The organism is Burkholderia sp. CpTa8-5 (genome assembly GCF_017815045.1).
In the GTDB taxonomy this organism is placed as follows: domain Bacteria; phylum Pseudomonadota; class Gammaproteobacteria; order Burkholderiales; family Burkholderiaceae; genus Burkholderia; species Burkholderia sola.
Map to the genome: position 1 here is coordinate 57672 of NZ_JAGIQD010000004.1, position 111821 is coordinate 169492.

Consider the following 111821-nt stretch of genomic DNA (forward strand, 5'->3'; position numbering starts at 1 on the left):
GGTGTTGATGAACGCGACGCGCGCGGCCGCTGCCGCGATGCACGCGGCGAGGTTCACGCTGGTGCGGCGCTCCTCGTCCATGATGCCCATCTTCAGCGTGTTGCGCGGCAGGGTGTACAGATCCTCGATGCGCGCGAACAGCGTGTCGGCGAACGCGACTTCGGCCGGGCCGTGCATCTTCGGCTTCACGATGTAGATCGAGCCCGTGCGCGAATTGCGCTCGGCCTTCAGGTCGTGCAGCGCGCACAACGTCGTGACGACGCCGTCGAGGATCCCTTCCGGAATCTCGTTGCCGTCGCGGTCGAGCACCGCGCCGTTGGTCATCAGGTGGCCGACGTTGCGCACGAACAGCAGCGAGCGGCCGTGCAGCGACAGCGTGCCGCCGGCCGGCGTCGTGTACTCGCGATCGGCGTTCAGGCGGCGCGTAAACGTCTTGCCGCCTTTCGCGACTTCCTCGACGAGCGTGCCCTGCATCAGGCCGAGCCAGTTGCGGTAGAGCTGGACCTTGTCGTCGGCGTCGACCGCCGCGACCGAATCCTCGCAGTCGATGATCGTGCTGACCGCGGCTTCGAGCACGACGTCCTTCACGTTCGCGAGATCGGCGCGGCCGATCGGCGTCGACGCGTCGATCTGGATCTCGACGTGCAGGCCGTTGTGCTTCAGCAGGATCGCGGACGGCGCGTCGGCCGCGCCCTGGTAGCCGACGAACTGCGCCGGCTGCGCGAGCGCGACGTTGCCCTTCGCGGTTTCGACCGCGAGCTGGCCGTCCTGCACGCGGTAGCGCAGCGCGTCGCGGTGCGAGCCGCTCGCGAGCGGCGCCGCGTTGTCGAGCACGTTGCGCGCATAGTCGATCACGCGCTGGCCGCGCGTCGGGTTGTAGGCCGCGGTGCGTTCGGCTCCGCCGTCTTCCGGCAGCGCGTCGGTGCCGTACAGCGCATCGTACAGGCTGCCCCAGCGCGCGTTCGCGGCGTTCAGCGCATAGCGCGCGTTCGACAGCGGCACGACGAGCTGCGGGCCCGCCTGCGTGGCGATCTCGCTGTCGACGTTCGCGGTGGCGGCCGCGACGTTCGACGGGACCGGCACGAGGTAGCCGATCTGTTCGAGGAACGCGCGATACGCGGCGTGGTCGCGTACCGGGCCCGGGTGCGCGCGATGCCACGCGTCGAGTTCCTGCTGCAGGCGGTCGCGTTCGGCGAGCAGCTCGCGATTGCGCGGCGCGAGGTCGTGCACCAGGGCCGAGAAACCGCTCCAGAACGCGGCCTTGTCGATGCCGGTGCCCGGCAGCGCTTCGTTTTCAATGAACTGGCTCAGCGCTGGCGCGACTTGCAGTCCTGCTTGGTCGATCATCGTGATTCCTCCCGGGGAATTGAAAAACGCGCGCGCGTTGGCTGGCTATGCCACGACGCTTTGTGTACCGGCACGGGCGATCTGCGCGTCCTGTTCGGACTTTACGCCAGACACACCGATCGCGCCTGCAATCCGGCCGTCGACCGTGACCGGCACGCCGCCTTCGAGCAACCCCGTCAGCGGCGCGCTCAGGAACGCGGTGCGGCCACCGTTGATCATATCCTCATACGCCTTCGTCTCGCGACGGCCGAGCGCCGCCGCGCGCGCCTTGTCCTGCGCGATGGTGCTGCTGGCCGGCGATGCGCCGTCCAGCCGCGCGAACGCGAGCAGGTGGCCGCCATCGTCGACGACGGCGATCGACACGGCCCAGCCGTGGCGTTCCGCCTCCGCGCGGGCCGCGGCGAGCATGCGCTCGGCATCGGCCAGTTCGAGTTCGGGTTTCGTTTGCATGGCGTTCCTCCGGAATAGGCGGTCAGTCGACCAGCCGGTTGTCGACGAGCTCGATCCAGTGGCGCACGCGCGTGCGGCCCGCGCCATTCAGGTGAGTCTGGCAGCCGACGTTGGCGGTGACAATCAGGTCCGGCTGCGCGGCTTCGAGCGCATCGAGCTTGTTGTCGCGTAATGTCGTCGCGAGCGCAGGCTGCGTCAGCGAATAGGTGCCGGCCGAGCCGCAGCACAGATGGCCGTCGGCGACATTCGTCAGATCGAAGCCGAGCCGCGTCAGAATGCTTTCCACCGCGCCGCCGAGGCGCTGTGCGTGCTGCAGCGTGCACGGGCAGTGAACCGCGACGCGCCGTGGCGTCGCGTCGGCGAGCGCGTCGAGCGGCTCCGCCGCGATCACTTCGGCCAGATCGCGCGCGAGTGCGCCGACGCGCCGTGCCTTCTCCGCATAGACGGGGTCGGAGCGCAGCAGGTCGCCGTATTCCTTCACGAACGCACCGCAGCCGCTCGCGGTCAGCACGATCGCTTCCGCGCCGGCGTCGATCGCCGGCCACCACGCGTCGATGTTGCGGCGTGCGCGCTGAAGGCCCGCGTCCTGCGCGTTCAGGTGATATTCGGTCGCGCCGCAGCAGCTGGCTTCGCGCGCCGGGGTCACGCTGATGCCGAGCCGGTCGAGTACACGCGCGGCGGCCGCATTGGTGTTCGGCGACAGCGACGGCTGCACGCAGCCTTCCAGCATCAGCACGCGCCGCGCATGGCGCACGACCGGGCGCGGCGCGGCCGCGGGCACGGCGGCCGGGATCTTGTCCTGCAGCGTGCCGGGCAGCAGCGGGCGCAGCGCGCGGCCGGCCTTCAGCAGCGCGGCGAACGTCGCCGGGCGCGGCACCACGTGACGCAACCCCGCACGCAGCAGGCGCTCGCGCGTGGGCCGCCGCACGCGCTTCTCGGCTTCCGCGCGGCCGATGTCGAGCAGCGTGTGATAGCGCACGCCGGACGGGCAGGTCGTTTCGCAGTTGCGGCACGTCAGGCAACGGTCGAGATGTTGTTGCGTGCGTTCGCCGCACGGCTCGCCTTCGAGCAGCTGCTTGATCAGGTAGATGCGGCCGCGCGGCCCGTCGAGCTCGTTGCCGAGCACCTGGTAGGTCGGGCAGGTCGCATTGCAGAAGCCGCAGTGCACGCAGGTGCGCAGGATCGCTTCCGCTTCGTCGGCCCGGGCGAGGGCCTTGCTTGCTTCGCTGAGGTTGGTTTGCATCGGCGGGTCGAAGTCGGGTTGGCGTCAGAAGTCGGCGTAGAGCCGGCCGGGATTGAAAATCGTGTGCGGGTCGAGCTGCGCCTTGAGTTGCCGGTGCACGCGCAGCAGCGCGGGCGGCAGCGGCTGGAACGGCTCCGCTGTCGTGCCCGGCGTGTAGCAGGTCGCGTGGCCGCCGCACTGCGCGGCGAAGCGCTGCACGTCGGCCGGCGCGGCGTCGGTCTTCAGCCAGCGCTGCGCGCCGCCCCAGTCGACGAGCTGCGCGCCCGCGAGCGCGTCGAGCGGCGCGGCGGCCGGCACCGATACGCGCCACAGCGGCCGCGGATCGTCGAAGAACGGCAGCGACAGGTCGCGCAGATGTGCCCAGAACGCGTCGTCGCGGTCGTCCATCCGGTCGCCGCCGATCGTGTCGCGCGCGGCCTTCACCGAGCCGTCGCCGCCTTCGAGCCGCACGCGCAGCACGCCGTCCGCGTGGCACGCGCCCGCGAGCGGCAGCCCCGCGCGACGCCACGCGGCGGCGCGTTGCACGGCTTCGCTCGCCGTGAGCGTCAACGCGAGATCGCCGGTCGCGCGCGGCTTCGGCAGCACCTTCAGCGAGACCTCGGTCACGACGCCGAGGCAGCCGAAACTGCCGGCCAGCAGCCGCGACACGTCGTAGCCCGCGACGTTCTTCATCACCTCGCCGCCGAAGCGCAGATGCTTCGCGTGGCCGGTGATCACGCGGCAGCCGAGCACGAAGTCGCGCACCGCGCCGGCCCACGGGCGGCGCGGACCCGACAGCGCCGCCGCGAACATGCCGCCGACGGTGGCCGCGCCGCCGAACGACGGCGGCTCGCATGGCAGCATCTGGCCGGCCGCGTCGAGCATCGCATCGAGATCGGCGAGCGGCGTGCCCGCGCGCGCGGTGATGACGAGTTCGGTCGGGTCGTACGACACGACGCCGCGATGCGTGCGCACGTCGAGCGTGCGGCCTTCGACCGGCCGGCCGACGAACGCCTTCGTGCCGGCGCCGCGGATGCGCAGCGGCTGGCGAGCGTGGATCGCCGCGTCGACCTGCGCGACGAGCGCCGCGCTGTCGTCGATGGACTCGATGGATTCGATGTCGCGTCGCATCAGAAGCGCTCCAGTTCGGGAAACGGCAGCTTGCCGTGATGGACGTGCATCGCGCCGAATTCGGCGCAGCGGTGCAGCGTCGGGATGTTCTTGCCGGGATTGAGCAGGCGCTGCGGATCGAACGCGGCCTTCACCGCGTGGAAGAACGTGATTTCATCGGCGTTGAACTGCACGCACATCTGGTTGATCTTTTCGCGCCCGACGCCGTGTTCGCCGGTGATGCTGCCGCCCACGGCGACGCACAGCGCGAGGATCTTGCCGCCGAGCGCTTCCGCGCGGTCGAGCTCGCCCGGCCGGTTCGCATCGAACAGGATCAGCGGATGCAGGTTGCCGTCGCCCGCGTGGAACACGTTCGCGACCGGCAGCCCGTATTCGGCGGACAGCGCGACGATCCCTTCGAGCACGCGCGGCAGCTCGCGGCGCGGGATCGTGCCGTCCATGCAGTAGTAGTCGGGCGACATCCGGCCGACCGCCGGGAACGCGTTCTTGCGGCCGGCCCAGAAGCGCTGGCGTTCGGTTTCGTCGCGCGCGACGCGAATCTCGCTTGCGCCCGCGTCGCGCAGCAGCGCGGCGACGCGTTCGGCATCTTCTTCGACATCGCTGGCCGCGCCGTCGAGCTCGCACAGCAGGATCGCCTGCGCGTCGACCGGATAGCCGGCGTGGATGAAATCCTCGGCCGCGCGGATCGCGAGGTTGTCCATCATCTCGAGGCCGCCTGGGATCACGCCCGCGCCGATGATCCGCGCGACCGCGGCGCCGGCCTCGGCGACGTCGTCGAAGCTCGCCATCAGCACCTTCACGCTCGGCGGCAACGGCAGCAGCTTCACGGTCACTTCGGTGACGATCCCGAGCATCCCCTCGGAGCCGGTGAACAGCGCGAGCAGGTCGAAGCCAGGTGCGTCGAGCGCGTCGGCGCCGAGCGTGAGCGTGTCGCCGTCGATCGTCAGGATCTCGACCTTCAGGATGTTGTGTACCGTGAGCCCGTATTTCAGGCAATGCACGCCGCCCGCATTCTCGGCGACGTTGCCGCCGATCGAGCACGCGATCTGCGACGACGGGTCGGGCGCGTAGTAAAGGCCGTGCGGCGCGGCAGCCTGCGAAATCGCGAGATTGCGCACGCCGGGCTGCACGCGCGCAATGCCGGCATCGGGGTCGATGTCGAGCATCCGGTTGAACTTCGCCATCACCAGCAGGATGCCTTTTTCGAGCGGCATCGCGCCGCCCGACAGCCCCGTGCCGGCGCCGCGCGCGACGACCGGCACGCGGTGCGCGGCCGCGACGCGCAGCACCGCGCGCACCTGGTCGACCGTATCGGGCAGCACGACCGCGAGCGGCACCGTGCGGTACGCGGCGAGGCCATCGCATTCGAACGGCTTCAACGCCTCGCGTTCGTGCAGCACGTCGAGGCCGGGCGCCGCCGCGCGCAGCGCGGCGACGAGCGTGGCGCGGTCGACGGTCGCCAACGGGCCGTCGATCCGTTCGTCGTAGATGAAACTCATCGTGTGTCTCCGTCTCCACCAGGCAGTTGGCCGCGCGATGCGCGACACGCCGGATGGACGGCATTCTTGGCGGGACGCGCGGGCCTGTCCAGCCGTCTTGACAGTGGTCGTACCAGTTTTTGGAAAGGCATCGATCCTGGTTTCCTGAATGATCGATAAAACGCAATCAAGACAAGGCTTTGTGCGAAAATCGACGGCATCCGTCAAAAGTGGTCATACCAGTATGGAAATGCAGGATCGGGAGCGGCCGGCGCGGCGCGTGGCCGACGTCGTCGCCGAGCGGATCGAGCAGTTGATCGTCGACGGCGTGCTGAAGGCCGGGCAGGCGTTGCCGTCGGAGCGGCGGCTGACCGAGAAGCTCGGCGTATCGCGCACGGCCGTGCGGGAAGGCATGAAGCTGCTGCACGCGCGCGGGATCATCGACACGACGCACGGCAAGGGTTCGTTCGTCGCGAGCCTGACCCCGCAGCGCGCGATCACGCCGATGATGCATCTGCTCGGCTCGCAGCCGCGCACGCTGTACGACCTGTTCGAGGTGCGCGGGATGCTCGAGGCCGAGGCCGCCCGGCTCGCGGCGTTGCGCGGCACGCCGGCCGATTTCATCCTGATCCGGCGCCGCTACGAGGAAATGACGGCGGCCGACGCGCAGGATCTCGATCCCGCTGCGCGTGCGAAGCTCGACCACGCGTTTCATCTGGCGATCTGCGAGGCATCGCACAACCCGGTGCTCGTCAACACGCTGCAGTCGCTGACCGACCTGCTGCTCAGCTCGGTGTTCGCGTCGGTGAACAACCTCTATCACCGCGAACCGCTGAAGAAGCAGATCGACCGCCAGCATGCGCGGCTCTACAACGCGGTCACCGGCCGGCTGCCCGACCAGGCACGCAAGGCCGCGAGCGAACATATCCGTCAGTGCGTCGACTATCTGCGCGAGATCGAGCAGGAGGAACAGCGGCTCGTGCGTTCGACGTTGCGGCTCGAAGGGTGGACATGAGCGGGCGGGCTTGGCCGACGCGGTAACCGCTAGAATTGCGGTTTTAGCCCGGAACACGTCCATGTCTTTTGCCTCGCTTGGCCTGATCGAGCCGTTGCTGCGTAATCTGCAGGGCCTCAATTACCAGACACCCACGCCGGTGCAGGCCAAGGCGATTCCCGTCGTGCTCGGCGGCAAGGACGTCATGGCCGCCGCACCGACCGGCACCGGCAAGACGGCCGGCTTTGCGCTGCCGCTGTTGCAACGGCTCGTCCAACACGGCCCGGCGGTGTCCAGCAACCGTGCGCGCGTGCTGGTGCTGGTGCCCACGCGCGAACTGGCCGAGCAAGTGCTGCAGAGCTTCGTCGAGTACGGGAAGGGGCTCGATCTGCGCTTTCTGGCCGCGTACGGCGGGGTGAGCATCAATCCTCAGATGATGAAGCTGCGCAAGGGTGTCGACGTGCTCGTCGCGACGCCCGGCCGCTTGCTCGACCTCAATCGGCAGAACGCCGTGCAGTTCGATCAGGTCCAGACGCTGGTGCTCGATGAAGCCGACCGCATGCTCGATCTCGGCTTCGCGCGCGAACTCGACGCGGTGTTTGCCGCGTTGCCCACCAAGCGCCAGACGCTGCTGTTCTCCGCGACGTTCTCCGACGAAATCCGCACGCTGGCGGCCGGCATTCTGCGCAGCCCGGTCGACATCAGCGTCAGCCCGCCCAACGCCACGGCCAGCAAGATCAAGCAGTGGGTCGTACCGGTCGACAAGCGGAACAAGCCCGACCTCTTCATGCATCTGGTGGCCCAGAACAAGTGGGAGCACGCGCTGGTGTTCGTCAAGACCCGCAATGGTGTCGACTATTTGGCGGTGATGCTGGAGAAAGCCGGCTATGCGGTCGATACGATCCACGGCGACAAGCCGCAACCCGCACGTTTGCGCGCGCTGGAGCGCTTCAAGACGGGTGAGGTGCAGATGCTGGTCGCTACCGATGTGGCGGCGCGCGGGCTCGATATCGACGATCTGCCGCTGGTGATCAACGTCGATCTGCCGATCGTCGCGCAAGACTACGTGCACCGTATCGGCCGGACCGGCCGCGCGGGCGCCAGCGGCGTCGCGGTGTCGCTCGTGTGCGCGGATGAAGCGCCACAACTGGCCGCGATCGAAGCGCTGATCCGGCAGACGCTGCGCCGGGAGGAAGAGCCCGGTTTCGAAGCCGAACACCGCGTGCCGGAAACCAGCGCGACGGGCCAGATCATCAAGAAACCCAAAAAGCCGAAGAAACCGAAGGTGCCGCAAGCTGGGCCGGTGGCCAAGCAGACGCCGGGCAAGCAGCCGCATACGCAAGGTGGCGAAGGCAAGCGCAAGCCTGGGGTGCAGCACGCGGCGGCCAATGGTGCCGGTCAAGGCCCGGACTACACCATCGGCAGCCCGTTCAGCGTGCACAAGCCGCGCAGCAAACCGGCCGGCAAACCGGCCGGCAAACCGGCGCCGGGGAAGGCTGCCGGTAAATCTGCTGGTGGTCGCGGCAAACCTGGCAAACCGTCCAGGTAGCCTGAATCCTTCCCTTTCAAAGTGCCCGATACGATCGAACCGTCCGATGCAGTGAACGCATAGGGGTGGTTCGGAACAGCGCTGCCGGTTTTCTCGTGAGCGACCTGAAACCGCGCGCGATAGCGGCTTCCCCGCGTGACCCATGATGTGCGATGACTGAAGTGAGAGATGGCATGACGACGACATTCGACGAGGCGACAACGGCGGCGATCGCCGCGTTTGCCCAACTGGATTTCTACACGGCTGTGCAAGCGATGCGCGCCGAGGCCGATTACGACCACGAACGAGACCAGTGGATCTCGCGCTACATCGACGAGCAGGGCGGCGGCGTGGACGATGCGGAATACGACGCACTGCACGCGCGGGCACAGGCCATGCCGGAATACGCGGCGTTCATCGATGGGGTGCGGCGGGAAATTATGGCGTACTTCGGCGTGACCGACGAGCAACTGGACTGGATGATCGTGCTGCGCGACGACGACAGCGATGAACTGTGGGCGGAGGTCAACCGGCAGCGGAGCGCGTTGGGAACCGGGGAAGTGCGCGGGGATCTTTGACCGGGCGCGTCGTTCGTCGGTACGTTGGTGCGCGATTTGAAGGTCGGCTTCGCACCACGTATCGGACGCTCGCCTATCGATCAATCTTCTCGCGCCAGTCGTAGCAAGATATCGACGAGGGCCCGAATTTTCGGTTGTGCCGCCCGTTGGGGCGGATAGACGAGGAAGTAGGAAAGGCCGTCTTCAACCACTTCCTCAAACGGGGTCACCAGCGATCCGGCGCGGAGTCGGTCTCTCGCCATTCGCGGGTCGCCGATTGCAATGCCGTGTCCTTCCATCGACGCCGCGAGCGTCAATTCGAGGGTATCGAATACGAGCCCGCGTCCCGCATCGGTCTGGCGTGCCCCCACGTGATCGAGCCAGCATCTCCACTCTGCGTGGCTGGGCCCGGGATGGAGCAAATCGACCTGCGCAAGGTCGGCAACGGATCGCAGCGATGTCGCCAACGCGGGCGCGCACATCGGCGTGAGCCGCTCGGAAAAGAGCGGTACTGCTTCCATACCGGTCCACTGTCCCGTGCCGCGCACGACGATGGCGTCGACGTCGGACGTCGTGAAATCCGGCGTGTCGTCCGCGGAGGTCGAAATACGCAGCTCCGTGCCGCTCATCGCGCGATGAATGTCCGGCAGCCGCGGGAGCAACCAGCGAACGGCGAACGTGGACGGCAACTTCAACGTGAGCACCGAGGTCGCCCGTGCATGGGAATCCGCATGCTGAACCAGTTGCGTGAGCACGTTGACCGCGACCGTCAGCAGTGCATTGCCTTCCGGCGTCAACGTCAGCCCCGAGACATGGCGCACGAAGAGTGCGCATCGATAATGCGTTTCCAACTGCTGTATCTGGCGGCTCACCGCGCCTTGCGTGCGGCATAGATGATCCGCGGCCTTGCTGACGCTGCCCAGTTGCGCCGCGGCGACGAACGACTGAATTGCCGCCAGCGGCGGGAGCGGCCGCGTCAGGTCGGCCAGCGGATATGCATGCGCCGCATACCCGGGTTGCGAATTTTTCGATTGTTCGGTCATCGGTGCGTCGCTATCGTGCGTCTACCGGATGCCCTGTTCTGGCGGATGAACGGGGTTGTCGACGAACGATCGGAGGATAATTTTGGGCTCAACGTCGGAATCACTCTACACGGAACAGGTTCGCGCTTACCTGCGGGAACTGGAGCGCGGCGATGTCGGCGCCATCTGCGCGCTATTCACGCCGGACGCGCGGATTTTCTCGCCATTTCTCGGCTGGATGCACCCCGGGCCCTTCTTTTCGAAGGTCGCCGCCGTATCGGGAGAAAGCAGGATTACACCGATCGATATCTGCGTCAGCACGACCGGCGCTCGACGTGCGACAGCTTACTTCATCTACGACTGGGCACTGAACGACGGTTCGGTGGCGCACTTCGAGTGCGTCGACGTGTTCGAGTTCGACACTGCGGGGCTCATCGAACGGATGATCATCGTCTACGACACCCATCCGATTCGCAGTACGGTCGGCGACAAGTACGCGTAGTCGAATCGGTGTCGCTCGATGCCGAAGGCTGGCGTGTGCGGACGGCAGTTCCGCACGACGCCAAACTTCCGCGGACGCTGTCTCCCAGGTTTTGTCAGCCGGTCGAAATATGTCTCGACGACCGATGTTGATCGAAGTCGTACCCATCTGCGAAGCGCGTCGAAATCCCGGCAAGCTACGCGTCTGTGTCGCGGTGCGCTCTGTCGAAATTCTGCCTCGCTTCCCGGAAGCGGTCCGCATTCTCGACGATCCAGGTCCACAGCGGAACCATCCTGACGAGCAGGTCCATGCCCGTGTCGGACAACTCGTATTCGACTCTAGGCGGTACTTCTTCGAAATCGTGACGGAGCACCAGGCCGTCACGCTCGAGCTGCCGTAACGTGCGCGTCAACATGCGCTGAGTCACCCCGTGCATGCGCCTGCCGATTTCCGCATGGCGCAGTCTGCCGTACACGCCGAGCGTGTGGACGACACCGAGCGACCAACGGCTTCCGGCATGGGCGAGCACCTCCCGCCGCAACCCGTCATCATCGTCTCGCAGGCCGTCACACACGGTCTGCGAATATCGGAGAAGTTCGTCTCGATCCAACTATCCGGCTCCCAGTATCACGCGTGTACCTTCTTTCATACATGTCCGTGCATCGCTAGACTGCGTGCAACACATTCCTCAGCAGGCTGGACGATGAACCCAACAGACCCTCACGCGACTTCTCGGAACATCCTCGTGCTCGGTGCCGGCGAACTCGGCCTCCCGGTACTCCGCAATCTTGCACGTAGAGCGAAGGACGTCGCCGGCGCGAAGGTCAGCGTGCTGCTGCGCGCGAGTGCCCTCGAGTCCAGCGCACCCGCCAAGCGGCATGATATCGCGGAGATTCGCGCGCTTGGAATCGAGATCGTCGTAGGCGATTTCGTGAAGCATTCCATCGATGAACTCGCCGCCCTGTTCGCGCGATATGACACGGTAATCGGTTGCGCGGGCATTACAGCCGGCATCGACACGCCGATGAAGTTGGCGCGGGCTGCGTTGCAGGCGCGCATCCCGAGGTACTTCCCCTGGCAGTTCGGCGTCGATTTCGACGTGATCGGTCGCGGTAGTCCGCAGGACATCTTCGACGCCCAGCTGGACGTGCGCGAATTGCTGCGTAGTCAGCACGAGACCGAGTGGGTCATCATCTCGACCGGCATGTTCACGAGCTATCTATTCGAGCCGGACTTCGGCGTAGTCGACCTGAAAAACGACGCAGTCCACGCGCTGGGTAGCCTCGACACCGCCGTGACGCTGACGACGCCCGACGATATCGGCGCGCTGACTGCCGCGATCGTGTTCGCCGAACCCCGTATTCGGAACGAGATCGTGTATCTGGCCGGCGACACCGTGACTTACGGGGAGGTCGCCGACAAGCTGGAAGCGGGCCTCGGCCGCCCCTTCAGCCGTTCGGTATGGAGTGAGCAGTATTTGCTCGACGAGCTGGCGCGCGATCCGAACAACATGATGCGCAAGTACCGTGCGGCATTTGCTCAAGGGCGGGGCGTCGCATGGGACAAGAGCGGGACGTTCAATCAACGCCACGCCATCCCGGTCACCGACGTGGCGTCGTGGATCCATGCCAACCTCGCTTCGGGTCGCGGCGAGTAATCGCAAGCCCGACCATCCGGATAAACGGCATCGACGACAGGCGATCGTCGACGGCGTTGAGGCCTGGATGGCGGATCAGGCTCACCAACCGACATCCGCCCAACCCGCAAGGCATGAAAAAAGCCCGCCGAAGCGGGCAACCTCACGATGCGGAGGGGGAGATGCGAAAACGCAACCGGCGCGCGTTCAGCCTTTCGTCGCGCCGAACGTGAGCCCAGCGACGAAATGCTTCTGCATCGCGAAGAACATCGCGACCGACGGCAGCGCGGCGAGGATCGACCCGGCCGATACCAGATTCCACGACGTCGTCCATTGCCCCTTCAGCGCCGCGACACCCGCCGTGATCGGCGCGGCCTCGTCGCCTTGCGTGAGGCACAGCGCCCAGAAGTAATCGTTCCACACGAACGTGAACACGAGAATCGCGAGCGCGGCCAGCGCCGGCCGGATCAGCGGCAGCACGATGCGCCAGAACACCGTCCATTCGCCCGCGCCTTCGATGCGCGCGGCCTCGATCAGTTCGAACGGCAACTGCTTGATGAAGTTGCGCAGGAACAGCGTGCAGAACCCCGTCTGAAACGCGACGTGAAACAGGATCAGCGCTTCGACGGTATTGAACACGCCGAGGCGCAGCGACAGGTCGCGTACCGGAATCATCAGCACCTGCACCGGCACGAAGTTGCCGGCGACGAACGTGCCGAACAGCGCGGTATTGCCGCGAAACCGGTACGTCGCGAGCGCGAAGCCGGCCATCGCCGCGAGCGCGATCGAGCCGACGACCGACGGCACCGTGATCTGCACGCTGTTCCAGAAGTAGTGCAGCATCGGCGACGTGGTCAGCGCGTCGCGATAGTTCTCGATCATCGAGAAATGCCGCGGCCAGCCCCAGTAATGGCCTTCGACGAGTTCCTCGGTCGAGCGCACCGACGTGACGAACACGGCGATCATCGGCAGCAGCCAGATCACGAGCGCGACGGGCAGCGACAGCTTGTACAGCCGGCGCGATACCGGCTTCCAGTGGGCAACGGGTGTCGGAAACATGATGAATGAACTCCCGAAAGGTCACTGTTCGTTGCGCAGCATGCGGCGCAACTGGAACGCGATGTAGACGAGCATGATCGCGAACAGCACGACCGCGATCGACGCGGAATAGCCGAGCCGGTAGTACTTGATCGCCTGGTCGTACATGTAATACGCGAGCACGGTCGAGCTTTCGAACGGGCCGCCGCCCGTCATCACCGAGATCAGGTCGAAGCTGCGCAGCGCGCCGATCACGGTGACGACGATCGCCATGAACGTGGTCGGCCGCAGCTGCGGCAGCACGACGTGCCACAGCAGCGCGAAGCCGCGCGCGCCTTCCATCCGTGCGGCTTCGATCTGTTCCGGGTTGACCGACGTGAGGCCGGTCAGGTACAGGATCATGCAGTACGCCGTTTGCGGCCACAGCGCGGCCAACACGATGCCGAAGGTCGCGTAGCGCGCGTCGCCGAGCACCGGGATGCCGTGCCCGGCGATGAGCGCGAGCAGCCCGAAGGTCGGATCGTAGAACCACGAGAAGATCAGCCCGACGACCACGCCCGACAGCACGAACGGTGCGAAGAACAGCGACTTCACGAGCCGGATGCCGCCGACCGCCTGGTTCAGGTACAGCGCGAGCGCGAGGCCGAGCGGCGGCGCGAGCATGAACAGCGCGAGCCAGATCACGTTGTTGCGCAGCGCCGTGTAGAACGTCGGCGCATGCAGCAGCTCCGCGTAGTTCGCGAGGCCGACGAAGGTGCGCTCGGTCATCCCGTCCCAGTTGTACAGGCTCAGCCACAGCGTCGACAGGATCGGCCAGATCACATAGACGGCCACCATCGCGCAGGCCGGCGCGAGAAAGAGCCACGCGGCGCGCCGTTGCCGCCGCACGGCGGGCGACGGGCGGCGCGCGGGCAATGCGTCGGCGGATGAGCCGCGCGACGGCGGCGCGGCGCCGGCGGGCGGGGGGGACGCGATCGGACTGGACACGGCAAGCCTCCTGAAACGGACACGGCGGCGCGCGGCCGCCGGTTGGGTCACGCGCTTACTTCTTGTAGATCCGCTTGCGGGTCTGTTCGAGTTGCGCGAGCACCGTGTCGAGCTGCGCGGGATTCGCGACGAACTGCTGCATGCCCTTCATCCCCTCGTCGGCCATTTCCTTCGTCATGTCGCGGTCGTAGAACTGCGCGACGCCGCCCTTCGTGTCGGCGAGAATCCGGAAGCCGATCCGCGAGATCGGATCGGCCGGCTCCGGCGACTTGCTGTTGGCCGACAGCGAACCGAGCCCTTCGGCGAGTTTCGCGCCGATCTCGGGCGTTTCGACGAATGCGAGGAACGTGTGCGCGTCGGCCTTGTTCTTCGCCTTGGTCGGGATGTGCAGCGATTCGACCGGGCCGTCCTCGGCGGTCGGCACCTTCGGGTCGATGACGGGGAAGCGGTAGTAGCCCATTTCCGGCTTCACGTTCGGCGGAAAGCCGGCCGCGATGAAGGTGCCCATCAGCATCATCGCGGCCTTGCCCTGGAACAGGAACGGCTGCGCGCCGTCGAGATCGTAGGACAGCGCGTTGTCGATGAAGTAGCCCGAGTCGATCAGCGATTTCCACGTCGTGTAGACCTTCTTCACGCGCGGGTCGGTGTACGCCACGTCGCCGGCCATCAGCTGCTGGTGGAACGCGTTGCCGTTCAGGCGCAGGTCGAGATAGTCGAACCAGCCGGCGAGCGTCCACGCGTCGCGGCCGCCGATCGCGATCGGCGTGATGCCGGCCGCCTTCAGCTTCTTGCACGCATCGAGAAACTGGTCCCAGGTCTTCGGTTCGTCGGCGATGCCGACCTTGCGGAACAGGTCCTTGCGGTAGAAGAGGCCCCACGAGTAGTAGACGGTCGGCGCCGCGTACTGCTTGCCGTTATACGACGACGCGCTGCGCGTCGACGCGTACATCGCATCCCAGCCGTTCTTCGTCCAGTCGCCGCTCAGGTCCTCGAACAGTCCGCGCTTCGCGTAGTACGCCATCCGCTCGCCCGCGTGCCAGTTCACGACGTCCGGCGCGACGGTCGTGAGCCACGCGGGGAGCTGCACCTTATACGCTTCCTCGTCGACGAAGGTCGGCTTCACGTCGATGTCGGGATGGGCCTTGTGGAACGCTTCGATCGTCGACTGCCACACGGCGCGCTGGCTCGCGCCCTTGAACGCGATGTTGATGGTCAGCGTGCCGGCATCGGCGGGCGCCGTGGCGCCGAACGACGCGAACGCGATGGCGGCGGCGCTCGCCAGGCGGGCAGCGACGCGAAGGGGGCGATGGGTCATGAGTGTCTCCAGTCCTGTGTGTCGTTGTTTGTGCGTGACCGGCGCGTGGCGGCGCCGGGGGCGGTTGCTACGAACGGCTTCGATACACGGCCACGCCTTGCGGCTCGACCTGCGCGGCGCCGACCACGAACGCGGACGGCGGTACGCCGTCGATCGCATGCGGCGTGTCGCGATAGTTGAATACGTAGGTCAGGCCGCCGCGCCGGCTCACGCGCACGGTGTCGCCGAGCGGCGTCGGGGCCAGGCCCGCAACGGCTGCGACATCGGCGAACAGCCGCGCGGTGGTCGCGTCGTCGAACAGCGCGGCCCAGTAGTGCAGCGCGCCGTGCGACACGCAGGCCGGATGGCCGTCGGCGAAGCGTGCGTGCACGACGCAGCGGGCGCCGTCGTCGTTCAATTCGACGAGGTCGCGCCAGTGACGCGCTTCGCCCGCGAGCGGCGAGCCGTCGCGCAGCGTACCGTCGATCCGTTCGGTCAGGTTCGGCCGCAGCGATTCGACGCGCCACACGCGTACCGGCAGGATCGATGCGAGCGGGCCGGGCGGCAGCGCCGGCGGAATCTGCAGGTCGGCCGTCTTCGAGCCGGTGCGCGGGCCGAACACCGCGTGCGCACCCGATGCGGCGAGCCGCGACGCGAAATCGTCCGGCACGACCGGCAGCGGCGGCACGACGACGAGCCGGTAGCCGTCGAGCGGCGCATGCGCGGACACGATGTCGACGTCGAGGCCGAGCGAGCGCAGCGCCGAGTAGTACTCGAACGCGAAACGCGGGTAGTGGAAATCGGCGCCCTGCGGCTGCACTTCGAACAGCCATTTCGCTTCGTAGTCGAACACCAGCGCGACCGGCGCACGCACCGGGCCGGTTGCGTCGGCATCGGCGCCGGCGTCGAGCACGGCGGCGATTTCCTGCGCGACGCGCTGCGCTTCGCGGCCGCCTTCGTCGAGCCGGTTGTCCGGGGTGTTCAGGCCCGCGTGCATCTGCTCCTGCGCGAACGGCGCCTGCCGCCAGCGGAAGTACGACACGCAGCCGGCGCCGTGCGCGAACGCTTCCCAGCTCCACAGCCGCACCATGCCCGGCAGCGGCGCGGGGTTCCAGTGCGCCCAGTTCACCGGGCCCGGCTGCTGCTCCATCACCCAGAACGGCAGCTTCGACATGCCGCGATAGAGATCGTGATTGAACGACGCGAAATCGGGATGGCCGGTACGCAGCCAGCGCGCCTTCACGTCGGGCGCGAACCACAGCTCCTCGAGCGCGCCGAGCGGATAGCTGTCCCACGTCGCGACGTCGAGGTCGCGCGCGACTTCGTAGTGATCGAACTCGGTGAACAGCTGCATGAAGTTGTGCGCGACGACGCGGCCCGGCGAGTGCGCGCGGATCACGTCGACCTGCATCCGGTGATAGCGCGCGAGCTCGTCGGACGCGAAGCGCCGGTAGTCGAGGCGATGCGACGGATGGGCTTCGGTCACGGTGCCCACCGGCGCGTCGACTTCGTCGAAATGGCGATACTCCATGCTCCAGAACACGGTGCCCCACGCGCGGTTCAGCGCGTCGATCGTGCCGTAGCGCGCTTTCAGCCATTCGCGAAAGCGCACGAGCGCGGCCGGCGAGTAGCTGACGACGGTCTGGTGGCAACCCAGCTCGTTGTCGGTCTGCCAGTAGCGCACGGCCGGGTGGTGGCCGTAGCGTTCGGCGACCGCCGTGCAGATCTGGCGCGACGCTTCGAGATAGGTCGGCGACGAGAAGTCGTAGTGGCGGCGCGAGCCGAACTTGCGCGGCCGGCCGTCCGCGCTGATCGCGAGGATGTCGGGATGGCGGTCGACCAGCCATTTCGGCGGCGTCGCGGTCGGCGTGCACATCACGATCTCGAGGCCGGCCGCGCCGAGCACGTCGACCGCGCGATCGAGCCAGCCCCAGTCGTATTCGCCCGGCGACGGCTCGATGCGGCTCCACGCGAATTCGGCGATCCGCACCTGCTCGATGCCGAGCGCTTTCATCCGGCGGGCGTCGTCGGCCCACATCGATTCCGGCCAGTGTTCCGGGTAGTAACAGACTCCGAGGCGCATGCCCGATCCTTATGCGTAGTGGTGGACGGGAAGGTCGGCGCACGCGGGCACCGCGCGGCCGTCTTCGGTGAACAGGTGGCAGGCCGCGGCCGGCGCGTGCACGTGCACGCGTTCGCCGGTGCGCACCTGCGCGTCGCCGGGCACTTTCGCGATCAGTGGCGTCGCGTTCGGCTGGCCGGCCGGATCGAGGTGCACGTAGGTCTGCTCGCCCAGGCGTTCGACGAGCGCGACGTCGCGCGCGAGCGTCGTCGCGTCGGGCGCGGCGCCGAGCGTCAGGTGTTCGGGGCGGATGCCGAGCGTCACGGCGGCGCCGGCGGAGAGCGCCGAGCCGTCGCGCGGCAGCACGAAGGTTTCGCCGGACGGCACGAGCGTGACGGCCGTGCGACGCGCGTCGCATGCGGTCACGACGGCCGGCAGGAAGTTCATCCGCGGCGAGCCGATGAAGCCCGCGACGAAGCGGCTGGCCGGATGGTGGTAGAGGTCGAGCGGCGCGCCGACCTGCGCGATGCTGCCGTGCTGCGCGGTATCCGCGCCGGCGTGCAGCAGCACGATCTTGTCGGCGAGCGTCATCGCCTCGGTCTGGTCGTGCGTCACGTAGACGACGCTCGCGCGTTCGAACTGACGATGCAGCCGCGCGATCTCGATGCGGGTCTGGCCGCGCAAGGCCGCGTCGAGGTTCGACAGCGGTTCGTCGAACAGGAACACGCCGGGCTCGCGCACGATCGCCCGGCCGATCGCGACGCGCTGCCGCTGGCCGCCGGACAGCGCCTTCGGCTTGCGCTCGAGCAGCGTGTCGAGCTGCAGGATGCGCGCGGCGTCGCGCACCTTCCGGTCGATCTCGGCCTTCGGCACGCGCGCGAGCTTCAGCCCGAACGCCATGTTCTCGTACACCGTCATGTGCGGAAACAGCGCGTAGCTCTGGAACACCATCGCGACGCCGCGCTGGGCGGCCGGCACGTCGTCGACGCGGCGGCCGTCGATCGACAACTCGCCGGCGCTCAGATCCTCGAGCCCGGCGATCATGCGCAGCAGCGTCGATTTCCCGCATCCGGACGGCCCGAGAAACACGCAGAACTCGTGCGCGCCGATCTCCAGATCGACGTCGCGAATGACCGGCGCGTGCTCGCCGTAGGCTTTCTGCACGCGTCGCATCGAGATGCTCGCCATTGTCTCCGCTCCATGTTTTAATGCGCCGTACGACTTGATTAAGCGCTTAATCATCGCGATCAAAAAAAGGGGCGATGCGATCGCGGCCGAGTCGCGCCCGTTGGCGGGCGGCAAGGTGTGCGGCGATAGTGCGCCGCTTCGGTAAGCGAAGCAAATACTGGATCGACGTCTCATATAGTGGGCAAGCGATGGCAACACTGGATGAAGTGGCGCGCCGCGCCGGCGTGACGGCCGCGACGGTGTCGAACGTGCTGCGCGACCGCGGCCGGGTGGGCGACGCGACGCGCGCGCGGGTGCTCGAAGCGGTCGACGCGCTCGGCTATCGGCCGCATCTCGCCGCGCGGGCGCTGGCGGAAGGGCGCGCGCCGACGGTCGCGCTGATGGTATCGAGCATCGCGAACCCGTTCTATCCGGAGTTCGCGCTCGCGGTCGAGCGCGCGGTGCGCCGCAACGGGCAGTTCCTGATCGTCTGCAACACGAACGAAGATCCGTTGCAGGGGCGAGCGTATCTCGACCAGATCGCCGGCACGGTCTCCGAAGGGATTCTCGTGACCAACGCGAACCTGCATCTGCCGGATCTGCTCGACGTCGCGCGGCGCGGTGTGCCGGTCGTGCTGTGCCTGTGGGAGCGGCCCGAGGCGCCGCCCGACGGGCTGCCATGCGTGGCGATCGATTTCCGCGAGGCGGGGCGGATCGCGACGCGGCATCTGCTCGAACTCGGCCATCGCGAGATCGGCGTGATCGTCGGCGGGTCGGCAAACGGCGTGCAGGCCGCGCGCTACGACGGCTGCGTCGACGTGATGCGCGAAGCCGGGCTGGACGCGTCGCGCGTCGGCGCCGGGCACGATTCGATCGAGGGCGGCGTGCGCGCGGCCGGGCAGTTGCTCGATGCGCATCCCGAGCTGACCGCGCTCGTCGCGACCAACGACCTGCCGGCGATCGGCGCGATGCACGCGGCGGCCGATCGCGGCCGGCGCGTGCCCGACGATCTGTCGATCGTCGGCATCACCGACATCCATCTCGCCCGCGACACGCGGCCCACGCTGACGACCGTCGCGATCCCGACCGCCGAGGCGGCCGGCATCGCGGTCGAATTGCTCAATACGCTGCGCGAGGCGGGCGGGCAGGGTGACGACGCATCGCGCGTGCGGGTCGCGTCACCGCCGACGCTGGCGGTGCGCGGTACGACGGGGCCGGTGCACGGCCGCGCACCGCACCGTGCCGGGCGGTCGCACCGCACGTAAGGCCGCGAACCGGCCAGGTGGCGGCGCGAGGTTCGTTGGTAGAATTCGCATCCGTGGACAGCCGCCGGCAGCGACCCAGCCAGCCGGCGGCTACGCCAGACCGCCGACCCGCGCCCGCTTCGGCGCTCGATCCAATACGTGAATGAAGAAAACCGTCAAGACAGGTACGGCACCGGCTTCCGGCACGGCGCGCGCACGCCGGCCCACGCAGGCGGAGCGCAGCCAGGCGACGCGTGAGCGCGTCATTGCCGCCGCGATATCGCTGCTGCACAGGGAAGGCTATTCTGGCGCGACGACGCTCGCGATCCGGCGCGAGGCCGACGTCAGCATGGGCGCCATGCAGCACCAGTTTCCGACCAAGGCGGAATTGATGGCCGCGGTGCAGGAACGGCTCACCGGCGATCGCTTCGCGCAGTTCGAACGCGCGGCGCGCAGCGCCACGACGCCGCTCGAGCGGATCGACCGGATGCTCGATGTCGCGGGCGTGCTCATCGGCACGCCGCTATTCGCCGCCAGCATGGAGATCCAGTTGGCGCGGCGCGCCGACAAGGAGCTCGACGAGGCGGTGACGCGTATCCTCAGGCCGTTCGGCGAGGGGTTTCGCGCATTGATGGACGATGCCGTCGCGGGTTTCGATCGTGCGATTGCGCTCAAGATCACGCAATTGCAGTTACTGGCCGGATCGATGATCCGCGGGTTGACCATCGATGTCGTGACGGGCAGTGACCCTGCCGTGGCGCGGGCCGCATTCGCGCTCTGGCGTGAAATCGCGCTGCGGCACATCACGGACATGGCGCAATCTCCTGCGCCGGCGCCCACGAAAACCGGCAAGCGCCGCGCTTCACGCTGATATCCCGCTGACGATGTGGGCCGCGCGCATCGTCGCGCCGGCCTCAACCACCTTCGACGAGCCGCAGCACGATGCGTCGCGCCGAATCGAGATGCGCGACGGTCATCGCGCGTGCCGCCCGCGCATTGCGTTCGCGACATGCCTGCAGAATCTCTTCGTGATCGACCTGGAACGACGGCGTATCCGCGAGCAGCGTGGCCTGCAGGCGCTCGTAACGTTCGACCTGGCTGCGCAGCTCCGCGATCGACTTCAACTGCCGCGCGTTGCCGCAGCACGCATACAGCAACGCGTGGAATTCGCGGTTCAGCTCGCCTTGCCGGCGCGGCGCCGTTGCATCGCCGAGCAGCCGATGCACGAGTTCGGCGCGCGCGAGCGTCTCGTCGTCGAGCCGCTTCACGCTGCGGTAGATCGCATCGCCTTCGAGCAGCACGCGCAAATCGTAGATTTCCTGCACGTCGGACGCGCTCAGCATCCGCACGACCGCGCCGCGATTCCTGAAGATATCGAGCAAGCCTTCGCGTTCGAGCCGCTGGATCGCTTCGCGCATCGGAATTCGGCTGATGCCGAACCGTTCGGCCAGGTCGCGCTCGACGAGCCGCTCGCCGGCCGCCAGCTCGCCGTTGATGATCATGTCGCGCAGCGACGCGGCGACCGCGTCGGCGGTGGAGTCAAGTTTGGCTTCCATGCCTGCGTGTTCCGTTATTTTGGAATAATGGTATACCAAACGACGATCCGGTGCCAGAATGGCGATCACCGGCGGGCTTCACGTAACGGCGTCCGGCCCGTTCGGACCGGTCAAGACAACCGACATCAATGGAGAGCGAGATGGCATCGGGTGAACATCACTATCGCGTCGCAGTGGAGTGGACGGGCAATCGCGGCACCGGCACGTCGGGGTATCGCGAGTACGGCCGCGATCACGTGATCCGCGCCGGTTCGAAGCCGGATATCCCCGGTTCGTCGGACCCGGCGTTCCGCGGCGACGCGGCGCGCTGGAACCCCGAAGACCTGCTGCTCGCGTCGGCGTCGGCATGCCACAAGCTCTGGTATCTGCATCTGTGCGCGGAGGCCGGCATCCGCGTACTGGCCTACGTCGACCACGCGGAAGGCATGATGGTCGACGGCGCCGGAGCGGGCCGCTTCACCGAGATCGTGCTGCGGCCGCAGGTGACGATCCGGGCCGGCGACGATCGCGAACGGGCCGCGCATCTGCATCACGATGCGCATGCGCAGTGCTACATCGCGAATTCGGTCAACTTCCCGATTCGCTGCGAACCGGTGGTCGAGTTTGCCGCGGAGTAGGCAACCGCGGCTGCGCAGTCACGGCGCGACGCCGTAAACCTCCCGCGCCGCGGCCCGAATCGCATCGACCATCACCGCGACGGCCGGCGAATGCAGCCGGTCGGTGCGCGTGATGAGCCCGAAATCGTCCATCCGGCAATCCATCTCCAGCGGCAGCACCGTGACGATGCCGTGCCGCGCGTAGTAGTGCGCGACGTCCTCGGCGAGCACCGCGATCATGTCGCTCTGCTCGATCAATTGCGTGATGAACAGCAGCGCGGCCGTCTCGACGACGTTCGCCGGCGGCGCGAGGCTCGCGCGCTGGAACACGAGCTCGAAGCGGTGACGCAGCACGCTGCCGGCCGGCGGCACGACCCACGCGGCGCGCTGCACGTCCGCGAGCGACAGCGGCGCCTGCGCGAGCAGCGGGTGGCCGGGCCGCACGACGGCGGCCACCGACTCGCCGGTCAGCGGTTCGTAGCGCAGGCGCAGCTTGTCGTGTTCGGCGGACAGCCGGCCGAGCACGATGTCGATCTTTTCCTGTGCGAGGTGTTCGAGCAGCACGTTGCTGGTGTCGATCTCGACCGACACGTGCAGGCCCGCATGCGTGCCCTTCACCGCGGCGACGGCCGGCGGCACGAGCCGCAGGCCCGGCGACGTGATCGCCCCCACGGCGACGTGGCCGAGATGGCCGGCCTTTAGCGCGGCCAGCTCCTCGCGCGCCTGGTCGAGGCTGCCGAGCGCCGCGCGCGCGTGGCGGATCAGCGCGTCGCCGTACAGCGTCGGCCGCATCCCGCGCGGCAGGCGCTCGAACAGCACCGCGCCGATCGATTCCTCGAGTTCGCGCAGCAGCTTCGACGCGGCCGGCTGCGTCATGTTCAGCGCGGCCGCCGCGCGGTGAATGCTGCCTTCGTCGGCGAGCGCGACGAGCAGCAGCAACTGGCGCGTCTTCAGGCGGGCGCGGTTTCCCCACGGGCTGGCTTCGGTCATCGTACGGGTTTATATCGATATCTGAATCGATATCGTAATCGCCTAAATCGTCATTAGCCAGTTATCAAAATTCTGCCTAGACTGCGCCGGTATCCCGTCACCACAGGACTGACGATGTCGGCAACAAAACCCAGGCTGCGCTCCGCTCAATGGTTCGGCACGAACGACAAGAACGGCTTCATGTACCGAAGCTGGATGAAGAACCAGGGCATTCCCGATCACGAATTCGACGGCCGGCCGATCATCGGCATCTGCAACACGTGGTCCGAACTGACGCCGTGCAACGCGCACTTTCGCAAGCTCGCCGAGCACGTGAAGCGCGGAATCTCGGAAGCGGGCGGCTTTCCGGTCGAATTCCCGGTGTTCTCGAACGGTGAATCGAACCTGCGCCCGTCCGCGATGCTCACGCGCAATCTTGCGTCGATGGACGTCGAGGAAGCGATCCGCGGCAATCCGATCGACGCGGTCGTGCTGCTCGCCGGCTGCGACAAGACGACGCCCGCGCTGCTGATGGGCGCGGCGAGCTGCGACGTGCCGGCGATCGTCGTGTCGGGCGGCCCGATGCTGAACGGCAAGCTCGAGGGCAAGAACATCGGTTCGGGCACGGCCGTGTGGCAGCTGCACGAAGCGCTGAAGGCCGGCGAGATCGACGTGCATCACTTCCTGTCGGCCGAAGCCGGGATGTCGCGCTCGGCCGGCACCTGCAACACGATGGGCACCGCGTCGACGATGGCGTGCATGGCCGAGGCGCTCGGCGTCGCGCTGCCGCACAACGCGGCGATTCCGGCCGTCGATTCGCGCCGCTACGTGCTCGCGCACATGTCGGGTATCCGGATCGTCGAGATGGCGCTCGAAGGGCTCGTGCTGTCGAAGATCCTGACGCGCGCGGCGTTCGAGAACGCGATCCGCGCGAACGCGGCGATCGGCGGTTCGACCAATGCGGTGATTCACCTGAAGGCGATCGCCGGCCGCATCGGCGTGCCGCTCGAACTGGAAGACTGGATGCGCATCGGCCGCGACACGCCGACGATCGTCGACCTGATGCCGTCGGGGCGCTTCCTGATGGAAGAGTTCTATTACGCGGGCGGCCTGCCGGCCGTGCTGCGCCGGCTCGGCGAAGGCGGGCTGCTGCCGCACCCGGATGCGCTGACCGTGAACGGCAAGTCGCTGTGGGACAACGTGCGCGAAGCGCCGAACTACGACGATGAAGTGATCCGTCCGCTCGACCGGCCGCTGATCGCGGACGGCGGGATCTGCATCCTGCGCGGCAATCTCGCGCCGCGCGGCGCGGTGCTGAAACCGTCGGCGGCGAGCCCCGAACTGCTGAAGCATCGCGGCCGCGCGGTGGTGTTCGAGAACCTCGACCACTACAAGGCGACGATCAACGACGAAGCGCTCGACATCGACGCGAGCTCGGTGATGGTGCTGAAGAATTGCGGGCCGCGCGGTTATCCGGGCATGGCCGAGGTCGGCAACATGGGGCTGCCGCCGAAGCTGCTGCGCCAGGGCGTGAAGGACATGGTGCGGATTTCCGATGCGCGGATGAGCGGCACCGCGTACGGCACGGTCGTGCTGCACGTCGCGCCGGAAGCCGCGGCCGGTGGGCCGCTTGCTGCCGTGCGCAACGGCGACTGGATCGAACTCGACTGCGAGGCCGGCACGCTGCATCTGGACATTACGGACGAGGAGCTGCAGCGCCGCCTGTCGGACGTCGATCCGACCGCGGCGCCGGGCGTGGCCGGGCAGCTCGGCAAGGGCGGTTACGCACGGCTGTATATCGATCACGTGCTGCAGGCCGACGAGGGGTGCGACCTCGACTTCCTGGTCGGCATGCGCGGCGCGGACGTGCCGAGCCATTCGCATTGAGTGGCGGGCGGTGACAGCCGATTGTGCAGAGATACGGCCCGCGTAAGCGCTGAAGCGCTAACGTGGGCCGACAGGAGACAAGATGACGACGCAGTACACGCCCGCGCAGGCCGCGGCGGAACAGTCCGATTCGCCGGCAGCCGTCGACGAACGGCAACTGACCCGCCTGCTCACGCGCAAGCTGGTGCCGTTCCTCGCGCTGATCTACGTGGTCGCGTACGTCGACCGTACCGTCGTCGGCTTCGCGAAGCTCCACATGAACGCGGCGATCGGCCTCGGCGACGCCGCGTACGGGCTCGGCGCCGGACTGTTCTTCATCGGCTACTTCCTGTGCGAGGTGCCGAGCAACCTCGCGCTCGGCCGCTTCGGCGCACGCGTGTGGTTCGCGCGCATCCTCGCGACGTGGGGCGTGATCACGATGGCGATGGCGCTCGTGCAGGGGCCGACCAGCTTCTACATGCTGCGCTTCCTGCTCGGCGCGGCCGAAGCCGGCCTCTATCCCGGCATCCTGTACTTCCTCACGCAATGGTTCCCGATGCGGGATCGCGCCCGCGTGATCGGCCTGCTCGTGCTCGCGCAGCCGCTCGCCGGTATCGTCACCGGGCCGCTCGCCGGATGGCTGCTGTCGACGCACGGGTGGTTCGGCCTGTCGGACTGGCAGACACTGTTCGTCGTCAGCGGCTTGCCGGCCGTGCTGCTCGCATGGCCGACGCTGCGGCTGTTGCCCGAATCGCCCGCGCATGCGCGCTGGCTGAACGACGACGAACGCCGCTGGATCGCGCGGCAGCTCGCCGCCGACCGCGACACGTATCGCCCCGATTCGCACGGCAATCCGCTCGCCGCGTTGCGCGACCGCCGCGTGCTGCTGCTCGCCGCGCTGTTCCTGCCGTTCCCGCTGTGCATCTACGGGCTGTCGCTGTGGCTGCCGACGATCATCCACGCGTTCGGCGCCGGCGATGCGACGACCGGCCTGCTGTCCGCCGTGCCCTACCTGTTCGCGGTGGTCGGCCTGCTCGTCGTGCCGCGCCATTCGGATCGCAAGCGCGAGCGCTACTGGCACATCGTCGTCGTGTCGGCGGCCGCCGCCGTGACGATGGCCGCGAGCGCGTGGGTGCGGCAGCCGGCGCTGCAATTCATGTTCATCTGCCTGACCGCGTTCTCGCTCTATTCGATCCAGGCCGTCGTGTGGGCGCTGCCCGGCGAATTCCTGGCCGGCACGAGCGCCGCGGTCGGCATCGCCGCGATCAATTCGCTCGCGAATCTCGGCGGCTACGTCGGGCCGTACGGGATCGGGCTGATCAAGGCATCGACCGGCAGCCTCGCGGCCGGCCTGTACTTTCTCGCGGCGACGCTGCTGTTCGCGGTGCTGATGACGTTCGTGGTCCGGGCCGCGCTGCGCGCGCCCGAGCCGGCCGCGGGCGCATTCGCCCGCGAATCCTGAACGCCTTGTTTTCCGGCTGAACGCCGCTTCGACTGACGCAGGACCCACCATGACATCGAGCAGCACACCGCGCTATCGCGGCATCTTCCCCGTCGTTCCGACGACGTTTTCCGACACCGGCGAGCTCGACCTCGCGAGCCAGAAGCGCGCGGTCGACTTCATGATCGACGCCGGCTCGGACGGGCTGTGCATCCTCGCGAACTTCTCCGAGCAGTTCGCGATCACCGACGACGAACGCGACGTGCTCACGTGCACGATCCTCGAACACGTCGCCGGCCGCGTGCCGGTGATCGTCACGACGTCGCACTACAGCACGCAGGTCTGCGCGGCGCGCAGCCTGCGCGCGCAGCAGCTCGGCGCGGCGATGGTGATGGCGATGCCGCCGTATCACGGCGCGACGTTTCGCGTGCCGGAAGCGCAGATCTTCGATTTCTTCGCGCGCGTGTCCGATGCGATCGACATCCCGATCATGATCCAGGACGCGCCGGCGAGCGGCACGCCGCTGTCCGCGCCGTTCCTCGCGCGGATGGCCCGCGAGATCGAGCAGGTCGCGTACTTCAAGATCGAGACGCCGGGTGCGGCGCACAAGCTGCGCGAGCTGATCCGGCTCGGCGGCGACGCGATCGAGGGGCCGTGGGACGGCGAGGAGGCGATCACGCTGCTCGCCGACCTCCATGCGGGCGCGACCGGCGCGATGACGGGCGGCGGCTTCCCGGACGGTATCCGGCCGATCCTCGAAGCATGGCGCGACGGGCGCCACGACGATGCGTTCGCGCATTACCAGACGTGGCTGCCGCTGATCAATCACGAGAACCGCCAGTCCGGGATCCTCACCGCGAAGGCGCTGATGCGCGCGGGCGGCGTGATCGCATGCGAGCGGCCGCGGCATCCGATGCCGGAACTGCACCCGGACACGCGCGCGGAATTGCTCGCGATCGCGCGCCGGCTCGATCCGCTCGTGCTGCGCTGGGCGCGCTGAGCGATTCGCGAAGGAGAGACGCACGATGAGCCATCCAATTTCGCTGGGTGTCGTCGGGATCGGCAAGATCGCCCGCGACCAGCATTTGCCGGCGATCGCCGCCGAACCGGGCTTCGCGCTGACTGCCTGCGCGAGCCGTCACGCGGAAGTCAACGGCGTGCGCAATTATCCGGATCTGAACGCGCTGCTGGCCGCCGAGCCCGAGCTCGACGCGGTGTCGCTGTGCGCGCCGCCGCAGGTGCGCTACGCGCAGGCGCGCGCGGCGCTCGAAGCCGGCAAGCACGTGATGCTCGAGAAGCCGCCGGGCGCGACGCTCGGCGAAGTGGCGGCGCTGGACGCGCTGGCCCGCGAGCGTGGCCTCACGTTGTTTGCGACCTGGCATTCGCGCTGCGCGAGCGCGGTCGAGCCGGCGCGTGCATGGCTCGCGCAACGCACGATCCGCGCGGTGCAGGTGCGCTGGAAGGAAGACGTGCGGCGCTGGCATCCGGGGCAGCAGTGGATCTGGGAGCCGGGCGGCCTCGGCGTGTTCGATCCGGGCATCAACGCGCTGTCGATCGTCACGCGGATCCTGCCGCGCGAGCTGGTGCTGCGCGAGGCGACGCTGATCGTACCGAGCGACGCGCAGATGCCGATCGCGGCCGAACTCGATTGCGCGGATACCGACGGCGTACCGGTGCGCGCGGAATTCGACTGGCGGCACGGCCCGGTCGAGCAATGGGAGATCGCGGTCGACACGGCCGACGGCGTGCTCGCGATCAGCCGCGGCGGCGCGCAATTGTCGATCGCGGGCGAGCCGGTCGAGATCGGGCCGGAGCGCGAATACCCGGCGCTGTATGCGCATTTCCACGCGTTGATCGCGCGTGGAGAAAGCGACGTCGACGTGCGGCCGCTGCGGCTCGTCGCCGATGCCTTCCTGTTCGGCCGGCGCGTGCAGACCGACGCGTTCGGCCGCTGAACCTGCGTGCGCTTCGCCATGAAGCATGAAGCGCACGCGACGATTGATTGATATTTCGACACGCATCACGGCATCAGCCGATACCAAGGAGACACCCATGAACCGCACGACTCACACGATCCGTCGACACACCCTGCGCGCGCTGCTGGCCGCGCTTTGCATCGCGCCGCTCGGGATGACGGGCGCCGCGCATGCCGATGCGCCGCTGAAGATCGGCTTCCTCGTGAAGATGCCGGAGCAGGCGTGGTTCATCAACGAGCAGAATGCGGCATCCGCGCTCGGCCAGAAGGAGAACTTCTCGGTCGTGAAGATCGGCACGCCCGACGGCGAGAAGGTGCTGGCCGCGATCGACAACCTCGGCTCGCAAGGCGCGCAGGGCTTCGTGATCTGCGCGCCGGACGTGCGCCTCGGACCGGCGATCGCGTCGCGCGCGAAGCGCTACAACATGAAGTTCGTGACCGTCGACGACCAGCTCGTCGATTCGAGCGGCAAGCCGCTGCCGAACGTGCCGCACCTCGGGATGTCGGCGACCAAGATCGGCAACCAGGTCGGCCAGGCGATCGCCGACGAGATGAAGCGGCGCGGCTGGAAGCCCGAGGAAGTCGGCGCGCTGCGCATCACGAACTACGAGCTGCCGACCGCGAAGCTGCGCACCGACGGCGCGACGCAGGCGCTGCTCGCGAACGGCTTCCGCAAGGAGAATATCTTCGACGCGCCGCAGAAGACGACCGACGACGAAGGCGGCTTCAGCGCGGCGGCGCCGGTGCTCGCGCGCCATCCGAACGTGAAGAAATGGGTGGTCTACGCGCTGAACGAGGAAACCGTGCTCGGCGCGGTGCGCGCGACCGAACAGCTGCACATCCCGGCGGCCGACGTGATCGGCGTCGGCATCAACGGCGCGGGCGAGGCGTTCGCCGAGTTCCAGAAGAAGGAGCCGACCGGCTTCTACGGGACGATCGCGGTCAGCTCGACGAACCACGGCAAGGACAGCACGCAGAACCTCGTCGACTGGATCCGCAACGGCAAGACGCCGCCGGCCGACACGCAGACGAGCGGCAAGCTGATGACGCGCGCGAACTGGCAGGCCGTGCGCGCCGAACTCGGTATCTGAGCGGGGCGAGGCGAGAACGCGATGACGATGCAGACGATGACGGCCGCGTCCGGCCACGACGCCGAAGCGGGTACGCCGCCGGACGGCCCGCTGCTCGCGCTCGACGGCATCACCGTGACGTTTCCGGGCGTGCGTGCGCTCGACGCGGTGTCGCTGTCGGTGCGCGCGGGCGAAGTGCACGGGCTGATGGGCGAGAACGGCGCGGGGAAATCGACGCTGCTGAAGGTGCTGTCCGGCGTGAACCAGCCGCAGGCCGGCACGCTGACGCTGAACGGCACGGCGCAGCGCTTCGCGTCGACGCGCGCGGCACTCGAGGCCGGCATCGCGATCATCTACCAGGAGCTGCATCTGGTGCCCGAGCTGACGGTCGCGGAAAACCTGATGCTCGGGCAATTGCCGAGCCGGCTCGGCGTGGTCGACGAACGTGCGCTCGCCGCGCGCGCCCTCGATGCGCTGGAGCGGCTCGGCGAGCACATCGATCCGGGCATCCCGGTGAAGTATTTGTCGATCGGCCAGCGCCAGATGATCGAGATCGGCAAGGCGCTGATGCGCGATGCGCGCGTGATCGCGTTCGACGAACCGACCAGTTCGCTGTCCGCACGCGAAACCACGCAACTGTTCCGGATCATCCGCGCGCTGCGCGCGGAAGGCCGCGCGATCATCTACGTCACGCACCGGATGGAGGAAGTGTACGAGCTGTGCGACCGCGTGACGGTGTTTCGCGACGGCCGCCGCATCGACACGTTCGATTCCGTCGCCGATCTCGACCGCGACCGGCTGATCGGCTGCATGGTCGGCCGTTCGATCGAGGACGTGTACGGCTACCGGCCGCGCCCGGCCGGCGACGTGCTGATCGAAGCGAAGGGGCTGGCGGGGCCGGGGCTGGCCGAGCCCGTGTCGTTCACCGCGCGGCGCGGCGAGATCGTCGGCTTCTTCGGGCTCGTCGGCGCGGGCCGTTCCGAGCTGATGAAGCTGCTGTACGGCGCGGTGCGGCCGACCGCCGGCCACGTCGAGCTGAACGGCAAGCGGGTGGCGTTCGGCAGCCCGCGCGACGCGGTGCGTGCCGGCATCGCGCTGTGCCCGGAAGACCGTAAGCAGGAAGGCATCGTCGCGATCGCGTCGGTGGCCGACAACCTCAACATCAGCGCGCGCCGTCATTTCAGCCCGGCGCGCGTGCTGCTCGACGGGCGGCGCGAACGCGAGCTCGCGCAGAAATACATCGAGCGCCTCGCGATCAAGACCCGCGACGGCGAAACGCCGATCGGCGCGCTGTCGGGCGGCAACCAGCAGAAGGTCGTCCTCGCGCGCTGGCTGGCCGAGCGCATCGACGTGTTCCTGATGGACGAGCCGACGCGCGGCATCGACGTCGGTGCGCGCGCCGAAATCTACAACCTGTTCTACGAACTCGCGGAAGCGGGCCGTACGGTGATCCTCGTGTCGAGCGATCTGGCCGAGGTGATCGGCGTGTCGGACCGCATCGTCGTGATGAAGGAAGGACGGATCGCGGGCGAGGTCGCAAAGGCGCAGGCGACGCCCGATGCGCTGATCAAGCTCGCGCTGCCGCGCTAGCGGCCCGCAGTCAAACTGGAAAGCAAACGTTATGAGCCAGGCAATGCAACCCCAACGTACTTCCCCCTCCCCGGATACGCCCGCCGTGCCCGCGCGCGCGCGCGGCGGCGTGTGGCAGTTGATCAACCGCTCCGGCATCGTGATGGTGTTTCTGGTGCTGTTCGCGACGCTGTCGCTGACCGTGCCGGACTTCCTCACGCCGCGCAACATCCAGGGCCTGCTGCTATCGGTCACGCTGATCGGTTCGATCTCGGTGACGATGATGTTCGTGCTCGCGCTCGGCGAAGTCGACCTGTCGGTCGCGTCGATCGTCGCGTTCTCGGGTGTGGTCGCATCGACGCTGATTACCGCGACGCACAGCATCGTGCTCGGCGTCGCGGCCGGCGTGCTCGCCGGCGGCGCGGTGGGGCTCGTGAACGGCGTGCTGATTGCGCGCTACCGGATCAACTCGCTGATCGTCACGCTCGCGATGATGGAAGTCGTGCGCGGGCTCGCATTCATCACGTCGAACGGCGACGCGGTGATGATCTCGGAAGAGCGCTTCTTCGATCTCGGCGGCGGGTCGTTCCTCGGCATCTCGTTTCCGATCTGGAGCAATATCATCGGCTTCGTCGTGTTCGGCTTTTTGCTGCGCAAGACGGTGTTCGGCAAGAACGTGCTGGCCGTCGGCGGCAACGGCGAGGCCGCGCTGCTCGCGGGGCTGCCGGTGATGCGCATCAAGATCGCCGTGTTCGTGCTGCAGGGGCTCGTGACCGGCTTCGCCGGCGTGATGCTCGCGTCGCGGATGAGCCTCGGCGACCCGAAGACATCGGTCGGCCTCGAACTCGGCGTGATCTCCGCGTGCGTGCTCGGCGGCGTGTCGCTGACGGGCGGCGTCGCGACGATCTCCGGCGTGCTGGTCGGCGTGCTGATCATGGGCTCCGTGCAGGACGCGATGAGCCTGCTGAACGTGCCGACCTTTTACCAATATCTGATACGCGGCGGAATTCTGTTGCTCGCGGTGCTGTTCGACCAGTATCGTCGCAACCAGCGGCGCGCGATGAAGATCTGATTTCGACCACGCGCGGCCGCCTGCAAATACGACGAATATCGGGAGACGGCATGCAACAGACTCATCCGGGCACGGCGGCGACGCTGCTGGCCGACAGCCGCAACACGCTCGGCGAAGGCGCGACGTGGTGCGACAGGACGCACGCGCTGTACTGGGTGGACATCGAAGGCGCGCAACTGTGGCGCTGCCGTGCGGATGGCTCCGACCTCACGCCGTGGGCGATGCCCGAGCGGCTCGCGTGCTTTGCGCTGACCGACGATCCGGACGTGCTGCTCGTCGGGCTCGCTACGCATCTCGCGTTCCTTGATCTGCGTAGCGGTGCGTTCACGCGGATCGTCGACGTCGAGCCCGATTTGCCGACGCGGCTGAACGACGGGCGCTGCGACGGGGCCGGCGCGTTCGTCTTCGGGATGAAGGACGAAGGTGGCGAGCCGCCGCGCGCGGTTGGTGGGTTCTATCGGCTCAATCCCGATCTCACGCTCGAACGGCTTGCGTTGCCGCCGGCCGCGATCGCGAACAGTATCGGGTTCTCGCCGGATGGGTCGAAGATGTATTTCTGCGATTCGCTGGTGCGCGAGATTTTTGTGTGCGATTACCGGGCGGGTGGCGATGTCGCGAACGTGAGGCCGTTCGCGCGGCTGACCGATGCCGATGGTGATCCGGACGGCTCGATCGTCGATCGCGACGGCGGGCTGTGGAATGCGCAGTGGGGTGGACGGCGGGTAGTGCGTTATGGGCCCGATGGCGTCGAGACGGACCGCGTGGCGGTGCCGACCGCGCAGCCGAGCTGCGTTGCGATTGACGGTGACGGCCGGTTGTATGTGACGAGTGCGCGTGTTGACCTGAGCGACGATGCGCTGGCGAGCGACGCGCACGCGGGCGGTGTGTTCGTCGCGCAGACGCGGTATGCGGGGCTGCCGACCGCGCGGTTTGCGGGGACACGTACTGGATGAATGGCGGGTGTGGACGGCAGGTTCTATCGGCCAGCGGGCAAAACGAAAGCCCCCGACTTGTGAAGACTCGGGGGCTTTTCTTTCTTTTACACTCAATCACGACAATTAAAATAAAGGTAGTCGGGCACGAATCCAATCCCATTTGGTAGGCGGAATCGCAATTAACTGCATCACATCGCTGCTCGAGCTATCGTAATATACGATTCCGCCGACACCCTCTGCCAGTTCTCGCTCAGTCGCCGAATTTACGTAGTATAAAAAATAGCGTCGAGCGCGCAATTCCCCAGTTCCGTCAAAAAGCTGAAGCCTCACTTCATGCCCATTCCGGGCATTCGCTCCACACAACTTTGCGTAATATTCCACACCTCCAAATTCTTTCTTCCCTCCATTCAGTTCTTTTTCAAAAAAATCACATTGACCATAATTTGGTCTGGTCATATGAATGGAAAAACCAATCAGCAAAAACACAAGAATGGCTAGCTCAGTGATTCTTGGGAGGCTGGTCTGCATATTTCTTCCTGTATTAACCATTGTTGGTTCCAGTATTGCAGTCACTATTCTTTTACCCCATCACGAAGTGACGAACCATTTTCAAGATGAGAATCGATTGTTTTTGGTAATTTAATGGATGTGCGGACCGGTAATTTCGTACTTATACGAGGCAACTGAGAACATGGAGGGACGTTAAGCGTGATGTCGCGACTATGCGTCCGTCCCCCCACCTGCTGGTAAGATGGCCCGCAATTCCACCCAGCCCGCGCCATGAGTTCCACCCCGACCAAGCCCGCCCGTTCGAAACCCGCCGCGAAGAACGTCGCCCGCACGCCGGCCGACAAGCCGAAGCCGCGCGTGCAACAGCGCCTGACCTACGTGATCGGCGGCCTCGACCGGCTGCTGCGCCGCCACATGACCGACGCGCTCGCGCCGCTCGGCATCACGCTCGCGCAGTACACGGCGCTGTCGGTGCTCGAGGCGCGCGGCGCATCGTCGAACGCGCAGTTGGCCGAGCGCTCGTGGATCACACCGCAGTCGGCGAACGAGGTGATGAGCGTGATGGCCGCCCGCGGTTTCGTCACGCGCGAAGCCGACCCGTCGCACGGCCGCATCATCCTGCTGACGCTGACCGATGCAGGCGCGGCGATGCTGCGCGAATGCGAAGCCGTGCTGCGCCCGCTCGAAAAGCGCATGCTCGGCGACATCCCGGCCGACGACGCCGCGCACGTGCAGCGCGCGCTCGAACTGTTCTCGCGCAACCTGCGCGGCTGACCGCTTCCCCGGTTTTCACGACGCGGGCCTGCCGTCAGGCCCGAGCTCGCTTCGTCCACGCCATCGGCGGCCTCCCGACCGCTCCCTGATTTCCCCGCCGCTTTCTCCGCGTCCGCTCCGGGTTTACACCGGCGCTCGTGCCGCTTGCAATATCAGGTAGCCTGATATTAAATGAAGTCGTCCGCAGCAGGGATGCTGCGCACCGAATCGCACTGGAAACGAACGACAGGAACAGACATGAGCAAGTACGACAACCGCTGGCAGACCGTTGAAGTGAAAGTGGAGGCCGGCATCGCGTGGGTGACGTTGAATCGCCCCGAGAAGCGCAACGCCATGAGCCCGACGCTGAACCGGGAGATGCTGGAAGTCCTCGACGCGGTCGAGTTCGACGACGAGGCGAAGGTGCTGGTGCTGACCGGCGCGGGCGCCGCGTGGACGGCCGGCATGGATCTGAAGGAATATTTCCGCGAGATCGATGGCGGCTCCGACGCGCTGCAGGAAAAGGTGCGCCGCGACGCATCGGAATGGCAGTGGCGCCGTCTGCGGATGTACAACAAGCCGACCATCGCGATGGTGAACGGCTGGTGCTTCGGCGGCGGGTTCTCGCCGCTCGTCGCGTGCGACCTCGCGATCGCGGCCGATGAAGCGGTGTTCGGGCTGTCGGAGATCAACTGGGGCATCCCGCCGGGCAACCTTGTCAGCAAGGCGATGGCCGACACGGTCGGGCACCGCCGCGCGCTGCACTACATCATGACCGGCGATACGTTCACCGGCGCGGAAGCGGCGGAGATGGGCCTCGTGAACAGCAGCGTGCCGCTCGCCGGGCTGCGCGACGCGACGATCGCGCTGGCCGCGCGGCTGATGGACAAAAACCCGGTCGTGCTGCGCGCGGCGAAGCACGGCTTCAAGCGTTCGCGCGAACTCACGTGGGAGCAGTGCGAGGATTACCTGTATGCGAAGCTCGACCAGGCGCAGTTGCGCGACCCGGAGCGCGGCCGCGAACAGGGGCTGAAGCAGTTCCTCGACGACAAGACGATCAAGCCGGGCCTGCAGGCATACAAGCGCTGAGACAAGCGCGGACGCAGCCGCCGGCTTCCCCGCCGGCGTAATCGCAAGAGACAGGCAGGAGACGACATGACCGACAGACGGATGCTGATCGGCGGCGAGTGGTGCAACGCCCGCGACGGCCGCACCTTCGACCGCTTCAACCCCGCGACGGGCGCGCTCGCATCGCGCGCGCCGGCGGCCGGCGTGGCCGACGCCGCGCATCGCGCGTTCCCCGCGTGGGCGACGCTTGCGCCGACCGAACGGCGCCGCCGGCTGCTGCACGCGGCCGACCTGATGGACGCGCGCATCGACGAGATCATCGCGACGGGCGTCGCCGAAACCGGCGCGACGCCCGGCTGGCTCGGCTTCAACGTGACGCTCGCGGCGAACATGCTGCGCGAGGCCGCGTCGATGACGACGCAGATCGCCGGCGACGTGATTCCGTCCGACGTACCGGGCAATCTCGCGCTCGCGATGCGCGTGCCGTGCGGCGTGGTGCTCGGCATCGCGCCGTGGAACGCGCCGGTGATCCTCGGCACACGGGCGCTGGCGATGCCGCTCGCGTGCGGCAACACGGTCGTGCTGAAGGCGTCCGAGGCGTGCCCCGGTGTGCACGCGCTGATCGGTGCGGTGCTGGACGAGGCAGGGCTCGGCGCGGGCGTGGTCAACGTGATCACGCACGCGGCGGCCGATGCGCCTGAGCTCGTCGAGCGGATGATCGCGCATCCGCACGTGAAGCGGATCAACTTCACCGGGTCGACGCACGTCGGCCGCATCATCGCGCGCCACGCGGCCGTGCACCTGAAACCCGTGCTGCTCGAACTCGGCGGCAAGGCGCCGGTGCTCGTGCTCGACGATGCCGATCTCGATGCGGCCGTCGACGCGATCGCGTTCGGCGCATTCTTCAACCAGGGGCAGATCTGCATGTCGACCGAGCGCGTGATCGCCGCACGGCCGATCGCCGACGCCCTCGTCGAGCGGCTCGCCGCGAAGGCGCGCACGCTGGTCGCGGGCGATCCGCTGGCCGGTCATGCGCTCGGCACGATGGTCGATGCGTCGGCTGCCGCGCGCGCGGCGTCGCTGGTCGAGGATGCGCGTGCGCTTGGCGCGCAACTGCCGCTCGGCTGCCGTGTGGAAGGCGCGACGATGCAGCCGGCGATCGTCGACGGCGTGACGCGCGACATGCGGCTCTATCGCGAGGAGTCCTTTGCACCGGTCGTCGCGATCCTGCGTGCGGACAGCGACGACGAAGCGGTGGCGCTCGCGAACGACAGCGAATTCGGGCTGTCGGCGAGCGTGTTCAGCCGCGATATCGCACGTGCGATGGCGGTCGCGCGCCGGATCGAATCGGGGATCTGCCACGTCAACGGGCCGACCGTGCACGACGAAGCGCAGATGCCGTTCGGCGGCACGAAGGCGAGCGGCTACGGCCGCTTCGGCAGCCGCGCGTCGATCGCCGAATTCACCGAGCTGCGCTGGATCACCGTGCAGACCGCGCCGCGCCACTACCCGATATGAGCGAGCCGACGATGAATGCAGAGAAGGCGCCGCTTCAGGTTGGCCAACACGCCGACGCCGTGCGCTATCGCGCGGCCGCCGTCGCGGTCGGCGCGGCCGAGATTCGCCGCGCCGACGACGGTACCTGGTACCTGCGCTCGCGCGAGCCGCTCGGCGATTACCCGACGCGCATCACCGACTGCCTCGTGCGCGGCGCGCACGCGCATCCCGACCGCGTGCTGGCCGCGCGGCGTGGCGCCGATGGCCGCTGGATCGAGATCACGTACGCGCAGATGCTCGAACGCGCGCGCGTGCTCGGCCAGGGCCTCGTCGATCTCGGGCTGTCGGCCGAGCGTCCGCTCGCGGTGCTGTCCGGCAACGATCTCGAGCATTTGCAGATGATGTTCGCGGCGATGCTGGCCGGCGTGCCGTATTCGCCGATTTCGCCCGCGTATTCGCTGGTGTCGACCGACTACGGCAAGTTGCGTCACACGCTCGGCGTGCTGCGGCCGGGCGCGGTGTTCGTCGCCGAACGTGCGCCGTTCGCGCGTGCGCTCGATGCGACGTTGCCGGCCGATGCAACACTGATCGTGGCCCGCGACGCCGATGCGCAAACCGATGTCGAGAGCCGCACAGTGCCGCTGTCGCGCCTGCTCGCCACCGTTCCGCGCACGATCGACGCGATCCACGCGGCGGTCGGCCCCGACCATCTCGCGAAGATCCTGTTCACGTCCGGTTCGACGAAGCAGCCGAAGGCGGTGCCGACCACGCACCGGATGCTGTGCAGCAACCAGCAGATGCTGCGGCAGACGATGCCGGAACTCACGCGCGAGCCGCCGGTGCTGGTCGACTGGCTGCCTTGGAATCACACGTTCGGCGGCAGTCACAACCTCGGCATCGCGCTGTACAACGGCGGCACGCTGTATATCGACGACGGCCGCCCGATGCCCGGCCGCTTCGACGAAACCGTGCGCAACCTGCGCGAGATCGCGCCGACGATCTACTTCAACGTGCCGAAGGGCTGGGAAGAGCTGACTACCGCGCTCGAACGCGATGCCGAGCTGCGCGACACGTTCTTCTCGCGCGTGAAGCTGTATTTCTTCGGCGGCGCGGGGCTGTCGCAGGCCGCATGGGACCGGCTCGACCGCGTGACCGAAGCGCATTGCGGCGAGCGCATCCGGATCATGGCCGGCCTCGGGATGACGGAGGCGTCGCCGTCGTGCCTGTTCACGACGGGACCGCTGATGCGCGCCGGCTATATCGGGCTGCCCGCGCCCGGCTGCGACGCGAAGCTCGTGCCGTGCGGCGGCAAGCACGAACTGCGCTTCAAGGGGCCGAACGTGATGCGCGGCTACTGGCATGCGGACGTCGATCCGCGCGACGTGTTCGACGAAGAAGGCTACTACCGCAGCGGCGACGCGGGCGTCTTTGCCGATCCGCAGCGGCCGGAACTCGGGCTGCTGTTCGACGGGCGGCTGACCGAGGACTTCAAGCTGAGCAGCGGCACGTTCGTCAGCGTCGGGCCGTTGCGCGCGAATGCGGTGTCGACCGGCGCGCCGTACGTGCAGGACGTGGTCGTCACCGGGATCAATCGCGACGACATCGGCTTGCTGGTGTTCCCGCGCGTCGATGCGTGCCGTGCGCTGGCGGGGTTGGCGGCCGACGCATCCGTGACCGACGTGCTGCGCGCGCCGGCCGTGCGCGCGGCGTTCGCGACGTGGCTCGCTGCGCTGAACCGGAACGCGAGCGGCGGGTCGACGTTCGTCGCGCGGATCCGGCTGATCGACACGCCGCCGTCGCTCGATCTCGGCGAAGTGACCGACAAGGGTTCGCTGAACCAGGCGGCCGTGCAGAAGCATCGCGCGGCGACGATCGACGCGCTGTACGACCCGGCGCGACGCGATCCCGACGTGATTTACGCGTAAGCAGCACGCACAACGACCGGCCGGCCACGACACCGGCAGGCATTTTTTCGGCCAGTGAATCAGGTTGCCTGATAAAGGCGGCCGTTCATACGACACCTCGCGCGCCGAACCGCCACTGGCCGGCGGCGGCGCGCGGCGGCCGTTGCAGGGCCGACCGACTACAAAGACATGGGAATGGAGACATGAACACTTACGTTGCCGAAAAATCCACGGTCGCGACCACGCTCGCGCTGTGTTTCGCGATCGCTCTCCTCGAAGGGCTCGACCTGCAGTCGGTCGGTGTCGCCGCGCCGCGCATGGCGCGCGAATTCGGGCTGTCCGTGTCGCAGATGGGCATCGCGTTCAGCGCGGGCACCTTCGGGCTGCTGCCGGGCGCGATGCTCGGCGGGCGGCTCGCCGACCGGATCGGCCGCAAGCGTGTGCTGATCGCATCGGTCGTGCTGTTCGGGCTGCTGTCGATCGCGACGGCGCAGGTATCGACGTTCGCGATGCTCGTCGTCGTGCGCGTGCTGACCGGCATCGGCCTCGGCGGCGCGATGCCGAACCTGATCGCGCTGTCGTCCGAAGCGGTCGAGCCGCGCTCGCGCAGCAGCGCGGTCGCGACGATGTACTGCGGGATCCCGTTCGGCGGCGTGATCGCGTCGGTGATCGGCGTGCTGCTCGCGGGCGACACCGAATGGCGGCACATTTTCTACGTCGGCGGCGTGGGTCCGCTGCTGCTCGTGCCGCTGCTCGTGTGGTGCCTGCCGGAATCGCGCGCGTATCTCGACGTCGCGGGCACGCAGGCATCACGCACGAGCGTCGGGAAGACGCTGTTCGGCGACGGCCGCACGACGTCGACGGTCGCGCTGTGGGTCAGCTACTTCTGCACGCTGATCGTCCTCTACTTCCTGCTGAACTGGCTGCCGTCGCTGATGGCTTCGCGCGGGCTCGATCGCGCACACGTCGGCCTCGTGCAGATTGCGTTCAACGTCGGCGCGGGGCTCGGCGCGCTCGGCATCGGCGCGGCGCTCGACCGGATGCGCGCGTCGCGCGTGGTCGGCGGCATGTATGTCGGGATCGTGCTGTCGCTCGCCGCGCTCGCGGCCGCGCCCGGTTTCGCGTCGCTCGCGGCGGCCGCGTTCGCGGCGGGGATGTTCGTCGTCGGCGGGCAGTCGGTGCTGTATGCGCTCGCGGCGATCTACTACCCGACCGCGATGCGCGGCACCGGCGTCGGCGCGGCGGTGGCCGTCGGCCGGCTCGGCTCCGTCGTCGGGCCGCTCGCGGCCGCGACGCTGCTGGCCGCGGGCCGCAGCGCGCCGGTCGTGATCGGCGCGAGCATCCCCGTCACGCTCGTCGCGGCCTTCGCTGCATTCGTGCTGATTCGTCGCCCGCAAGCCGACGACTGACGTTTCGTTTTTTTCAAGGCGCGCCGTCAGAGCGCGCAATTCAACACGGTCTGGAGACGCAACGAAATGAAGACGAAGACAAGGAACGGCCTGCTGGCCGCCGGCGCGTGCTGCGCGCTTGCCGCGCCGGGCGCGCACGCGCAGTCGAGCGTGACGCTGTACGGGATCATCGACACGGGCGTCGAGTTCGTGTCGCACGCGAACGCGGCCGGCGACCACGTCGTGCGGATGCCGGGCGTGACGGGCGAGCTGCCGTCGCGCTGGGGGCTGCGCGGCACCGAGGATCTCGGCGGCGGCTACCAGGCGGTGTTCACGCTCGAAAGCGGCTTCAACGTACGCGGCGGCGATCTCGGCCAGGGCGGCCGGCTGTTCGGGCGCCAGGCCTTCGTCGGGCTGAAGAGCGGCTTCGGTACGCTCGCGTTCGGCCGTCAGTACACGATGACCTATCTCGCGCTGCAGGGCGCGGACATCATCGGCCCCGACATCTACGGGCTCGGCTCGTTCGACGCGTACGTGCCGAACGGCCGCGCCGACAACGCGGTGACCTACGTCGGCGCGTATCGCGGCGTGACGTTCGGCGCCGCGTATTCGTTCGGCCGCGACGGCGCGGGCACCGGCAACTCGCCGGGGCAGGGCACGTGCGCGGGGCAGGTGCCGGGCGACGCGGTGCAGTGCCGCAACTGGTCGGTGATGCTCAAGTACGACAGCGCGTACTTCGGTGCGGCGGCATCGTACGAGGAACAGCGCGGCGGCACCGGCGCGGCCGCCAACTTCTTCGACGGCGTGGCGCCCGTTCCCTTCACGAGCAGCGGCGGCAAGGATGCGCGTACGCACGTGAGCGCGTATGCGCAGGCGGCCGGCGCGAAGATCGGCGCGGGCTGGATCGGGCGGCGCGTGTCGACCGGTTCGCCGGCCGCGCCCGGCGCGCATTCGGACCTGTTCTTCGTCGGCGCGTCGTATGCGGTGAAGCCCGATTTCATCGTCGACGGCGAAGGCTACCGGATCGTCAACAGCGCGCACGACACGCGCGCGACGATGGCCACGCTGCGCGCGACTTATCTGCTGACCAAGCGCACGGCCGTCTATGCGCAATCGTCGTATCTGTGGAACAGCGCGCACGCGCGCTACTCGGTCAGCGGCGGCGGGCCCGGCACGACGCCCGGCGCAGGGATGGGGCAGCTCGGCGCGATGGTCGGCGTGCGGCACATGTTCTGATTCAGCGGCGTGACGAACCGAATGGGAGTTATCTTGAACAGGAAATCTGCATTCCTCTGTATTGCGCCGCTGTCCGCCGCCGCCCTGCTCGCCGGTTGCGGCGGCGACGATTCGATCAGCGCGCCGCCCACGCACCTGAGCGCCGCGACGCCGGCCGCGATGGCGCAGACCTGCGACGCGCTCGCCGCGAAGCTCGCGTATGCGAACACGTCGTTCACGTCGGTGACGACCGCGGCGGCCGGCGCGCTGACGGTGGCCGGCAAGCCGGTCGCCGAGCACTGCGTGATCGCGGGGAAAATGAACGAGCGCGTGAGCGCGGTGGACGGCAAGACCTATGCGATCGGCTTCGAGATGCGCTTGCCGAAAGCATGGAACGGCCGCTTCTTTTACCAGGCGAACGGCGGGCTCGACGGCAACGTCGTGACCGCGACCGGCGAGATCGGCGGCGGCGGGCCGCTGACCAACGCGCTGAACCAGGGTTTCGCGGTGATCAGCTCGGACTCCGGGCACAGCGCCGCGCAGAATCCGCTGTTCGGCCTCGATCCGCAGGCGCGGATCGACTACGGCTACGGCGCCGTCGACGCGCTGACGCCGATGGCGAAGCAGGTGATCCGGCTCGCGTACGGCAAGGCGCCCGATCGCAGCTATTTCGGCGGCTGCTCGAACGGTGGCCGTCACGCGATGGTCACGGCGGTGCGCAATCCGGCCGACTACGACGGCATCATCGCGGGCGATCCGGGCTTCCATCTGCCGAAGGCGGCGATCGGCGAGATGTACGGCGCGCAGCAGTTCGCGAAGATCGCATCGGCCACGGGAACGAACGGGTTGCCGGATATCCGCAGCGGTTTCAACGATGCGGAACGCCAGTTCGTCGGCGCGAAGATTCTCGAAAAATGCGACGTGCTCGACGGCGCGGCCGACGGGATGGTGCAGGACGTCGCCGCGTGCCAGGCGCACTTCAGCGTCGATGCCGATGTTCCCACCTGCGCGAATGGCACGCGCACCGGGTCGTGCCTGACGCCTGCGCAGAAAACCGCGCTGGAGAACGTGTTCGCCGGGGCGCGCAACAGCGCGGGCACGGCGCTGTACGCGAGCTTTCCGTACGATCCGGGCCTGTCGGGCCCTGGCTGGGCTGCATGGAAGCAGTCGAACTCGATCATGCTCGACCCGGCCGCGATGGCGTTCACGTTCATGACGCCGCCGAAAACCGCCGCGGTGCTCGCGAACCTCGCCGGCTTCGCGCTCGGCTTCGACATGGACAACGATGCGCCGGCAATCTTCGCGACGAACGGCACTTATACGCAATCGTCATGGTCGTTCATGACGCCGCCCGACGAGACGAACCTCGCCGCGCTGAAGTCGCGCGGCGCGAAGCTGCTCGTCTATCACGGCACGGGCGACCCGGTGTTCTCGTTCAACGACACGCGCGACTGGTACGCGCAGGTCGCGCAGGCGAACGGAGGCGATGCGTCGAGCTTCGCACGCTTCTATCCGGTGCCGGGGATGAACCACTGCTCCGGCGGGCCGGCCGCCGACCAGTTCGACATGCTGACGCCGCTCGTCGCGTGGGTCGAACAGGGGCAGGCGCCCGCGGCGGTCGTGGCTGCCGCGCGCGACACGGCGAACGCGGTGCCGAACGCGGACGTGCCCGCGTCGTGGGGCGCGGGGCGTACGCGGCCGCTGTGCCCGTATCCGCAGGTTGCGCGCTACAACGGTTCGGGCGACTTGAACTCGGCGGCGAGCTTCAGTTGTCGCTGACGTAGCCGTCGATGGGAAGCGGCCGGCGCACGCTGTCACGCGCCGGCCGCTTCATCGCTGCATTCACTCGCCGGGGTCGACCGGCACGTCGAGCCCGACCTTCACGCGGCTCATGCTGACCAGCGTCTTGAACCGCTTCACGTTGTTGTTCGCGAAGAACAGCTCGCGCGTGAGCGCGTTGTACTGATCCATGTTGCGCACCGCGAGGATCAGCACGAAATCCCATTCTCCCGTCACGTAGTAGCACTGCTGGATCTGCGGGCAGCGCTCGAACGCGCGTTTCATCGCGTCGAGCTGGTCGATCTGCTCGCTCTCGACCTCGACGTTCACGACGATCGTCAGCGGATGATCGACCTTGTCCGGCGCGACGATGGCCGTATAACGCTCGATCACGCCCGCTTCCGCGAGACGCCGCAGCCGCCGGTTCACGGCAGCGGTCGACAGGTTGACGCGCGCGCCGAGCTCGGCCTGCGGCGTCTGCGCGTCGCGCTGGACTTCCATCAGCAGCTTGCGATCGAACGCATCGAGTGGAGTCGTCATGATGGCGCGCGCAACCTCGAAAGAATGAGAAATTTTTGCGTCGAAGTGGTCGATTTGGCGATTTCGTTCACCCGCCTGCGCAATATTATTTTTCCAACCGACGGCGCGCAACCCGCGCCTGCCCGACCCGACTCACCCGACGGACCGCCCGAGGTCCCGCTTCCGGAGCCTTTCGCCATGCTGATCGCCAACCCGCGCGCGTCGCGCACCGCCTACCCGAACGCGCTGCGCCGCGTGATGAACATCGCGTCGGCCGACGAAAGCGGCGCATGGCTCGCGCACTGGCCGCTCGTCGGCAATGCACGCACGCCGCTGCGCGCGCTGCCCGATCTCGCCGCGCGGCTCGGCGTCGCGAGCGTCAGCGTGAAGGACGAGTCGTGCCGTTCGCCGCTCGGCAGCTTCAAGGCACTCGGCGCGCCGATCGCGCTGGTGCGGCTCGTGAAGCGGCTGCGCCGCACGCAGGCACTCGATCCGCAAGGGCTCGTCACCGGCCGCTACGCGTCGGCGCTGGCCGACCTGACGGTGATCAGCGCGACCGACGGCAATCACGGCCGCGCGCTGGCTGCCGCCGCGCGTGCGATCGGCTGCGGCTGCGTGATCGTGCTGCACGCGCACGTCGACGCCGAGCGCGAACGCGCGATCTCCGCGTACGGCGCGCGGATCGTGCGCATCGCGGGGAACTATGACGAATCGGTCGTCTGCGCGGCGCAGCTCGCGCAGGCGAACGGCTGGTACGTCGTGTCGGATACGTCGTACGACGGCTACGAAGCGATTCCGCGCGACGTGATGCAGGGCTACGGCGTGATCGCCGCCGAAGCGGCCGCGCAGGCCGCGGAGGACGACGGGCGGCCGTTCACGCACGTGTTCCTGCAAGGCGGCGTGGGCGGCCTCGCCGCGGGCGTCGCGAGTTACCTGTGGGAGCGTGACGGCGTGCAGCGGCCGCGCTTCGTCGTCGTCGAGCCGCGCCAGGCCGACTGCCTGTACCAGAGCGCGCTGGCCGGCCGCGCGACGAAGGCGAGCGGCAGCGTCGATTCGGTGATGGCCGGGCTCGCGTGCGGCGAGGCGTCGCCGCTCGCATGGGATTTTCTCGAGATGTGTATCGACCACTTCATGCTGATCGACGACGCGGACGCGGTGCAGGCGATGCGCGGCCTCGCGGCCGGCGGCGAACGCGACGTGCCGCTCGTCGCCGGCGAATCGGGCGCGGCCGGTGTGGCGGGGCTGGCCGTGTTGATGCGCGACCCGGCGCGCGCGCGGCAGGTCGGGCTCGACGCGAACGCGCGCGTGCTGGCGATCAACACGGAAGGGGCGACCGCGCCGTCCGTGTACCGGAACTGCGTCGGCGAGACGGCCGACGCGGTGCTCGCGCGCCAGCGCGACTGGCTGAGCCGCGCGGCGGCGGCGGCCTGAACGACATGACCACCGACATGACCACCGACGAGGCGAACGCAATGGATGCAATCGACGCAACGGCAGAAAGCACGCTGCAGGGCCGACTGAAGACCTGGCGCAGGTATCTGCACCAGCACCCGGAAACCGGATTCGAAGAGGTGAACACGTCGGACTACGTCGCGCGGATCCTGACGACGCTCGGGCTCGACGTGCATCGCGGCATCGGCGGCACGGGGCTCGTCGCGAACCTGACGGTCGGCACGGGCCAGCGCACGATCGGCATTCGCGCGGACATGGACGCGCTGAACATCGTCGAGCACGCGCCGGGCCGCGAACACGTGTCGCGCACGCCCGGCAAGATGCATGCGTGCGGGCACGACGGCCACATGTCGATGGTGCTCGGCGCCGCGCAGCTGCTGGCCGAGCGCAAGGATTTCGACGGCACGGTGCGCTTCATTTTCCAGCCGGCGGAAGAGCACGGCCGCGGCGCGAAGGCGATGATCGCCGACGGGCTGTTCGAGCGCTTTCCGGTCGACGCGATCTTCGGTGCGCACAACATGCCCGGCATGCGCGCGGGCACGTTCGCGACGCGTGCGGGCGGCATCATGGCGAGCGAAGACAATTTCGTGATCCGGATCGACGGGCGCGGCACGCATGCGGCGCGGCCGCACATGGGCATCGATCCGATCGTGATCGGCGCGCAGATCGTGCTCGCGCTGCAGACGATCGTGTCGCGCAATCTCGACCCGGGCCAGCAGGCGGTGATCTCGTGCACGGAATTCATCACCGACGGGCTGCGCAACGTGCTGCCGTCGACGGTGACGATCAAGGGCGACACGCGCAGCTATTCGCGCGACGTGCAGGCGCTGCTGGAGGCGCGGATGCGCGAGATCAGCGAAGGGATCTGCCGTACGCACGGTGCGGCCTGTACGTTCGAGTACACGCACGAGTTCGCGCCGACGGTGAATTCGCCGGAATGGGTCGACACGGCCGTGCAGGCCGCCGCGCACGTCGCGGGCGCCGATGCTGTGAACGCCGACGTGCAGCCGATGATGATCTCGGAGGATTTCGGCGCGTTCCTGCAGGCGGTGCCGGGCAATTTCGTGTTCATCGGCAACGGCGAAGTGGCCGGGCAGGGCGGCGTGCCGCTGCACAACGCGACGTACGATTTCAACGACGAGATCTTGCCGACCGGCGCGCGCTATTTCGCGGAAGTGGCGCGGCGCGCGTTGAAGGCGGTGTAGCGGAGGCGGGTCGCTGCGTATTCGGTTCGCCGCGCGTGCGGCGTACCTTCGTCATTGACGACGCATCGATGCTCGAGCGCACCGGTTTGCCGGCGCGTCGAGGATCGTCCGTCGTCGCATTCGATCAACCGGCCAGTTCACCCAGGCACGCATCGAACTGTGCGACGAGCGTATCGACATCGTCGGCCGTCGTTTGCGGGCACACGAGCATCATGTTGTGGAACGGCGTGATCAGCACGCCGCGATTCAGCAGGTACAGGTGCACGATGTGCTCGAGTTCGCTGTCGAGTTGCGCGCCGGCCAGCGTGCCGTTGCGCGGCGGCACGGGCGCGAACTGAAACTCGGTGCGCGCGCCGATGCGCGTCACGCACCACGGCAGCCGGTGTTTTGCGATCGCCTGGTCGAGCCCAGCCGCGAGCCGTGCGGCGAGTGCGAACATGTACGCATACGCGGCGTCGGTCGCGACTTCGGCAAGCGTCGCGCGCATCGCATGCATCGCGAGCATGTTCGCGGTGAGCGTCGTGCCGATCCCCGAATGGCCGGGCGGCGCGTTCAGCTTCGCCGCTTTCGCGCGTTCCGCGAATGCGGCGCTGAAGCCGTACACCGCGCACGGCACGCCGCCCGCGATCGGCTTGCCGACCACCAGCATGTCCGGTTCGAGGCCGTGCGCGACCGCGTAGCCGCCGGGCCCGCTGCTGATCGTGTGCGTCTCGTCGATCACCAGCAACGTGCCGTGGCGGCGCGTCAGTTCGCGCGCGGCCTCCCAGAAGCCGGGGTCGGGCAGCACCATCCCGATGTTCGTCATCGCGGGCTCGGCGAGCACGCACGCGACGTCGCCGTCCTTCAGCGCCGCTTCGAGCGCGTCCAGATCGTTGAATTCGACGACGCGCGTGTTCGCGAGCAGGTCGTACGACTGCCCGAGCAGACTGTCGCGCTGCACCGGGCGGCCGTCGACGAGATCGACGAACACGTCGTCGACGGTACCGTGATAGCAGCCGTTGAACACGACGATCGTGTTGCGGCCGGTGGCCGCGCGCGCCCAGCGCAGCACGAAGCGGTTCGCGTCGCTCGCGCTCAGCGCGAATTGCCAGACCGGCAGCTGGAAGCGGCGCGCGAGTTCGCGCGACACCCAGGCGGCGTCCTCGCTCGGCAGCATCGTCGTATAGCCGCGCGTGGCCTGCTCGACGAGCGCGCGGGCGACCGGTTCGGGCGCATGGCCGAACATCGCGCCCGTATCGCCGAGGCAGAAGTCGACGTAGCGATGACCGTCGACGTCGATGAACGTCGCGCCGCGTGCTTCCTTCACGTATAGCGAGAACGGGGTCGACCAATCCTGCATCCAGTGCAGCGGCACGCCGAACAGCAAGTGCTCGGACGCTTCCGCGGAGAGTGCGCGGGAGACCGGCATGGCTTCGGTGAACGCGCGGCGCTCGCGATCGAACAGCGCGCGGGCGCGGATGAGGTCGACTCCGTGGTGGGTAGGCAAAGGCAGCTCCTGGCTGGGGGATAGGGGAAACGATAGCGCGGGCAGCAGGGAGCTGAACAGAGGCGGAATTACCGAGGCGGGTCGGCGGCGGCAATTCGCGAGTGCGTTCTATTTGATTTCGAGATGGCACTGGTGAATGAAAACCGTAAAAACCCGTGAAGGTTTCCATGGATTTTTAACGGACTTCCCGCGATCTATCGTTGTTGCATGCCGTGGCGCGGAGGGTTCGCACAACGAGGCCAGTATTGGCTGTTGAGCGAATCCGTTACGTGTTTTCGATCGAATCCAGCCGACTCGACCGCGCGCGCCGCGGCTGGGCGCATCGAATGCCACGGAGATCGCGCCGGTTAATTTCGGGATAAGTGGGTTTCGAATTTTCCGGCAAAGGAAGGCGCGGACGCCCGAATCCCAACCCTCCGGAATGCGGGACTACACAATGAAAATCCGAACTTCTCTCACCGCACTCGTCGCATGTGGCGTCTTGACCGGCATCGCCCATGCGGGCTCGACGTCGCCGCAAGCGGTTGTCAAGAAAATCACGCTGACCGCGCACATCGGCGACAGCCTGTTCGTTTCACAGCCGGACAACACCGCATACGGCGTGGTCGAGCTGAGCGCGACCGACGGCAGACAACGGACGTTTGCGACGACGCTGCCGATCCGTGTGCGCACGACGAATCCCGATATCAACGTCACGCTGCTGCAGCCGCTGCGCCTGTCGAACGGTCTCGACGATCTTGCCAATACGCAGGTGGTGCTGACGGACAAGGCCGAAGACGCGGAAATCGCGCCCGGCGTTGGCCGCACGCTTATGCTGGTGAAACCGGGGCGGGACGGATTCGACGGCTATGACGAAACCCGCAACGTGAAGGTCAGCGCACAAGCGCCGGCTGTCGGCGGGACGGCACCGATCAACGGGCACTATCGCGGCGATCTGGTGCTGGTGTTCGAGCCGACAGCTTCGGCGGGGCGCGAGCCGACGACGGGAGCAGCGGTCGCGGCGGCTGGCGAGTAGGGGACCTCGCCCCGGCAGACATCGTCGGCCGGGGCTTTTCGATGGAAGTTTTTGCGCATAAACATACGATAACGTATCTCGCGGGACCCGTTCTCGAATGTGAGTGTGCGCACACATACCGTAGATTAGTGCAGTAAATACAGGGTAAACGACAGATGCATGTCGCGGCTCAATCGCGTCTAGACTGCTCAATGTAGTACGACGACGTATAAATAGAGATCCGCTATTCGGTGCATCGATACCCCTGCCCTGAAGGAGTGCCCATGGCCGCCCATCGCCGCCGTTCGTCTTCGTCCGTCCGATCGCCTGCATCGAAACGGGTCTCGCGCCGCGCGTTCATAGGCTGGACCGGCGCACTCGCCGGCGGCGCGATGCTCGGCAGCCCGTTCGCGGCCCGCCGGGCGTTGGCGGCAGGCGCGACGGCGAATGCGTCGGCGGTCGATCTCGTGTGGGCCGAGCACGGCGCGGCGGCGCGCATCGCGGCGTCGCTCGCGCACGTGTCGCGGCTCGCGCGGCACGGCCGCGACTTCGACGTGACGCACTACGGCGCGCGCCCGTGCGCGACGGTCGCGCAGACGTCGCCGTACCCGGCCGCGAAGTCGCCGGTCAGCCCCGGTTCCGACCTGACGACCGCGCCCGGCGCATTCGATTCGCGCCCGGCGTTTCTCGCGGCGATCGACGCATGCCGGCGCGAAGGCAGTGGCCGCGTCGTCGTGCCGGCCGGCGCCTGGTATTGCGCGGGGCCGATCGTGCTGCAAAGCAACGTCACGTTCCACCTCAGCGCGAACTGCACGATCTACTTCAGCCCGAACCCGGCCGACTACGCGAAGGACGGCCCGGTCGATTGCGGCGCGAACGGCCGGCTGTACTACAGCCGCTGGCAGGCGAACGATTGCCTGAACTACGGCGCGCCCGTCTACGCGCGCAACGCGACGAACATCGCGCTGACCGGCGAAGGCCCGACGTCGGTGCTCAACGGGCAGGCGATGACGCCGTTCTCCGGCAGCGGCGCGAACAGCGTCTGCTGGTGGACCTACAAGGGCTCGTCGGGCGCATACGGCGCGAGCGCGACGGTGCCGGCCCAGAACACCCCGAACCCGAACAACGTCGACCTGCGGATCGTCGTGCCCGCGATTTCCGACGCGCTTTATGCGCTGCTGACGTCGTCCGTCACGCCATGGCAGCAGGACCAGAACTACCTGCCCGCGCTGTCCGAGGCCGGCGTGGTGGTCGAGAAGCGCATCTTCGGCCTCGGTCACTACCTGCGGCCGTGCATGGTCGAATTCATCGGCTGCACGAATGTGCTGATGGCGAACTACCAGACGCAGAACACGCCGTTCTGGCAGCACCATCCGACCGCGAGCCGCAACGTCGTGATCCGCGGCGTGACGACCAACAGCATCGGCCCGAACAACGACGGCTTCGATCCGGACGCATGCACCGACGTGCTGTGCGAGGACTGCACGTTCAACACCGGCGACGACTGCATCGCGATCAAGTCGGGCAAGGACCGCGACACCGAATACGGGCCCGCGAAGCGGCACCTGATCCGCAACTGCGCGATGAACAGCGGGCACGGCGGCATCACGCTCGGCAGCGAGATGGGCGGCGGCGTCGAGCAGATCTATGCGACGAACCTGTCGATGCTGAACGCGAACTGGCAGACCAACCCGCTGAACATCGCGATTCGCGTGAAGACCAACATGAACCGCGGCGGCTACGTGAAGGATTTCCACGTGAAGGGCGTCACGCTGCCGAACGGCGTGACGCTGAAGGGCGGCGGCTACGGCAGCGCGCTGCTCGCGGGCAGCCCGGTCAACGCGAGCGTGCCGCTCGGCGTGGTCACGCCTGCGGCAGGCAATCCGTCGGCCGCGCAGGGCGGCATCGTCACGTTCGACTGCGACTACCAGCCGGCGAACGACGCGGTGCGCACGCGCGCGCCGGTCGTGCAGAACGTGACGATCTCCGACGTGAAGGCGAGCAACGTGACGCTGAACGGCGTGAGCGCGTCGTGCTTCCAGGCGATCGTCGCGCAGGGGCCAGTCGCGTTCGACTACAACGGCACGCCGCCGACGCCGGCCGTGCAGCCGATTTCCGGCGTGACGATCAGCAACTGCGACTTTGGCACGCCGGTCGCGTCGGGCACGCCGACGGTCACGTCGCCGGGGCCGATCTATGCGTTCAACGTGAGCGCGATGACGCTGACGAACGTGACGATCGCCGGGCAGGTCGTCAACACGACGATCACCGACAAGCGGTGAGATGAGGCGACGCGCCACGACGTTCGCGTGCGGCCGATCGATACCTGCACGCGAACACGAATACGAATACGCTACGCCAGCGTCTTCACCATGTAGTGCTCGTCGTAGAAGCGGCCATCGACGCACATCGAGCGCGGCTCCGTGCCGAACCGCACGAATCCCTGCGACGCATACAGCCGCTCCGCGGCGTGGTTGACTTCGTTCACGCACAGCATCAGCTGGCTGCATCCCCACGCGTTCGCCGCATGCGCGGTCGCGCGGTCGAGCAGCGCCTGCGCGACGCGTTGCCCGCGATACGCGGCGTCGACGTACACGCCCCAGATCGTCGCCTTGTGCGCGATCTTCGTGCGCGCATCGCGGCGTACGCCGGTGATGCCGACGAGCGTGCCGCCGTCGAACGCGCCGAACACGGCCTGTGCCTGCGTCGGCGTGAGGCGTTTCGCGAATTCGTCGACCGGCACCTGCGACTCTTCGTCGAGCGTCGGCAGGAAAGACGTCGGGGCGGTGTCGACCGCGCGCAGGCGGACGGTCTGGAACTGCGCCGCGTCGGCGGCGTCAAGCAGGCGGATCGTGATCGTCATCGGCGGCATTCCGGTTGAGGGGCGTGCATGCCGGCGCGCCGCTGCGGCGGTCGCGGGGATGCATCGTCCTAATCCTAATAGGAATTCGGATGCCGCGTGGCGATGCGCGGTGCGTCGCACGGGCGTGAACGAGAAGACACTGATGGCGGCGTGTCGTACCGCGATCAAGGAGGGTGCGCGTCAAGCGCATGCGCGGTCGCGCCGGTCTGGCGCACGACGTCGAACAGGCGACGTGCGCGCGATCGACTCACGCGCACGCCACGGGAATCAATAGCGCGACAGTTGATTGCCGTTGATCTGCACGCGGTCGCCCGGACGCAGGTTGCCCGGCGACTGCACGTCGAACGAGCGCATCGAGCCGTCGCTAACCTGCACGTCGATCCGGTAGCTGCTTGGGCCTTGCGCGGCGCCCATCTGCTGGCCGATCTGGTTGCCGGCCACCGCGCCGCCGAGCGCGCCGATCACGGTCGCCGCATCGCGGCCGTGACCGCGGCCGAACTGGTTGCCCACCAGCCCGCCGACCAGCGCACCGACGACGGTGCCGGCGATGCCCGACGGAGCGACCGAGCCGTTGACCGGCTGGATGTTCGACACGGTGCCGTACTGCGTGCCGTAGCCGTTGCCGTACGGGGTCGCGTATTGCTGTTGCGGGTTGCCGTACTGGTCATACGGCTGCGAGCCGTATTGCGACGGGTTGCCGTATTGATCGTACGGTTGCGGCGCCTGGTTCGGATACGCCGGTTGCTGCTGCACGTAGCCCGGCTGCGAATACGTGGGCTGCGCATAGCCGGGCGTCGCGTATTGCTGCTGCTGCGGATAGCCCGGCTGCGCGCCGTAGTAGCCCGGCGCGACGCAGGCGGTGAGCGGAAGCGCCGCCACGGCGACGAGCGAGGCGAACAGAACGGTCTTCGTGGAAGGCATGCGCATCATGATGTTTCCTGCATCGGCAACGTGTCCGCCGCTGGATTCCCGTCAGGGTGGCGAACTCGGCGTGAGTATAAGGAATGGCCGGATGCGCGTCCGGTGCGGCCGGGTAACAACGTGTAAAGTCTGTTGCCGCGTAAATCGCCGGTGGGGTGGGGCGTCGAAGGGGCGGCCGGCAACGGCGCGACGCGGTTTCCCGGCGCACGCGTGCGGGCGCTGCGCTCTATGCGCGGCCGCCGACATTCCAGCCGCTTCCACGGCCAACGACACCCGTTTTCGTGCTCGGTCCGCCGGCCCTGCGCGCCACACATCGCGAAATCGAATGCGCGGCATCGCGACTTTTAATTGGCCTCGCGCAGCGGCGTCCGATATCGTGGCCGGATTCCCTGCCAACGGTCGCGCCGCGCCGGCCGCGGTTCCTCCCCTGTCCGCGCCGGTGTCGCGCCGCGACCGCCCCAATCGAAGCCATGACCGAACGATTCTTCATCAACGCCCGCGACGCCAGCGGCCAACCCGTCAATCTCGTCGTCCGCGACGGCCGCTTCGCCGCGATCGGCGCCGATTGCACCGCCGCGCCCGGCGCGCAGACGATCGACCTCGACGGCCGCGTCGTGCTGCCTGGTTTCGTCGACGGCCACATCCATCTCGACAAGAGCTTCGTCGGCGATCGCTGGGTGCCGCATGAGCCGGTCGGCTCGCTGCGCGAGCGGCTCGCGGTCGAGAAGCGCCAGCTCGCGGCCGCGCCGCCGATCGTCGAGCGCGCGAACGCGCTGATCGCGCAGGCCGCCGCGTTCGGCACGATCGCGATGCGCAGCCACGTCGACGTCGATGCGACGACGGGGCTGTCGAACCTGCACGCCGTGATGGCCGCGCGAGAACAGTGGCGCGGGATCGTCGACATCGAACTGGTCGCGTTTCCGCAGGCCGGCGTGATCACGTGCCCGGGCACCGCCGAGATCCTCGATGCGGCGGTGCGCGAAGGCGCGGACGTGGTCGGCGGAATCGACCCGACGACGCTCGACGGCGATGCGGACGGCCAGCTCGACATCGTGTTCGGCATCGCCGAGAAGCGCGGCGCGAAAATCGACATCCACCTGCACGAGCCGGGCGAAACGGGCATCGCGCAATTGCTGCGGATCGCGGCGCGCGCGCGCGCGGCCGGGCTCGGCGGACGCGTGAACGTGAGCCATGCGTACGCGCTCGGCCAGGTGAGCGCCGACGACGTGCAGCGCACCGCTGCGGTGCTGGCCGACGCCGGCGTATCGATCCTGACGAATGCACCGGGCGACTGCGCGTTCCCGCCGGTGCAACGGCTGCGCGACGCGGGCGTGCACGTGTTCGCGGGCAACGACAACATCCGCGACGCGTGGTGGCCGTACGGCAACGGCGACATGTTGCAGCGCGCGATGATGGTCGGCTACCGGTCGGGCTTCTACACCGACGAAGCGCTCGGCATCGCACTCGACATGGCGACGCACGCCGGCGCGCGCGTGATCGGCAAGGAGCACTACGGAATCGCGGTCGGCTGCGACGCGAGCTTCGTCGCGGTGCGTGCGCCGAATGCGGCGGCAGCCGTCGCGGGCGTGCCGGCCGAACGCTGGGTATTCCGCCGCGGCGAAAGCGATCAGGGCGCACCGCTCGCGCCGTCGCTGCGCTTCATGCGCTGATCCGCCCGACCCGCGGCACCTTGCACCGACCGACCCGACCGGAACCGACATGACGAACCTGCTGATCCGCAATGTCCGCACGAACGCCGACGCCGCGCTCGATATCCTGATCGAAGGCGATCGCATCGCGCACGTCGGCCCGTCGCTCGACGCGCCCGCCGGCTGTGCGATCGAGGACGGCGCGCTCGCGCTGGCGCTGCCCGGCCTCGTCGAAGGCCACACGCACCTCGACAAGACCCACTGGGGGATGCCGTGGTATCGCAACGCGGTCGGACCGCGCCTCGTCGACCGTATCGAGAACGAACGCCGCTATCGCGCGACGAGCGGCCATGACGCGGGCGCCGCGTCGCTCGCGCTGGCGCGCGCGTTCCTCGCGGCCGGCACGACGCGCATCCGCACGCACGTCGACGTCGATACCGAAGCCGGGCTGCGCCATCTGCACGGCGTGCTCGCGACGCGCGAGACGCTGCGCGGGCAGGTCGAGATCCAGATCGTCGCGTTTCCGCAGTCGGGCGTGCTCAAGCGGCCGGGCACCGATGCGTTGCTGTCCGACGCGCTCGGCGCGGGCGCCGACCTGCTCGGCGGGCTCGATCCGTGCGCGATCGAAGGCGATCCGGTCGAGGCGGTGGACGTGCTGTTCGCGATTGCCGAACGCCACGGCCGCGGGCTCGACATCCATCTGCACGAGCGTGGGTCGATGGGCGCGTACTCGCTCGACCTGATCCTGCAGCGCACCGCGACGCACGGCATGCAGGGGAGGGTCACGATCAGCCATGGCTTTTGTCTCGGCGATCTCGCCGAGCGCGAGCGCGATGCGCTGCTCGCGCGGATGGCCGAGCTCGGCGTTGGCATCGTCACGACCGCGCCGGCCGCGGTGCCGGTGCCGCCAGTGGCTGCGTGCCGCGCGGCGGGCGTGACCGTGATCGGCGGCAACGACGGCGTGCGCGACACGTGGACGCCGTACGGTTCGCCCGACATGCTCGAACGCGCGATGCTGATCGGCATGCGCAACGATTTCCGCCGAGACGATGCGCTCGAAGTCGCGCTCGACTGCGTGACGCACGGCGCGGCGCGCGGCTGCGGTTTCGCGGATTACGGGCTGCAGCCCGGCAGCCGCGCGGATGTCGTGCTCGTCGATGCGCTGACGTTCGCGGAGGCCGTCGTCGCGCGGCCGGTGCGGCGTCTCGTCGTATCGTCCGGGAAGATCGTCGCGCGTCATGGCGCGCTGGTCTGAGCGCCGCGTCGCCCCGGTATGATCCGGTTTTCAACCGGATGTCGGGAGACGACGATGCGACGCACGACCGCGGCACGGGCCGCACGATGGATGGCGGCGGCCCTGTTCGCCGTGAGCGCCGCGCATGCGGTGGCGACCGGCTCGGCCGACGACGCGCAGCAGGAAGCCAACCGGCGCACGGTGCTCGCGTTCTACGAGAAAGGCTTGAACGAGAAGGATGCGGACGCCGCGCTCGCGTATGTCGGCGATCGCTACGTGCAGCACAACCCGAACGCGGCCGACGGGCGTGACGGTTTCCGCAAGTTCGTCGCGTTTCTGCGCGACAAATATCCGCAGTCGCACAGCGAGATCAAACGTTCGTTCGTCGACGGCGACTACGTGATCCTGCACGTGCACGCGGTGCGCGAACCGGGCACGCGCGGCAGCGCGATCACGGATATCTTCCGGCTCGAGCACGGCAAGATCGTCGAACACTGGGACGTCAACCAGCCGGTGCCCGAGCAGGCGGCGAACGGCAACACGATGTTCTGACACGTGTGGCGCGCGGCGCCCCCCTGCGCGCCGCTCCCGTTCGAAATCCGCTTCGCCTACCGCCCTTCGAGTTCCAGCATCGCCGCGAGCGTCTTCGTCAGCGCGCGGACCATCGGGTCGGCCGTCGGCCGATGCAGGATCGCGATGTCCATATGCTCGATCGGCGCGAAGCCCTGCTTCGCGGTCAGCACCACATGCTCGTCCGTCACCACGCGCGCGGGCAGTACGCTGATGCCGAGCCCGTCTGCGACCGCCGCCTGGATGCCGCTCAGGCTCGACGTCGTGAAGCTGATCCGCCAGCGGCGGCCGCGCTCCTCGATCGCCTTGATCATGTCGTCGCGGTAGAGTCCGCGCGGCGGGAACACGACGATCGGCACCGGGTCGAGATCGATCGACGGATGCTTCGCGCTGTCGATCCAGCGCAGCTTCTCCGGCCAGCGCACGACGGCCTCGCGGCTGTCGCGCCGCTGCTTGATCAGCACGAGGTCGAGTTCGCCGCGATCGTACGCGGCGCTGATGTCGCGGCTCAGCCCGCACGTCACTTCGAGCTTCACCTGCGGATGCTCGCGCTTGAACGCCGCGAGCGCGTGCGTCGTGCGGCCCGCCGCGAAATCGTCGGGCACGCCGAGCCGGATCGTCAGCGCGACCGTCGCGCCCGACAGCGCCTCCAGCATCTCGTCGTTCAGCGCGAGCATGCGTCGCGCATAACTGAGCACCGTCACGCCCGCATCGGTCGGCCGCACGTCGCGCGCGCCGCGGTCGAGCAGGCGGTGGCCGGCGATTTCCTCGAGCCGGCGCACCTTCTGGCTGACCGTCGACTGCGTCGAATGCAGGCGCGCGGACGCCGTCGTGAAACTGCCGCAGTCGGCGACCATCACCAGCGCACGCAGCAGGTCGATGTCGAACAGGGGTCTATTCATTTATGCACTTCTAGGGATTCGGGCATTTCATTTTCAAATGCATGCGACGACTTTTAACATGGCAGGGCAGCGCGGGCAATCGCGGTTTCGCCGGAGTTGGGCGGGTGTTTTGCGGGGTTGGGAGGTGCTTGACGACTTCCTGTGGATGACGTTCGCGGGCGCGGTAGGGATCAGCGGCGGCGCGATTTGGGTTCAGGCGTGCCGCCGGGGAGTTTTCGCAGGAATGCGTCGGCGAGTTCAACGCAATAGTCGAACGACGGCGTGTAGCCGAGTGTCCGGATGTCGTCGAACCGCGGTTGTACGCCATCAGCGTCCATTCGTCGTAGCCGGGAGACGTCAGATTCCGGGAGACCCACGAAGTCGATTTCGCCGTCGGGCAGCATCAGCTTTACGAACCCGGCGTGTGCCTCATCATTCGGCGTGATGTCGGACGCGGCATCGCTGATGCGGGGATTCACGTCGAAAAATTCCATCGCAGTATAGGGCGCGTTGCCAGTAGATTCGACGGAACCGCGGGAAACACCTCGCGGTGGTGGCCGGTGTCCGGAAAACGCATTCTGGGTCAGGTGCGGATAGCGCAGGGTAGACATCCGAAATTTCCCGGAAAATCTCTCACTGGAGCGTCACCCGCGTCCCCGGCTTCGATCTTTTATTAATCCGCCGCCCTCCCGCATTTCCCTGCTTGTGCTCAAAAATCAAGCGGTCTAGACTGCATGGCAGTTTCACCGAAGTCCCTCGTCTTTCGCGCCCCGCGCCGGCACCCCGTCGCATCGCCCCAAACCGAACGCCGGCATCGCCCGCCGCGTCGAGACTTTCAAGGACCCGCCATGAACCGCACCGCAAAGCTCCTCGTCACCGCGCTGGCGTTCGCACCGCTCGTATCGTTCGCGCAGGACGCGTCGACGATCCGCTGGGGCATCGACCCCACGTATCCGCCGTTCGAGGCGAAGCAGCCCGACGGCTCGCTGGCCGGCTTCGACATCGACCTGCGCAACGCGATCTGCGAGCAACTGCATGCGAAGTGCGTGTGGGTCGAACAGAGCTTCGATGGGATGATCCCGGCGCTGCGTGCACGCAAGTTCGACGTGATCATGTCCGCGATGACGGCCACCGACGAGCGGCTCAAGCAGATCGACTTCTCGAACAAGCTGTATGCGTCGCCGGGCGCGCTCGTCGCGCCGGTCGGCTCGAAGCTGCTGCCGAATGCCGCGTCGCTCGCCGGCAAGCGCGTCGGGATCGACCAGGGCACGACGCAGGAGGCGTACGCGAAGGCCGAATGGGCGACCAAGGGCGTGACGATCGTGTCGTACCAGAATCAGGACCAGGTGTATCAGGATCTGGTGAACGGCCGGCTCGATGCGACGTTCCAGGACAAGACCCAGGCCGGCTACTCGTTCCTGAAGACGCCGCGCGGCAAGGGTTACGCGTTCGCGGGCCCGGACGTGACCGACGCGCGGATCACCGGACACGGCGTGGCGATGGGCATACGCAAGGGCGACGGCGACATGAAGAAGCGGCTGAACGACGCGATCGTCGCGATCCGTGCGAACGGCACGTACCAGAAGATCGCCGCGAAATACTTCGACTTCGACATCTACGGCGCAAAGCAGCAACTGACTTCGGCGCCGTGATCCCGTGACTCATCCCATCGACAGGCACACCATGACGAGTATCCAGGATCGCGTCGCGCAAGCCGTGACGCCCGAACTGATCGCCGCGTTCCGCGACGAAGGCGCGGTCTGCATCAAGGGCATCTTTTCGCCGGACGAAGTGGCCGCGCTGCAGGCCGGCATCGACGCGAACCTCGCGCAGCCGAGCGAACGCGCGAAGGTCGCGAGCCGGCCCGACGATCCGGGCTGGTTCTTCGAGGATTTCTGCAACTGGCAGCACAACGACGCGTATCGCGACTTCATCGTGCGCTCGCCGGCGCCGTCGGTCGCCGCCGCGCTGATGGGCACGGACACCGTGCGGCTGCATCACGACCACCTGCTCGTGAAGGAGCCCGGCACGCGGCAGCGCACGCCGTGGCACCAGGACCAGCCGTACTACGACATCGAAGGCGACGACAACGTCAGCATGTGGATTCCGGTCGATCCGGTGCCGCTCGAATCGACGCTGGAATTCGTCGCGGGTTCGCATCGCGGGCCGTGGCTGATGCCGCGCACGTTCATGGACAAGGAGGCGAAGTGGTTTCCGGAAGGCAGCCTCGCCGACCTGCCCGACATCGAAGCCGACCGCGCGGCCTTCCCGATCCGTCGCTGGGCGCTCGAACCGGGCGACATGGTGTGCTTCCGGATGCTCACGCTGCATGCGTCGGGCGGCACGCAGAACCGCCGGCGCGCGTTTTCGATCCGCTTCGTCGGCGACGATATCCGTCACGCGCCGCGCCGCTGGAAAACGTCGCCCCATTTCCCCGGGCTCGCGGAACAACTGCCGGACGGTGCGCCGCTCGATCACCCGCTGTTTCCGGTCGTGTGGTCGCGCGATGCGGGGCAGGTCGGCGCGATCTGACTCTGGCGCGTCGAGGTAACGAACCCGGCGGCGGTTCCAGGGACGAAACGGCCGTCGTGCGTTGGGCGCGTGCGACGAAGGATCAGGTCGGGTGGCGCCCCGCGCCCGGTTTGAAGCGCGAGCCGAGCCGGTAGCGGTTGCCCGGATGCAGGAAGTGCACGAACGTGACGGGCAGCCCGTCCGTCCACGTGCGGCGCGTGAGCGTCAGGCACGGCTCGTCGGCGCGCATGTCGAGCAGCCGCGCCTGCTCGCCGGTCGGTAGCGACGCGTCGACGACGTGCTCGATTTCCAGTTCGTGGTGCGACACGTTGTTGTACAGGTACTCGGACGGCGGCTCGGTCTGGAAATCCTGATCGATGAAGCCGGGCGCGGCGGCCGGGTTCACGTAGCGATCCTCGAGCTGGATCGGGCGGCCGTTCTCCTCGTGCACGCACACCACGTGAAAGACCGGCGTGTTGACCGGCAGGCCGAACGCGGCCGCGACGTCGAACGACGCGGGCTCGCGCGACTGGCTGAGCACGCGGCAGCGGTACTCGTGGCCGCGCGCGCGGATCTCGTCGCGGATATGCGCGATCATCAGCAGGTTCGACTGCGGCTTCACCTCGGCGACGAAGGTGCCGACGCCCGCGATGCGCTTGAGCACGCCTTCCTCGGTCAGCTCGCGCAGCGCGCGGTTGACCGTCATGCGCGCAACGCCGAACTGCGCGGCGAGATCGAGCTCGGACGGGATGCGGTCGCCGGGGCGCCAGTCGCCGGACTCGACGTGCTGGCGAACGAGCGTCTTGATCTGCTGGAACGGTGCGGTGGCCTTGGTGACCATCGGAAGATCCTTGCGCGAAGAAGTGACGAGGCTAGTCGTCGTGGCTGACGATGACCAGGATCTCCGCCTGCGCGGCGCCGAGGCTGCGCGTGCGGTGCGGGATGAGTGCGTTGAAATAGACTGAATCGCCGGTCCTGAGTTGCACCGTCTCGTTCGGAAATTCGATTTCGACGCGCCCCTTGTGCACGAACAGGAATTCCTCGCCTTCGTGTTCGCGGAACGTCGACGCGACGAATTCGTGGGGCGGATGCACGACGAACGGCAGCATCTTCTTCGGCGCGACGCCCGCCGCGATGCTCTCGAAGCGGTGCGTGTGACTATCGGCTGCCGCGCCCATCGCGGTGCGCTCGCCGGCGCGCGTGACCGTGATCAGCTCGCGGTTGCTGCTTTCCGAGAACAGCTGCTCGACGTCGACGTTCAGCGCCTTCGACAGCTTCAGCGCGACCGCGATCGACGGCACGCTCAGGCCGCGCTCGACCTTCGACAGGTAGCTCTTGGTGAGGCCGGTCTCGTCGGCCAGCACGTCGAGCGTCCAGCCCTTCTGTTTTCTGAGCAGCTTCAGGCGAATCGTCATGGGGCGCCAGGTGTCCTTCGAAAAACCGATTGTAACGCATGACACAAAGTGTCATTCGGTGTATCGTGTGTCACGCACGCCGGAAAAAACGGCCGCGGACGGCGCGGCAGACCCGGTTCATTCAGGAGGCGAACATGGCGGAAACGCTGAATTTGACGAAGGAAGCGCTGGTCGCGCTGGCGGAGCGGCGGCTTGAAAACGAAGTGGGCGACAGCGGCTGGTCTGCGCGACAAAAGCTCGCGCTGACGTGCCGGATCCTGTTCGACGCCGGCCACGACTCGGGCCTGGCCGGGCAGATCACCTGCCGCGCGGATGCGGCCGGCACGTACTACACGCAGCGGCTCGGGCTCGGTTTCGACGAAATTTCGGCCGCGAACCTGCTGCGCGTCAACGAGGATCTCGACGTCGTCGATGGCGAAGGCATTCCGAACCCGGCCAATCGGTTCCATACGTGGATCTATCGCGAGCGCCCGGACGTGAACTGCATCATCCATACGCATCCGGCGCATGTCGCGGCGCTGTCGATGCTCGAACAGCCGCTGGTCGTGTCGCACATGGACACCTGCCCGCTGTACGACGATTGCGCGTTCCTGAAGGACTGGCCGGGCGTGCCGGTCGGCAACGAGGAGGGCGAGATCATCTCGAGGGCGCTGGGCAGCAAGCGCGCGATCCTGCTGTCGCATCACGGCCAGCTGGTGGTCGGCAAGACGATCGAGGAGGCGTGCGTCCTCGCGCTGCTGATCGAACGCGCGGCGAAGCTGCAACTGCTCGCGATGTCGGCCGGCGAGATCAAACCGGTGCCGCCGGCGCTGGCGCGCGAAGCGCACGACTGGATCTCGAAGCCGAAGCGCGATGCGGTGACGTTCGACTACTACGCACGCCGTGCGTTGCGTACGCATCGGGATTGCGTCGCTTGAGCGCGTGCGCCGTTTCGATCTCTTCACACAATCATTGAGGAATACCCATCGTGTCCATCCTGCTGAAAGGCATCATTGCCTACCCGGTCACGCCGTTCTCCGCCGCCGGCGACGTCGACCTGAAAGCGCTCGATGCGCTGATCGAACGCCTGATCGCCGACGGCGTTCACGCGATCGCGCCGCTGGGCAGTACCGGCGAAAGCGCATACCTGTCCGATGCCGAATGGGAGGCCGCCGCCACCGCGTCGATTCGCGCGGTGCGCCGGCGCGTGCCGACCGTCGTCGGGATTTCCGATCTCACCACGGCGGGCGCGGTGCGCCGCGCCCGCTACGCCGAACAGGCCGGCGCCGATGCGGTGATGGTGCTGCCGGTGTCGTACTGGAAGCTCGGCAACGACGAGATCGTCGCGCACTATCGCGCGATCGGCGACGCGATCGGCATCCCGATCATGCTGTACAACAACCCGGCGACGAGCGGCGTCGACATGTCGCCCGACCTGATCGCGACGATCTGCCGGGCCGTCGACAACGTGACGATGGTCAAGGAAAGCACCGGCGACATCGGCCGGATGCACCGGCTCGCGCAGTTGAGCGACGGGACGATTCCGTTCTACAACGGCAGCAATCCGATGGCGCTCGCCGCGCTGGCCGCGGGCGCGTCCGGATGGTGCACGGCCGCGCCGAACCTGAATGCCGCGTTGCCGCTCGCGTTGTTCGACGCGATGCGTACGGGCGATCTCGCGCGCGCCAGATCGGTTTTTCACGCGCAGTTGCCGTTGCTGCAGTTCATCGTCAACGGCGGGTTGCCGGTGACGGTGAAGGCCGGGCTGAGGCTGCGCGGTTTCGACGCCGGCGAACCGAGGCGGCCGCTGCTGCCGCTCGGCGACGCACGCACGCGCGAACTCGAGCGCCTGCTGGCGGCGCTGCCGGAGGTTGCCGCGGCATGAGCGACGACGCGCGGCCGGCGATCGCGGCCGTCATCGACGCGGTGCGGATCGGCGCGAGCCGGCCGCTCGCCGGCACGCCGCACGCGAGCGCGATCGACAAGCAGCCGGTCGATGCGCGCCGCTGGTTGGGTGCGCTCGGCTTTGCCGGCGACGAGCAGGCCGATGCGCGGCATCACGGCGGCCCCGACAAGGCCGTTCATCACTATGCGCACGATCACTATGCGTGGTGGGCCGGGCAGATCGGCGCGCGCGACGTGCTCGCCCGGCCGGGCGCGTTCGGCGAGAACCTGTCGACGCGCGGCATCACCGAGCGCGACGTGTGTCTCGGCGACGTGTTCACGCTGGGCGGCGCGGTGCTGCAGGTGTCGCAGTCGCGGCAGCCGTGCTCGAAGCTCAACGCGCGTTTCGATCATCCGAGGATGGCGGCGCTCGTGCAGCAAAGCGGCCGGACCGGCTGGTACTACCGCGTGCTGCAGGAAGGCTGGGTGGCGGCGGGCGACGTGCTGGCGCTGCATGCGCGCCACTACCCGCAATGGCCGTTGTCGGCGGTGCTCGACGTGCTGTATCGACGCACGCTCGACATGGCCGCGCTCGACGCGCTGTGCGACGTGCCGCTGCTGCCGCCCGGCTGGCGCAAGATGCTCGAGAAGCGCCGCACGGAGCGGCAGGTCGAGGACTGGACGAAGCGGCTCGAAGGATGACGGGCCGCGTCCGATGCTTACTTCGTCGGCAGGTTGCGCACGTCGGCCGTCGGCTCGTTACCGAATGCGTCGCTCAGCACATAGCCGATCAGCTGTCGGGCGGTGGCCTCGGGCGTGGCGAGCGCGCCGCTCGCCTTCAACTCGTCGAATTTCTCGCGCATCGGGAAATTGTTTTGGTCGGTCGCGCGGATCGTGGCCTGCATGCCCGTATCGACGACACCCGGCGCGACGCTGCAGATCCGCAGTGCGCCGTTCGCGTCGAGCGCGACGGCGCGCGCATGGTGATCGAGCGCGGCCTTGGTCGCGCAGTAGATGCTCCAGCCCGCATACGCGTTGCGCGCCGCGCCGCTCGACAGGTGCGCGATCCGGCACTCGGTCGCGGCCGACGCGGCTTGCACGAGCGCGGCCGACAGCATCAGCGGCGCGGCGACGTTCAGGCCGACCGCGCGGGCGACGATCGTCGGGTCCTGCACGGCGAGCGGGCCGATCGGATCGACGACGCCCGCGTTGTTGAACAGCAGCACGAGCGACGCGCCGTCCACGAAGCGGCACAGCGTGTCGCCGGCCAGCCAGGCCGCGACGGCCGTGGAATCCGACAGGTCGAGTTCGACTTCGGCGAAGCGCTCGCCGGCCTGCGACGCGAGCGACGGATGGCGGCTGCGCGACACGCCGAGCACGGCGATGCCTTCCTGCAGCAGTTGTTCGGCGAGCGCCGCGCCGACGCCGCGCGTGTGTCCGGTGACGATGGCGCGCACGGGTGCGGGAGAAGATGCAGTCATGGTGGTGAACCGGTGAGGGGTGAACGGTAGTGGCGAGCGGCGCGCACGCACGGCGGCAGTGAATTCGGGGCGAGTGATGCGTGGTATCGACGAGCGAAGACGGTCGCGCGCGGCGCGCTCGATATCGGGATGAGCGCCTATCGTAGCGCCGGCATGGGCATCGCGCAAACGCGGGGGCGTGCGCGAAGGCCGAATCTGCGGCGCTGCGGCCCACGCATCGTCGCATTGCACCGCGCGCGATCGGCCGCGCCGCTACGTCGGACGAAAGCATGCCGCGGCACGTGCGCGCGCTGGTGCGATGAGCGGCGCCGGGCCGCTCGCCGCGGGCTATCATATGGCTCGCCCGTGCGATGCCGCGCGGGCCGCGATCGTTTCCCTTCACCTGCTGCACGCCGCGACGCTACTCATGAACACCACGCCGGATACGCCCACGCCCCGCGCCCTTCGCGAACTCACGCCCCTCGAGGCCCGCATTCTCGGCGTGCTCGTCGAGAAACAGCACACGGTGCCGGATACCTACCCGCTGTCGCTGAACGCGCTGACCGCGGGCTGCAACCAGAAAACCGCGCGCGCGCCGGTGATGAACGTCAGCGAGGACGAAGTCACGACCGCGCTCGACGGGCTGAAGCACCTGAGCCTCGTGATGGAAGGCAGCAGCAGCCGCGTGCCGCGTTTCGAGCACAACATGAACCGCGTGCTCGGCATCCCGAGCCAGGCGATCGCGCTGCTGACGATCCTGTTGCTGCGCGGCCCGCAGACGGCCGCCGAGCTGCGCCTGAACAGCGCGCGCCTGCACGGCTTCGCGGATATCTCGTCGGTCGAGGCGTTCCTCGACGAACTCGCGGCGCGCACGCAGCCCCTCGTCGTCCGGCTGCCGCGTGCACCGGGTGCGCGCGAGAACCGCTGGATGCACCTGATGTGCGGCGAAGTGAACACGGCCGACTTCGCGAGCGCGGATGCCGGCGGTGGCGCGGATTCGGTGCCGCCTTCCGAATTCGAGGCACTGAAGGCCGAGCAGAAGCGCCTCGCGGACGAAGTGGCGCGACTCAATGCGCTGGTTCAGCGGATGGCGAGCGAACTCGGTATCGACGTCGACGCGCCGGGCGACGCGGGCTGACAGACGCCCAAGGCACCTGAAACGGAGTGACACCGGCGCACACGCGCTCACGCGCGCGCCGGGTGACGAACGCGCTCCGCAACCCTACCCGAAGCCGCATTACCAGCGGCACCCCGCCTTCGCGGACGCATCGACGTCCTGCGCCCACGCGAAATCCGTTTGCTTGCCGGTGCGTGCGTTGCGGTACGTCATCGAATAGACGATCGCGCCCTGGCTCGTCATCTCGTACTCGCCGTTGATCTTGCCGTCGACCATTTCCCACCACGTGGTCGTGAACTGGTACGGTCGGCCCTCCGCCAGTTCTTCGTGATCCTCGTGCTTGAACAGCAGCGGGATCGCCGTCTTCGACTTCGCATACCGGACGACACCGCCTTGCCACTTGGCCACGTCGTCGTAGTACGTGCGCAATTCGAAGCGCACGGGTTTGTCTCCGCTCGTCTGAAAACACAGCACTTCGGTACTGACTTCCGCCGACGCGGGCAATGCGATGCACACCAGCAACGCCGCGAATGTTTTTTTCATGTTCGTCTGTCCGTCATGGAAAAGCGCTTCAACCGACACTGATTCGCGTGGCGCCCGCATCGACGAGCCGGAACAGCAGGTCCTCGACCGCCGCGCCCGGCGCCGAGCCGAGATCCGCGTTGACGCGCCATCCGTGCTCGGTGTTCGCCGGTTCCGACAGATAGTGAACGATGCCGTGCAGGCCGTCTTCGGCCGGCATGCTTTCGTCGTCGGCGTCGAACCACGCGAAGAACCAGGTCTTGAACACCTCGGTGGCCGCGGCTTCGTCGAGACCGTCGGCTTCGATCGTCGCCCAGTCCCACACGAACGGATGGATCGATACGGCTACCGTTTCGAGCTCGAACGCGAACGGCTCGAAATCGAGTTGCGTGGTCGAATCGACCATCGCCGGCTGGCCAGCCGATTCGCCTTCGCCGTGAATGGTGTCGGCCCGGCATGGCAGCGCGAGCGGGCCTTCGGTGGCGAGCGTGCCGTCGGCTTTCCGGTAGGCCGGCTCGACGACGGCGGCCGGTTGCGTGGCCGCTTGCGCGAGCAGGTCGGCGTAGGGTTGGCGGATGGCGCTGAGGAGGTCGGATACGGTCATCGTGGCGTGTCGGGCAAGGGGTGAACGATCGGTCGCAGGCAGGCGGCGCATGGTGCCGCCGGTGTCGAGCGAGGGGCCGCATCGGCAGCGGACAGCCACGATCGTACGGCACCGCGGTGACACGCGACCACTCGGCCGAATGGCCGGCGGACCGCGATCGCCGTCACGTCGCGACCCGTCGTGTCGATTTCGGTCGACTTCCCCGCAACCCGCTATCGTTCCGCACGGGTGCCATAATCGAGCCTGCCCATCATTCCAGACAGATGTCCCCCGGAGAATCACCATGCAGAACCTCGACAATCCTTCCCACGATCGCGAGGTAGGCAGCGCCGACGCGACGCAGGACACCACCCGCATCGACGACGTCCGCATCGGCGCGGTGCGTCCGCTGATTTCGCCCGCGCTGCTGCTCGACGAGCTGCCGGTGCCGGCCGCGACGCAGACGCTCGTCGAGGATACGCGCCGCGCGATCGGCGACATCCTGCACGGCCGCGACGACCGGCTGCTGCTCGTCGTCGGCCCGTGCTCGATCCACGATCACGACCAGGCGCTCGATTATGCGCGCCGCCTGAAGGCCGCCGCCGACGCGCTGAAGGACGACCTGCTGATCACGATGCGCGTGTACTTCGAGAAGCCGCGCACGACGGTCGGCTGGAAGGGGTACATCAACGATCCGCGCCTCGACGGCAGCTTCCGCATCAACGAAGGGCTGCGCGCCGCGCGGCAACTGCTGCTCGACATCAACGCGCTGGGCCTGCCGGCGTCGACCGAATTCCTCGACCTGCTGAGCCCGCAGTACATCGCCGACCTGATCGCGTGGGGCGCGATCGGCGCGCGCACGACCGAGAGCCAGAGCCATCGTCAGCTCGCGTCGGGGCTGAGCTGCCCGATCGGCTTCAAGAACGGCACCGACGGCGGCGTGCAGGTCGCGTCGGACGCGATCGTCGCCGCGGCCGCGAGCCATGCGTTCATGGGGATGACGAAGATGGGGATGGCCGCGATCTTCGAGACGCGCGGCAACGACGACGCGCACGTGATCCTGCGCGGCGGCAAGAACGGCCCGAATTACGATGCGGAGCACGTCGAAGCGAGCTGCGCGGTGCTGCGCAAGGCCGGCTTGCGCGAGCAGGTGATGGTCGACTGCTCGCATGCGAACTCGAACAAGTCGCACGAGCGGCAGATCGAGGTCGCGCAGGATCTCGCGCGGCAGTTGGGGCAGGGCGAGCACCGGATCGTCGGCGTGATGGTGGAGAGCCATCTCGAGGCGGGCAGGCAGGACCTGAAGCCGGGCGTGCCGCTGCAATACGGCGTGTCGATCACCGATGCGTGCCTGAGCTGGACGCAGACGGAGCCGGTGCTCGACGTGCTGGCGGAGGCGGTGCGGCATCGCCGGGTGTATGCGCGGAATGCGTGATGCTGCGCGGCGGCGCGGCGCCCGCCGCGTGATTCGATGTGTTCGATACGCCGCGAAGATCGGGCGCTCGTCCGTGAGATTGCGCTAATCGACGGGTCACGGCGCCATTTTCCGCGCCGCGCGCGCCGTCTGTTTGCACGAATCTTGATCCTGATCCGTTCCGCCCCGCTTGCCACGTTGCACGCTCAACGCACGATCCGGCGAATCCCGCTACCATGAAAGACGTGTTGCTCGCTGCAGTCCGGCCACGCACACACGCAGTGGCGGTGCGGCCGGCCGTCACGCGACCGACGAAGCGCGGGGCGGCCATCCGCGGCGCGGCCATCCGCGGGCGCTCACCGATCAGCCATTGCGCCCGCGTCGCTTCGTTCCCGGAATCCACAACAACCGAACCGGAGTGCATCACACATGAAGTTCTACAAGACCCTCCTCGCAGCAACCGTCCTCGCGTCGAGCATCAGCGCGCATGCGCAGATCGCGGGCGCGCAGCCGATCAGCGTGACCGTCGAGCAATCGCAGGCGCTGCTCGAAGGCTGGAGCGTGAAGAAAAGCGTGCTCGGCAAGACCGTGTACAACGACGAGAACCAGAAAGTCGGCAAGGTGCGCGACCTGATCGTCGCGCCGGACGGCTCGGTGTCGGCCGCGATCGTGTCGGCAGGCGGCTTCCTCGGCGTGGCCGCGCACGACGTCGCGGTGCCGATCGCGTCGCTCGACGTGCGCAACGGCAACATCTACCTGCCGGGTGCGACCAAGGAAGCGCTGAAGGCCACGCCGGCGTTCCAGTACGCGAAGGTGCCGTCGGCGCCGAAGCCGAAGAAGGTCGACGAAAAGCACTGATTTGCCGTATCGCGCGGCACGCGTCGTACGTCGCGTGCCGCGCGTCCTTGCGACGGTCAGGTTGCGTCGAGTCCGCCGTCGACCGTGATCACCTGACCTGTCATCCATGCCGCCTGCGGCGACGCGAGCGACACGATCCAGTTCGCGACGTCCGCGGGCTCGCCGCGCCGGCCAAGCGGAATGCGCGTGCGCTCCTGCGCCTTGATTGCTTCGATGTCGGGTGCCGACAGCTTCATCCGTTCGGACAGGAAGTCCGTTTCCGTCGGGCCCGCCGCGACGGCGTTCACGCGTACGCCCGCCGATGCGAGCTCGAGCGCCCAGCAGCGCGTCAGATGCTCGAGCGCGGCCTTGCTCGCTGCATAGTGCGACAACAGCGCCGCGGCCTTGTGTCCGAACGTGCTCGACACGTTGACAATGCTGCCGCGGGCTGCTTTCAGATGCGGCAGCGCGGCGGTCGCGAGCATCGACGGTCCGAGCGTATTGACGCGGAAGATCGCGCTGATCGCGTCGAAGGTCGCCGACTCGAGCGGCAGGATCGCCCCCGCGCCCGCATTGTTGACCAGCACGTCGAGCCGCCCCGCCAGTGCGACCGTTGCGTCGATCGTGCGCGTGGCGTCGGCCGGATCGCCGGCATCCGCGACCACGTAGTCGATGCCCGGCGCGCTGCGCGCGGCGGCGGAAAGCGCCTCTTCGCGGCGGCCCGTGATGACGACGCGCGCCCCTTCGCGTGCGAACGCGACGGCCGCCGCCCGCCCGATGCCGGCACCGCCGCCGGTAATGAGGACCACCTTGTTGTCGAATGACTGCATGACTTTCTCGTGAAGATGATGGGTTGAACGTGCGTGCCGTTTAGCGTTCGTGCGCATCGTCCGCCGGCGCCAGCGCCACCACGTGGCTGATTCCCTCATGCGCCATCTTCGTGTAAGGACTGAAACGCTCCGTATTGCGGACGAGCTCTTCCGCCACGACGCGTTCGACGCCCGGCAGCCGCACGCGAATGTTCGCGTTCAGCATGAACAGCCCGTCCATCGGATCGCGGCAGAAGTCGATCGACGCGGACACCGATGCACCGGCGATCGACACCCCCGCCCGTGCAGCCAGCAGGCTCAGCGCGCCGTGAAAACACGCCGCATAGCTCGCGGCGAACAGTTGCTCCGGGTTCGGGCCGTCGCCGAGCCCGCCGAGCGCGGACGGCAGGCGCAGCTCGACATCGAGCCGCCCGTCGTCGGAACGCGCGACGCCCGATGCGCGGCCGTGCTCCGCCGCGCCGCCGGTGACGGTCACCGTCGTCGAGTACAGCGTCTGCGGTTCTCGTCCGCGATACCGGTCGAGCAGCGATAGCGGCGGCGGGCGCAGCGGCGTCATGGTGTGCGTGATCCGGCCGAGGCGCTCAGCGCGCGGGCTGGTTCTGGCGGAACCACGCGTCGAAGGTCGTCGCGCCGAACCGCGCACCGGCTGCCGGCACGAGCGTGTCGTCCTGCAGCACCGCGCCGAAGTAGTCGGCGCTGGCGTCGCGCGTCACCGTGCGCGCGTCGTGCGTCGCCGACAGGAAACGCTCGACCAGATCGGCGATCCGCACGCGCTCGGGGCCGCCGATCTCGGCGATGCCGTTGCGCGGCGCGTCGAGCGCGAAGTCGGTCACGGCGGCCGCGACGTCGTCCGATGCGATCGGCTGGAAGTGCGCGGTGGTCAACCGGACCGTGTCGCCCTGCGCGCCGGCCTGCGCGATCGCGCCGACGAATTCGAAGAACTGCGTCGAGCGCACGATCGTGTACGGCACGCCGGCTTCGCGGATCAGGTTCTCCTGGATGATCTTGCCGCGGAAATACGCGCTCTGCTGCAGCCGGTCGGTGCCGACCACCGACAGCGCGACGTGATGGCGTACGCCGGCCGCCCGCTCCGCGGCGAACAGGTTGCGCCCCGACGCCTCGAAGAACGCCTTCACGGCCGCTTCCTCGAACGACGGCGAATTCGCGAGATCGACGACGACCTCCGCGCCGGCCAGCGCGGCGTCCAGCCCCGCGCCCGTGATCGTATCGACGCCCGTCGACGGCGCGGCCGCCACCGCGTCGTGGCCGCGTGCGATCAGGTTCCTGACGACCTTGCTGCCGATCAGGCCGGTACCACCAATCACGACGATTTTCACGATTGCTCTCCTTGAACGGGCGCGCGACATGCGCGCCGCTTGAATCTGCCGAAGCCGGCGCCCATCGCGTTCGCGCGATCGGGCCGGTACGTTGCCGAACGGCGCAGCGCCGTATTCGCGTGCCTGTCGAACAGCCCGCATCGTAGGCATGCGCCGCGCGATCCGGTAGAGGCCGGCAAGCCCTCACCATGTTGCCGGGAATGCATCAATCGACCGTCTCCAGCGGCGCCAGCGTCGTCATCGTGGTCAGGCACTGCAGATCGCGCGCCCGCGTCTGTTCGGTCATGTAGTCGATGAACACGCGGATGCGCGTGGGCAGATGCTTGCGGCTCAGGTAGCAGAGATAGTGGCCGCCGTCGTCCGGCGCGTGCTGGCCGAGACAGCTCAGCAGCCGGCCGTCGGCGAGCAGGTCGCACACCTGGTACGCGGGCAGTTGCGCGATGCCGAGCCCGTCGAGCGCCGCGTGCACGACGAGATCGATGTCGTTGAACGTGTGATGCGCGGCGATCTGGCGCTGCTGCGTCGCCCCGTCGATCCTGAATTCCCATTCCGTCACGCGGCCCGATGCGGTGCGCAGGTTGATGCAGCGATGCCGCTCGAGATCGTCGACGTGGCGCGGCAAGCCGTGCCGGTGCGCGTACGACGGCGACGCGCAGACGATCATCTGCATCGGAATCAGCCGGCGCGCGACGATCGCGCTGTCCTCCATGCGGCCGTCGCGAAACGCGACGTCGATGCGGTCGGCGGAGAAATCGACGGGCCTGTCGTTCAACAGCAGTTCGAGCGTGATGTCCGGATACCGCGCATGGAAGTCGCGCAGCAGCGGCGCGATGACCTTGCGACCGAAGCCCGGCGTCGCGCCGATGCGCAGGTGTCCGCTCGGCGGCCCGCTGCGCAGCTCGCGCATGTCCTCGAGCGCCTGCGCCAGATGCTCGATGCCGGGCCGGCAGTTTTCGTAGAAGAGTTCGCCTTCGCGCGTCAGCGACATGCTGCGGGTCGTGCGCTGGAACAGGCGGGCGTCGAGCCGATCCTCGAGCCGTTGCACGTGGCGGCTGACCGACGAGCGGCCGACGCCGAGGCGATCGGCGGCGCGTGCGAAGCTGCCTTCCGTGACAACGGCCAGGAAGGTGACGACGCCGGCGTAGCAGGTCGAGAAGCTGCGTGCGAAAGGGTCGTCGGCGTCGGGGCGGCGGATGGAGGTGTCGGGCATGGAGGCGCTGGAATCGTGGTGTCCGTATGCGACTAGACGGTTCAGCGCTGCCGCCTGTGACACCGCCCGCCGCATTTTTTCAAAAAAGGGCGCGGCGGCGTGCGGGCCGGCTATTTCTCCGGCACGAGCACGGGTGCACCCTTGTCCTTCAACAGCAGCACGATGAACTTCGCGGGCCGCGTCCGGCTCGCATTGCGTCCGACCGTGTGCAGATCGTTCGGGCCCTCGTAGAAGGTCTGGCCCGGCTTCAGCGTGACGGGCTCGCCGCCCTTCACCTGCATCACGATCGAGCCCTCGACGACATAGACGAAGGCCTCGGCGTGGTGACGGTGGACCGGGTCGACCGCGCCGGGCGGATATTCGACCGAGATCATCAGGGCTTCCTTGCCCGGATACGCGTCGAGCGGCTTCGTCATCAACGGGGTGACGATGGCCGAAGGCGCCGCGTGGACAGCGCCGGTGGTCGAGGCGGCGACGAGCGCGGCCGCGATGGCATGTTTCAGGCGAATCATCGGATGGATTCCAGTGAAGCCGCCGGCCGGCAGCCGGCGGCGAAGCAGGGAGCGGCCCGTAGCCGGGCGCGGGCGTCAGGCGAGATTGGCCTTGTCGAGGCCGTAAGCCTTGTCGGCCGAGCCCGGAGCGGTGCGGAACGCCACGTTCGCGCGGTTCCAGCCGTTGATCGCCATCACTTCGAACGTCAGGTCCGACAATTCCTTTTCGGAGAACTGGCCGCGCACGCGATCGTAGACGTCGTCGGGCACGCCGTGCTCGGGGAGTTTCGTCAGTACTTCGGTCCAGGCCAGCGCAGCCCGCTCGCGCGGCGAGAACAGCGTCGATTCGCGCCACGTCGCGAGATGGTGAAGGCGCAACTCGCGCTCGCCGTGCAGGCGAGCCTCCTTCACGTGCATGTCGAGGCAGAATGCGCAGCCGTTGAGTTGCGACGCGCGTGCGGACACGAGGTCACGGATCGATTCCTCGATCGCGCTGCCGCGCAGCAGGTTGCTGAGTTCGAGGAATTGCCGGAACAGTTCCGGCGATTGATGCATGTAGTTGAGACGCTGCGTCATGATTTCTCCTGGCGACGAAGAGGCTGGCCCGCGTTGCGCGGGCGTCGGGGGCGGCAGGGCGCCGCGCGAAATCATCTTAGGAGTGTGGGCCGGCGCGCGGTAGCCACGCACAGGGACGCATCGTGTTGCGCGGGCTGCACCAATGCCGCATCGAGCGGTGCACGGCGCGCGCTTCGGGGTTCAACCCATCGCTAGGGCGTGAACACGCCCTAGCCGGCACTGCACGCGGCTGCGATGCGCGCGAGCTTGTCGGGGTTGCGCTGCACGAGAATCCGGACGATGCGCGTGCCGTCCGTCTCGAACGCCATCGCGGATTCGAGCTGGCCGGCGATGATGCGCAGCATCGCCCATTCGCCGTTCAGCACGACCGCACGCATTTCGACGCCGCTGCCGCAGCGCAACCACGTCGCGTAGAACAGTTGTGCGATGCGGCGACCGCCGACCATCGGTTTCGGGAAACTCTGGACCTTGCCGCCGCCGTCGCCGATCAGCATCGCATCTTCGGCGAGGAGCGCCTGGATCGACGGAAAATCGCCCTGCGCGAGGGCATGCGAAAAGGTCTGCAGCAATTGCCGGTGCGTTTCGCGCGGCACGATGTGGCGCGGCCTGTCGTCGTCGCGCAACTGGGCCTTCGCCCGGCTGACGAGTTGCCGGCACGCGGCTTCGGATTTGCCGATCGCGTCGGCAATCTCGTCGTAGTCGGCATCGAACACTTCGCGCAGCAGAAAGGCTGCGCGCGCTTCCGGCGTCAACCGCTCGAGCAGCAGCAAATAGGCGACCGACACGTCGTTCGCGCGCTCCGTCATTTCCTCGGGCGTCGCAGGCGCTTCGCCGAGTTCCGGCTCGGGCAGCCAGATACCCGTGTAGTGCTCGCGCCGGATCTTCGCCGCGCGCAGCCGGTCGATCGACGTCCGGGTCGTGACCGCGACGAGCCATGCCTCGGCATTCTCGATACCGTCGCGCGCCGCGTCGTGCCAGCGCAGCCACACGTCCTGCACGACGTCTTCGGCGTCCGCGATGGAGCCGAGCATCCGGTACGCGATCTTTTGCAGGCGCGGACGCAGCGTGTGGAAGATCTGTGCGTCGTCGCTCATGACAGCCACACCCCGCTGAACCCGAATGCAACCGGCCCGCTCAGGAACACATTGCCGGTGCCATCCCAATGCACCGTCACGTTGCCGCCGTCGCATTCGACGTTCACGGTCTCGTCGAGCAGTCCGCGCCGGATACCGTTGACCACCGCGCCGCACGAACACGAGCCGGAGCCGAGCGGCACGCCGCCGCCGCGCTCCCAGATGCGCAGGCGAATGTGCGTGCGATCGATGACCTGAACGAAATGCACGTTGGTTTTCCGCGGAAACAGCGGATGCGTTTCGATCGCCGGGCCGAGCGTTTCGAGGTCGAGTGCAGCGACATCGTCGACGAAGAACGTGCAGTGCGGATTGCCCATGCTGCAGGCGGCCGGTGTGCCGGGCAGCGGCAGCGCGAGCGTGTCGGCGGCTTCGGCAAAGGGTATGTCCTGCCAGCCGAACCGCGGCGCGCCCATCTCGACCTTGATCAGTCCGTGCGCATCCTGCGAACAGTGCAAGCGGCCGCGATTCGTGCGCAGCACGACCGACGCCGCGCCGGTTTCCCGCATCAGCTTCCATGCGGCGCCGCGCGTCGCGCTGCCGCAGGTATCGAGCGTCGAGCCGTCGGGATTCCGGAAGGCGACGTACGCGGTGGCGTCGTCGCAGTCCGAGATCAATGCGAGCTGATTGAAGCCGATGCCGCGATGCCGGTCGCCCATGCGCCGCACGAGATCGCGATCGACGCGGTGCGCTTGCTCGTGTCCCTGATCGCGCAGGTCGACGATGACGAAGTCATCGCCATTCGCGTTCATCTTCTGAAATGCGATCGGCATGGCGGTTCCGGAGTGGGGGTAGGCGAACACTGTACGTGGCTCGGCGGTCGCGGGCAATTGTTGCCCGACGAGGCGCATGCGACAGGGGTCTACGTAATTCTACGTAGCCCCGCATACGTAGTTATCCGCTTGTAAGCCTCCCCCATCGCGCGGAATACTACGGCCCATCGCCGCGGCCTCTGCGAGGCTGCGGCACGACGCATCGACGTCACGCGGGTTCGGCGCCTCGCCGCATCCACTCAAAAACACATTGGAGACCAGGAGACGCCATGAATCGGGCTTCCAGTACCCTGCTATGGATCGCGGTCGCGCTGCTCGGCGCGTTCGCATTCGGCACGATCGCACTCGCGCACGGCGAACGCGTCAGTGCCCTCTGGATCGTGATCGCCGCAGTCTGCGTGTATCTGATCGCGTATCGCTTCTACAGCCGTTTCATCGCCAGCAAGGTCATGCAGCTCGACGGGCTGCGGATGACGCCGGCGGTCAAGTACAACGACGGCCTCGACTACGTGCCGACCAACAAGTACGTGCTGTTCGGCCATCACTTCGCCGCGATCGCCGGCGCCGGGCCGCTGGTCGGCCCCGTGCTCGCCGCGCAGATGGGCTATACGCCCGGCATGCTGTGGATCCTGGCCGGCGTCGTGTTCGCCGGCGCGGTGCAGGACTTCATCGTGCTGTTCATCTCGACGCGCCGCGACGGCCGCTCGCTGGGCGACCTCGTCAAGATGGAGCTCGGCACGGTGCCCGGCGTGATCGCACTGTTCGGCGCGTTCCTGATCATGGTGATCATCCTCGCGGTGCTCGCGCTGATCGTCGTGAAGGCGCTGACCAATTCGCCGTGGGGCACGTTCACCGTCGCCGCGACGATTCCGATCGCGCTGTTCATGGGCGTCTATACGCGCTACATCCGCCCGGGCCGCATCGGCGAAGTGTCGATCATCGGCTTCATCGGGCTGATGGCCGCGATCGCGTTCGGTCAGAACGTGGCCGCCTCGCCGGCGATCGCCGCGTGGTTCACGTTCAGCGGCACGCAGCTCACGTGGATCCTGATCGGCTACGGCTTCGTCGCGTCGGTGCTGCCGGTGTGGCTCTTGCTCGCGCCGCGCGACTACCTGTCGACGTTCCTGAAGATCGGCACGATCCTCGGCCTCGCGATCGGCATCCTGGTCGTCGCACCGGAACTGAAGATGCCCGCGCTGACGAAGTTCGTCGACGGCACGGGCCCGGTGTGGGCGGGCAACCTGTTCCCGTTCCTGTTCATCACGATCGCGTGCGGCGCGGTGTCGGGCTTCCACGCGCTGATCTCGTCGGGCACGACGCCGAAGCTGATCGACAACGAAACCAACGCGCGCTTCATCGGTTACGGCGCGATGCTGATGGAATCGTTCGTCGCGATCATGGCGCTGGTCGCCGCGTGCGTGATCGAACCGGGCATCTACTTCGCGATGAACGCGCCGGCCGCCGTGCTCGGCTCGACACCGGAAGCGGTCGCGAACACCGTCACGCAATGGGGCTTCGTGCTGACGCCCGACATGCTCACGCAAACCGCGAAGGCCGTCGGCGAAACCACGATCATCGCGCGTGCGGGCGGCGCGCCGACGCTGGCCGTCGGCATGGCGCACATCCTGCACCAGGTGATCGGCGGCGAAGCGATGATGGCGTTCTGGTATCACTTCGCGATCCTGTTCGAGGCGCTGTTCATCCTGACGGCCGTCGACGCCGGCACGCGTGCGGGCCGCTTCATGCTGCAGGATTTGCTCGGCACGTTCCACCCGGCGCTCAAGCGCACCGAGTCGCTGCCCGCCAACCTCGTCGCCACCGCGCTGTGCGTGGCCGCGTGGGGCTACTTCCTGTACCAGGGCGTGGTCGATCCGCTCGGCGGCATCAACACGCTGTGGCCGCTGTTCGGCATCTCGAACCAGATGCTCGCCGCGATCGCGCTGGTGCTCGGCACCGTCGTGCTGTTCAAGATGAAGCGCGAGCGCTACGCCTGGGTGACGATCGTGCCGACCGCGTGGCTGCTGATCTGCACGCTGACGGCCGGCTGGCAGAAGATTTTCGACGCGAACCCGAAGGTCAGCTTCCTCGCGCACGCCGCGAAGCTGCAGGCCGCGGTGGACGAGGGCAAGGTGCTCGCGCCGGCGAAGTCGATCGCGCAGATGAAACGGATCATCTTCAACGACTACATCGATGCGGCGCTGGCCGGGCTGTTCATCTTCGTCGTCGTGGCGATCGCGGTGTACGGCCTGCTCGCCGTGCTGCGCGCGCGCCGCGAGTCGAAGCCGACCGTGCGCGAGACGCCGTACGAAGCGATGCCGGCCGCGCAGGCGCTCGGCAGCGGACGTTAAGGGGAGGCCGCGATGTTCAGCGATCTTGGCGGCGACCTGCGCAGCGCGGGGCGTTACCTTGGGCAGGCGTTGCGGCTGATGGTCGGCCTGCCCGACTACGATACCTACGTCGCGCACATGCGCGACACCCATCCGGACCGCGAGCCGATGACGTACGAGGAATTCTTCCGTGAGCGTCAGAATGCGCGGTACGGGTCGGGGGCGGGGAAGTGTTGCTGAACCGGGTCGTTGCAATCGCCTGACGAATCGGTTCGGTATCGAAACGGGAGCGCCGCGATGGCTGTCGCGGCGCTTTTTTCTTTGGTGGGCCGACGACGCGCACCGCAGGGCGCTTGCGTGCCGTTTGCCCGCGCGCAGCGCGGCGGCATCCGGCCGCCGGTATCATTAGGGCACTTTCTTTTCCCGATGGATCGCAGGAGAACACGTCGTGCATGTCGGTGAGCGTTTCAACAGCATTTCCCATCTCGTCGGCGCGGTGCTGTCGGTGGCCGGCCTCGTCGCCCTCGTGACAATGGGCGCGCTCGAAGGCGACCCGTACAAGGTGGTGAGCTTCAGCGTGTACGGCGCGATGCTGATCCTGCTCTACGCGATCTCGACGGCCTATCACAGCGTGCGCAACCCGCGCCTGAAGGCGATCCTGCAGAAATGCGACCATGCGGCGATCTATCTGCTGATCGCAGGGAGCTATACGCCGTTTACGCTCGTCACGCTGCGCGGCCCGTGGGGCTGGTCGCTGTTCGGCGTGAGCTGGGGGCTCGCCGTGTTCGGCATCGTGCAGGAGCTGACGCTCGGGCGCCGCACGCGCCTGCTGTCGATGATCCTGTACGTGCTGATGGGCTGGCTCGCGCTCGTCGCCGTGCGGCCGCTGATCCACGCGCTGCCGCCGGTCGGCACCGCATGGCTCGTGGCCGGCGGCGTGATCTACAGCGCGGGGATCTACTTCTTCATCAACGACGAACGCATCCGCCACGGGCACGGTATCTGGCACCTGTTCGTGCTGGCCGGCAGCCTGTGCCAGTTCGTCAGTGTCGCGATGTACGTCGCGTGAGGGGCATGGCGCGTTGAGCGCGTGATGCTTCGCGCGTCGCGAGTCGGCCGCAGCATGCGCTACCGGCGCGGCGCGTCCCGCAGCGCGCCGAAGCCCATCCATCCCCAGTACACGCGATGATGCGCGATCAACCCGTCGCGCAGATCCATCACCTCGACGAGATCGACCTGATCGCCGTCCGGCGTGGCGCGCGGGTATTCCCAGACGAGCTGGCGGCCGTTCGAGAAGAACAGCCCGGTCCGGTACCAGCGTCCGAGCGGGTTGTCCGGATTGCGCAGGCCGGCCGCGAAGAACGCGCCGATCGCGGCCTTGCCGTGCAGCACGCCCGAGCCGTGTTCGGGCAGCGTGGCGACGACGAGCGGCGTTTCGAGCACCGCGTCGTCGGCATACAGCGACATCAGCGCGTCGAGGTCGCGGGCGACGACGGCCGCGTGCCAGTCGTCATGGATGCGCCGGGCATCGGCATCGGTGTCTGCGGGTGTCATGGCGGGTTTCCGGAAGTCGATCACGGAAACCACTGTAGGGGTGCGCCGCCGCGAGACGTTTCACGTCGACCCGAAACGTGGATGCCGGGCCGCGCCGCGGGCGCTCTGCGGGTGGCCCCTAGCCGGCCAGCGCGTCGAGATTCAGCGCATGCGACTTGCCGATCCACACCGCGCAATCGCGGTGGTCGCGCAGTTCGTCGTGCGTATTCGGATGCAGGAAGATGTCGAGCGCGCCGTGGTTCAGCACGAGCCACGGCACGATGTCGTCGAATCGCGCGGCATCGAACGCGATCTGGTACGACCACGCCGGATGCGGGCCGACGAGGCGTTCGTGAAAGCGGCCGAGTTCGATGACCGCGCCGAACCGCGCGTCGACGACCTGGCGAAATGCCCAGGCCGCGTCGCGGCTTGCCGCATCGAAATAGACATGTGCGTGCCAGCTGTCGATGGATTGCGGATCGAATGTAGGCATATGAATTCAGATGAGTCGGGTTGGAGTTGCAGATGGAATCAGGTGCCGAGAACGAAGAACGAGCTGTTGTCCGAAGTTTCGACTCGATGCTGCAGGCGCCGCACGCCGAGTTCGTCCAAGCGACGCCCGTTCCCGGCCATGAATTCGGGGGCACGAAATATATCGTATGGACGCTTCTCCTGATAGAACGTGCACTGCAATGCGTTCATGCCGCCGGCAATTACTTCCTGGCGAAGCTTCGGGGCTGCATCCTTGTGGGCGCGCAACAGGTAGTCATTGACAAAGGCGAGCACGATGCCAAGCCGGATGTCTGCGGTCGGGTGATACCGTTCCGTGTCGGGTTGTCTTGAGTCCACCGAGTCCAAGAATCCGAACAGCGCACCATAAATGTAGCCAATATCGTAGAACAGGTCAGGAAGCGCTGGGTAGTAAAGCAGATGATTGTTTTGCGTGACGGCCTCGATGACGGCGGCCGTCCAGATCGACGCTTGGCGATCGGCGTCGGCTTCTAGCGTCTGGCTATGTGTGTACTTGGTGTCCGGCATGGGCCGCGTACCAAACTCATCGATGATGCCCATCCCGGTTCGTGCTTTCAGCCAATCAAGATGGCCGAGTGCGATGTGTGCGACTTCATGCCACAGTACAAATGTGAGCATGTAGTGGAATGCACAGTCAGCCAGTACGTTCGCTCGACCGCTTCTGCGTACGTCCTGCCGCAGCAGCTTTGCCTTCGTTCGTCCGCGAAGATGTGATTTGTCGAACGCGATGCACCTCGATATAACGGACAGCTGGGTTATCAGACCCACTCCGATTTCGACCTTGTATCTTCCAGGTGCGACAAAGGTCGCGCGCGCACCGCGAAAAATTGGCTTGTTGACGGCAAATTCGTCCAGTTCGATATCGACTCTCACAGGTACACCGTCCGGCAGACGCAACGCCATTTTCTGGACCAGTCGTTCGACTGTTGGTAGCGCGAACAGCTTGTTCTGGTAAGCAATATCCAATGTCAGGCCGCTTAGGCTCACATCCGCAAATAGTACAGGCTCGTTTGTTCTTTCCATGTGGAATTTCACTCCGGGCGATTTCCATCAATATTATGCGGATGAAGTGATGTTTGATGGTCGACATTGAAAAGAGGGGCGTGTCGAGGTGCTCCCTCTTCGATGTTCAAAAGGTTATTTCAGAAAGTGAAATACTCCTGGCGACGCGATCTCCGGGAGAGGGATGGAGCGCCTAGGTGATTGATTAGCCTAACAAAATTGCTCGATCATGGCGATCGTAGTGAAGGGTATCTTGAGATCGAAAATATAAATTTCGAATCGTGGTATTCAAATCAAGATGCGGCCCGACATACGATGATTTCAACGCATCGATGCTGGATCGATGCGGGGACAACCATCTGGAGGCCATTATGCGATCCCTCGTTCCCGTTGCCGTTCTTTCCTGCGCACTCGCTGCGCTGCCGGCCGTCAGCTTCGCGCAGACGATCGGCGTCGCCGACACTTCGCATGCCGCGCCGTTGACCTGGTCGGCGGCGCGTGCCGAAACCGATGTGCAGCTGATGCAGATGACGCGTGCCGGCTATCGCGCGACGACGGCCGGCAACCAGAACTATCCGCTCGCGATGCAACGTGCGCTCGAGCGCGTGTACAACCCGGTGCCCAACCGGTGGCCCGACGAAAAAGCCGCGATGCAAGCGCGGGCGGCCCGCGACGTGCGGAGCGGCCATCCGGTGAAGGCGTTCCTCGTGAAAACCGCGTACTACCTGAAGGGCGACAACACGTTTTGACGCAGGAGACGAACATGGCATGCGCTGACCGATTGCTCGGCGGGTGGCGTGCATCGGCGATACGCAGGCCGCCGCACGCGTGCGCGGCACGGCGGCGCGCCGATGTGCACGGCATGCGACGCCGGGCGGACGACCTGCGCGACGCGGGCCGGTGCGCGGTTGCATGCGGCGACGCGCGGTCCGGGGCGACGGCGGACGACGCGAGCGCGAGCGAGGGCGGATCATGAAGGCTGCCCGGAAAGGTCGTCGCCATCCGCCGTTGACGCGCGAATGGCTGCTGCCGCTGCCGCCCGCGCATGCACGCGACATCTCGCTGAAATGCCACATGGCGCTGGTCGCGCTGCGCGGCGAGCACGGTAGCGAAACGCTGCTGATGAGGCTGCGCACGAGCGTGTATCTGGTGTTCCTCGCGCTCGACGATGTGGTCTCTCCCGACGCGACCATCGACCTGTGCGTCGACGCGGAGCGCGTGCTGGACGCGAGCGTGGCGCGCGCCGCGCGAAGCGGTGCATGGACGCTGCACGACGACGAATGCGCGGTGCTCGAACGCGTGCTCGCCGCGAACGACGCATGCGTCGCGACGCTCGCGCGGCATCGGCTGGCCGAGCTGTGGCGTCACGTCTGCACGTTCGCTTCCGCCGAACAGCCTGGGATCGTCGCGCAGGCGGCGGCGAAGATGCGGGCGCCGGCCGTTCTGCATTGAATCGCTGGCCGCGGGCCGCGTTTCATACCCGTCCGATTCCATCGCGCGGCCGCGCGCCGTCTAATGACACGACTGGAACCCGGCGTGGCCGGGCGACGAGGATCCATCCTCGCGTTTGCGGCGATCGTGCGTGTCGACGCGAACGCATTCGTTTCGGTCAGGAGGAGCGATGGCGCTATACAGGAGCGGCGGCTACTTCACGTGCGGAAGTGGCCGCGCATTCAGCGAGAATCTGCCGCCGGGCAGCAAGGTGACGGTGGCGGGCATCTATCGATGCACCGTGTGCGGCGACGAAATCGGCATTGCGAAATGGCAGATGCTGCCGTCCGAGGACGCGCATCCGCACGATCTCGATCCGCCGTCCGACCCGCTGCTCGATCCGGGGCCGACCGCGTGGCAACTGATCGCCGCGGCGGAGTCGCGCAGCTAGGCAACCGACGTTCGCCGCCGCACGCAGGCGCGTGAGCGCAATGCGGCACGCGGCGTCCGCCAAAACAAAAAGCGCCGCGGAGCGAACTCCGTGGCGCTTCTTCGATACCAGGCCGCTGCGAAGGCTCGACCCTCCGCGCGGCTCACCGCGCTGCTTAAGCGGCCGTTGCCGACTTCGCCGGCTTCTGCAGCTTGCCCTTGCCGGCGCGCTGGATTTCCTCGAGCTTGATCTCGACGTGACGCGAGAACACGTATTCGGCCGGACGCTGCTTCGCGATCGAGATATCCGGTGCGAACGGGCCGTCGGTCTTGATGCCCTTGCGGCTCACGCGCAGCGCCTTCAGCGGGTTCGAGATCGTGTCCATCACGGCCGTGGCCTCGAAGCCGCAGTGGACCATGCAGTCCGCGCACTTCTCGTAGTTGCCGACGCCGTAGTTGTCCCACTCCGTCGTTTCCATCAGTTCCTTGAAGGTCTTCACGTAACCTTCGCCGACCAGGTAGCACGGCTTCTGCCAGCCGAACACCGTACGCGCCGGGTTGCCCCACGGCGTGCACTTGTACGTCTGGTTGCCGGCCAGGAAGTCGAGGAACAGCGACGACTGGCTGAACGACCAGCGCTTGCCGCCTTCGCCGCGCTTCAGGATTTCGCGGAACAGGTTCTTCGTCTTGTCGCGGTTCAGGAAGTGCTGCTGATCCGGCGCGCGCTCGTATGCATAGCCCGGCGACACGGTGATGCCGTCGACGCCGATCGGGCCCAGCGTGTCGAAGAACTTCGCGACGCGTTCCGGCACCGCATCGTTGAACAGCGTGCAGTTGATGTTCACGCGGAAGCCGCGGCGCTTCGCTTCCTTGATCGCCGCGACGGCCTTGTCGTACACGCCTTCCTGCGACACCGAGTGATCGTGCGCTTCCTTGTCGCCGTCGAGGTGGACCGACCAGACGAAATACGGGCTCGGCTGGTAGTCGTCCATCTTCTTTTCCATCAGCAGCGCATTCGTGCACAGGTACACGAACTTCTTGCGCTTCATGATGCCCTTGACGATTTCCGGCATCTCCTTGTGGAGCAGCGGCTCGCCGCCGGCGATCGACACGACGGGTGCGCCGCACTCGTCGACGGCCTGCAGGCATTCCTCGACGGACAGGCGCTGGTTCAGGATCGGATCCGGATAATCGATCTTGCCGCAGCCGTTGCACGCGAGGTTGCAGCGGAACAGCGGCTCGAGCATCAGCGCGAGCGGATAGCGTTTGTTGCCGGACAGGTGCTGGCGCACGATGTAGGCGCCGACACGGACTTGCTGGAGCAGCGGAATAGACAAGGGATGTCCTCCTTAAACTTCGCGGGCGACAGCTTGCGTGAGCTTCGCCGGCAACTTGAATTCGACTTTTTCTTCACGGCCCGCCATCGTCGCGACATCGACGGGCCCCAGCGCGCGCAGCGCGCCGATTACATCCTCGACCATTTCCTCGGGCGCCGACGCGCCGGCGGTCAGGCCGACCGTCTGCACGCCCGCGAACCATTCGGCCTTCACTTCCGAGCCGTCGGCGACGAGATAGCTCGGTACACCGCTTTCGGTGCCGATCTCGCGCAGGCGGTTCGAGTTCGAGCTGTTCGTCGCACCGACGACGAGCAGCACGTCAACCTGTTCGCTCAGCTCGCGCACGGCGGCCTGGCGATTCTGCGTCGCATAGCAGATGTCGCGCGTGTCCGGGCCGACGAGGTCGGTGAACCGGCGCTGCAGCGCTTCGATGATGCCGCGCGTGTCGTCGACCGACAGCGTGGTCTGCGTGATGTACGCGACCGGCGTATCGACGGGCAGCGTCAGCGTATCGACTTCGGCTTCGCTCTGCACGAGGATCACCTCGGCCGGAATCTGGCCGATCGTGCCTTCGACTTCCGGGTGGCCCGCGTGGCCGATCAGGATCAGCCGGCGGCCCGCCGCGACGTACTGGCGGCCCTGTACGTGCACTTTCGTGACGAGCGGGCAGGTCGCGTCGAGCACGTCGAGCCCGCGCGTTTGCGCGTCGCGCTCGACCGTCTGGGCGACACCGTGCGCGCTGAAGATCGCGACAGCGCCGTGCGGCACCTCGTCGAGTTCCTCAACGAATCGTGCCCCTTTATTACGCAGATTTTCGACGACATGCCGGTTGTGCACGATCTCATGACGCACATAGACCGGCGCACCGTGCTGTTGCAGCGCGCGATCGACGATCTCGATCGCACGGACAACCCCCGCACAGAAGCCGCGGGGCTGGGCAAGGATGACTCGCATAAGTGAGCGAACTCCGACGACAGACGCCGGGGTTCGAGGCGCTTGGCACGCGCTTGCTCGCCCCGGCTTGATGTTATGAAGGCAGGAACGAACCGGCCGGCCAGGCCCCGGAACCCCGAATTAATCGCGCATTTTAACCCTATCGGGCCGTCCGTGCTTCGGTGCCGTGTCGACACCGTTGCAATTGCGGGAGAGCCGCGTCGGCGCTGGCGCGCGCGGAACCCGGTAAACTGCGCGGTTTCGCGGGCGGCCGCTCCGGCTGCCCGCCATCGCGCTCATTTCAAGGCCATTCGATGACCGTCGATTCTCACGCGTATTGCCCGTCCGCCCGTGCGGCGTCGGGCGTTTTGTTCCAGACCCTTATTTCTACCGAACGAGCCGGCGGGCGGCAGGAGGCAGGCCGATGATGCTCGCGATCGCTTTCCTGGTGTCCGGCCTGTCGCTGGTGATCTGGATCGTGCTGCTCGTCGCGCGCGGCGGCTTCTGGCGCGCGCAGCCCGCACGGCCGCTGCCGCCCGACGCGCGCGGCGCGGCGGCCGAGGCCGGCTGGCCGGCCGTCGTGGCGGTCGTGCCGGCGCGCAACGAAGCCGACGTGATCGCCCGGGCGGCGACTTCGCTGCTCGAGCAGGACTATCCGGGCGACTTCCACCTGATCATCGTCGACGACCACAGCGACGACGGCACCGCCGACGCGGCCCGCGCGGCCGCGCTCGCGATCAACCGCGCCGACCGCCTGACGGTGCTGAGCGCGAAGCCGCTGCCGGCCGGCTGGTCGGGCAAGGTGTGGGCGCAGTCGCAGGGAATCGCGGCGGTGCAGACGCTCGGCCTGCCGGCCGACTACCTGCTGCTGACGGATGCCGACATCGGCCATCCGTCCGACGCCGTCGCGCAACTCGTCACGCGCGCGCAGGCCGAGCAGCGCGATCTCGTGTCGCTGATGGTGCGGCTGCGCTGCGACTCGTTCTGGGAAAAGGCGCTGATCCCGGCGTTCGTGTTCTTCTTCGCGAAGCTGTACCCGTTCTCGTGGATCAACAACCCGCGCAACCGGACGGCCGGCGCCGCCGGCGGCTGCATGCTCGTGAAGCGCACGGCGCTCGAGGAAGCGGGCGGCATCGAATCGATTCGCGGCGCGCTGATCGACGACTGCAGCCTCGCCGCGCAGATCAAGCATCGCGGCAGCGGCCGCCATCCGATCCGGCTCGATCTCGCCGATCGCAGCGTGTCGCTGCGCCCGTACGACAGCTGGCGCGACATCTGGAACATGATCGCGCGCACCGCGTTCACGCAGCTGCACTATTCGCCGCTGCTGCTGGCCGGCACGCTGCTCGGGATGACGATCATCTATCTGGTGCCGCCGGTCGTCGCGCTCGCCTACGGTGCGCGCGCGTGGCCGGCATGGCTCGCGTGGGCGTCGATGTGCGCCGCGTATGCGCCGATGCTGCGCTACTACCGGCGCTCGCCGCTGTGGGCGCCTGCCCTGCCGCTCGTCGCGCTGTTCTATGTGGGCGCGACGTTCGCGTCCGCGTGGCGTTACTGGCGCGGCAAGGGCGGCCAGTGGAAGGCGCGCGTGCAGGCGCCGGTGGAGCGTTGACCCACGCCGGCGGAGGCCGGCCGTCCCGATCAACCGGAACGCTGAAAACACACAGCCCGGATCGGCTCGAGCCGATTCGGGCTGTGTGTTTTTTGGCCGGTTTCCGGCCGATGCGCGCGCTTACCGCTGCGTGAGCATCATGTACATCTGGATCACGACGTCCGGCGAGAACGTGAACGGCACCCAGCCGTAGCCGGTATGGCGAGCGACCAGCAGGCGGTCGCCGTTCGCCTGCTTCTGCACGGCCATCATCGGGTTCTTCGTCGTCACGAAACGCCAGCCGGCCGGAATGCCGGGCGGCGGCTCCGGCTGCATCGACGCGCGGGCGTGCGCGAGTTCCTCGATCAGCTGGCCCAGTTGCTCCGGATGCAGCGTGATCGACTGGCCGTTGATGGTCAGCGTGAGTTCGTTCTGGGACGGGCGCGCGACGTGCAGCGTCGCCTTGTCGGCCGGCGCGGCAGCGGTGTCGGCTTCAACCGCGGTTTCGGCTTGCGTCGTCGGAATCGGCGCGGTCTCGGCATTGGCCGGGGCGTCGGCGACTTCGACCACATCGATCGTTTCCACCGTTTCCGCCGCCAGCGCGGTCGTGTTCACCGACGCTTGCGCCGCCACGGACGGCTCGACGACATCGGCCGTCACGGCAACCGCGCTCGTCGCGGCTTCCTTGACGACGGCCTCGACCAGCGCTTCGGCGTCGGCGATCGCCTTCGCGTGGTGCTGCGCGGCCGCTTCGGCCTGCGCGATCGCTTCGGTATGGCGCTGCGTGATCGCTTCGGCTGCGGCGGTCGCTTCCGCGTGGCGTTGCGCGGCGGCTTCGGCCTGGGCGATCGCTTCGGCGTGACGCCGTGTGATGGCTTCGGCCTCGGCGGTTGCGTCGGCGTGGCGTTGCGCGGCGGCCTGCGTGTCGGCGAGCGCTTGCGTATGACGCTGGGCGAGCGCCTCGGCCTCGGCGATCGCGGCCATGTGGCGCTGCGCGGCGGCTTCGGCTTCGGCGGTCGCTTCCGCGTGGCGCTTCGCGGCGGCTTCCGCTTCGGCAGTCGCCGCGGCATGACGTTGCGCGGCCGCTTCGGCTTCGGTCGCCGCGGCGTGATGACGCTGCGCGGCGGCCTCGGCTTCGGCGATCGCCGCCGCGTGGCGCTGCGACGCGGCTTCGGCATCCGCGTGACGTTGCGCGAGCGCTTCGGTCAGCGCGGTGGCTTCCGCATGGCGCTGCGAAGCGGCTTCGGCTTGCGTGGCGGCATCCGTATGACGTTGGGCGGCCGCTTCGGCGGCGGCGGTGGCGTCGGCATGACGCCGCTGCGCGGCTTCGGCGTCGGCGGCTGCGGCCGTGTGGCGCTGCGCGGCCGCCTGCGCTTCGGCTTCCGCCGCCGCGTGACGCTCGGCCGCGGCCCGGGCTTCCGCTGCCGCGGCGCGCGCGAAGGCTTCCGCGCTGCGTGCCGCCTGCTGGGCGGCGTGGTGATCGTGGAGGAGCTGATCGACGCCCGTGGCGAGCGAAGCGATCTGATCGTTCAGGTTCATGCGTGTCTTCTCTGCGTAAGACCCGCGATTTTAACCGCTGCGCCGATGCCGGTCCGTGCGCGACGTGTAACAAAGTGCGCAAAGCGGCGCGACGTGCGCCGCTTTGTGTTACTTCAGGTAGCCCGCCGAGCCGAACCAGTCGAGCGCATCGCGCAGCCCTTCGCGATACGGGCGCGCACGGTAGCCGAGCTCGCGCTCGGCCTTCGCGGACGTGAAATACATCTTGTTCTTCGACATCCGCAGCCCGTCGACGGTGACGAACGGCTCCTTCTTCGTGAACTTCGCGACCGCTTCGGCGCCGACCGCGAGCGGGTACAGCGGCCAGCGCGGCAGTGCGATCGTCGGCGCCTTGCGGCCCGTCATCTGCGCGATGTCCGCGAGCATCTGCTGCAGCGGCAGGTTCTCGCCGCCGAGGATGTAGCGCTCGCCGATCCGGCCGCGCTCGAGCGCGAGGAAGTGGCCGTGCGCGACGTCGTCGACGTGCACGAGGTTCAGCCCCGTGTCGACGAACGCGGGAATCTTGCCGAGCGCGGCCTCGACGATGATGCGGCCGGTCGGCGTCGGCTTCACGTCGCGCGGGCCGATCGGCGTCGACGGGTTGACGATCACGGCGGGCAGCCCTTCGTCGGCGATCATCCGTTCGACCGCGCGCTCCGCGAGCACCTTGCTGCGCTTGTAGACGCCGATCGCCTGCTCGGCCGTGAGCGGCCGATTCTCGTCGGACGGATCGCCGGCGCTCGTCACCTTCAGCGTCGCGACGCTGCTCGTATAGACGATCCGCTCGACGCCTTCCGCGCGGGCCGCGCGCATCGTCGCGACTGCGCCTTCGAGGTTCGCGCGCTCGATCTCGTCGGGATCGGGCGCCCACAGCCGGTAGTCGGCCGCGACGTGCAGCAGATAGCGCACGCCGCGCAGCGCGGCGCGCATCGACGCCTCGTCGCGCATGTCGCCGGTGACGATCTCGGCGTCGAGATCCGCGACGTTCGTGCGCGGGCTGGTCGGGCGCACCAGCACGCGCACCGCATAGCCTTTCTGCTGCGCGATGCGCGCGACGGCGGAGCCGACGAAACCGGACGCGCCGGTGACGAGAACGAGATCGCGGGAAGTATCAGTCATGCGTTTCCTTCTGGGCCGCGCGGGCGGCGCGGCGGTTGGGCATCGGCGAGATTGTACGTGGTCGGCGCGCGCGGCGACGCCCGGCCGGCGCGTGTGCGAAGCGGCCGACGCGACTACAATGCCGGGCTTGAATGCAACGGGAGGGCGACGCGATGAGCCGCAATGAACTGGACGAACGGATCGAGACCTACTACGTGCGGGTGCGCGGCGTCGTGCAGGGCGTCGGCTTTCGTCATGCGACGGTGCGCGAAGCGCATGCGCTGAAGCTGCGCGGCTGGGTCGCGAATCTCGAGGACGGCACCGTCGAGGCGATGATCCAGGGACCCGGCGCGCAGATCGACCGGATGCTCGCGTGGCTGCGTCACGGGCCGCCTGCCGCGCGCGTGACCGAGGTGACGTTCGAGGAACGGCCGACCGAGAAGCGCTTCGAGCGTTTCCAGCAGCAGTAAGCGGCACGCGAAGGGACACACAACAATATGACGGGGTATCCGGAAGCCGGGCGCGGCCTCTTGCTGTCGGTGATGGCGTCGACGCTGTTCGCGCTGATGTCGGCTTACGCGAAACTGCTCGCGCCGCTCACGGGGCTCGACATCTTCGCGTGGCGCATCGTGTGGACCGCGCCGGGCGCGCTCGCGCTGATCGCGCTGCGCGGTCGCTGGCCGGCGCTCGTGGAGCTCGCGCGGCGCAGTGCGCGCGACTGGCGCCTGCTGATCGCGCTGCCGGTGAGCGCGGCGTTGCTCGGCGTGCAGCTGTGGCTGTTCCTGTGGGCGCCGCTGCATGGCCGCATGCTCGAGGTGTCGCTCGGCTATTTCCTGCTGCCGCTGACGATGGTGCTCGTCGGCCGCTTCTACTATCACGAACGGCTCGACCCGCTGCAATGGGCGGCGGTCGCGTGCGCGGCGCTCGGCGTCGCGCACGAAGTGTGGGCGACGCGCGCGTTCGCATGGCCGACGCTCGTCGTCGCGCTCGGCTATCCGCCGTATTTCGTGCTGCGCCGGCGGATCAACGCCGATTCGCTCGCCGCCTTCGCGATCGAGATCGTGCTGCTGTGCCCGATCGCGTTCGCGATGGTCGCGACGAGCGCGACGCGCGTCGCGGGCCATCCGCTGCTGTGGGCCGCGCTGCTGCCGGGGCTCGGCCTCCTCAGCACGCTCGCGCTCGCGAGCTACCTGAAGGCGAGCCGGATGCTGCCGATGGCGCTGTTCGGGATTCTCGGCTACGTCGAGCCGGTGCTGCTCGTCGTGGTGTCGCTGCTGCTGCTCGGCGAGACGCTGAGCGTCTCGCAGCTCGCGACGTACGGGCCGATCTGGGTCGCCGTCGCGCTCACCGCATGGCACAGCGCGATGCTGATGCGGCGCTTGCCCGCGCGCGGATAAGCGCATCGTCGCGATGCGCGGGCCGTGCGGAACGTGCCGCGCATCGCGCATCGTCCGGCCGTCGAACCGCGTTCGTTCCGCTGCCACGTCCTCTCGAATCCGTCGATACTGACCGCCGACTGACGCCGCGCTGACGCGAATCTGGCGACGCTGCCTGCTTCGCCGCGCCACGCTCACGCTTGTAATCGAAGAGAAGATTCAGTTGCATTTTGTTACTTAGGGTCGCCCCTGATCGGCCATTAGACTGATCTGATCGACTTCCCTTCGTATCCGGCTTTTCATTGAACGGTCACCTCCCTGCCAAGCCGGCCGGGTTGGCACGATACGGGCATACGCGTATCGTCGCCGATCGCGCTCGCCGTCTTTCTCCCGCTTCCTTCCCCGGTGCACGTCGCACCGCCGCCGTGCAGGTGCGCTCATGTCGTTGAGCCCGCTGCATGCCGCCACGGCGCAGCCGTCGCGCAGCGGCCGCCTGATCGAAATCGACTTCTTCCGCGGGCTCGTGCTGTTGATGATCGTCGTCGATCACATCGGCGCGAGCGTGCTGTCGCGCGTGACGCTGCACGCATTCGCGCTGTGCGATGCGGCCGAGGTGTTCGTGTTCCTCGGTGGCTTCGCGACCGCGAGCGCGTACGGCGCGATCGCCGAGCGGCACGGCGCGCGCGCCGCGCAGCAGCGGTTCGTGCGACGCGCGATGCAGATCTACCGCGCGTTTCTCGCGACGTCGACGCTGATGCTCGTCGTGTCGGCGGTGCTCGATCACTACGGGATCGATGCGCCGAACCTCGCGCTCGACGACGTCAGCGTGATGCTCGCGTCGCCGCTGACGGGGGCGGCCGAGCTGCTGACGTTCCAGCGCCAGCCGTATCTCGCGTCGGTGCTGCCGATGTACGTGCTGTTCGCGCTCGCGTCGCCGGTGCTGGTGCCGTTCGCGCGGCGCCATCCGTGGCCGCTCGTCGCGCTGAGCGTCGCGTCGTGGCTCGCGGCGGGCTGGCTCGGCCCGGAGCTGCTGGACACCGACGGCTTCCGCTGGAGCTTCAACCCGTTCGCGTGGCAACTGATGTTCGTCGCTGGCGTGCTCGCGCGCTGCCAGCCGTTCTACCGGCGCGTCGCGCTCGGCCGCTGGGGCGCGGCGGCGACCGGGCTCGCGTGCGCGATCGTGCTCGGTTGCGCGAGCTACAAGCTGTTCTCGGGGCTGCCGGCGCCCGAAGGCATGCTCAAGCGCGATCTCGCGCTGCCGCGCGTCGTGAGCTTCGCGGCCATCGCGTGGCTGATGGCCGATTGCGTGCGCTTCGGCTGGATCGCGCGGATCGCGCAGGGCGTGCGGCCCGTCGTGGCGGTTGGCCAGCGCGGGCTGATCTGCTTCGTCGCGGGTGCGGCGATCTCGCTCGTGATCGATTCGCTGCTGCATCCGGTCGCGGGCAGCGCCGATCTGCGGCATGTCGGCGTGGGCCTCGTGGCCGACGCGTGCGCGGTCGGGCTGATGATGGCGGTGGCCGGTTCGGGGACGTGGATCGCGCGATGGCGCGGCGCGGCGGCGTAAGCGCGCGCAAGAAGGGCGGCGCGGCAGGCGCCGCGCGGCGTCAGTGAGGTGAGCCGATACGGGAGCGGGGCGTGACGGTGGCGTCGTCGGCTTCGGCGTCGTCGCGTTCGTCCGGCGCCGGGTCGTCGCGCTCCGCGAGCACCGCGTCGGCTTCGGCCGCGGCCCGGGCGGCGCGCATCGCGGTGCAGCGCTGCGCGTGCCGGATGTCCGACAGGATCCTCAACAGCCGCGTCGTCTTGCTTTTCATCGGGTTCTCCCGCCAGTGCGCATCTCGGGAAGCGGATGCGTTGCCTGCAACCAGTGTAGGACGCGTTCGCGTTTCCGGCGGGAGAATGTGGCGTGCACGCCGCACGCCGAGGGATAGTACTTACTGCGCGGCGGCGGCCTGCGCCTGCAGCGCTTCTTCTCGGCGCTCGTCCGTGCAGCGCTGATGCTGGCGCGACAGGCGGTTCATCAGCGGCAGCAGCAGCAGCGCGAGCAGCATGCCGATCGCGGCGAGCCAGCCGAGCTTCTCGAACAGCGACAGATAGAGCGGCAGCGATTCGGTGGCCGGCAGCTCGTGCGACGGCATCTGCGCGAAGTTCGCGACGACGCTGCCCAGATACTGCGACACGCCCGTCGCGACGAAATACGCACCCATCATGAAGCCGCTCATGCGCGCCGGCACGTAGCGGGCGATCATCGCGAGGCCGAGGCCGCTCACCAGCAGCTCGCCGAGCGAGTACAGCCCGTAACCCCACACCATGAACCACGACGACACGCGGCCGTCGACCGCGTAGCGGCCGCTGATCGTGAACACCAGGTAGCCGGCGGCGACCGCGCCGAAACCGAGCGCATACTTCGCGGCGACCGGCAGGTCGCGGCCGCCCTTCGCGACGGCGTTGTAGACCCACACCAGCACCGGGCTCAGCAGCATGATCCAGATCGGGTTCAGCGCCTGGAACTGCGCGGCGCTCCACGTGAACAGCGTCGTGCCGAACAGCATGAAGCGCGGGTCGACGTTGCGCAGCGCGAACAGCGTCAGCGACGTCGACATCTGCACGTAGAAGATGAAGAACAGGATCACCTGCCCGATCAGCACGAGCGCCGCGATCAGGCCGGCGCGCTCCGAGCGCTCCGACTTCGCGATCATGTACGCGAAGATCGCGAGGATCGCGAATGCGGCCGCCCACACGCTGGCGACCGCGAGCTGCTTGTGCTGCAGCACGTACAGCGTGACCAGCGCGAGCGCGACGCCGCCGGCCGCGACCGCGCCGAGGCGCTTCCAGCGGATCGGCTGGTCGTCCGGCTGCGAGCCGACGTGCGCGAGCGTGCGGTGCATCAGCATGAAGTTCAGGATCGCGAGCAGCATGCCGCCGCAGCAGACCGCGAACGCGGTGTGCCAGCCCCAGTGATCCTTGATCCACGGCGTCGCGAGCATCGACACCGTCGAGCCGATGTTGACCGCCATGTAGTAGATCGTGAACGCGCTGTCGATGCGCGCGTCGTCGCCTTCGTAGATGCGGCGCACGAGGTTCGCCGCGTTGGCCTTGAACAGGCCGTTGCCGACGACGATCACGCCGAGCGACGCGTACATGTACGTCAGCTGATCGTTCGGCACCGCGAGCATCAGGTAGCCGGCGCACAGCACGGCCGCGCCGATGATCATCGTGCGGCGGGCGCCGAGCACCTTGTCGCCGATCCAGCCGCCGATCGACGGCGCGGCGTAGACGAGTGCGGTGAAGGCCCCCCAGGTCAGGTTCGCGTGGCTGTCGGTGAAGCCGAGCCGGTCGACCATGAAGAGGACCAGGAGCGCGGCCATGCCGTAGTAGCCGAAGCGCTCCCACATTTCGATGAGGAAGACCGTCGTAAACGATCGGGTCTGTGAAACAGGTGCGTGCATCATCAATCTCGTTTGAAACGGACGGCGCGGATCGCGCGTCGCCTTAAGGTCGAACTGGCGCCGGAGCACTGTGGCCGGGTAGGCTGGCATCGGCGATGGAGCAGTCGAGCGGTTAGCTCGGGCCGGGGACGGATTCCACCTGAGAAGGCGGAGCGCGGCCCCGACCGGCGCGCGAATGGTAACGTTTGCCGGTCCGGTGCGTCGGGTCCGCGCCACTTAGGGAAACTCCCGATATGGCAGCAGCTTTCAGGAACATTTGTCTCATCATCTACTTGTAAGCTTGACGCCGGTTCTCCGCAAATTCCCGGAGAGCCGCTTGCAGCTTGCCTGTGAAGGCTGCGAGTCTGGCAAGATAGCGCGTCGTTTCGCTCGCTTCGGGCCCTGTTTAGTGCACCGGGCTCAACGCCGAAGACGGGGGCGAACCCGAAGATTAAGCTATCTCGAATTAACTTAGTTACTTTCCATCAAACATTTTTTGACGACCACTTTTCGGCCTGCTATGGTTCCCCCCACTGAAAACTCGCGATCGGCAGATGCTGTCGCACTGGGCAGCAAGATTCGCGCGTTGCGCCAACGTCTGAAGCGCACGCTCGACGACACCGCTACCGCCGCGGGGATTTCGAAGCCGTTTCTGTCTCAAGTCGAGCGCGGGCTCGCGTCGCCGTCCCTGACGTCGCTGGCCGGTATCGCCCACGCGCTCGGCGTGACGGTGCAGTACTTCGTGGATACGCCGAGCGAGGAACGCTCGGTGTGCCGAGGCGATCAGCTGCGCTTCTTCGGGTTTGCGGATTCGGCGAACCTGTTCGCGCGACTGACGAACGTGTCCGAAGGGCGCCAGCTGGAGGCGATCCTCGTGAGGATGCCGCCGGGGCAGAAACGGTCCGAGGTGACGACACATGCAGGAGAGGAGTTCCTGTACGTGATTGAAGGGGAAGTGTCGCTGACGCTGGAAGGCAAGACGTTCGTCCTGCAGGCCGGCGACAGTTCGCACTATCAGTCGACGGTCCCGCACAGCTGGGTCAACACCGCGAAGATCGAGTCGGTGGTGGTCTGGGTCGGTACGCCGCGACTGTTCTAACGCACGGGTATTCCTTCGTTTCTTCGACGGGATACCTGTCGAAAGAAATGTAAGGAATACTAACATGCAATACGAGAATCACGGGCCTCCTCAATCGCTGCCCCCGTCAGCGTCTCACGCGTAAGCCGCGGCATCCGCCGCGCGACGCCCACCGAACCACCTTCTCAAGACTGCCACGATGAAATCCTTGCATGCCATGTCGGCCGTGCTGGCCGCGCTCGCCCTGACGACGCCCGTCGCCCACGCCGTAACCGTTCCGTCGAACGTCGCGCTCGCTCCGCAACAGGACCTGACGCGACAGGTGCCGGCCGAAGTCGAGTCGCTCGACCCGGCGCACATCGAATCGTGGACCGGCAACACGATCGGCCTCGACCTGTTCGAAGGGCTCGCGCGCATCGATGCGGCCGGCCAGGTCGTGCCGGGCGTCGCGCTGTCGTGGGAGCGCAAGACGCCGCAGACATGGATCTTCAAGCTTCGCCACGACGCGAAGTGGAGCAACGGCCAGCCGGTGACGGCCGCCGATTTCGTCTATTCGTGGCAGCGCCTCGTCGATCCGAAGACGGGCTCGAAGTACACGATCCTCGTCGAGTTCATCAAGAATTCGAAGGACATCATCGCGGGCAAGGCCGCGCCGTCGACGCTCGGCGTGCGTGCCGTCGATCCGTACACGCTGGAAGTGACGACCGACGTGCCGGTCGCGTTCTTCCCCGAACTGACCGCGATGGCGCCGCTCGTGCCGGTGAACAAGGACGTGGTCGCGAAGTTCGGCGATGCATGGACGCGCCCGGGCAACCTCGTCAGCAACGGTGCATACCAGCTCGTCGACTGGCAGCCGAACAACCGCATCGTGATCGCGAAGGACGCGAAGTACTGGAACGCGCCGAAGGTCGTGATCAACAAGGTCACGTACCTGCCGATCGAAAGCGACGAAACCGCGATGCGCATGTATCAGGCCGGGCAGATCGACTACAGCTACTCGATTCCGTCGGGCATCTTCCAGCAGGTCAGCAAGCAGTTCGGCGCCGAGTTGCGCCCGGGCCTGCAGCTCGCGACTTACTACTACTTCCTGAACAACAGCGACGCGGCGCTGAAGGACAAGCGCGTGCGCCAGGCGCTGTCGATGGTGATCGATCGCGACGTGCTGACGTCGAAGCTCACGCAGGCCGGCGAGAAGCCGATGTACGGGCTGATGCCGAACGGCACGAAGGGCGTGCAGCCGTTCACGCCGGAATGGGCGTCGTGGCCGATGGCCAAGCGCATCGCGACCGCGAAGGACCTGCTGAAGCAGGCCGGCTATTCGGACGCGAAGCCGCTGTCGTTCACGCTCACGTACAACACCAACGACCTGCACAAGAAGGTCGCGCTGTTCACCGCATCGGAATGGCGCACGAAGCTCGGCATTACCACGAAGCTCGAGAACGTCGAGTTCAAGGTGCTGATGAAGCAGCGGCATGACGGCAAGGTGCAGATCGCGCGCGACGGCTGGTTCGCCGACTACAACGACGCGATGACGTTCTTCGACCTGATCCGCTGCGGCAGCTCGCAGAACACCGTCGGCTACTGCAACAAGCAGGTCGACGCGCTCGTCGAGGAAGGCAACCAGAAGCTCGACGACAACGCGCGCACCGCGCTGCTCACGCAGGCGCACGACATGGCGATGAAGGACACACCGATGGTGCCGCTGTTCCAGTACTCGGCCGACCGTCTCGTGAAGTCGTACGTGGGCGGCTATTCGCTGAAGAACGTGATCGACATGCGTGCTTCGCAGGACATGTACCTGATCAAGCACTGACGGAGCGATCATGCTGGCCTACGCATTGAGGCGCACGTTGTGGGCGGTGCCGACGATCCTCGCGGTCATCACCGTCTGCTACCTGCTGCTGCATTTCACGCCCGGCGGCCCGTTCGATACGGAGAAGCAGCTGTCCGCCGCGACGCTCGCGAACCTGAACGCGAAGTACCACCTCGACGAGCCGCTGTGGAAGCAGTACCTGCTGTATCTCGGCTCGCTGCTGCACGGCGATCTCGGCCCGTCGTTCCGCTACGTCGACTGGTCGGTGAACGATCTCGTGAAGAAGGCGCTGCCCGTGAGCCTCGGCGTGGGCGGCGTGTCGATCCCGATCTCGATCGTGCTCGGCGTGCTGCTCGGCACCGTCGCGGCCGTGCGCCGCGACAGCGTGATCGACCGCTTCGTGATGCTGATCGGCAACTTCGGCAACGTCGTGCCGCCGTTCGTGCTCGGCCCCGTCATGGTGTGGATCTTCGCGATCCTGCTGAAGACGTCGGCCGGCAACGGCTGGCTGCCGGCCGGCGGCTGGGGCGACGGCGGCTGGCAGTACCGGCTGCTGCCGATCGCGCTGCTGACCCTCATCAACGTGTCGCTGCTCGCGCGCGTGATGCGCGGCTCGATGATCGAGACGCTGTCGAGCAACTACATCCGCACCGCGCGCGCGAAGGGCCTGCCGGGCTCGACGATCGTGCTGCGCCACGCGCTCAAGCCCGCGCTGATGCCGGTCGTGTCGCTGTTCGGCACGGTCTGCATCACGTCGATCACCGCGGCCGTCGTCACCGAATCGGTGTTCGCGCTGCCGGGCGTCGGGCAACTCGTCGTGAACGGCGCGATCAACCGCGACTACACGCTGGTGCTTGGCCTCGTCGTGATGACGACCGTCTTCGCGGTGCTGTTCAACCTGCTGGTCGACCTCGCGTACGCGTGGCTCGATCCGCGCATCCGTTATTGAGCGAGGCACAGCGATGACTCCGACCACTCCCGTCGTCGGCCTGCCCGTGCAGACCGATTCGCCGCCGCATTCGCGCTCGCCGCTCGAGCTCGCGTTCGCGCGCTTCCTTCACAACCGCGCGGCGCTGTTCAGCCTCGCGCTGCTCGTGCTGATCACGCTCGCCTGCTTCGTCGGCCCGTGGCTGCTCGCGGCCGATCCCGCCGCGAGCGACTGGGCGGCGATCAGCCTGCCGCCGACCTGGGCGAACCAGCACTGGTTCGGCACCGACGAGCTCGGCCGCGACCTGCTCGTGCGCACGCTGATCGGCGGCCGCGTATCGATCGAGGTCGGCCTGCTCGGCACGCTCGTGTCGGGCCTGTTCGGCGTCGCGTGGGGCGCGACCGCGGGCTTCGCGGGCGGCCGCGTCGATTCCGTGATGATGCGCGTCGTCGACATGATGTACGCGATCCCGTACCTGCTGATCGCGATCCTGATGATGACCCTGTTCGGCCGCTCGTTCATGCTGGTCGTGCTGACCATCAGCGCGTTCTCGTGGATCGACATGGCGCGCGTCGTGCGCGGCCAGACGCTGTCGCTGCGCAATCGCGAGTTCGTCGATGCGGCGCGCGCGATCGGCGTGTCGCCGGCATCGATCGTGCTGCGCCACGTCGTGCCGAACCTGCTCGGCGTGGTCGTCGTGTACGCGACGGTCTCGGTGCCGAACATCGTGCTGACCGAATCGGTGCTGTCGTTCCTCGGCCTCGGCGTGCAGGAGCCGATGACGAGCTGGGGCGTGCTGATCCAGGACGGCGCGCAGAAACTGGAATCGATGCCGTGGCTGCTGCTCGCCCCGGCCGTCATGCTGTGCGTGACGCTTTACTGCGTGAACTTCGTCGGCGACGGCCTGCGTGACGCGCTCGACCCGAAGGATCGCTGAAGATGGCTGCTCTACTGGAAGTTGAAAACCTCGGCGTGCGCTTCACGCGCAAGGATGCGCCGCCGATCGACGCCGTCAACGGCGTGTCGTTCTCGCTCGAAGCCGGCAAGACGCTCGGCATCGTCGGCGAATCGGGCTCGGGCAAGAGCCAGACCGTGATGGCGCTGCTCGGCCTGCTGGCCGGCAACGGCACGACGACCGGCGCCGCGCGCTACCGCGGCGACAACCTGCTCGACATGGATACGCGCGCGCTGAACGCGGTGCGCGGCGATCGCATCGCGATGATCTTCCAGGACCCGATGACGTCGCTCAATCCGTTCCTGACGATCGAACGGCAGATGACCGAGACGCTGCAGCTGCATCGCAGGCTGTCGCGCAAGGAAGCGATCAAGCGCGCGATCGAGGCGCTCGAATCGGTGCGCATTCCCGATGCGGCGCGCCGCATCCGCATGTATCCGCACGAGTTCTCGGGCGGCATGCGCCAGCGCGTGATGATCGCGATGGCGCTGTTGTCCGAGCCGGAAATCCTGATCGCCGACGAGCCGACCACCGCGCTCGACGTGACCGTGCAGGCGCAGATCATCGACCTGCTGCGCGAGCTGAACCGCGAGCGCGGCACCGCGATCGTGCTGATCACGCACGACATGGGCGTGGTCGCCGGCCTCGCCGACGACGTGATGGTCATGTACGCGGGCCGCACCGTCGAATACGCGCCGGCCGAATCGATCTTCGCGGCGCCGTCGCATCCGTACACGATCGGCCTGCTCAACGCGCTGCCGCGCCTGACCGACGCGGACGATGCGCCGCTCGTCGCGATTCCCGGCAACCCGCCGATGCCCGGCACCGCGCCGGCCGGCTGCGCGTTCGCGAAGCGCTGCACGTATGCGGAAGAACGCTGCGGCGCCGAGCGCCCGGCGCTCGAAACCTATGGCGCCGCGGGCGCGGTGCGCGCGTGCCACCGGCCCCTGGCCGATCTGACGGGAGGTCTGCGATGAGCGTCGATGAACGCCGCCAAGCCGGCGCGACGGACGACACGCTGCTGTCCGTCGACAATCTGAAAGTGCATTTCCGCGTGCCGCTCGGCGGCTATCCGTGGTCGCCGAAGGGCACGCTGCGCGCGGTCGACGGCGTGTCGTTCGACGTCAAGCGCGGCGAGACGGTCGGGCTCGTCGGCGAATCGGGCTGCGGGAAATCGACGCTCGCGCGCGCATTGATCGGCCTCGTGCCGATGACGGCCGGCACCGTGAAATGGCGCGGCCAGGCCGTGGCGCCCGATCACCTGCGCGGCACCGCGATGCGGCGCGAAGTGCAGATGATCTTCCAGGATCCGCTCGCATCGCTCGATCCGCGCATGACGATCGAGCAGGTCGTCGCCGAGCCGCTCGTCACGCACCAGCCGGGCCTCGGCCGTACCGAAGTGCGCCGCCGCGTAATCTCGATGCTCGAACGCGTCGGCCTGAACGCGCATCACCTGCTGCGTTATCCGCATGAATTTTCCGGCGGGCAGTGCCAGCGCGTCGGCATCGCGCGCGCGCTGATCGGCGAGCCGAAGCTCGTGATCTGCGACGAGCCCGTATCGGCGCTCGACGTGTCGATCCAGGCGCAGATCGTGAACCTGCTGCGCGATCTGCAACGCGAACTGTCGTTGTCCTATCTGTTCGTCGCGCACGACCTGGCGGTGGTGAAGGCCATCAGCCAGCGCGTGCTCGTGATGTATCTCGGCCGCGTGATGGAGTTCGGCACGCGGCATGACGTGTACGGCGTGCCGCAACACCCGTACACGAAGGCGCTGCTCGATGCGGCGCCGACGCCGGAGCCGGCGCGCGAGCGTGCTCGCCGTCCGATGCTGCTGGCGGGCGAGATGCCCTCGCCGCTCAACCCGCCGTCCGGCTGCGCGTTCCGCACGCGCTGTCCGGTCGCGATCGACGCGTGCGCGCAGGACGTGCCGCTGCCGGAAGTGCGGCAGGGGTCGGCGGCGCGCGTCGCGTGCATCCGCGCGGGCGCGGCGTGATGTGAAGTAACGCAGCAAACAAAACCAAGGCAGGTCAACAGGGGTAGGTGCGGCGCGAACGATCTTCGCGCCGCGGGTACAGGCGCGTCCTTAGCCGGGCTCGCCGGGGGGCTGGAAGCGGATCGCAACCGGCGTGGACGATATCAACACAAGACGAGAATTATTACGATGAAAAAGCAGAAGAGGATCGGGACGGCATCGAAGATGCTGCTTGCATGGGGGCTGCCGGCGCTCGCCGGCGTCTCGCTGACGGGTGTCGCGCACGCCGACGACGCGGCGCCGCTGACGGTCGCGCAGGCCGCACCGGTCGCCGCGTCGGGCACGTCGGTTGCGCAGGCAACGACCCCGAACGCCGTGATCAACGCCGAGGCGACCCAGGCCGTCACGCCGCCCGACGAGCCGTCGGCGCAGTCGAAATCGAACGGCTTCATCGCCGACAGCCATCTCGACTTCCTGTTCCGCAACTATGCGGACGTGCTCGACAACAAGGGCGGGCCGCATCGTCATGCGTGGGTCCAGGGCGCGATGGCGAACTTCGAATCGGGCTACACGACCGGCCTGATCGGGATCGGCTTCGACGCGTCGTTGTATGCGGCGCTGAAGCTCGACGGCGGCCAGGGCGCCGGCAGCATGGTGCACATCGCGAAGGGCGGCGGTGGCGGCAACCAGCTCGCGTGGGCGTACCCGGGCATCTACGACATCAAGGCGCGCATCTCGAACACGGTGGTCAAGTACGGTCTGCAGGCCGTCGACAACCCGTTCATGGAGCAGCACGACAACCGCGCGCTGCCGCCGACGTTCCTCGGCGCGACGCTCGTCAGCAATGAATTCAAGAACGTGATGCTCGAGGCCGGCAGCTTCACGAAGACCGACGCGCGCGGCCATACCACGCTCACGAATCTGACGACGCAGTACGGCGGCACGCGCATCAATCGCCTGTCGTACGTCGGCGGCACGTGGGACTACTCGCCGAACGGCGAAGTCGCGCTGTACGCGAACCAGGCCGACGACGTGTGGCACCAGTACTACGCGTCGGTGAAGCACAGCATCGGCAGCCCGCAGACGATCAAGTGGACCGGCTTCGGCAACGTCTATTCGACGCACGACACGGGCGATGCGCTGCAGGGCAAGATCAACAACAACGCGTACAGCCTGTCGCTCGCCGCGCAGCACGGCCCGCATGAACTGCTGCTCGGCTTCCAGCACGTGCTCGGCGATCAGTTCTTCGACTACCTGAACGAAACGAACGGCATCTTCCTGACCAACTCGATGGACGTCGACTACAACGCGCCGCACGAAAAATCGCTGCAGCTGCGTTACACGTTCTACGGGAAGGAAGCGGGCCTGCCGGGCTTCAAGGCGATGGTGTGGGGCGTGACGGGCTGGGGCGCGGACGGCAGCGCGGGCGCGGCCAACGACCCGAGCAAGTCGAGCATCTACTGGAGCAACGGCGCGCCGGTGCAGGGCCGTCACCACGAGTTCGGCTTCATCCCGTCGTACACGTTCCAGAGCGGCAAGCTGAAGAACACGAAGGTCACGTTCATCGCGATGTGGCACAACGGCTCGGCACACTACTCGGACGCGACGAACACCGAGTACCGTCTGGTCGTGAACCTGCCGCTGCACGCGTTCTGATCGAACGGGGACGCACGTCCCCGGTGTCGTACGGGCCGGCCTGCGATCGGTGCGATCACGCCGGCTTGTGCCAGCCCGCCACGGAATCGTTCGCGGCGGGCATCTCTTCCACGAGCGACGTGAGCTGGCGGCCCGTATCGCGCCATGCATCGAGGCCGCCGCGCAGCGCGAGCGCATCGGTGAAGCCTGCATCGAGCAGGCGCTTCGCCATCAGCGCGGCCGTCACTTCGTTCGGGCACGAGCAATACACGACGAATTTCTGCGTGAGCGGATAGCGCGCGACGATGTCGCCGATCTGGCGTTCGTCGGCGAACTGCGCACCGGGAATCGTGAACGGGTCGAGCTTGCGATGCTCGGGCGAGCGGACGTCGAGCACTACCGGGGCGGTGGCGTCGCGCAGCAGCACGTCGAGCTCGTCGACGCCGATCCGCGCGTTCGCGAGCTGGCGGATCAGCGCACGGCGGCGCATCCACCGCACGGCCGCATAGATCGCGAGCAGCGCGACGATGACCAGCAGCACCGCGCGGCCGAGGCGGCTCGCGCCGGCGAACAGCCAGTCGATCTGCCGATAGAACACGAGGCCGGCGCCCAGCCCGACGATCGTCCACAGCGCGGCGCCGAGCGCGTCGTAGCCGGCGAACGTGCGATAGCGCGTGCCGAGCGCACCGGCCATCGGCACCGACACCAGCGACAAGCCCGGAATGAAGCGCGCGACCGCGAGCACGCGCACGCCGTAGCGGCCGAAGAAGCGTTCGGTCTTTTTCACGCAGGTATCGCGCGACAGCGACAGCCGGCAGATCGTCTTCAGCGTCGTGCCGCCGTAACGCCGCCCGGCCACGTACCAGACCGTGTCGCCGATCAGCGCGCCGAGCACGGACATCACCACGACCGTCACGAGCTGCGAGCCGATCATCGCCGGATGCATCGCGGACATCGCGCCGAACAGCACGAGCGTCGGCATCGCCGGCACCGGCAGGCCGATGGCCGCCGCGAGCACGTTGGCGAACACGAGAAGCGGCCCGTACTGGGCGACGAGGTCACGGAGCATGACGGCTGGCCGAAAAGGAAACGCGTGGGCGGGAAACGCAGATGGACCGATTATCGGCCTTTTTCAACACAGCGGCGGGAATGACGCAAAAGCGCCTGACGGCGGCAGGGGGATGTGGGTGAGCCGACGCGTTGCACGCGGCTCACCGTTCGGAATCAGGACGGCGTACGAGCGAGCGATGCGGCGCCGTGGTTTTCGCCGGGCAACTCGGCGCCGTGCGAGCGGATCGCCGCGATCAGTTCGGCCGGGGTGATCTCGTAGCGGACCTCGCGGTGGATGCCCGGCTTGCGTTCGTCGACCTCGATCAGCAGCACGCTCTTGCCGTCGGCCGTTGCCTCGAGCCGGAGCGAGCGCAGTTCGCGGCCGTCGGCCGCGTCGTGTTCGGTGAGCAGGGTCATTGCCCCGGATGAGCCGGTAGTGCGCATCGAACCTATCCTCGTGTCGTGGTGCCGTAGCGGCAAAGATGTCTTTGTTGAATACAGCTTGACGCAGTTTAACGCGAACGGGCCGCGACACGGAGCATTTTCGTGGGGATGAAAAGAGGGTTACACCACCGATCCTTCTGATGTTTGAGCCGCGCCGGGCGGGCGTCTGCGCCGCATCGGGCCCGGCCGGAACCGGTACCCGAACGGCGTTCGCGGCCATGCCGGCGCGGGCGGCGACACGCGCTGCGCCGCGGGTCGCCGCGGCGGTGTCAGAAGCGGTCGGCGAGTCCCATCGCCGGATCGCTGACCGAGTGGCGGCCGGTTTCCACGCGGCCGGCCACGCGGCGCGAAAAGCTCGCGTCGCTGTCGGCGGTGACGATGAAGTCGTACCAATGGCCGGTCGAGTCGAGCTTCCAGTGCAGTTCGGACTGGTCGCCGGCGTGCACCGTGACCGTCCACACGGTGCCGGTGCCATGGCCGTTGCCGTTTTCGTTGCCGTGGCCATGACCGTGGTCGGCGTTTGCGCCGCGCCCGGACAGCGGCCCATAGACCTGGTTCGACTTGACCGTGAAGCGCACCGTGCCGCCGCCGTCGTTGCGCAGCCGCAGGTGGAGGTTGCCGCTCGCGCCCGCGTAGCCGACGCGCACTTCCGGCTGCGGCGCGCGAGCGCGGGCCACGCGGCTCAGGTCGCCGGTGAAGCGCCGGTGAAAGCCGTTCGGGCCGAGCACCCACAGGTCATATTTACCGCCATCGTCGGCGCGCGCGGCCCAGTCGCCGTGCAGCTTTTTGCCCGGCTCGACGACGTAGCGCCGCGGCAGCCGGTCGAGGTGAAGCTTGTCATAGACATGAAACACGGCGGCGGCGCGGCCGGTGTTCGCGAACTTCAGCGTGACCGTGCCGGCGCCGGCATCGGTGCGCGCGCTCGCATGCAGCTCGTACGGCAGCGCGCGCGACGGGCGCACGCCGGTGGCCTGCGCGGGCAGCGCGGGCGTGGCGGGCGGCACGATCTTCGGCGCGGCTTGCTGCGCGGCGCTCAGCGCGTCGACCTGGCTTTTCGTCGTGCGGCCCGCGAGCGTCGGCAGCGGCTCGTCGTTCGGCGTGCGGAAGTTGAACGCGCTCGTCAGGTCGCCGCACACCGCGCGGCGGTATGCGCTGATCTGCGGCTCCGCGACGCCGAAGCGCGCCTCGAGGAAGCGCAGCGTCGACGTATGGTCGAACACCTGCGAATTGACCCAGCCGCCGCGGCTCCACGGCGACACGATCCACATCGGCACGCGCGGGCCCGGGCCGTACGGACGGCCGTCGGCCGCCGGCTGGCTCGCCGTGGCCGGCGCGAAGTCGTGGTACTCGACCGCGACGTCGGCGGCCGACAGCGTATGGCCGCCCGCGAGCGTGCCGTCGGCGTTGCGCGACGGCACGGCCGGCGACGGCATGTGGTCGAAGAAGCCGTCGTTCTCGTCGTAATTGACCAGCAGCACGGTCTTGCTCCAGACCTCCGGGTTCGCCGTCAGCGCGTCGAGCACGGCCTGCACGTACCAGCCGCCCTGCGCGGGGCTCGACGGCCCCGGGTGTTCGCTGTACGCGGACGGCGGGATGATCCACGACACTTCCGGCAGCTTGCCGTTGCGGATGTCGTCGCGAAACGTTTCGAGAAAGCCGTACGGCATCGTGTTGCCGAAGCCCTTCGCGAGCGGGCTCAGCGGATCGTCGATCGTCGGGTCGTAGAACGCGCCGGCCGCCGTCACCGGCTGCGTGATGTCGGTTGACGCGACGTACGCGGGCCGGCGCGCGGCCGGCATCTGCTCGATCGCCGCGCGCCAGTGGCGGAAGCTCATCATTTCGTTGCAGCCGAAGTTGTCGATCAGGCTCTGGTAGACCTTCCAGTTCACGCCGGCCTGTTGCAGCCGGTCGGCATAGGTCGTCCAGGTCCAGCCCTGGCTCGACGGGCCGATGTCGTTGCCGCCGTTGAACTGGTTGTTCAGCGCGGCGATCTTCACGCGATTGCCGTCGGCCGGGCTGATGCCGTTCGGGCCGTTGGTGCCGCTCCAGTAGAACAGGCGGTTCGCGATCGTGCCCGTGTGCATCCCGCAGTGGTAGTGGTCGCACAGCGTGAACGCATCGGCGAGCGCGCGCTGGAACGGCACTTCGGCCGCGTCGTAATAGCCCATCGACAGCGGCGTCTTCGCGTCGGGCCAGCGGTTCATCCGGCCGTGATCCCACGCGGCCTGCGAATCGGCCCACGTGTGCGGCGTGCCGCCCGCGCGCTGCGCGTTGCCCTGGCGCGCGTCGAGGTGATACGGCGTCACGGTCGCGGCGGGCGTCCCCTTCGTGTACGCCTGATAGAACACGTCGCGGCCGTTCGGCGACGGCACCGCGAAGCGGTCGCCATAGCCGCGCACGCCCTTGAACGTGCCGAAGTAGCTGTCGAACGCGCGGTTCTCCATCATCAGCAGCACGACGTGCTTGACGTCCTGGATGGTCCCCGTTTCGTGGAAGGCGGGAATGGCGAGCGCGCGGCGGATGCTCGGCGGAAATGCGGACAGCGCGGCGGCGGCGAGGCCGGAGCCGGCGGTCTGCTGAAGGAATTTGCGGCGTGACGTCATGGCGTTCGGATCCTGTGAAGGTGGGAGCGTTCGTGAGTGCGTCTTGTCGTGCCCGGGCGTCGTCCCGCCCCGGGACGATCGCCGATGCGTGCGCGTTCGGTGCGTCGGCCGCGCGTCGCGGTGGTGCGCGCGTTGCGCCCGACACGCGACGCCCGGCATCCGACGTCGCGCCGATGCGGCGGCCTCGTCGTCGCGGTCCCGTGCGCCGCGCGCTCGCGATGCGCGGGGCAGGTATCGGCACGCACCGGCCCGGCGCATGCCGGGCTCGGGCGGCGCCCAGTCTAGGGAGGCGACATGACGTCGACGTGATGAAGAAATGACATCGCATGTCGCGTACGTGACGTTGTGCATGCAACGATTCGTTCAAGCGCGATGCGAGGCTGAAGAAGGTAAGAAATTACCGATCGCCGCCGGTGTGACCGGTCAGAATTTTCCGGATTTCGCGACGATGGCGCGCGCGTTTCGTTGTGGATGCAACGTGATGGGCGCCGCGTGACCTCCGTGTTTCAAATGCATGAAATCGGCTAAGCTCGTTGCGTTGCTGCGCGGTTGTGCAGCCCGCGCCTTCGGCGCGACTTTTTCGGAACCGGCCCACCCATGACCGATATCAGAATCCGGCACTGCGAGACGCACGACGTCGACGCGATCCGGCAGATCGCCGCGCATCCCGCGGTGTACATGAATACGTTGCAGCAGCCGTTTCCGTCGCTCGAAAAATGGCAGAAGCGGCTCGACAACCTACGCGAGCACGGTGTGAGCCTCGTTGCCGAAATCGACGGTACGGTGGTCGGCCATCTCGGCCTGCATCCCGAGCCGAATCCGCGCCGGCGCCACGCGGCGGCGCTCGGCATGATGGTCGACGCGGCCCGTCACGGGCGCGGCATCGGCGGCCGGCTGCTCGCGGCCGCGATCGATCTCGCGGAGAACTGGCTGAACGTCACGCGTCTCGAGTTGACCGTGTTCACCGACAACCGCGCGGCGATAGCGCTCTACGAGAAACACGGTTTCCGCATCGAAGGCGAATCGCCGGATTACGCGTTGCGCGACGGCGTGCATGCGTCCGTGTATCACATGGCGCGGATCAAGGCGCGGCAATGAAAGGCCGGCCGTCGCGGACGTGACGGCACACGCCGCCGCGCGTCATATCCAATCGAGAATTCGTTCGTTTTCCTTCGGCTGTACCCGTCGTATCGTCGAACGATTTGCCGGTCTCTGCGGCTGGCTTCGCTTTTCCGTATCGATGCATGCGCGGCGCTGCGCGTCGGCCGGCCTCATCGTCATCGCTTCACGGCCCTCGTTGCGTGCGCGGCATCTCCCTGAAACCGTCTTTTTCAACGGAACCCGCTTCGATGAAAACCGTTCTCCGCAGTCTCACCGCCGCCTGCGTGTTCGCTGCCGCCAGCGCGGCGCTTGCCGCCGCCACGCCCGTCGGCGCCCCGGTGGCGAGCGCATCGTCCGACGGTGCGCATCTGCCGCCCGGCATCGCGTGGCAACACGGCGACGTCGACGCCGCGTTCGCGCTCGCGAAGCGCGAGGGCAAGCCGCTGCTGCTGTACTGGGGCGCGGTGTGGTGCCCGTCGTGCAACCAGGTGAAGTCGACGATCTTCAGCCAGCAGGCATTCAAGACGCGTTCGTCGTTCTTCGTGCCCGTGTACCTCGACGGCGATACCGAAAGCGCGCAGAAGCTCGGCGAGCGTTTCAAGGTGCACGGCTATCCGACGATGATCCTGTTCCGTCCCGACGGCACCGAAGTGACGCGGCTGCCCGGCGAAGCCGATCTCGACCGCTACATGCAGGCGCTGTCGCTCGGGATGACGGCCGCACATCCGGTGCGGCAGACGCTCGCGACCGCGCTGAAGAACGGCGCGGCGCTGACGCCGGACGAATGGCGCCTGCTGGCCGACTATTCATGGGATACGGACGGCGCGCTGCCGGTGCCGGCCGATCGTGTCGCGCAGACGCTGCAGTCGCTCGCGCAACGCGCGCGGGCGGCGGGTGCGAAAGCCGAATCGGCGCGCTTCGCGCTGAAGTCGGCGGTGGTCGCCGCGTCGGACGACCCGACGCAGGCCGGCGCGCTCGACAAGGCCGCGCTCGCAGATTCGCTGCGCACGGTGCTGCACGATCCCGCGCTGTCGCGGGCCGATTCGGACGTGCTGGTCGCGGCGCCCGCGCGCGTGGTCGCGTATCTCGGCCGCGACGACGCGCAGCGCACGAAGTTGCGCGGCGCGTACGACACGGCGCTCGCGCGCCTGTCGACCGACACCACGCTGTCGTCGATCGACCGGCTGATGGCGCTGCACGGCCGCGTGCTGCTCGCGCGCGGCGACGCGCGCAACGGTGCACCGCTCGCTGCGCCGGCGCTGGCCGACACCGCGCGCAAGCAGATCGCCGCGTCGGTGCAGGGCGCGGCGAACGCGTACGAGCGGCAGGCGCTCGTCAGCGAAGGCGCGGACACGCTGACCGACGCGGGGCTGTACGACGAATCGGATGTGTTGTTGAAGGCCGAGCTGCCGCGTTCGTCCACGCCGTACTACTTCATGTCGGGACTCGCCGCGAACGCGAAGGCGCGCGGCGACAAGGCGGCCGCGCTCGACTGGTATCGCAAGGCGTACGACGCGGCGAGCGGGCCGGCGACGAAGCTGCGCTGGGGCGCGACTTACTTTGCGAACGCGGTTGAGCTGGCGCCGAACGATTCCGCGCGCATCGAAGGGATCGCGGCCAGTGTGCTTGCGCAGGCCGACAAGACCCGGGATGCGTTCTACGGCGCGAACCTGCGTGCGTTGACCAAGGTCGTCACGCAGTTGAATCGCTGGCGCGGCAGCGGCGCGCACGATGCGTCGGTCAGGACGGTCGTCAAGCAGTTCGACGGCGTATGCGGGAAGCTGCCTGCCGGCGATCCGCAGGCGGCGGCGTGCGCGAAGCTGATCCAGCCCGTGAAGGCGTAACGACGCGCGGGGGGATCGTCGAGCGGGCCGGGGGATTCGTTACCGGCCCGATTCCGACGACGCGCCGCGATCGCTGCCGTATCCGGCGTCGTGCTCGCGGGCGATCTTCGCTTCGGCCGATACGATGCTGGCCGGATAGAACCAGTCGCTCGACTGGAAGCCGGCCTGCTTGAGCGCCTTGACTTCGGCGTGGACCTGCGCGCGCGTGAGCGGCTGGTTCGACTGCGCTTGTGCGGCGAACGGGGCCGAGACGGCCAGGGCGATGGCAACGGCTTGGATCAGGCGCTTCATGATCGGGACCTCCACGATTCCGGTGAATCGCGGCGCTTCGTTCGTCGAAGCGCCGTGCGACGTTGAAACCAGTGTAGGCCGCGGCCGGCGCGCGAAAAATGCGATCGCGCCCAACGCAGTGTTTTGCTGCGGGTAACAATGGGCGCGTGAGGGGCGAGGCTGTGCAATGGCCCGGGCGGCCGCCACGCGCGTGCAAGCGCTGCGGCGTGGATCTGGCCTGATTCGACGGGCAGAAAATGAAATCGGACCGGATGCGCATTCCGGAATCCGTTCCGGTGCGCATGCGGTCCGATCTTGGAAGACGGGAAGGCGGCGCATGAAGCGCCGCCCGATGCCGACGCTTACACGAGCCCCGTCGCGTAGTACACGGCGATCACGAAGAACACCGCGAGCGTCTTGATGATGGTGACCGCGAAAATGTCGCGATACGACTCGCGGTGCGTGAGGCCCGTGACCGCGAGCAGCGTGATGACCGCGCCGTTGTGCGGCAGCGTGTCCATGCCGCCGCTCGCCATCGCGACGACCCGGTGCAGCACGTCCATCGGGATGTTGGCCGCCTGCGCGCCCTTGATGAACAGGTCCGACATCGCGGCGAGCGCGATGCTCATGCCGCCCGATGCCGAGCCCGTGATACCCGCGAGCGAGCTGACCGACACGGCTGCGTTGACGAGCGGGTTCGGGATGCTCTTCAGCGCGTCGCTGACGACGAGGAAGCCCGGCAGCGCGGCGATCACGCCGCCGAAGCCGTATTCCGACGCGGTGTTCATTGCGGCGAGCAGCGCGCCGGCGACGGCGGCCTTCGAGCCGGCCGCGAAACGGCCGCTGACGCGCTTGAACGCGGTCAGCACGACCAGCACGATACCGAGCAGCAGCGCGGCCTCGACCGACCAGATCGCGACGACCGTCTTGATCGACGTGGTGACCGGCGCGTGCACGCCCGGCAGCACTTCCGGCGCGACCGTGTACGACGCGGCGCCGTACCACTGCGGGATCAGCTTCGTGAACGCGAAGTTCGACACGCCGACGAGGATCAGCGGCAGGATCGCCAGCGCGGGATGCGGCAGCGCCTTCGCCTCGACGCGCTCAGGCTCGTTGACGAGCGACGTGCCGTAGCCTTCGCCCTTTGCCATCGCCGAACGGCGGCGCCATTCGAGATAGGTGAGACCGACGACGATGATGAACAGCGAGCCGATCGTGCCCAGCGCGGGCGCGGCCCACGCGGTCGTCTTGAAGAACGTGGTCGGGATGATGTTCTGGATCTGCGGCGTGCCGGGCAGCGAATCCATCGTGAACGAGAACGCGCCGAGCGCGATCGCGCCGGGCATCAGCCGTTTCGGGATGTTGCTCTGGCGATAGAGTTCGGCCGCGAACGGATAGACCGCGAACACCACGACGAACAGCGAGACGCCGCCATAGGTGAGCAGCGCGCACACCGCGACGATCACCGCATTCGCGCGCGAGCGGCCGATGTAGCGGATCGCCGCGTGGACGATCGACTCGGAGAACCCGGACAGTTCGATCACCTTGCCGAACACGGCGCCGAGCATGAAGACAGGGAAATACAGTTTGACGAAGCCGACCATCTTCTCCATGAAGATGCCGGAGAAGACCGGTGCGACGGCGGCGGGTTCGGTCAGGAGCACCGCGCCGAGCGCGGCGATCGGCGCGAACAGGATCACGCTGTAGCCGCGATACGCGGCGAACATCAGGAACGCCAGCGCGGCGAGGACGATCACGAAAGACAAGGGAGTCTCCTAAAAGCTTGGAATGGCTTTGGTTGTTGTTCGATCGCGCGATGCGCCGCGGACCAAGTCAGGTTCGTGCAGGTTTCGTGCCATCGGCCGGATTGCGCCGCCGGACATGGGTCCGCCGGCGGCCGGCGGGCCCGCGCCGGTCCAAGTCTGACGATTCTACATAAAACGTCTCCATCTGGAGACGTTTCGGCCATCCGGCCAACCCTCGACATCGTGCAGGGCTTTCCCGGAAAACGCGTTGCGGTGTGTCTCCGGAGTGAGATAATCCGTCCCGTTCCGGAGACATCCGGCCGACGATATACGGAGACGACGACACGATGATGAACGACTGGGCCCGCCTGCCCGTCAACTACGGCGACGTGCTGCGGCGCGCCGCCGAGTCGCTGTTCCGGACCTTCGAGGATTCGAGTGCGGGCACGGTGGTCGTCGATCGCGACGCGCGTGTCGTGTGGATGAACGAGCGTTACGCGGCGCGCTTCGGTTTCGCCGATCCGCAGCAGGCCGTCGGCCTCGACTGCGAGGCCGTGATCCCGAACAGCCTGATGCGCGAGGTCGTATCGACCGGCCAGCCGATCCTGCTCGACATCATGGAGACGGGCCGCGAGCCGCTCGTCGTCACGCGCCTGCCGTTGAAGAACGAGGCCGGCGAGACGGTCGGCGCGATCGGCTTCGCGCTGTTCGATCAGTTGAAGACGCTCACGCCGATTTTTTCCCGCTATGCGCAGCTTCAGCAGCAACTGATCGCGACGCAGCGCTCGCTCGCGCAGGCGCGCCGCGCGAAATACACGTTCGCGAGCTTCGTCGGCACGAGTGCCGCGAGCCTCGAGACCAAGCGCCAGGCGCGCCGCGCGGCGCAGGTCGATTCGCCGGTGCTGCTGCTTGGCGAGACGGGCACCGGCAAGGAACTGCTCGCCCACGCGATTCACGCGGCGTCGGCACGTGCGCTCCAGCCGCTCGTGACCGTCAACGTCGCCGCGATCCCCGACACGCTGCTCGAAACCGAATTCTTCGGCGCGGCGCCCGGCGCGTACACCGGCGCCGATCGCAAGGGCCGCGTCGGCAAGTTCGAGCTGGCCGATCGCGGCACGCTGTTTCTCGACGAGATCGGCGACATGCCGCTGCCGTTGCAGGGCAAGCTGCTGCGCGTGCTGCAGGACAAG

107 protein-coding genes (2 of these 107 cut by a window edge) are annotated in these 111821 nt (G+C 67.6%); 59 read left to right on the plus strand and 48 right to left on the minus strand.

The features are described from left to right. The 5 genes in view from J8I35_RS08205 to glcD are tightly spaced (at most 45 nt apart) and all read right to left on the minus strand, a layout consistent with a single transcriptional unit that may run on beyond the window. On the minus strand, positions 1–1347 hold the 5' portion of the coding sequence (locus J8I35_RS08205) for a malate synthase G (RefSeq protein ID WP_209924965.1). Its footprint begins 828 nt before the window's first position; only the first 1347 of its 2175 coding nucleotides appear in the window; the start codon lies at positions 1345–1347; the stop codon falls past the left edge of the window. A 45-nt stretch (positions 1348–1392) separates the two neighbouring features. Beyond that, positions 1393–1797: a heme-binding protein gene (locus tag J8I35_RS08210; protein WP_050013453.1), complete on the minus strand. Its 405-nt coding sequence runs from the start codon at positions 1795–1797 to the stop codon at positions 1393–1395. A 22-nt stretch (positions 1798–1819) separates the two neighbouring features. Further along, the gene (glcF, locus tag J8I35_RS08215) at positions 1820–3040 is read right to left on the minus strand and encodes a glycolate oxidase subunit GlcF (RefSeq protein ID WP_209924966.1); all 1221 of its coding nucleotides are present in this window, start codon (positions 3038–3040) and stop codon (positions 1820–1822) included. 24 nt (positions 3041–3064) lie between these two features. Further along, the gene (glcE, locus tag J8I35_RS08220) at positions 3065–4150 is read right to left on the minus strand and encodes a glycolate oxidase subunit GlcE (RefSeq protein ID WP_209924967.1); all 1086 of its coding nucleotides are present in this window, start codon (positions 4148–4150) and stop codon (positions 3065–3067) included. Then, the gene (gene glcD, locus J8I35_RS08225) at positions 4150–5649 is read right to left on the minus strand and encodes a glycolate oxidase subunit GlcD (protein WP_209924968.1); all 1500 of its coding nucleotides are present in this window, start codon (positions 5647–5649) and stop codon (positions 4150–4152) included. The genes glcE and glcD overlap by 1 nt, the downstream gene beginning before the upstream one ends. A 223-nt stretch (positions 5650–5872) precedes the next feature. On the opposite strand from glcD, the gene glcC reads away from it, so the two are divergent. The 3 genes from glcC (at position 5873) to J8I35_RS08240 (ending at position 8728) form a co-directional block, all read left to right on the plus strand. After that, on the plus strand, positions 5873–6643 hold the full coding sequence (glcC, locus tag J8I35_RS08230) for a transcriptional regulator GlcC (RefSeq protein WP_050013449.1): 771 nt from the start codon (positions 5873–5875) through the stop codon (positions 6641–6643). Positions 6644–6704: 61 nt separating this feature from the next. Continuing rightward, positions 6705–8171, plus strand: coding sequence for a DEAD/DEAH box helicase (locus J8I35_RS08235; protein WP_209925168.1), 1467 nt, complete (start codon positions 6705–6707; stop codon positions 8169–8171). A 173-nt stretch (positions 8172–8344) separates the two neighbouring features. Beyond that, a complete protein-coding gene (locus J8I35_RS08240) occupies positions 8345–8728 on the plus strand; it encodes an ATP-dependent protease (protein ID WP_209924969.1) in 384 nt (127 codons plus the stop codon). 80 nt (positions 8729–8808) lie between these two features. Here J8I35_RS08240 and J8I35_RS08245 read toward each other — a convergent pair whose 3' ends face one another. Next, complete coding sequence (locus tag J8I35_RS08245; protein ID WP_209924970.1) at positions 8809–9750, minus strand: LysR substrate-binding domain-containing protein; 942 nt, start codon at positions 9748–9750, stop codon at positions 8809–8811. Positions 9751–9832: 82 nt separating this feature from the next. Between J8I35_RS08245 and J8I35_RS08250 the strand changes: the two genes are divergently transcribed. Then, entirely contained in the window at positions 9833–10231 is a 399-nt protein-coding gene (locus J8I35_RS08250) for a nuclear transport factor 2 family protein (protein ID WP_209925169.1), read from the plus strand. Between the two features lie 175 nt (positions 10232–10406). On the opposite strand, the gene J8I35_RS08255 is transcribed toward J8I35_RS08250, so the two are convergent. Then, the gene (locus J8I35_RS08255; protein WP_050013445.1) at positions 10407–10820 is read right to left on the minus strand and encodes a helix-turn-helix domain-containing protein; all 414 of its coding nucleotides are present in this window, start codon (positions 10818–10820) and stop codon (positions 10407–10409) included. A gap of 93 nt (positions 10821–10913) precedes the next feature. On the opposite strand from J8I35_RS08255, the gene J8I35_RS08260 reads away from it, so the two are divergent. Then, entirely contained in the window at positions 10914–11867 is a 954-nt protein-coding gene (locus J8I35_RS08260) for an aromatic alcohol reductase (RefSeq protein WP_050013444.1), read from the plus strand. A 186-nt stretch (positions 11868–12053) separates the two neighbouring features. Here the strand turns inward: J8I35_RS08260 and J8I35_RS08265 are convergent, their stop codons facing one another. The 5 genes from J8I35_RS08265 to ugpC all read right to left on the minus strand — a co-directional run bounded on the left by J8I35_RS08265 (position 12054) and on the right by ugpC (position 18415). Then, complete coding sequence (locus J8I35_RS08265) at positions 12054–12905, minus strand: carbohydrate ABC transporter permease (RefSeq protein ID WP_050013443.1); 852 nt, start codon at positions 12903–12905, stop codon at positions 12054–12056. Positions 12906–12926: 21 nt separating this feature from the next. Next, the gene (locus tag J8I35_RS08270; protein WP_209924971.1) at positions 12927–13871 is read right to left on the minus strand and encodes a sugar ABC transporter permease; all 945 of its coding nucleotides are present in this window, start codon (positions 13869–13871) and stop codon (positions 12927–12929) included. 55 nt (positions 13872–13926) lie between these two features. Further along, positions 13927–15186 carry an extracellular solute-binding protein gene (locus J8I35_RS08275; protein ID WP_209924972.1) on the minus strand — a complete coding sequence of 420 codons (1260 nt, stop codon included), beginning with the start codon at positions 15184–15186 and terminating at the stop codon, positions 13927–13929. Positions 15187–15253: 67 nt separating this feature from the next. Then, a complete protein-coding gene (locus J8I35_RS08280) occupies positions 15254–17248 on the minus strand; it encodes a beta-galactosidase (protein WP_209924973.1) in 1995 nt (664 codons plus the stop codon). 9 nt (positions 17249–17257) lie between these two features. Beyond that, on the minus strand, positions 17258–18415 hold the full coding sequence (gene ugpC / locus J8I35_RS08285; RefSeq protein ID WP_089489922.1) for a sn-glycerol-3-phosphate ABC transporter ATP-binding protein UgpC: 1158 nt from the start codon (positions 18413–18415) through the stop codon (positions 17258–17260). Between the two features lie 188 nt (positions 18416–18603). Between ugpC and J8I35_RS08290 the strand changes: the two genes are divergently transcribed. After that, positions 18604–19659 (plus strand): LacI family DNA-binding transcriptional regulator, encoded by a 1056-nt coding sequence (locus J8I35_RS08290; RefSeq protein ID WP_124556578.1) that lies wholly within the window; start codon positions 18604–18606, stop codon positions 19657–19659. A 142-nt stretch (positions 19660–19801) separates the two neighbouring features. After that, positions 19802–20509 (plus strand): TetR/AcrR family transcriptional regulator, encoded by a 708-nt coding sequence (locus tag J8I35_RS08295; RefSeq protein ID WP_089489920.1) that lies wholly within the window; start codon positions 19802–19804, stop codon positions 20507–20509. A 43-nt stretch (positions 20510–20552) separates the two neighbouring features. On the opposite strand, the gene J8I35_RS08300 is transcribed toward J8I35_RS08295, so the two are convergent. Next, the gene (locus tag J8I35_RS08300; protein WP_209924974.1) at positions 20553–21194 is read right to left on the minus strand and encodes a GntR family transcriptional regulator; all 642 of its coding nucleotides are present in this window, start codon (positions 21192–21194) and stop codon (positions 20553–20555) included. Positions 21195–21334: 140 nt separating this feature from the next. Between J8I35_RS08300 and J8I35_RS08305 the strand changes: the two genes are divergently transcribed. Further along, on the plus strand, positions 21335–21811 hold the full coding sequence (locus tag J8I35_RS08305; protein WP_050013435.1) for an OsmC family protein: 477 nt from the start codon (positions 21335–21337) through the stop codon (positions 21809–21811). Positions 21812–21829: 18 nt separating this feature from the next. On the opposite strand, the gene J8I35_RS08310 is transcribed toward J8I35_RS08305, so the two are convergent. Beyond that, the gene (locus J8I35_RS08310; RefSeq protein ID WP_050013434.1) at positions 21830–22780 is read right to left on the minus strand and encodes a LysR substrate-binding domain-containing protein; all 951 of its coding nucleotides are present in this window, start codon (positions 22778–22780) and stop codon (positions 21830–21832) included. A gap of 114 nt (positions 22781–22894) precedes the next feature. Between J8I35_RS08310 and J8I35_RS08315 the strand changes: the two genes are divergently transcribed. The 8 genes from J8I35_RS08315 (at position 22895) to J8I35_RS08350 (ending at position 32705) form a co-directional block, all read left to right on the plus strand. Beyond that, the gene (locus J8I35_RS08315) at positions 22895–24646 is read left to right on the plus strand and encodes an IlvD/Edd family dehydratase (RefSeq protein WP_089489919.1); all 1752 of its coding nucleotides are present in this window, start codon (positions 22895–22897) and stop codon (positions 24644–24646) included. Positions 24647–24728: 82 nt separating this feature from the next. Next, positions 24729–26087: an MFS transporter gene (locus tag J8I35_RS08320; protein WP_124639023.1), complete on the plus strand. Its 1359-nt coding sequence runs from the start codon at positions 24729–24731 to the stop codon at positions 26085–26087. Positions 26088–26136: 49 nt separating this feature from the next. Further along, a complete protein-coding gene (locus J8I35_RS08325; RefSeq protein WP_209924975.1) occupies positions 26137–27066 on the plus strand; it encodes a dihydrodipicolinate synthase family protein in 930 nt (309 codons plus the stop codon). Positions 27067–27091: 25 nt separating this feature from the next. Further along, positions 27092–28021 carry a Gfo/Idh/MocA family oxidoreductase gene (locus J8I35_RS08330; protein ID WP_050013430.1) on the plus strand — a complete coding sequence of 310 codons (930 nt, stop codon included), beginning with the start codon at positions 27092–27094 and terminating at the stop codon, positions 28019–28021. A gap of 97 nt (positions 28022–28118) precedes the next feature. Next, entirely contained in the window at positions 28119–29132 is a 1014-nt protein-coding gene (locus tag J8I35_RS08335; RefSeq protein ID WP_050013429.1) for an arabinose ABC transporter substrate-binding protein, read from the plus strand. 21 nt (positions 29133–29153) lie between these two features. Next, on the plus strand, positions 29154–30701 hold the full coding sequence (gene araG, locus J8I35_RS08340) for an L-arabinose ABC transporter ATP-binding protein AraG (protein WP_209924976.1): 1548 nt from the start codon (positions 29154–29156) through the stop codon (positions 30699–30701). A 31-nt stretch (positions 30702–30732) separates the two neighbouring features. After that, on the plus strand, positions 30733–31752 hold the full coding sequence (gene araH / locus J8I35_RS08345) for an L-arabinose ABC transporter permease AraH (RefSeq protein WP_175973718.1): 1020 nt from the start codon (positions 30733–30735) through the stop codon (positions 31750–31752). A gap of 50 nt (positions 31753–31802) precedes the next feature. Continuing rightward, the gene (locus J8I35_RS08350) at positions 31803–32705 is read left to right on the plus strand and encodes an SMP-30/gluconolactonase/LRE family protein (protein ID WP_209924977.1); all 903 of its coding nucleotides are present in this window, start codon (positions 31803–31805) and stop codon (positions 32703–32705) included. 105 nt (positions 32706–32810) lie between these two features. Here the strand turns inward: J8I35_RS08350 and J8I35_RS08355 are convergent, their stop codons facing one another. Then, the gene (locus J8I35_RS08355) at positions 32811–33215 is read right to left on the minus strand and encodes a hypothetical protein (RefSeq protein WP_209924978.1); all 405 of its coding nucleotides are present in this window, start codon (positions 33213–33215) and stop codon (positions 32811–32813) included. Positions 33216–33467: 252 nt separating this feature from the next. Between J8I35_RS08355 and J8I35_RS08360 the strand changes: the two genes are divergently transcribed. The 7 genes from J8I35_RS08360 to J8I35_RS08390 all read left to right on the plus strand — a co-directional run bounded on the left by J8I35_RS08360 (position 33468) and on the right by J8I35_RS08390 (position 42801). Further along, a complete protein-coding gene (locus J8I35_RS08360; RefSeq protein ID WP_050013425.1) occupies positions 33468–33971 on the plus strand; it encodes a MarR family winged helix-turn-helix transcriptional regulator in 504 nt (167 codons plus the stop codon). Positions 33972–34208: 237 nt separating this feature from the next. Continuing rightward, a complete protein-coding gene (locus tag J8I35_RS08365) occupies positions 34209–35039 on the plus strand; it encodes a p-hydroxycinnamoyl CoA hydratase/lyase (RefSeq protein WP_050013424.1) in 831 nt (276 codons plus the stop codon). 66 nt (positions 35040–35105) lie between these two features. After that, positions 35106–36536, plus strand: a complete 1431-nt coding sequence (locus tag J8I35_RS08370) for an aldehyde dehydrogenase (protein WP_209924979.1) — start codon at positions 35106–35108, stop codon at positions 36534–36536. A gap of 11 nt (positions 36537–36547) precedes the next feature. Further along, on the plus strand, positions 36548–38440 hold the full coding sequence (locus J8I35_RS08375) for a feruloyl-CoA synthase (RefSeq protein ID WP_209924980.1): 1893 nt from the start codon (positions 36548–36550) through the stop codon (positions 38438–38440). Positions 38441–38622: 182 nt separating this feature from the next. Beyond that, entirely contained in the window at positions 38623–39828 is a 1206-nt protein-coding gene (gene mhpT, locus J8I35_RS08380; RefSeq protein ID WP_050013421.1) for a 3-(3-hydroxy-phenyl)propionate transporter MhpT, read from the plus strand. 66 nt (positions 39829–39894) lie between these two features. After that, on the plus strand, positions 39895–41043 hold the full coding sequence (locus J8I35_RS08385) for a porin (RefSeq protein WP_050013420.1): 1149 nt from the start codon (positions 39895–39897) through the stop codon (positions 41041–41043). Positions 41044–41076: 33 nt separating this feature from the next. Then, the gene (locus tag J8I35_RS08390) at positions 41077–42801 is read left to right on the plus strand and encodes a tannase/feruloyl esterase family alpha/beta hydrolase (protein ID WP_209924981.1); all 1725 of its coding nucleotides are present in this window, start codon (positions 41077–41079) and stop codon (positions 42799–42801) included. A 63-nt stretch (positions 42802–42864) separates the two neighbouring features. Here the strand turns inward: J8I35_RS08390 and J8I35_RS08395 are convergent, their stop codons facing one another. Further along, on the minus strand, positions 42865–43341 hold the full coding sequence (locus J8I35_RS08395; protein WP_209924982.1) for an Lrp/AsnC family transcriptional regulator: 477 nt from the start codon (positions 43339–43341) through the stop codon (positions 42865–42867). A 177-nt stretch (positions 43342–43518) separates the two neighbouring features. Between J8I35_RS08395 and J8I35_RS08400 the strand changes: the two genes are divergently transcribed. Next, complete coding sequence (locus J8I35_RS08400; protein ID WP_209924983.1) at positions 43519–44751, plus strand: diaminopropionate ammonia-lyase; 1233 nt, start codon at positions 43519–43521, stop codon at positions 44749–44751. Positions 44752–44792: 41 nt separating this feature from the next. Beyond that, positions 44793–45977, plus strand: a complete 1185-nt coding sequence (locus J8I35_RS08405; RefSeq protein ID WP_209925170.1) for a M20 aminoacylase family protein — start codon at positions 44793–44795, stop codon at positions 45975–45977. Positions 45978–46101: 124 nt separating this feature from the next. Here the strand turns inward: J8I35_RS08405 and J8I35_RS08410 are convergent, their stop codons facing one another. Continuing rightward, a complete protein-coding gene (locus tag J8I35_RS08410; RefSeq protein ID WP_209924984.1) occupies positions 46102–47463 on the minus strand; it encodes an aspartate aminotransferase family protein in 1362 nt (453 codons plus the stop codon). Between the two features lie 481 nt (positions 47464–47944). On the opposite strand from J8I35_RS08410, the gene J8I35_RS08415 reads away from it, so the two are divergent. After that, complete coding sequence (locus J8I35_RS08415; protein WP_245170166.1) at positions 47945–48478, plus strand: hypothetical protein; 534 nt, start codon at positions 47945–47947, stop codon at positions 48476–48478. Between the two features lie 263 nt (positions 48479–48741). Next, positions 48742–50739 carry a glycoside hydrolase family 28 protein gene (locus J8I35_RS08420; RefSeq protein ID WP_209924986.1) on the plus strand — a complete coding sequence of 666 codons (1998 nt, stop codon included), beginning with the start codon at positions 48742–48744 and terminating at the stop codon, positions 50737–50739. Positions 50740–50810: 71 nt separating this feature from the next. On the opposite strand, the gene J8I35_RS08425 is transcribed toward J8I35_RS08420, so the two are convergent. Continuing rightward, complete coding sequence (locus tag J8I35_RS08425; protein ID WP_124556609.1) at positions 50811–51320, minus strand: GNAT family N-acetyltransferase; 510 nt, start codon at positions 51318–51320, stop codon at positions 50811–50813. A gap of 267 nt (positions 51321–51587) precedes the next feature. Then, positions 51588–52250: a glycine zipper 2TM domain-containing protein gene (locus J8I35_RS08430; RefSeq protein ID WP_124556560.1), complete on the minus strand. Its 663-nt coding sequence runs from the start codon at positions 52248–52250 to the stop codon at positions 51588–51590. Positions 52251–52711: 461 nt separating this feature from the next. Between J8I35_RS08430 and J8I35_RS08435 the strand changes: the two genes are divergently transcribed. Genes J8I35_RS08435 through J8I35_RS08445 form a run of 3 tightly spaced genes read left to right on the plus strand, consistent with a single transcriptional unit; the run spans position 52712 to position 55676 of the window. Beyond that, positions 52712–53911, plus strand: a complete 1200-nt coding sequence (locus J8I35_RS08435; protein WP_209924987.1) for an amidohydrolase family protein — start codon at positions 52712–52714, stop codon at positions 53909–53911. Between the two features lie 49 nt (positions 53912–53960). Next, the gene (locus tag J8I35_RS08440; protein WP_209924988.1) at positions 53961–55145 is read left to right on the plus strand and encodes an amidohydrolase family protein; all 1185 of its coding nucleotides are present in this window, start codon (positions 53961–53963) and stop codon (positions 55143–55145) included. A 54-nt stretch (positions 55146–55199) separates the two neighbouring features. Beyond that, positions 55200–55676, plus strand: a complete 477-nt coding sequence (locus J8I35_RS08445; RefSeq protein ID WP_209924989.1) for a nuclear transport factor 2 family protein — start codon at positions 55200–55202, stop codon at positions 55674–55676. Positions 55677–55732: 56 nt separating this feature from the next. Here the strand turns inward: J8I35_RS08445 and J8I35_RS08450 are convergent, their stop codons facing one another. Both J8I35_RS08450 and J8I35_RS08455 read right to left on the minus strand, forming a co-directional pair. Beyond that, on the minus strand, positions 55733–56596 hold the full coding sequence (locus tag J8I35_RS08450; protein ID WP_050013410.1) for a LysR family transcriptional regulator: 864 nt from the start codon (positions 56594–56596) through the stop codon (positions 55733–55735). A gap of 170 nt (positions 56597–56766) precedes the next feature. Further along, positions 56767–57186 (minus strand): hypothetical protein, encoded by a 420-nt coding sequence (locus tag J8I35_RS08455; protein WP_245170167.1) that lies wholly within the window; start codon positions 57184–57186, stop codon positions 56767–56769. A 237-nt stretch (positions 57187–57423) separates the two neighbouring features. On the opposite strand from J8I35_RS08455, the gene J8I35_RS08460 reads away from it, so the two are divergent. Then, positions 57424–58227: an ABC transporter substrate-binding protein gene (locus J8I35_RS08460; protein WP_050013409.1), complete on the plus strand. Its 804-nt coding sequence runs from the start codon at positions 57424–57426 to the stop codon at positions 58225–58227. A 31-nt stretch (positions 58228–58258) separates the two neighbouring features. Continuing rightward, positions 58259–59107, plus strand: coding sequence for a phytanoyl-CoA dioxygenase family protein (locus J8I35_RS08465; RefSeq protein ID WP_124556555.1), 849 nt, complete (start codon positions 58259–58261; stop codon positions 59105–59107). 82 nt (positions 59108–59189) lie between these two features. On the opposite strand, the gene hutC is transcribed toward J8I35_RS08465, so the two are convergent. Then, entirely contained in the window at positions 59190–59927 is a 738-nt protein-coding gene (hutC, locus tag J8I35_RS08470) for a histidine utilization repressor (RefSeq protein ID WP_124556554.1), read from the minus strand. Positions 59928–59958: 31 nt separating this feature from the next. Beyond that, entirely contained in the window at positions 59959–60501 is a 543-nt protein-coding gene (locus J8I35_RS08475; protein ID WP_209924990.1) for an XRE family transcriptional regulator, read from the minus strand. Positions 60502–60635: 134 nt separating this feature from the next. Between J8I35_RS08475 and J8I35_RS08480 the strand changes: the two genes are divergently transcribed. The 3 genes from J8I35_RS08480 to J8I35_RS08490 are packed head-to-tail and all read left to right on the plus strand — an operon-like array spanning position 60636 to position 63066. Beyond that, positions 60636–61418 carry an aldolase gene (locus tag J8I35_RS08480; RefSeq protein WP_209924991.1) on the plus strand — a complete coding sequence of 261 codons (783 nt, stop codon included), beginning with the start codon at positions 60636–60638 and terminating at the stop codon, positions 61416–61418. Positions 61419–61468: 50 nt separating this feature from the next. Then, positions 61469–62365 (plus strand): dihydrodipicolinate synthase family protein, encoded by an 897-nt coding sequence (locus J8I35_RS08485; RefSeq protein WP_089489902.1) that lies wholly within the window; start codon positions 61469–61471, stop codon positions 62363–62365. Next, positions 62362–63066 (plus strand): MOSC domain-containing protein, encoded by a 705-nt coding sequence (locus tag J8I35_RS08490; protein ID WP_209924992.1) that lies wholly within the window; start codon positions 62362–62364, stop codon positions 63064–63066. Before J8I35_RS08485 ends, J8I35_RS08490 begins: the two co-directional genes overlap by 4 nt. A 17-nt stretch (positions 63067–63083) precedes the next feature. Here the strand turns inward: J8I35_RS08490 and J8I35_RS08495 are convergent, their stop codons facing one another. Further along, a complete protein-coding gene (locus J8I35_RS08495) occupies positions 63084–63845 on the minus strand; it encodes an SDR family oxidoreductase (protein ID WP_209924993.1) in 762 nt (253 codons plus the stop codon). 406 nt (positions 63846–64251) lie between these two features. Between J8I35_RS08495 and J8I35_RS08500 the strand changes: the two genes are divergently transcribed. Further along, complete coding sequence (locus J8I35_RS08500; RefSeq protein WP_209924994.1) at positions 64252–64962, plus strand: YceH family protein; 711 nt, start codon at positions 64252–64254, stop codon at positions 64960–64962. Positions 64963–65061: 99 nt separating this feature from the next. Here J8I35_RS08500 and J8I35_RS08505 read toward each other — a convergent pair whose 3' ends face one another. Both J8I35_RS08505 and J8I35_RS08510 read right to left on the minus strand, forming a co-directional pair. Then, positions 65062–65484 carry a hypothetical protein gene (locus J8I35_RS08505; protein ID WP_124556551.1) on the minus strand — a complete coding sequence of 141 codons (423 nt, stop codon included), beginning with the start codon at positions 65482–65484 and terminating at the stop codon, positions 65062–65064. A 28-nt stretch (positions 65485–65512) separates the two neighbouring features. Next, positions 65513–66067 carry a hypothetical protein gene (locus J8I35_RS08510; RefSeq protein ID WP_124594819.1) on the minus strand — a complete coding sequence of 185 codons (555 nt, stop codon included), beginning with the start codon at positions 66065–66067 and terminating at the stop codon, positions 65513–65515. Positions 66068–66350: 283 nt separating this feature from the next. Between J8I35_RS08510 and J8I35_RS08515 the strand changes: the two genes are divergently transcribed. Beyond that, complete coding sequence (locus J8I35_RS08515; RefSeq protein WP_050013399.1) at positions 66351–67481, plus strand: 3-deoxy-7-phosphoheptulonate synthase; 1131 nt, start codon at positions 66351–66353, stop codon at positions 67479–67481. 408 nt (positions 67482–67889) lie between these two features. Then, on the plus strand, positions 67890–68318 hold the full coding sequence (locus tag J8I35_RS08520; RefSeq protein WP_050013398.1) for a PRC-barrel domain-containing protein: 429 nt from the start codon (positions 67890–67892) through the stop codon (positions 68316–68318). 56 nt (positions 68319–68374) lie between these two features. Here the strand turns inward: J8I35_RS08520 and J8I35_RS08525 are convergent, their stop codons facing one another. The 8 genes from J8I35_RS08525 to dapF form a co-directional block, all read right to left on the minus strand. Next, positions 68375–69127 (minus strand): SDR family oxidoreductase, encoded by a 753-nt coding sequence (locus J8I35_RS08525; RefSeq protein WP_209924995.1) that lies wholly within the window; start codon positions 69125–69127, stop codon positions 68375–68377. Positions 69128–69167: 40 nt separating this feature from the next. Then, positions 69168–69683 (minus strand): Ohr family peroxiredoxin, encoded by a 516-nt coding sequence (locus tag J8I35_RS08530; protein WP_124594817.1) that lies wholly within the window; start codon positions 69681–69683, stop codon positions 69168–69170. 25 nt (positions 69684–69708) lie between these two features. Beyond that, on the minus strand, positions 69709–70464 hold the full coding sequence (locus J8I35_RS08535) for an SDR family oxidoreductase (RefSeq protein WP_209924996.1): 756 nt from the start codon (positions 70462–70464) through the stop codon (positions 69709–69711). A gap of 205 nt (positions 70465–70669) precedes the next feature. Next, a complete protein-coding gene (locus J8I35_RS08540; RefSeq protein WP_209924997.1) occupies positions 70670–71674 on the minus strand; it encodes a LysR family transcriptional regulator in 1005 nt (334 codons plus the stop codon). Positions 71675–71784: 110 nt separating this feature from the next. Continuing rightward, a complete protein-coding gene (locus J8I35_RS08545) occupies positions 71785–72186 on the minus strand; it encodes a cupin domain-containing protein (RefSeq protein WP_050013393.1) in 402 nt (133 codons plus the stop codon). 75 nt (positions 72187–72261) lie between these two features. Beyond that, entirely contained in the window at positions 72262–72741 is a 480-nt protein-coding gene (locus J8I35_RS08550; RefSeq protein WP_050013392.1) for a carboxymuconolactone decarboxylase family protein, read from the minus strand. 209 nt (positions 72742–72950) lie between these two features. Then, positions 72951–73835 (minus strand): RNA polymerase sigma-70 factor, encoded by an 885-nt coding sequence (locus J8I35_RS08555; protein ID WP_209924998.1) that lies wholly within the window; start codon positions 73833–73835, stop codon positions 72951–72953. Then, entirely contained in the window at positions 73832–74644 is an 813-nt protein-coding gene (dapF, locus tag J8I35_RS08560) for a diaminopimelate epimerase (protein ID WP_089489894.1), read from the minus strand. The genes J8I35_RS08555 and dapF overlap by 4 nt, the downstream gene beginning before the upstream one ends. 269 nt (positions 74645–74913) lie before the next feature. On the opposite strand from dapF, the gene J8I35_RS08565 reads away from it, so the two are divergent. The 3 genes from J8I35_RS08565 to J8I35_RS08575 all read left to right on the plus strand — a co-directional run bounded on the left by J8I35_RS08565 (position 74914) and on the right by J8I35_RS08575 (position 78040). Next, positions 74914–76992 carry a carbon starvation CstA family protein gene (locus J8I35_RS08565; RefSeq protein WP_050013389.1) on the plus strand — a complete coding sequence of 693 codons (2079 nt, stop codon included), beginning with the start codon at positions 74914–74916 and terminating at the stop codon, positions 76990–76992. A 12-nt stretch (positions 76993–77004) separates the two neighbouring features. Further along, positions 77005–77211, plus strand: a complete 207-nt coding sequence (locus J8I35_RS08570) for a YbdD/YjiX family protein (protein WP_050013388.1) — start codon at positions 77005–77007, stop codon at positions 77209–77211. 208 nt (positions 77212–77419) lie between these two features. Next, on the plus strand, positions 77420–78040 hold the full coding sequence (locus J8I35_RS08575; protein WP_050013387.1) for a hemolysin III family protein: 621 nt from the start codon (positions 77420–77422) through the stop codon (positions 78038–78040). A gap of 59 nt (positions 78041–78099) precedes the next feature. Here the strand turns inward: J8I35_RS08575 and J8I35_RS08580 are convergent, their stop codons facing one another. The 3 genes from J8I35_RS08580 to J8I35_RS08590 form a co-directional block, all read right to left on the minus strand. Continuing rightward, entirely contained in the window at positions 78100–78525 is a 426-nt protein-coding gene (locus J8I35_RS08580) for a nuclear transport factor 2 family protein (protein WP_209924999.1), read from the minus strand. A gap of 118 nt (positions 78526–78643) precedes the next feature. After that, the gene (locus J8I35_RS08585) at positions 78644–78997 is read right to left on the minus strand and encodes a DOPA 4,5-dioxygenase family protein (RefSeq protein WP_209925000.1); all 354 of its coding nucleotides are present in this window, start codon (positions 78995–78997) and stop codon (positions 78644–78646) included. A 38-nt stretch (positions 78998–79035) separates the two neighbouring features. Then, positions 79036–80070 carry a hypothetical protein gene (locus J8I35_RS08590; RefSeq protein WP_209925001.1) on the minus strand — a complete coding sequence of 345 codons (1035 nt, stop codon included), beginning with the start codon at positions 80068–80070 and terminating at the stop codon, positions 79036–79038. A 338-nt stretch (positions 80071–80408) separates the two neighbouring features. Between J8I35_RS08590 and J8I35_RS08595 the strand changes: the two genes are divergently transcribed. The 3 genes from J8I35_RS08595 (at position 80409) to J8I35_RS08605 (ending at position 81919) form a co-directional block, all read left to right on the plus strand. Beyond that, the gene (locus J8I35_RS08595) at positions 80409–80786 is read left to right on the plus strand and encodes a hypothetical protein (protein ID WP_209925002.1); all 378 of its coding nucleotides are present in this window, start codon (positions 80409–80411) and stop codon (positions 80784–80786) included. A 223-nt stretch (positions 80787–81009) separates the two neighbouring features. After that, positions 81010–81489 (plus strand): hypothetical protein, encoded by a 480-nt coding sequence (locus J8I35_RS08600; protein WP_209925003.1) that lies wholly within the window; start codon positions 81010–81012, stop codon positions 81487–81489. Positions 81490–81658: 169 nt separating this feature from the next. Next, positions 81659–81919 carry a hypothetical protein gene (locus J8I35_RS08605; RefSeq protein WP_050013382.1) on the plus strand — a complete coding sequence of 87 codons (261 nt, stop codon included), beginning with the start codon at positions 81659–81661 and terminating at the stop codon, positions 81917–81919. A 154-nt stretch (positions 81920–82073) separates the two neighbouring features. Here J8I35_RS08605 and hpnH read toward each other — a convergent pair whose 3' ends face one another. Both hpnH and ispH read right to left on the minus strand, forming a co-directional pair. Further along, entirely contained in the window at positions 82074–83234 is a 1161-nt protein-coding gene (gene hpnH, locus J8I35_RS08610) for an adenosyl-hopene transferase HpnH (RefSeq protein ID WP_012339213.1), read from the minus strand. 12 nt (positions 83235–83246) lie between these two features. Continuing rightward, entirely contained in the window at positions 83247–84188 is a 942-nt protein-coding gene (ispH, locus tag J8I35_RS08615) for a 4-hydroxy-3-methylbut-2-enyl diphosphate reductase (protein WP_050013381.1), read from the minus strand. 403 nt (positions 84189–84591) lie between these two features. Between ispH and J8I35_RS08620 the strand changes: the two genes are divergently transcribed. Next, positions 84592–85779: a glycosyltransferase gene (locus J8I35_RS08620; RefSeq protein ID WP_089489891.1), complete on the plus strand. Its 1188-nt coding sequence runs from the start codon at positions 84592–84594 to the stop codon at positions 85777–85779. 120 nt (positions 85780–85899) lie between these two features. Here J8I35_RS08620 and J8I35_RS08625 read toward each other — a convergent pair whose 3' ends face one another. Next, on the minus strand, positions 85900–87297 hold the full coding sequence (locus J8I35_RS08625) for a phage tail protein (RefSeq protein ID WP_124594306.1): 1398 nt from the start codon (positions 87295–87297) through the stop codon (positions 85900–85902). 108 nt (positions 87298–87405) lie between these two features. After that, positions 87406–88413, minus strand: coding sequence for a hopanoid-associated sugar epimerase (gene hpnA, locus J8I35_RS08630; protein ID WP_011353724.1), 1008 nt, complete (start codon positions 88411–88413; stop codon positions 87406–87408). Between the two features lie 152 nt (positions 88414–88565). Here hpnA and J8I35_RS08635 point away from each other — a divergent pair, with 152 nt between their 5' ends. The 3 genes from J8I35_RS08635 (at position 88566) to J8I35_RS08645 (ending at position 91332) form a co-directional block, all read left to right on the plus strand. Next, positions 88566–88862, plus strand: coding sequence for an acylphosphatase (locus J8I35_RS08635; protein WP_050013378.1), 297 nt, complete (start codon positions 88566–88568; stop codon positions 88860–88862). A 27-nt stretch (positions 88863–88889) separates the two neighbouring features. Beyond that, positions 88890–89789 (plus strand): EamA family transporter RarD, encoded by a 900-nt coding sequence (gene rarD / locus J8I35_RS08640; RefSeq protein ID WP_124555220.1) that lies wholly within the window; start codon positions 88890–88892, stop codon positions 89787–89789. A gap of 418 nt (positions 89790–90207) precedes the next feature. Beyond that, the gene (locus tag J8I35_RS08645) at positions 90208–91332 is read left to right on the plus strand and encodes an OpgC domain-containing protein (protein WP_209925004.1); all 1125 of its coding nucleotides are present in this window, start codon (positions 90208–90210) and stop codon (positions 91330–91332) included. Between the two features lie 40 nt (positions 91333–91372). Here J8I35_RS08645 and J8I35_RS08650 read toward each other — a convergent pair whose 3' ends face one another. Continuing rightward, the gene (locus tag J8I35_RS08650; RefSeq protein WP_209925005.1) at positions 91373–91579 is read right to left on the minus strand and encodes a hypothetical protein; all 207 of its coding nucleotides are present in this window, start codon (positions 91577–91579) and stop codon (positions 91373–91375) included. Positions 91580–91699: 120 nt separating this feature from the next. Then, the gene (locus J8I35_RS08655; RefSeq protein WP_050013374.1) at positions 91700–93217 is read right to left on the minus strand and encodes a peptide MFS transporter; all 1518 of its coding nucleotides are present in this window, start codon (positions 93215–93217) and stop codon (positions 91700–91702) included. Positions 93218–93713: 496 nt separating this feature from the next. Between J8I35_RS08655 and J8I35_RS08660 the strand changes: the two genes are divergently transcribed. The 7 genes from J8I35_RS08660 to J8I35_RS08690 all read left to right on the plus strand — a co-directional run bounded on the left by J8I35_RS08660 (position 93714) and on the right by J8I35_RS08690 (position 101595). Beyond that, on the plus strand, positions 93714–94292 hold the full coding sequence (locus J8I35_RS08660; protein WP_011548888.1) for a cupin domain-containing protein: 579 nt from the start codon (positions 93714–93716) through the stop codon (positions 94290–94292). Between the two features lie 178 nt (positions 94293–94470). After that, complete coding sequence (locus J8I35_RS08665) at positions 94471–96084, plus strand: peptide ABC transporter substrate-binding protein (RefSeq protein WP_050013373.1); 1614 nt, start codon at positions 94471–94473, stop codon at positions 96082–96084. A gap of 10 nt (positions 96085–96094) precedes the next feature. Then, the gene (locus tag J8I35_RS08670) at positions 96095–97033 is read left to right on the plus strand and encodes an ABC transporter permease subunit (protein WP_050013372.1); all 939 of its coding nucleotides are present in this window, start codon (positions 96095–96097) and stop codon (positions 97031–97033) included. A gap of 13 nt (positions 97034–97046) precedes the next feature. Beyond that, a complete protein-coding gene (locus J8I35_RS08675) occupies positions 97047–97949 on the plus strand; it encodes an ABC transporter permease subunit (RefSeq protein ID WP_209925006.1) in 903 nt (300 codons plus the stop codon). Positions 97950–97951: 2 nt separating this feature from the next. Continuing rightward, a complete protein-coding gene (locus J8I35_RS08680; RefSeq protein ID WP_124555222.1) occupies positions 97952–98944 on the plus strand; it encodes an ABC transporter ATP-binding protein in 993 nt (330 codons plus the stop codon). After that, a complete protein-coding gene (locus J8I35_RS08685; RefSeq protein ID WP_050013369.1) occupies positions 98941–99960 on the plus strand; it encodes an oligopeptide/dipeptide ABC transporter ATP-binding protein in 1020 nt (339 codons plus the stop codon). Before J8I35_RS08680 ends, J8I35_RS08685 begins: the two co-directional genes overlap by 4 nt. A gap of 168 nt (positions 99961–100128) precedes the next feature. Continuing rightward, positions 100129–101595, plus strand: a complete 1467-nt coding sequence (locus tag J8I35_RS08690; RefSeq protein ID WP_050013492.1) for an OprD family outer membrane porin — start codon at positions 100129–100131, stop codon at positions 101593–101595. A gap of 55 nt (positions 101596–101650) precedes the next feature. Here J8I35_RS08690 and J8I35_RS08695 read toward each other — a convergent pair whose 3' ends face one another. From J8I35_RS08695 to J8I35_RS08705, 3 genes are all read right to left on the minus strand, one after another. Beyond that, a complete protein-coding gene (locus J8I35_RS08695; protein ID WP_050013368.1) occupies positions 101651–102643 on the minus strand; it encodes a DedA family protein/thiosulfate sulfurtransferase GlpE in 993 nt (330 codons plus the stop codon). A gap of 155 nt (positions 102644–102798) precedes the next feature. After that, positions 102799–103068: a hypothetical protein gene (locus J8I35_RS08700; protein ID WP_050013367.1), complete on the minus strand. Its 270-nt coding sequence runs from the start codon at positions 103066–103068 to the stop codon at positions 102799–102801. Positions 103069–103337: 269 nt separating this feature from the next. After that, entirely contained in the window at positions 103338–105671 is a 2334-nt protein-coding gene (locus tag J8I35_RS08705; RefSeq protein ID WP_209925007.1) for a phospholipase C, phosphocholine-specific, read from the minus strand. A 349-nt stretch (positions 105672–106020) separates the two neighbouring features. Between J8I35_RS08705 and J8I35_RS08710 the strand changes: the two genes are divergently transcribed. The 3 genes from J8I35_RS08710 to J8I35_RS08720 all read left to right on the plus strand — a co-directional run bounded on the left by J8I35_RS08710 (position 106021) and on the right by J8I35_RS08720 (position 108616). Continuing rightward, on the plus strand, positions 106021–106167 hold the full coding sequence (locus tag J8I35_RS08710; protein WP_235356191.1) for a hypothetical protein: 147 nt from the start codon (positions 106021–106023) through the stop codon (positions 106165–106167). A gap of 101 nt (positions 106168–106268) precedes the next feature. Further along, positions 106269–106769 carry a GNAT family N-acetyltransferase gene (locus J8I35_RS08715; protein WP_050013365.1) on the plus strand — a complete coding sequence of 167 codons (501 nt, stop codon included), beginning with the start codon at positions 106269–106271 and terminating at the stop codon, positions 106767–106769. 251 nt (positions 106770–107020) lie between these two features. Further along, on the plus strand, positions 107021–108616 hold the full coding sequence (locus J8I35_RS08720) for a thioredoxin family protein (protein ID WP_209925009.1): 1596 nt from the start codon (positions 107021–107023) through the stop codon (positions 108614–108616). A gap of 39 nt (positions 108617–108655) precedes the next feature. Here the strand turns inward: J8I35_RS08720 and J8I35_RS08725 are convergent, their stop codons facing one another. Together J8I35_RS08725 and J8I35_RS08730 are read right to left on the minus strand one after the other, a co-directional pair. Then, positions 108656–108907 (minus strand): DUF4148 domain-containing protein, encoded by a 252-nt coding sequence (locus tag J8I35_RS08725; protein WP_011694888.1) that lies wholly within the window; start codon positions 108905–108907, stop codon positions 108656–108658. Between the two features lie 341 nt (positions 108908–109248). Further along, complete coding sequence (locus J8I35_RS08730; protein WP_050013360.1) at positions 109249–110652, minus strand: GntP family permease; 1404 nt, start codon at positions 110650–110652, stop codon at positions 109249–109251. 326 nt (positions 110653–110978) lie between these two features. Here J8I35_RS08730 and J8I35_RS08735 point away from each other — a divergent pair, with 326 nt between their 5' ends. After that, positions 110979–111821, plus strand: partial view of a sigma 54-interacting transcriptional regulator gene (locus J8I35_RS08735; protein WP_209925010.1) — the 5' portion only. The gene runs 645 nt beyond the window's last position; the window shows 843 of its 1488 coding nt (coding positions 1–843); the start codon lies at positions 110979–110981; its stop codon lies beyond the right edge, outside the window.

Excerpts from the sequence above, each read along its gene's own strand:
- J8I35_RS08725 (WP_011694888.1), bottom strand. The coding sequence starts at position 108,907 with ATGAAGCGCCTGATCCAAGCCGTTGCCATCGCCCTGGCCGTCTCGGCC.
- J8I35_RS08355 (WP_209924978.1), bottom strand. The coding sequence starts at position 33,215 with ATGCAGACCAGCCTCCCAAGAATCACTGAGCTAGCCATTCTTGTGTTT.
- glcD (WP_209924968.1), bottom strand. The coding sequence starts at position 5,649 with ATGAGTTTCATCTACGACGAACGGATCGACGGCCCGTTGGCGACCGTC.
- araH (WP_175973718.1), top strand. The coding sequence starts at position 30,733 with ATGAGCCAGGCAATGCAACCCCAACGTACTTCCCCCTCCCCGGATACG.
- ispH (WP_050013381.1), bottom strand. The coding sequence starts at position 84,188 with ATGCGAGTCATCCTTGCCCAGCCCCGCGGCTTCTGTGCGGGGGTTGTC.
- J8I35_RS08455 (WP_245170167.1), bottom strand. The coding sequence starts at position 57,186 with ATGTCTACCCTGCGCTATCCGCACCTGACCCAGAATGCGTTTTCCGGA.
- J8I35_RS08310 (WP_050013434.1), bottom strand. The coding sequence starts at position 22,780 with ATGACCGAAGCCAGCCCGTGGGGAAACCGCGCCCGCCTGAAGACGCGC.
- J8I35_RS08545 (WP_050013393.1), bottom strand. The coding sequence starts at position 72,186 with ATGATTCGCCTGAAACATGCCATCGCGGCCGCGCTCGTCGCCGCCTCG.
- J8I35_RS08515 (WP_050013399.1), top strand. The coding sequence starts at position 66,351 with ATGCAGAACCTCGACAATCCTTCCCACGATCGCGAGGTAGGCAGCGCC.
- J8I35_RS08490 (WP_209924992.1), top strand. The coding sequence starts at position 62,362 with ATGAGCGACGACGCGCGGCCGGCGATCGCGGCCGTCATCGACGCGGTG.
- J8I35_RS08505 (WP_124556551.1), bottom strand. The coding sequence starts at position 65,484 with ATGAAAAAAACATTCGCGGCGTTGCTGGTGTGCATCGCATTGCCCGCG.
- J8I35_RS08290 (WP_124556578.1), top strand. The coding sequence starts at position 18,604 with ATGGCAACACTGGATGAAGTGGCGCGCCGCGCCGGCGTGACGGCCGCG.
- J8I35_RS08715 (WP_050013365.1), top strand. The coding sequence starts at position 106,269 with ATGACCGATATCAGAATCCGGCACTGCGAGACGCACGACGTCGACGCG.
- J8I35_RS08265 (WP_050013443.1), bottom strand. The coding sequence starts at position 12,905 with ATGTTTCCGACACCCGTTGCCCACTGGAAGCCGGTATCGCGCCGGCTG.
- J8I35_RS08625 (WP_124594306.1), bottom strand. The coding sequence starts at position 87,297 with ATGAACCTGAACGATCAGATCGCTTCGCTCGCCACGGGCGTCGATCAG.
- glcE (WP_209924967.1), bottom strand. The coding sequence starts at position 4,150 with ATGCGACGCGACATCGAATCCATCGAGTCCATCGACGACAGCGCGGCG.
- J8I35_RS08325 (WP_209924975.1), top strand. The coding sequence starts at position 26,137 with ATGACATCGAGCAGCACACCGCGCTATCGCGGCATCTTCCCCGTCGTT.
- J8I35_RS08210 (WP_050013453.1), bottom strand. The coding sequence starts at position 1,797 with ATGCAAACGAAACCCGAACTCGAACTGGCCGATGCCGAGCGCATGCTC.
- J8I35_RS08375 (WP_209924980.1), top strand. The coding sequence starts at position 36,548 with ATGAATGCAGAGAAGGCGCCGCTTCAGGTTGGCCAACACGCCGACGCC.
- J8I35_RS08280 (WP_209924973.1), bottom strand. The coding sequence starts at position 17,248 with ATGCGCCTCGGAGTCTGTTACTACCCGGAACACTGGCCGGAATCGATG.
- J8I35_RS08430 (WP_124556560.1), bottom strand. The coding sequence starts at position 52,250 with ATGATGCGCATGCCTTCCACGAAGACCGTTCTGTTCGCCTCGCTCGTC.
- J8I35_RS08690 (WP_050013492.1), top strand. The coding sequence starts at position 100,129 with ATGAAAAAGCAGAAGAGGATCGGGACGGCATCGAAGATGCTGCTTGCA.
- dapF (WP_089489894.1), bottom strand. The coding sequence starts at position 74,644 with ATGCCGATCGCATTTCAGAAGATGAACGCGAATGGCGATGACTTCGTC.
- J8I35_RS08385 (WP_050013420.1), top strand. The coding sequence starts at position 39,895 with ATGAAGACGAAGACAAGGAACGGCCTGCTGGCCGCCGGCGCGTGCTGC.
- J8I35_RS08365 (WP_050013424.1), top strand. The coding sequence starts at position 34,209 with ATGAGCAAGTACGACAACCGCTGGCAGACCGTTGAAGTGAAAGTGGAG.
- J8I35_RS08425 (WP_124556609.1), bottom strand. The coding sequence starts at position 51,320 with ATGACGATCACGATCCGCCTGCTTGACGCCGCCGACGCGGCGCAGTTC.
- J8I35_RS08480 (WP_209924991.1), top strand. The coding sequence starts at position 60,636 with ATGGCGGAAACGCTGAATTTGACGAAGGAAGCGCTGGTCGCGCTGGCG.
- rarD (WP_124555220.1), top strand. The coding sequence starts at position 88,890 with ATGACGGGGTATCCGGAAGCCGGGCGCGGCCTCTTGCTGTCGGTGATG.
- J8I35_RS08655 (WP_050013374.1), bottom strand. The coding sequence starts at position 93,217 with ATGATGCACGCACCTGTTTCACAGACCCGATCGTTTACGACGGTCTTC.
- J8I35_RS08680 (WP_124555222.1), top strand. The coding sequence starts at position 97,952 with ATGGCTGCTCTACTGGAAGTTGAAAACCTCGGCGTGCGCTTCACGCGC.
- J8I35_RS08350 (WP_209924977.1), top strand. The coding sequence starts at position 31,803 with ATGCAACAGACTCATCCGGGCACGGCGGCGACGCTGCTGGCCGACAGC.
- J8I35_RS08555 (WP_209924998.1), bottom strand. The coding sequence starts at position 73,835 with ATGAGCGACGACGCACAGATCTTCCACACGCTGCGTCCGCGCCTGCAA.
- J8I35_RS08405 (WP_209925170.1), top strand. The coding sequence starts at position 44,793 with ATGGATGCAATCGACGCAACGGCAGAAAGCACGCTGCAGGGCCGACTG.
- ugpC (WP_089489922.1), bottom strand. The coding sequence starts at position 18,415 with ATGGCGAGCATCTCGATGCGACGCGTGCAGAAAGCCTACGGCGAGCAC.
- J8I35_RS08305 (WP_050013435.1), top strand. The coding sequence starts at position 21,335 with ATGGCATCGGGTGAACATCACTATCGCGTCGCAGTGGAGTGGACGGGC.
- J8I35_RS08645 (WP_209925004.1), top strand. The coding sequence starts at position 90,208 with ATGTCGTTGAGCCCGCTGCATGCCGCCACGGCGCAGCCGTCGCGCAGC.
- J8I35_RS08460 (WP_050013409.1), top strand. The coding sequence starts at position 57,424 with ATGAACCGCACCGCAAAGCTCCTCGTCACCGCGCTGGCGTTCGCACCG.
- mhpT (WP_050013421.1), top strand. The coding sequence starts at position 38,623 with ATGAACACTTACGTTGCCGAAAAATCCACGGTCGCGACCACGCTCGCG.
- J8I35_RS08705 (WP_209925007.1), bottom strand. The coding sequence starts at position 105,671 with ATGACGTCACGCCGCAAATTCCTTCAGCAGACCGCCGGCTCCGGCCTC.
- J8I35_RS08675 (WP_209925006.1), top strand. The coding sequence starts at position 97,047 with ATGACTCCGACCACTCCCGTCGTCGGCCTGCCCGTGCAGACCGATTCG.
- J8I35_RS08580 (WP_209924999.1), bottom strand. The coding sequence starts at position 78,525 with ATGACACCCGCAGACACCGATGCCGATGCCCGGCGCATCCATGACGAC.
- J8I35_RS08495 (WP_209924993.1), bottom strand. The coding sequence starts at position 63,845 with ATGACTGCATCTTCTCCCGCACCCGTGCGCGCCATCGTCACCGGACAC.
- J8I35_RS08445 (WP_209924989.1), top strand. The coding sequence starts at position 55,200 with ATGCGACGCACGACCGCGGCACGGGCCGCACGATGGATGGCGGCGGCC.
- J8I35_RS08360 (WP_050013425.1), top strand. The coding sequence starts at position 33,468 with ATGAGTTCCACCCCGACCAAGCCCGCCCGTTCGAAACCCGCCGCGAAG.
- J8I35_RS08525 (WP_209924995.1), bottom strand. The coding sequence starts at position 69,127 with ATGCAGTCATTCGACAACAAGGTGGTCCTCATTACCGGCGGCGGTGCC.
- J8I35_RS08500 (WP_209924994.1), top strand. The coding sequence starts at position 64,252 with ATGAACACCACGCCGGATACGCCCACGCCCCGCGCCCTTCGCGAACTC.
- J8I35_RS08620 (WP_089489891.1), top strand. The coding sequence starts at position 84,592 with ATGATGCTCGCGATCGCTTTCCTGGTGTCCGGCCTGTCGCTGGTGATC.
- J8I35_RS08660 (WP_011548888.1), top strand. The coding sequence starts at position 93,714 with ATGGTTCCCCCCACTGAAAACTCGCGATCGGCAGATGCTGTCGCACTG.
- J8I35_RS08530 (WP_124594817.1), bottom strand. The coding sequence starts at position 69,683 with ATGACGCCGCTGCGCCCGCCGCCGCTATCGCTGCTCGACCGGTATCGC.
- J8I35_RS08600 (WP_209925003.1), top strand. The coding sequence starts at position 81,010 with ATGAAGGCTGCCCGGAAAGGTCGTCGCCATCCGCCGTTGACGCGCGAA.
- J8I35_RS08260 (WP_050013444.1), top strand. The coding sequence starts at position 10,914 with ATGAACCCAACAGACCCTCACGCGACTTCTCGGAACATCCTCGTGCTC.
- glcF (WP_209924966.1), bottom strand. The coding sequence starts at position 3,040 with ATGCAAACCAACCTCAGCGAAGCAAGCAAGGCCCTCGCCCGGGCCGAC.
- J8I35_RS08300 (WP_209924974.1), bottom strand. The coding sequence starts at position 21,194 with ATGGAAGCCAAACTTGACTCCACCGCCGACGCGGTCGCCGCGTCGCTG.
- J8I35_RS08510 (WP_124594819.1), bottom strand. The coding sequence starts at position 66,067 with ATGACCGTATCCGACCTCCTCAGCGCCATCCGCCAACCCTACGCCGAC.
- hutC (WP_124556554.1), bottom strand. The coding sequence starts at position 59,927 with ATGGTCACCAAGGCCACCGCACCGTTCCAGCAGATCAAGACGCTCGTT.
- J8I35_RS08670 (WP_050013372.1), top strand. The coding sequence starts at position 96,095 with ATGCTGGCCTACGCATTGAGGCGCACGTTGTGGGCGGTGCCGACGATC.
- J8I35_RS08685 (WP_050013369.1), top strand. The coding sequence starts at position 98,941 with ATGAGCGTCGATGAACGCCGCCAAGCCGGCGCGACGGACGACACGCTG.
- J8I35_RS08400 (WP_209924983.1), top strand. The coding sequence starts at position 43,519 with ATGCTGATCGCCAACCCGCGCGCGTCGCGCACCGCCTACCCGAACGCG.
- J8I35_RS08435 (WP_209924987.1), top strand. The coding sequence starts at position 52,712 with ATGACCGAACGATTCTTCATCAACGCCCGCGACGCCAGCGGCCAACCC.
- J8I35_RS08665 (WP_050013373.1), top strand. The coding sequence starts at position 94,471 with ATGAAATCCTTGCATGCCATGTCGGCCGTGCTGGCCGCGCTCGCCCTG.
- J8I35_RS08320 (WP_124639023.1), top strand. The coding sequence starts at position 24,729 with ATGACGACGCAGTACACGCCCGCGCAGGCCGCGGCGGAACAGTCCGAT.
- J8I35_RS08605 (WP_050013382.1), top strand. The coding sequence starts at position 81,659 with ATGGCGCTATACAGGAGCGGCGGCTACTTCACGTGCGGAAGTGGCCGC.
- J8I35_RS08240 (WP_209924969.1), top strand. The coding sequence starts at position 8,345 with ATGACGACGACATTCGACGAGGCGACAACGGCGGCGATCGCCGCGTTT.
- J8I35_RS08550 (WP_050013392.1), bottom strand. The coding sequence starts at position 72,741 with ATGACGCAGCGTCTCAACTACATGCATCAATCGCCGGAACTGTTCCGG.
- J8I35_RS08595 (WP_209925002.1), top strand. The coding sequence starts at position 80,409 with ATGCGATCCCTCGTTCCCGTTGCCGTTCTTTCCTGCGCACTCGCTGCG.
- J8I35_RS08585 (WP_209925000.1), bottom strand. The coding sequence starts at position 78,997 with ATGCCTACATTCGATCCGCAATCCATCGACAGCTGGCACGCACATGTC.
- J8I35_RS08650 (WP_209925005.1), bottom strand. The coding sequence starts at position 91,579 with ATGAAAAGCAAGACGACGCGGCTGTTGAGGATCCTGTCGGACATCCGG.
- J8I35_RS08695 (WP_050013368.1), bottom strand. The coding sequence starts at position 102,643 with ATGCTCCGTGACCTCGTCGCCCAGTACGGGCCGCTTCTCGTGTTCGCC.
- J8I35_RS08420 (WP_209924986.1), top strand. The coding sequence starts at position 48,742 with ATGGCCGCCCATCGCCGCCGTTCGTCTTCGTCCGTCCGATCGCCTGCA.
- J8I35_RS08565 (WP_050013389.1), top strand. The coding sequence starts at position 74,914 with ATGAATCGGGCTTCCAGTACCCTGCTATGGATCGCGGTCGCGCTGCTC.
- J8I35_RS08395 (WP_209924982.1), bottom strand. The coding sequence starts at position 43,341 with ATGACGACTCCACTCGATGCGTTCGATCGCAAGCTGCTGATGGAAGTC.
- J8I35_RS08700 (WP_050013367.1), bottom strand. The coding sequence starts at position 103,068 with ATGCGCACTACCGGCTCATCCGGGGCAATGACCCTGCTCACCGAACAC.
- J8I35_RS08275 (WP_209924972.1), bottom strand. The coding sequence starts at position 15,186 with ATGACCCATCGCCCCCTTCGCGTCGCTGCCCGCCTGGCGAGCGCCGCC.
- J8I35_RS08330 (WP_050013430.1), top strand. The coding sequence starts at position 27,092 with ATGAGCCATCCAATTTCGCTGGGTGTCGTCGGGATCGGCAAGATCGCC.
- J8I35_RS08450 (WP_050013410.1), bottom strand. The coding sequence starts at position 56,596 with ATGAATAGACCCCTGTTCGACATCGACCTGCTGCGTGCGCTGGTGATG.
- glcC (WP_050013449.1), top strand. The coding sequence starts at position 5,873 with ATGGAAATGCAGGATCGGGAGCGGCCGGCGCGGCGCGTGGCCGACGTC.
- J8I35_RS08335 (WP_050013429.1), top strand. The coding sequence starts at position 28,119 with ATGAACCGCACGACTCACACGATCCGTCGACACACCCTGCGCGCGCTG.
- J8I35_RS08465 (WP_124556555.1), top strand. The coding sequence starts at position 58,259 with ATGACGAGTATCCAGGATCGCGTCGCGCAAGCCGTGACGCCCGAACTG.
- J8I35_RS08570 (WP_050013388.1), top strand. The coding sequence starts at position 77,005 with ATGTTCAGCGATCTTGGCGGCGACCTGCGCAGCGCGGGGCGTTACCTT.
- J8I35_RS08710 (WP_235356191.1), top strand. The coding sequence starts at position 106,021 with ATGCAACGATTCGTTCAAGCGCGATGCGAGGCTGAAGAAGGTAAGAAA.
- araG (WP_209924976.1), top strand. The coding sequence starts at position 29,154 with ATGACGATGCAGACGATGACGGCCGCGTCCGGCCACGACGCCGAAGCG.
- J8I35_RS08635 (WP_050013378.1), top strand. The coding sequence starts at position 88,566 with ATGAGCCGCAATGAACTGGACGAACGGATCGAGACCTACTACGTGCGG.
- J8I35_RS08475 (WP_209924990.1), bottom strand. The coding sequence starts at position 60,501 with ATGACGATTCGCCTGAAGCTGCTCAGAAAACAGAAGGGCTGGACGCTC.
- J8I35_RS08245 (WP_209924970.1), bottom strand. The coding sequence starts at position 9,750 with ATGACCGAACAATCGAAAAATTCGCAACCCGGGTATGCGGCGCATGCA.
- J8I35_RS08540 (WP_209924997.1), bottom strand. The coding sequence starts at position 71,674 with ATGCCCGACACCTCCATCCGCCGCCCCGACGCCGACGACCCTTTCGCA.
- J8I35_RS08520 (WP_050013398.1), top strand. The coding sequence starts at position 67,890 with ATGAAGTTCTACAAGACCCTCCTCGCAGCAACCGTCCTCGCGTCGAGC.
- J8I35_RS08295 (WP_089489920.1), top strand. The coding sequence starts at position 19,802 with ATGAAGAAAACCGTCAAGACAGGTACGGCACCGGCTTCCGGCACGGCG.
- J8I35_RS08315 (WP_089489919.1), top strand. The coding sequence starts at position 22,895 with ATGTCGGCAACAAAACCCAGGCTGCGCTCCGCTCAATGGTTCGGCACG.
- J8I35_RS08720 (WP_209925009.1), top strand. The coding sequence starts at position 107,021 with ATGAAAACCGTTCTCCGCAGTCTCACCGCCGCCTGCGTGTTCGCTGCC.
- J8I35_RS08440 (WP_209924988.1), top strand. The coding sequence starts at position 53,961 with ATGACGAACCTGCTGATCCGCAATGTCCGCACGAACGCCGACGCCGCG.
- J8I35_RS08370 (WP_209924979.1), top strand. The coding sequence starts at position 35,106 with ATGACCGACAGACGGATGCTGATCGGCGGCGAGTGGTGCAACGCCCGC.
- hpnA (WP_011353724.1), bottom strand. The coding sequence starts at position 88,413 with ATGACTGATACTTCCCGCGATCTCGTTCTCGTCACCGGCGCGTCCGGT.
- J8I35_RS08235 (WP_209925168.1), top strand. The coding sequence starts at position 6,705 with ATGTCTTTTGCCTCGCTTGGCCTGATCGAGCCGTTGCTGCGTAATCTG.